The organism is Paenibacillus ilasis (assembly GCF_043195395.1).
GTDB lineage: Bacteria > Bacillota > Bacilli > Paenibacillales > Paenibacillaceae > Paenibacillus_AQ > Paenibacillus_AQ lautus.
On the sequence record NZ_JBHDJG010000004.1, the window covers coordinates 288,358 to 403,700 of the forward strand.

Annotated in this window: 106 protein-coding genes, 1 pseudogene and 1 riboswitch (1 of these 108 running past the window's edge); of the genes and pseudogenes, 72 read left to right on the plus strand and 35 right to left on the minus strand. The window is 52.3% G+C overall.

The features are described from left to right. The first annotated feature begins 294 nt into the window (after positions 1–294). Together ACETK5_RS28745 and ACETK5_RS28750 are read left to right on the plus strand one after the other, a co-directional pair. Positions 295–774, plus strand: coding sequence for a MarR family winged helix-turn-helix transcriptional regulator (locus ACETK5_RS28745; RefSeq protein WP_394059326.1), 480 nt, complete (start codon positions 295–297; stop codon positions 772–774). A gap of 159 nt (positions 775–933) precedes the next feature. Beyond that, positions 934–1,464 carry a cysteine hydrolase family protein gene (locus ACETK5_RS28750; RefSeq protein WP_100541136.1) on the plus strand — a complete coding sequence of 177 codons (531 nt, stop codon included), beginning with the start codon at positions 934–936 and terminating at the stop codon, positions 1,462–1,464. 99 nt (positions 1,465–1,563) lie between these two features. On the opposite strand, the gene ACETK5_RS28755 is transcribed toward ACETK5_RS28750, so the two are convergent. From ACETK5_RS28755 to ACETK5_RS28770, 4 genes are all read right to left on the minus strand, one after another. Continuing rightward, entirely contained in the window at positions 1,564–1,941 is a 378-nt protein-coding gene (locus ACETK5_RS28755) for an alkaline phosphatase family protein (protein ID WP_394059329.1), read from the minus strand. Positions 1,942–1,956: 15 nt separating this feature from the next. Beyond that, on the minus strand, positions 1,957–2,367 hold the full coding sequence (locus tag ACETK5_RS28760; protein ID WP_394059331.1) for an alkaline phosphatase family protein: 411 nt from the start codon (positions 2,365–2,367) through the stop codon (positions 1,957–1,959). Positions 2,368–2,471: 104 nt separating this feature from the next. Continuing rightward, positions 2,472–3,323: an SMR family transporter gene (locus tag ACETK5_RS28765; RefSeq protein ID WP_394059333.1), complete on the minus strand. Its 852-nt coding sequence runs from the start codon at positions 3,321–3,323 to the stop codon at positions 2,472–2,474. Continuing rightward, positions 3,323–4,096, minus strand: coding sequence for a DeoR/GlpR family DNA-binding transcription regulator (locus ACETK5_RS28770; protein WP_100541133.1), 774 nt, complete (start codon positions 4,094–4,096; stop codon positions 3,323–3,325). The genes ACETK5_RS28765 and ACETK5_RS28770 overlap by 1 nt, the downstream gene beginning before the upstream one ends. Before the next feature lie 191 nt (positions 4,097–4,287). On the opposite strand from ACETK5_RS28770, the gene ACETK5_RS28775 reads away from it, so the two are divergent. Next, a complete protein-coding gene (locus ACETK5_RS28775; protein WP_394059539.1) occupies positions 4,288–5,247 on the plus strand; it encodes a metallophosphoesterase family protein in 960 nt (319 codons plus the stop codon). 293 nt (positions 5,248–5,540) lie between these two features. On the opposite strand, the gene ACETK5_RS28780 is transcribed toward ACETK5_RS28775, so the two are convergent. Continuing rightward, positions 5,541–6,146, minus strand: a complete 606-nt coding sequence (locus ACETK5_RS28780) for a TetR/AcrR family transcriptional regulator (protein ID WP_100541132.1) — start codon at positions 6,144–6,146, stop codon at positions 5,541–5,543. Positions 6,147–6,203: 57 nt separating this feature from the next. Next, entirely contained in the window at positions 6,204–7,685 is a 1,482-nt protein-coding gene (locus ACETK5_RS28785; RefSeq protein ID WP_394059336.1) for an NAD(P)/FAD-dependent oxidoreductase, read from the minus strand. A gap of 311 nt (positions 7,686–7,996) precedes the next feature. Between ACETK5_RS28785 and rlmN the strand changes: the two genes are divergently transcribed. Beyond that, entirely contained in the window at positions 7,997–9,058 is a 1,062-nt protein-coding gene (gene rlmN / locus ACETK5_RS28790) for a dual-specificity RNA methyltransferase RlmN (protein ID WP_100541130.1), read from the plus strand. 149 nt (positions 9,059–9,207) lie between these two features. Continuing rightward, positions 9,208–9,678, plus strand: coding sequence for a DUF3052 domain-containing protein (locus tag ACETK5_RS28795; RefSeq protein ID WP_394059338.1), 471 nt, complete (start codon positions 9,208–9,210; stop codon positions 9,676–9,678). 94 nt (positions 9,679–9,772) lie between these two features. Here the strand turns inward: ACETK5_RS28795 and ACETK5_RS28800 are convergent, their stop codons facing one another. After that, complete coding sequence (locus ACETK5_RS28800; RefSeq protein WP_394059340.1) at positions 9,773–10,405, minus strand: hypothetical protein; 633 nt, start codon at positions 10,403–10,405, stop codon at positions 9,773–9,775. Between the two features lie 199 nt (positions 10,406–10,604). On the opposite strand from ACETK5_RS28800, the gene ACETK5_RS28805 reads away from it, so the two are divergent. The 4 genes from ACETK5_RS28805 to ACETK5_RS28820 all read left to right on the plus strand — a co-directional run bounded on the left by ACETK5_RS28805 (position 10,605) and on the right by ACETK5_RS28820 (position 14,472). Next, positions 10,605–10,895, plus strand: a complete 291-nt coding sequence (locus ACETK5_RS28805; protein WP_100541128.1) for a DUF6509 family protein — start codon at positions 10,605–10,607, stop codon at positions 10,893–10,895. A gap of 510 nt (positions 10,896–11,405) precedes the next feature. After that, the gene (gene mphI, locus ACETK5_RS28810) at positions 11,406–12,332 is read left to right on the plus strand and encodes a macrolide 2'-phosphotransferase MphI (protein ID WP_100541127.1); all 927 of its coding nucleotides are present in this window, start codon (positions 11,406–11,408) and stop codon (positions 12,330–12,332) included. Between the two features lie 329 nt (positions 12,333–12,661). Further along, entirely contained in the window at positions 12,662–13,198 is a 537-nt protein-coding gene (locus tag ACETK5_RS28815) for a GNAT family N-acetyltransferase (protein WP_015737925.1), read from the plus strand. A 455-nt stretch (positions 13,199–13,653) separates the two neighbouring features. After that, positions 13,654–14,472, plus strand: a complete 819-nt coding sequence (locus ACETK5_RS28820) for a GNAT family N-acetyltransferase (protein ID WP_394059343.1) — start codon at positions 13,654–13,656, stop codon at positions 14,470–14,472. 69 nt (positions 14,473–14,541) lie between these two features. On the opposite strand, the gene ACETK5_RS28825 is transcribed toward ACETK5_RS28820, so the two are convergent. After that, positions 14,542–15,432: a LysR family transcriptional regulator gene (locus ACETK5_RS28825; protein WP_127592603.1), complete on the minus strand. Its 891-nt coding sequence runs from the start codon at positions 15,430–15,432 to the stop codon at positions 14,542–14,544. 123 nt (positions 15,433–15,555) lie between these two features. Here ACETK5_RS28825 and ACETK5_RS28830 point away from each other — a divergent pair, with 123 nt between their 5' ends. The 7 genes from ACETK5_RS28830 to ACETK5_RS28860 all read left to right on the plus strand — a co-directional run bounded on the left by ACETK5_RS28830 (position 15,556) and on the right by ACETK5_RS28860 (position 22,587). Then, a complete protein-coding gene (locus tag ACETK5_RS28830) occupies positions 15,556–16,632 on the plus strand; it encodes a branched-chain amino acid aminotransferase (protein ID WP_394059345.1) in 1,077 nt (358 codons plus the stop codon). A gap of 240 nt (positions 16,633–16,872) precedes the next feature. Then, positions 16,873–17,769, plus strand: coding sequence for an AraC family transcriptional regulator (locus tag ACETK5_RS28835; protein ID WP_100541123.1), 897 nt, complete (start codon positions 16,873–16,875; stop codon positions 17,767–17,769). 109 nt (positions 17,770–17,878) lie between these two features. Continuing rightward, complete coding sequence (locus ACETK5_RS28840) at positions 17,879–18,862, plus strand: N-acetylglucosamine kinase (protein WP_394059348.1); 984 nt, start codon at positions 17,879–17,881, stop codon at positions 18,860–18,862. A gap of 65 nt (positions 18,863–18,927) precedes the next feature. Then, positions 18,928–20,244: a 6-phospho-beta-glucosidase gene (locus ACETK5_RS28845; protein ID WP_100541121.1), complete on the plus strand. Its 1,317-nt coding sequence runs from the start codon at positions 18,928–18,930 to the stop codon at positions 20,242–20,244. A 192-nt stretch (positions 20,245–20,436) separates the two neighbouring features. Then, positions 20,437–21,738, plus strand: a complete 1,302-nt coding sequence (locus ACETK5_RS28850) for a phytoene desaturase family protein (RefSeq protein ID WP_394059350.1) — start codon at positions 20,437–20,439, stop codon at positions 21,736–21,738. Next, entirely contained in the window at positions 21,716–22,303 is a 588-nt protein-coding gene (locus ACETK5_RS28855; RefSeq protein ID WP_394059352.1) for a sigma-70 family RNA polymerase sigma factor, read from the plus strand. Before ACETK5_RS28850 ends, ACETK5_RS28855 begins: the two co-directional genes overlap by 23 nt. Next, entirely contained in the window at positions 22,255–22,587 is a 333-nt protein-coding gene (locus ACETK5_RS28860; protein WP_394059354.1) for a sigma-70 family RNA polymerase sigma factor family protein, read from the plus strand. Before ACETK5_RS28855 ends, ACETK5_RS28860 begins: the two co-directional genes overlap by 49 nt. Before the next feature lie 178 nt (positions 22,588–22,765). On the opposite strand, the gene ACETK5_RS28865 is transcribed toward ACETK5_RS28860, so the two are convergent. The 3 genes from ACETK5_RS28865 to ACETK5_RS28875 all read right to left on the minus strand — a co-directional run bounded on the left by ACETK5_RS28865 (position 22,766) and on the right by ACETK5_RS28875 (position 25,592). Next, complete coding sequence (locus tag ACETK5_RS28865; RefSeq protein WP_394059356.1) at positions 22,766–23,701, minus strand: SDR family oxidoreductase; 936 nt, start codon at positions 23,699–23,701, stop codon at positions 22,766–22,768. Further along, positions 23,698–24,795: a mannonate dehydratase gene (uxuA, locus tag ACETK5_RS28870; RefSeq protein ID WP_100541117.1), complete on the minus strand. Its 1,098-nt coding sequence runs from the start codon at positions 24,793–24,795 to the stop codon at positions 23,698–23,700. Before uxuA ends, ACETK5_RS28865 begins: the two co-directional genes overlap by 4 nt. Positions 24,796–24,914: 119 nt before the next feature. Next, positions 24,915–25,592, minus strand: coding sequence for a GntR family transcriptional regulator (locus tag ACETK5_RS28875; RefSeq protein WP_100541116.1), 678 nt, complete (start codon positions 25,590–25,592; stop codon positions 24,915–24,917). A gap of 87 nt (positions 25,593–25,679) precedes the next feature. Here ACETK5_RS28875 and uxaC point away from each other — a divergent pair, with 87 nt between their 5' ends. The 9 genes from uxaC to ACETK5_RS28920 all read left to right on the plus strand — a co-directional run bounded on the left by uxaC (position 25,680) and on the right by ACETK5_RS28920 (position 38,572). Beyond that, positions 25,680–27,083, plus strand: a complete 1,404-nt coding sequence (uxaC, locus tag ACETK5_RS28880) for a glucuronate isomerase (protein WP_394059358.1) — start codon at positions 25,680–25,682, stop codon at positions 27,081–27,083. Between the two features lie 112 nt (positions 27,084–27,195). Beyond that, a complete protein-coding gene (locus ACETK5_RS28885) occupies positions 27,196–28,803 on the plus strand; it encodes a response regulator (RefSeq protein ID WP_394059360.1) in 1,608 nt (535 codons plus the stop codon). Beyond that, positions 28,800–30,542, plus strand: coding sequence for a sensor histidine kinase (locus tag ACETK5_RS28890; RefSeq protein ID WP_394059362.1), 1,743 nt, complete (start codon positions 28,800–28,802; stop codon positions 30,540–30,542). The genes ACETK5_RS28885 and ACETK5_RS28890 overlap by 4 nt, the downstream gene beginning before the upstream one ends. Positions 30,543–30,782: 240 nt before the next feature. Next, positions 30,783–32,471 carry an ABC transporter substrate-binding protein gene (locus ACETK5_RS28895; RefSeq protein WP_394059364.1) on the plus strand — a complete coding sequence of 563 codons (1,689 nt, stop codon included), beginning with the start codon at positions 30,783–30,785 and terminating at the stop codon, positions 32,469–32,471. Between the two features lie 92 nt (positions 32,472–32,563). Further along, complete coding sequence (locus ACETK5_RS28900; protein ID WP_394059366.1) at positions 32,564–33,604, plus strand: ABC transporter permease; 1,041 nt, start codon at positions 32,564–32,566, stop codon at positions 33,602–33,604. 52 nt (positions 33,605–33,656) lie between these two features. Then, positions 33,657–34,592 (plus strand): carbohydrate ABC transporter permease, encoded by a 936-nt coding sequence (locus ACETK5_RS28905; RefSeq protein WP_326111091.1) that lies wholly within the window; start codon positions 33,657–33,659, stop codon positions 34,590–34,592. An 88-nt stretch (positions 34,593–34,680) separates the two neighbouring features. After that, on the plus strand, positions 34,681–35,697 hold the full coding sequence (locus ACETK5_RS28910) for an endo-1,4-beta-xylanase (protein ID WP_326111089.1): 1,017 nt from the start codon (positions 34,681–34,683) through the stop codon (positions 35,695–35,697). A 43-nt stretch (positions 35,698–35,740) separates the two neighbouring features. Beyond that, positions 35,741–37,825 (plus strand): alpha-glucuronidase family glycosyl hydrolase, encoded by a 2,085-nt coding sequence (locus tag ACETK5_RS28915; RefSeq protein ID WP_394059368.1) that lies wholly within the window; start codon positions 35,741–35,743, stop codon positions 37,823–37,825. Between the two features lie 210 nt (positions 37,826–38,035). Continuing rightward, a complete protein-coding gene (locus ACETK5_RS28920) occupies positions 38,036–38,572 on the plus strand; it encodes a hypothetical protein (RefSeq protein WP_394059370.1) in 537 nt (178 codons plus the stop codon). A gap of 238 nt (positions 38,573–38,810) precedes the next feature. On the opposite strand, the gene ACETK5_RS28925 is transcribed toward ACETK5_RS28920, so the two are convergent. Both ACETK5_RS28925 and ACETK5_RS28930 read right to left on the minus strand, forming a co-directional pair. Then, positions 38,811–39,914: a HAMP domain-containing sensor histidine kinase gene (locus tag ACETK5_RS28925; RefSeq protein WP_394059372.1), complete on the minus strand. Its 1,104-nt coding sequence runs from the start codon at positions 39,912–39,914 to the stop codon at positions 38,811–38,813. Continuing rightward, positions 39,907–40,605 carry a response regulator transcription factor gene (locus ACETK5_RS28930; RefSeq protein WP_100541105.1) on the minus strand — a complete coding sequence of 233 codons (699 nt, stop codon included), beginning with the start codon at positions 40,603–40,605 and terminating at the stop codon, positions 39,907–39,909. Before ACETK5_RS28930 ends, ACETK5_RS28925 begins: the two co-directional genes overlap by 8 nt. A gap of 210 nt (positions 40,606–40,815) precedes the next feature. Here ACETK5_RS28930 and ACETK5_RS28935 point away from each other — a divergent pair, with 210 nt between their 5' ends. From ACETK5_RS28935 to ACETK5_RS28965, 7 genes are all read left to right on the plus strand, one after another. Next, positions 40,816–41,139, plus strand: a complete 324-nt coding sequence (locus tag ACETK5_RS28935) for a metal-sensitive transcriptional regulator (RefSeq protein WP_100541104.1) — start codon at positions 40,816–40,818, stop codon at positions 41,137–41,139. A gap of 288 nt (positions 41,140–41,427) precedes the next feature. Then, positions 41,428–41,628, plus strand: coding sequence for a cation transporter (locus tag ACETK5_RS28940; RefSeq protein WP_100541103.1), 201 nt, complete (start codon positions 41,428–41,430; stop codon positions 41,626–41,628). A gap of 35 nt (positions 41,629–41,663) precedes the next feature. After that, complete coding sequence (locus tag ACETK5_RS28945) at positions 41,664–44,096, plus strand: heavy metal translocating P-type ATPase (RefSeq protein WP_326118650.1); 2,433 nt, start codon at positions 41,664–41,666, stop codon at positions 44,094–44,096. 86 nt (positions 44,097–44,182) lie between these two features. Then, entirely contained in the window at positions 44,183–44,824 is a 642-nt protein-coding gene (locus ACETK5_RS28950) for a nitrite reductase (RefSeq protein WP_326118651.1), read from the plus strand. A gap of 555 nt (positions 44,825–45,379) precedes the next feature. Next, entirely contained in the window at positions 45,380–45,844 is a 465-nt protein-coding gene (locus tag ACETK5_RS28955; protein ID WP_394059375.1) for a MarR family winged helix-turn-helix transcriptional regulator, read from the plus strand. A 19-nt stretch (positions 45,845–45,863) separates the two neighbouring features. Next, positions 45,864–46,616 carry an SDR family NAD(P)-dependent oxidoreductase gene (locus tag ACETK5_RS28960; protein WP_326111078.1) on the plus strand — a complete coding sequence of 251 codons (753 nt, stop codon included), beginning with the start codon at positions 45,864–45,866 and terminating at the stop codon, positions 46,614–46,616. A gap of 105 nt (positions 46,617–46,721) precedes the next feature. Then, positions 46,722–47,480, plus strand: a complete 759-nt coding sequence (locus ACETK5_RS28965) for an SDR family NAD(P)-dependent oxidoreductase (protein ID WP_326111076.1) — start codon at positions 46,722–46,724, stop codon at positions 47,478–47,480. Positions 47,481–47,549: 69 nt separating this feature from the next. Here the strand turns inward: ACETK5_RS28965 and ACETK5_RS28970 are convergent, their stop codons facing one another. From ACETK5_RS28970 to ACETK5_RS28980, 3 genes are all read right to left on the minus strand, one after another. Next, on the minus strand, positions 47,550–48,587 hold the full coding sequence (locus tag ACETK5_RS28970; protein ID WP_100541097.1) for an LLM class flavin-dependent oxidoreductase: 1,038 nt from the start codon (positions 48,585–48,587) through the stop codon (positions 47,550–47,552). A 444-nt stretch (positions 48,588–49,031) separates the two neighbouring features. Beyond that, positions 49,032–50,333, minus strand: coding sequence for a serine--tRNA ligase (gene serS / locus ACETK5_RS28975; RefSeq protein WP_100541096.1), 1,302 nt, complete (start codon positions 50,331–50,333; stop codon positions 49,032–49,034). Positions 50,334–50,819: 486 nt separating this feature from the next. Further along, on the minus strand, positions 50,820–51,344 hold the full coding sequence (locus ACETK5_RS28980; protein WP_326111074.1) for a PadR family transcriptional regulator: 525 nt from the start codon (positions 51,342–51,344) through the stop codon (positions 50,820–50,822). A gap of 220 nt (positions 51,345–51,564) precedes the next feature. Here ACETK5_RS28980 and ACETK5_RS28985 point away from each other — a divergent pair, with 220 nt between their 5' ends. The 9 genes and pseudogenes from ACETK5_RS28985 to ACETK5_RS29025 all read left to right on the plus strand — a co-directional run. Next, positions 51,565–52,548, plus strand: coding sequence for an aldo/keto reductase (locus tag ACETK5_RS28985; RefSeq protein WP_326111073.1), 984 nt, complete (start codon positions 51,565–51,567; stop codon positions 52,546–52,548). A gap of 199 nt (positions 52,549–52,747) precedes the next feature. Further along, positions 52,748–53,503, plus strand: coding sequence for a threonine/serine exporter family protein (locus tag ACETK5_RS28990; RefSeq protein WP_100541092.1), 756 nt, complete (start codon positions 52,748–52,750; stop codon positions 53,501–53,503). Positions 53,504–53,526: 23 nt separating this feature from the next. After that, complete coding sequence (locus tag ACETK5_RS28995) at positions 53,527–54,006, plus strand: threonine/serine exporter family protein (RefSeq protein WP_076323830.1); 480 nt, start codon at positions 53,527–53,529, stop codon at positions 54,004–54,006. 318 nt (positions 54,007–54,324) lie between these two features. Further along, positions 54,325–56,091 (plus strand): LytS/YhcK type 5TM receptor domain-containing protein, encoded by a 1,767-nt coding sequence (locus ACETK5_RS29000; protein ID WP_326111071.1) that lies wholly within the window; start codon positions 54,325–54,327, stop codon positions 56,089–56,091. Then, the gene (locus ACETK5_RS29005; protein ID WP_100541090.1) at positions 56,078–56,875 is read left to right on the plus strand and encodes a LytR/AlgR family response regulator transcription factor; all 798 of its coding nucleotides are present in this window, start codon (positions 56,078–56,080) and stop codon (positions 56,873–56,875) included. The genes ACETK5_RS29000 and ACETK5_RS29005 overlap by 14 nt, the downstream gene beginning before the upstream one ends. Positions 56,876–57,064: 189 nt before the next feature. Next, positions 57,065–57,364, plus strand: a complete 300-nt coding sequence (locus tag ACETK5_RS29010; protein WP_009593006.1) for a DUF485 domain-containing protein — start codon at positions 57,065–57,067, stop codon at positions 57,362–57,364. 6 nt (positions 57,365–57,370) lie between these two features. After that, entirely contained in the window at positions 57,371–58,882 is a 1,512-nt protein-coding gene (locus tag ACETK5_RS29015) for a solute symporter family protein (RefSeq protein ID WP_326111068.1), read from the plus strand. A gap of 139 nt (positions 58,883–59,021) precedes the next feature. Continuing rightward, positions 59,022–60,560: a solute symporter family protein gene (locus ACETK5_RS29020; RefSeq protein WP_394059380.1), complete on the plus strand. Its 1,539-nt coding sequence runs from the start codon at positions 59,022–59,024 to the stop codon at positions 60,558–60,560. A gap of 19 nt (positions 60,561–60,579) precedes the next feature. After that, a pseudogene (locus tag ACETK5_RS29025) lies at positions 60,580–60,778 on the plus strand (glycerate kinase); the annotation flags it as partial. 306 nt (positions 60,779–61,084) lie between these two features. Here ACETK5_RS29025 and ACETK5_RS29030 read toward each other — a convergent pair. Beyond that, a complete protein-coding gene (locus ACETK5_RS29030) occupies positions 61,085–61,969 on the minus strand; it encodes a class I SAM-dependent methyltransferase (protein WP_100541359.1) in 885 nt (294 codons plus the stop codon). 201 nt (positions 61,970–62,170) lie between these two features. Between ACETK5_RS29030 and ACETK5_RS29035 the strand changes: the two genes are divergently transcribed. The 4 genes from ACETK5_RS29035 (at position 62,171) to ACETK5_RS29050 (ending at position 64,423) form a co-directional block, all read left to right on the plus strand. Next, positions 62,171–62,911, plus strand: coding sequence for an HAD family hydrolase (locus ACETK5_RS29035; protein WP_326111065.1), 741 nt, complete (start codon positions 62,171–62,173; stop codon positions 62,909–62,911). Between the two features lie 154 nt (positions 62,912–63,065). Further along, on the plus strand, positions 63,066–63,410 hold the full coding sequence (locus ACETK5_RS29040) for an ArsR/SmtB family transcription factor (protein WP_100541086.1): 345 nt from the start codon (positions 63,066–63,068) through the stop codon (positions 63,408–63,410). A gap of 85 nt (positions 63,411–63,495) precedes the next feature. Next, positions 63,496–63,993, plus strand: coding sequence for an SRPBCC family protein (locus tag ACETK5_RS29045; RefSeq protein ID WP_100541085.1), 498 nt, complete (start codon positions 63,496–63,498; stop codon positions 63,991–63,993). Positions 63,994–64,021: 28 nt separating this feature from the next. Next, the gene (locus ACETK5_RS29050; RefSeq protein ID WP_326111064.1) at positions 64,022–64,423 is read left to right on the plus strand and encodes a VOC family protein; all 402 of its coding nucleotides are present in this window, start codon (positions 64,022–64,024) and stop codon (positions 64,421–64,423) included. A 170-nt stretch (positions 64,424–64,593) separates the two neighbouring features. Here ACETK5_RS29050 and ACETK5_RS29055 read toward each other — a convergent pair whose 3' ends face one another. Next, positions 64,594–65,418 carry a helix-turn-helix transcriptional regulator gene (locus tag ACETK5_RS29055; RefSeq protein ID WP_100541083.1) on the minus strand — a complete coding sequence of 275 codons (825 nt, stop codon included), beginning with the start codon at positions 65,416–65,418 and terminating at the stop codon, positions 64,594–64,596. A gap of 138 nt (positions 65,419–65,556) precedes the next feature. On the opposite strand from ACETK5_RS29055, the gene ACETK5_RS29060 reads away from it, so the two are divergent. Beyond that, a complete protein-coding gene (locus ACETK5_RS29060) occupies positions 65,557–67,530 on the plus strand; it encodes a glycoside hydrolase family 127 protein (protein WP_326111063.1) in 1,974 nt (657 codons plus the stop codon). Between the two features lie 176 nt (positions 67,531–67,706). On the opposite strand, the gene ACETK5_RS29065 is transcribed toward ACETK5_RS29060, so the two are convergent. Next, positions 67,707–68,183, minus strand: a complete 477-nt coding sequence (locus ACETK5_RS29065; protein ID WP_009592987.1) for a glutathione peroxidase — start codon at positions 68,181–68,183, stop codon at positions 67,707–67,709. A gap of 266 nt (positions 68,184–68,449) precedes the next feature. Here ACETK5_RS29065 and ACETK5_RS29070 point away from each other — a divergent pair, with 266 nt between their 5' ends. Both ACETK5_RS29070 and ACETK5_RS29075 read left to right on the plus strand, forming a co-directional pair. Continuing rightward, the gene (locus ACETK5_RS29070) at positions 68,450–69,358 is read left to right on the plus strand and encodes an ABC transporter permease subunit (protein ID WP_100541081.1); all 909 of its coding nucleotides are present in this window, start codon (positions 68,450–68,452) and stop codon (positions 69,356–69,358) included. 19 nt (positions 69,359–69,377) lie between these two features. Beyond that, the gene (locus ACETK5_RS29075; protein WP_100541080.1) at positions 69,378–70,277 is read left to right on the plus strand and encodes an ABC transporter permease subunit; all 900 of its coding nucleotides are present in this window, start codon (positions 69,378–69,380) and stop codon (positions 70,275–70,277) included. Positions 70,278–70,405: 128 nt separating this feature from the next. Here the strand turns inward: ACETK5_RS29075 and ACETK5_RS29080 are convergent, their stop codons facing one another. After that, positions 70,406–71,875 carry an alpha-amylase gene (locus tag ACETK5_RS29080; RefSeq protein ID WP_326111061.1) on the minus strand — a complete coding sequence of 490 codons (1,470 nt, stop codon included), beginning with the start codon at positions 71,873–71,875 and terminating at the stop codon, positions 70,406–70,408. A gap of 307 nt (positions 71,876–72,182) precedes the next feature. After that, positions 72,183–73,226: a YeiH family protein gene (locus ACETK5_RS29085; protein ID WP_326111060.1), complete on the minus strand. Its 1,044-nt coding sequence runs from the start codon at positions 73,224–73,226 to the stop codon at positions 72,183–72,185. A 159-nt stretch (positions 73,227–73,385) separates the two neighbouring features. On the opposite strand from ACETK5_RS29085, the gene ACETK5_RS29090 reads away from it, so the two are divergent. Together ACETK5_RS29090 and ACETK5_RS29095 are read left to right on the plus strand one after the other, a co-directional pair. Next, positions 73,386–74,282 (plus strand): LysR family transcriptional regulator, encoded by an 897-nt coding sequence (locus ACETK5_RS29090; protein ID WP_100541077.1) that lies wholly within the window; start codon positions 73,386–73,388, stop codon positions 74,280–74,282. 164 nt (positions 74,283–74,446) lie between these two features. After that, on the plus strand, positions 74,447–74,665 hold the full coding sequence (locus ACETK5_RS29095) for a DUF378 domain-containing protein (RefSeq protein ID WP_100541076.1): 219 nt from the start codon (positions 74,447–74,449) through the stop codon (positions 74,663–74,665). A 433-nt stretch (positions 74,666–75,098) separates the two neighbouring features. Here ACETK5_RS29095 and ACETK5_RS29100 read toward each other — a convergent pair whose 3' ends face one another. Beyond that, positions 75,099–76,163 carry a glycoside hydrolase family 18 protein gene (locus tag ACETK5_RS29100; RefSeq protein ID WP_100541075.1) on the minus strand — a complete coding sequence of 355 codons (1,065 nt, stop codon included), beginning with the start codon at positions 76,161–76,163 and terminating at the stop codon, positions 75,099–75,101. Positions 76,164–76,584: 421 nt separating this feature from the next. Between ACETK5_RS29100 and ACETK5_RS29105 the strand changes: the two genes are divergently transcribed. From ACETK5_RS29105 to ACETK5_RS29140, 8 genes are all read left to right on the plus strand, one after another. Continuing rightward, on the plus strand, positions 76,585–77,556 hold the full coding sequence (locus ACETK5_RS29105) for an ABC transporter permease (RefSeq protein WP_100541074.1): 972 nt from the start codon (positions 76,585–76,587) through the stop codon (positions 77,554–77,556). A gap of 15 nt (positions 77,557–77,571) precedes the next feature. Continuing rightward, a complete protein-coding gene (locus ACETK5_RS29110; RefSeq protein WP_071218756.1) occupies positions 77,572–78,480 on the plus strand; it encodes a carbohydrate ABC transporter permease in 909 nt (302 codons plus the stop codon). 43 nt (positions 78,481–78,523) lie between these two features. After that, entirely contained in the window at positions 78,524–80,134 is a 1,611-nt protein-coding gene (locus ACETK5_RS29115) for an extracellular solute-binding protein (protein WP_071218757.1), read from the plus strand. A 148-nt stretch (positions 80,135–80,282) separates the two neighbouring features. Further along, complete coding sequence (locus tag ACETK5_RS29120) at positions 80,283–81,668, plus strand: alpha-L-fucosidase (RefSeq protein ID WP_100541073.1); 1,386 nt, start codon at positions 80,283–80,285, stop codon at positions 81,666–81,668. Between the two features lie 64 nt (positions 81,669–81,732). After that, positions 81,733–83,019: an alpha-L-fucosidase gene (locus ACETK5_RS29125; RefSeq protein WP_100541072.1), complete on the plus strand. Its 1,287-nt coding sequence runs from the start codon at positions 81,733–81,735 to the stop codon at positions 83,017–83,019. Between the two features lie 63 nt (positions 83,020–83,082). Next, on the plus strand, positions 83,083–84,105 hold the full coding sequence (locus ACETK5_RS29130; protein WP_100541071.1) for a carbohydrate-binding family 9-like protein: 1,023 nt from the start codon (positions 83,083–83,085) through the stop codon (positions 84,103–84,105). Positions 84,106–84,112: 7 nt separating this feature from the next. Further along, on the plus strand, positions 84,113–86,731 hold the full coding sequence (locus ACETK5_RS29135) for a transglutaminase domain-containing protein (protein WP_394059389.1): 2,619 nt from the start codon (positions 84,113–84,115) through the stop codon (positions 86,729–86,731). Between the two features lie 21 nt (positions 86,732–86,752). Then, the gene (locus ACETK5_RS29140) at positions 86,753–87,799 is read left to right on the plus strand and encodes a glycoside hydrolase family 18 protein (RefSeq protein WP_100541069.1); all 1,047 of its coding nucleotides are present in this window, start codon (positions 86,753–86,755) and stop codon (positions 87,797–87,799) included. 91 nt (positions 87,800–87,890) lie between these two features. On the opposite strand, the gene ACETK5_RS29145 is transcribed toward ACETK5_RS29140, so the two are convergent. The 7 genes from ACETK5_RS29145 to ACETK5_RS29175 all read right to left on the minus strand — a co-directional run bounded on the left by ACETK5_RS29145 (position 87,891) and on the right by ACETK5_RS29175 (position 97,159). After that, a complete protein-coding gene (locus tag ACETK5_RS29145) occupies positions 87,891–88,100 on the minus strand; it encodes a hypothetical protein (protein ID WP_133120362.1) in 210 nt (69 codons plus the stop codon). A 25-nt stretch (positions 88,101–88,125) separates the two neighbouring features. Beyond that, positions 88,126–90,423, minus strand: a complete 2,298-nt coding sequence (locus ACETK5_RS29150; protein ID WP_100541068.1) for a helix-turn-helix domain-containing protein — start codon at positions 90,421–90,423, stop codon at positions 88,126–88,128. Between the two features lie 435 nt (positions 90,424–90,858). Continuing rightward, positions 90,859–92,436: an amidase gene (locus ACETK5_RS29155; protein WP_394059392.1), complete on the minus strand. Its 1,578-nt coding sequence runs from the start codon at positions 92,434–92,436 to the stop codon at positions 90,859–90,861. Between the two features lie 362 nt (positions 92,437–92,798). Further along, on the minus strand, positions 92,799–93,572 hold the full coding sequence (gene tatC, locus ACETK5_RS29160) for a twin-arginine translocase subunit TatC (RefSeq protein ID WP_100541066.1): 774 nt from the start codon (positions 93,570–93,572) through the stop codon (positions 92,799–92,801). Then, a complete protein-coding gene (gene tatA / locus ACETK5_RS29165) occupies positions 93,529–93,750 on the minus strand; it encodes a twin-arginine translocase TatA/TatE family subunit (RefSeq protein WP_096775768.1) in 222 nt (73 codons plus the stop codon). Before tatA ends, tatC begins: the two co-directional genes overlap by 44 nt. 24 nt (positions 93,751–93,774) lie before the next feature. Next, positions 93,775–95,400 (minus strand): PhoX family protein, encoded by a 1,626-nt coding sequence (locus ACETK5_RS29170; protein WP_394059541.1) that lies wholly within the window; start codon positions 95,398–95,400, stop codon positions 93,775–93,777. 907 nt (positions 95,401–96,307) lie between these two features. Continuing rightward, positions 96,308–97,159 carry a lipoate--protein ligase family protein gene (locus tag ACETK5_RS29175; RefSeq protein ID WP_394059395.1) on the minus strand — a complete coding sequence of 284 codons (852 nt, stop codon included), beginning with the start codon at positions 97,157–97,159 and terminating at the stop codon, positions 96,308–96,310. A 444-nt stretch (positions 97,160–97,603) separates the two neighbouring features. Here ACETK5_RS29175 and cysK point away from each other — a divergent pair, with 444 nt between their 5' ends. Beyond that, positions 97,604–98,518: a cysteine synthase A gene (cysK, locus tag ACETK5_RS29180; protein WP_394059397.1), complete on the plus strand. Its 915-nt coding sequence runs from the start codon at positions 97,604–97,606 to the stop codon at positions 98,516–98,518. 17 nt (positions 98,519–98,535) lie between these two features. On the opposite strand, the gene ACETK5_RS29185 is transcribed toward cysK, so the two are convergent. Together ACETK5_RS29185 and ACETK5_RS29190 are read right to left on the minus strand one after the other, a co-directional pair. Further along, positions 98,536–99,090 carry a P-loop NTPase family protein gene (locus ACETK5_RS29185; RefSeq protein ID WP_394059399.1) on the minus strand — a complete coding sequence of 185 codons (555 nt, stop codon included), beginning with the start codon at positions 99,088–99,090 and terminating at the stop codon, positions 98,536–98,538. An 83-nt stretch (positions 99,091–99,173) separates the two neighbouring features. Further along, on the minus strand, positions 99,174–99,470 hold the full coding sequence (locus tag ACETK5_RS29190; RefSeq protein ID WP_394059401.1) for a hypothetical protein: 297 nt from the start codon (positions 99,468–99,470) through the stop codon (positions 99,174–99,176). Between the two features lie 47 nt (positions 99,471–99,517). On the opposite strand from ACETK5_RS29190, the gene ACETK5_RS29195 reads away from it, so the two are divergent. The 4 genes from ACETK5_RS29195 (at position 99,518) to ACETK5_RS29210 (ending at position 102,114) form a co-directional block, all read left to right on the plus strand. Beyond that, positions 99,518–99,949, plus strand: a complete 432-nt coding sequence (locus ACETK5_RS29195; protein ID WP_394059403.1) for a YciI family protein — start codon at positions 99,518–99,520, stop codon at positions 99,947–99,949. Further along, positions 99,949–101,211, plus strand: coding sequence for an RNA polymerase sigma factor (locus tag ACETK5_RS29200; protein ID WP_394059405.1), 1,263 nt, complete (start codon positions 99,949–99,951; stop codon positions 101,209–101,211). Before ACETK5_RS29195 ends, ACETK5_RS29200 begins: the two co-directional genes overlap by 1 nt. Before the next feature lie 121 nt (positions 101,212–101,332). Continuing rightward, positions 101,333–101,731 carry a VOC family protein gene (locus ACETK5_RS29205; RefSeq protein WP_100541060.1) on the plus strand — a complete coding sequence of 133 codons (399 nt, stop codon included), beginning with the start codon at positions 101,333–101,335 and terminating at the stop codon, positions 101,729–101,731. Between the two features lie 41 nt (positions 101,732–101,772). Then, complete coding sequence (locus ACETK5_RS29210) at positions 101,773–102,114, plus strand: DUF1801 domain-containing protein (RefSeq protein ID WP_394059407.1); 342 nt, start codon at positions 101,773–101,775, stop codon at positions 102,112–102,114. A gap of 92 nt (positions 102,115–102,206) precedes the next feature. Here ACETK5_RS29210 and ACETK5_RS29215 read toward each other — a convergent pair whose 3' ends face one another. Further along, positions 102,207–102,338, minus strand: coding sequence for a DUF4023 domain-containing protein (locus tag ACETK5_RS29215; protein ID WP_009590359.1), 132 nt, complete (start codon positions 102,336–102,338; stop codon positions 102,207–102,209). Between the two features lie 134 nt (positions 102,339–102,472). On the opposite strand from ACETK5_RS29215, the gene ACETK5_RS29220 reads away from it, so the two are divergent. Beyond that, positions 102,473–102,943: a hypothetical protein gene (locus ACETK5_RS29220; RefSeq protein ID WP_394059409.1), complete on the plus strand. Its 471-nt coding sequence runs from the start codon at positions 102,473–102,475 to the stop codon at positions 102,941–102,943. Between the two features lie 192 nt (positions 102,944–103,135). Here the strand turns inward: ACETK5_RS29220 and ACETK5_RS29225 are convergent, their stop codons facing one another. Then, positions 103,136–103,441 (minus strand): antibiotic biosynthesis monooxygenase, encoded by a 306-nt coding sequence (locus ACETK5_RS29225; protein ID WP_100541057.1) that lies wholly within the window; start codon positions 103,439–103,441, stop codon positions 103,136–103,138. Positions 103,442–103,579: 138 nt separating this feature from the next. Next, positions 103,580–104,809, minus strand: coding sequence for a DUF418 domain-containing protein (locus ACETK5_RS29230; RefSeq protein WP_326111046.1), 1,230 nt, complete (start codon positions 104,807–104,809; stop codon positions 103,580–103,582). A gap of 141 nt (positions 104,810–104,950) precedes the next feature. Here ACETK5_RS29230 and ACETK5_RS29235 point away from each other — a divergent pair, with 141 nt between their 5' ends. The 5 genes from ACETK5_RS29235 (at position 104,951) to ACETK5_RS29255 (ending at position 110,211) form a co-directional block, all read left to right on the plus strand. Further along, positions 104,951–105,670, plus strand: coding sequence for a response regulator transcription factor (locus tag ACETK5_RS29235; protein ID WP_326118692.1), 720 nt, complete (start codon positions 104,951–104,953; stop codon positions 105,668–105,670). Next, the gene (locus tag ACETK5_RS29240; protein WP_100541054.1) at positions 105,667–107,439 is read left to right on the plus strand and encodes a sensor histidine kinase; all 1,773 of its coding nucleotides are present in this window, start codon (positions 105,667–105,669) and stop codon (positions 107,437–107,439) included. Before ACETK5_RS29235 ends, ACETK5_RS29240 begins: the two co-directional genes overlap by 4 nt. Before the next feature lie 128 nt (positions 107,440–107,567). Continuing rightward, positions 107,568–108,815, plus strand: a complete 1,248-nt coding sequence (locus ACETK5_RS29245) for an MFS transporter (protein ID WP_100541053.1) — start codon at positions 107,568–107,570, stop codon at positions 108,813–108,815. A 166-nt stretch (positions 108,816–108,981) separates the two neighbouring features. Beyond that, complete coding sequence (locus ACETK5_RS29250) at positions 108,982–109,572, plus strand: TetR/AcrR family transcriptional regulator (protein WP_394059413.1); 591 nt, start codon at positions 108,982–108,984, stop codon at positions 109,570–109,572. Between the two features lie 60 nt (positions 109,573–109,632). Then, positions 109,633–110,211: an NAD(P)H-dependent oxidoreductase gene (locus ACETK5_RS29255; RefSeq protein ID WP_100541052.1), complete on the plus strand. Its 579-nt coding sequence runs from the start codon at positions 109,633–109,635 to the stop codon at positions 110,209–110,211. Between the two features lie 107 nt (positions 110,212–110,318). Further along, positions 110,319–110,420, plus strand: a riboswitch (purine riboswitch). Here the strand turns inward: ACETK5_RS29255 and ACETK5_RS29260 are convergent. Then, a complete protein-coding gene (locus tag ACETK5_RS29260) occupies positions 110,398–110,529 on the minus strand; it encodes a hypothetical protein (protein WP_326111040.1) in 132 nt (43 codons plus the stop codon). It overlaps the preceding riboswitch by 23 nt. A gap of 372 nt (positions 110,530–110,901) precedes the next feature. On the opposite strand from ACETK5_RS29260, the gene ade reads away from it, so the two are divergent. The 3 genes from ade to cydB form a co-directional block, all read left to right on the plus strand. Then, on the plus strand, positions 110,902–112,704 hold the full coding sequence (gene ade, locus ACETK5_RS29265) for an adenine deaminase (protein ID WP_326111039.1): 1,803 nt from the start codon (positions 110,902–110,904) through the stop codon (positions 112,702–112,704). A 287-nt stretch (positions 112,705–112,991) separates the two neighbouring features. Then, on the plus strand, positions 112,992–114,395 hold the full coding sequence (locus ACETK5_RS29270; protein ID WP_127594411.1) for a cytochrome ubiquinol oxidase subunit I: 1,404 nt from the start codon (positions 112,992–112,994) through the stop codon (positions 114,393–114,395). Then, positions 114,382–115,343 carry the 5' portion of a cytochrome d ubiquinol oxidase subunit II gene (cydB, locus tag ACETK5_RS29275; RefSeq protein WP_100541049.1) on the plus strand. Its footprint extends 55 nt past the window's final position, so only the first 962 of its 1,017 coding nucleotides appear in the window; the start codon lies at positions 114,382–114,384; its stop codon lies off the right edge, out of view. The genes ACETK5_RS29270 and cydB overlap by 14 nt, the downstream gene beginning before the upstream one ends.

The following is a 115,343-nucleotide window of genomic DNA, read 5'->3' on the forward strand; positions in this document are numbered from 1 at the left end:
AATGCTACTTTTGATAAAAAGTTACAGTTGTTATGTTTGAATATACAAAAGGAATACACTGCTCGTGGTGTATCTAGTTCAAAGATTCTATGCTCATAGTATCGTTTCCACGGTTATATTTCAAGATTAGACACTCCTGGCACCAATAGATTGAAGTGATTGAAAATGATATATATAATAAAAGGATATAGCTATCTATTGGTATAACAAATATTCCTACGGATGTTGATTTGACAGTTCATCACTTGAGTGATAAATTGACTGTGATTATGGTAGGGGAGGTGAAGGGAGTCAATGAAACAATTGGGGTTTCATCAGGAGAACCGATTAGCCATGCTGTCCTGGGTTCGGATCACCCGTTTTCAACAGATCGGTAATCACCTCTCGAATGAGTTCTTACAGCCGTTCTGCATCACGGTTGCCCAATTCGACGTCTTGATCCAGGTCTTCGCGCACCAACCTTTGTCACAGCAGGAGCTGGCCGAATATCTTTCCATTAGCGGCGGCGGTGTCTCCCATATGGTGAAACGACTGGAGAAGCTGGGCCTGATTGTCCGCAAGCAGGATTGGAAGGTAAAGTATATCTCGCTAACCGATAAGGGACAGGCCTTGCTGGAAGAAATTATCCCGCTGCTGTCGGATTTCCAAACCTCTATGTTCGACATTTTGGATGAACAGGAGTTGCAGCAGCTTTACAAGACGATGAGGAAGCTTCATCAGTATAATGTAAAGAAAAAGTCGGCAACCCCGGAGGTTATCGTCGAGGAAGAGTAGCTGAAGGAGACGAAGAGGAGTCCTAAGAGAGGGATTCCTTTTTTGGCGTGGAGCGGGTCCATTTTTTGGTGAGAGATCTAAATTTTCATATACATAACAGGAACGTTCGTTCTATAATAAAGTTGATGAGTAAATTGATCGTACAGGAGGGTGTTGTAGTTGAAGAAGAGTGCGCTATTGGTCATTGATGTGCAGAATGAGATGTTTCAAGAGAATGATCCGGTGTTTGAAGGGGATCGATTGCTCCACAATCTCAAGCAGCTGATCGCAAAAGCCAGAAGCGGTGGCATTCCAGTCTTTTACATACAACATAATGACGAAGGCTTGAAGGCAGGGTCGGAGGCGTGGAAGATTAACCGTGAGATTGCGCCTGCGATGTCGGATACCATCATTCAGAAGACCAGACCGGATTCATTCTTTAATACAACGCTTGAGGAAGAACTGAAACGAAAGGGCATCGAACATGTCATTCTGGCGGGTATGCAGAGTGAGTTATGTGTAGATACCACGTGCAGGAGAGCATCCAGTTTGGGCTATGATGTCACGCTGGTGACGGATGCCCACAGCACCTGGAACAATTCAGTGCTAACCGCGCAGCAGATCATAGATCATGTGAACGCTACCCTGAGATGGTTTGCGGATCTAAAGACAACGGAAGAGATCGTCTTAACGACAGAAGCCGGCGTGTAATCGCCGGCTTTTTTTAAGCTCTCAGAAAGTATATTGGATAGGTAAGTGAAAGTGATTCATCAATTGGAACGGGCTTTTGCCATCACTCGGATTTCCGGATTAGAATATTCCTTCAGGTATCTTTCCTTCCCAGCAATCCGGTGCGCCCAGCCCCAGCACATGACCGATGACGGCCGCCGTGTCCATGATGCTGATCGGTGCATCGAGAAGGCCGGGTTTTACGCCCGGCCCCGTAATCCCCCAGGTGATGGTCATGTCCATCGGGTGGTCGCTGCCGTGGTCATTAGGATGAGCGCCTCCGCCGCCATGGTCCGTGACCGTGATGATCCAGGTGTCTTCCAGCAGCTGCTGATCATCCAGTGCCTTGACAATCATACCTGCGTACTTATCCGTAACGGCAATCTGCTCCAGCTGTTTATCGGTACCGAATCCGTACTTGTGGCCCGCACCGTCGGGGTGATCCAACTGAATGAACATCAGTTTGAAGTCGGGCTACCGATGAATATAATCGACAATGGCTTCCGTCAGCTCGGGGTCCGGTTTAGATTCCATATGAACGTTGATCGTATTCTCAATGATTCCTGTGTTGATCGGTTCCCAGCAGCTGAATGCAGACAGGGGAGCGTCCGGCCATTGCTGGCGGGCCAGCTTGAATAGCGACGCATAGGGGAAGCTCTCCGGAATATGCTGGTGAATCGCCCGGTCATTATCAAGACCGTGTTGGCCCGGGTTTACGCCATATAACAACGAGCCCCAACATTCAGCGCTGATGCTGGGAAACACCGTCTGAGCATCGTACGAGTATGCTCCTGCTTGCAGCAGGGCGTGAAGATGCGGTGCGTCCGCTTCTTGAACAAACCTGCCTGCTCCATCAATTCCAAGAATAACGACACGTTTAGCCATCGATACATCCTCCTCGGTAAGAACCATTTGATCTTTATGTATTGAAGCTGAATAAGACGATTATGCAAAATGTGTACAGGATTGCTTACATGGGATGGCGATTTCTACCCCCATAAGGCTATGGTCATGATACCTAGCGTGATGAGCGCGGACATAATGATACGCCGCCAGCCTTGCTGCTCACGCAGAACGATGATGCCGAGTATGGTGCCGAATACCGTGCTGATTTCACGGACCGGCGCGATGTGGGCAAGCGGGGTGAGCCGCATGGCGAACAGGAATAGCAAGTAAGAACCCGGTGCCAGGATGGAGCCCAGCAGAATCGTGCGCCAGTTCACCGACCATTCCTGTTTCAGCTGTCTGGACAGCATCACGGGAACGATCAGAGCGAAGAAATAACTGATATTGGATAATTGGATTAGCGCGATAGGGGAGACCCCCGCATCCAGAACGGCCTTGTCGGTCAGCGTATATCCGGAAATGCAAAGCCCGACCAGGCAGGCATAGATTAAGGCTTTGGGGTTCAGGCTGGAAGGGCCTCTGAATCTCAAACCCGATAAAGCAAACAACGAAAAGATAATGATGCTCAGGCCCATATAACCCGCTGCACTTAGATGCTCATGGAACAACACGAGGCTGCACAGCGAAGTCAGCATGGCGCCAAGCCCTCGCATAAACGGGTATACCTGGGACATATCGCCATGAGTATAGGCTTTGGAGAGCAGCGTGATATAGAAGCCCTGGATGGTCATGGACAGAAGCATAAGTCCGTAAATATGCGGTTCCAGCTTCAGCCCTGACATCTCCATGAGAAAATTAGGCATCAAGAGGATTAAGGTGACAGAATGGATGCACCACAGAAACACCGATTTATGAATGCTTCGCTTCGTGAATAGATTCCACAGGGCATGGGTCAGACCGGAAGACAGCACCAGCAGCAGTGATAGCAGCTCCATCAGAAATGTCCGATAAGTACTTCAATGCTGCGGGCGGACAGATTATCCACCCATTCCTGTGAACAGCCCGGATCTGTGATAACCATGGAGATGTCCTCCAGTTTGGCGAGCTTCGAGAACGTAGTTACCCCGAGCTTGGTATGATCGGCAAGAACGATGCCTTCCTCCGAACGCTCCAGCATTTTTCGCGATATGTAGGCCTCATCCAGATCATAGTCGGTAATGCCATCGGTTAATGAAATACCGCCGACCGAGATAAACGCTTTATTAACCTTGAACTGTTCCAGCAGCAATTCGGTCAGAGGACCTGTTGCGGCTTGTTTGGTCCGGTCCATATCCCCGCCGATATAAATAATCTTCCCCTGAAAAATCTCCATTGCCAGATTCAGGATAGGCAGCGAATGGGTGATGACCGTGACATCAGACCGGTCCTTCAGATAACGCATAACTTCAATCGTGGTGGTTCCGTTATCCAGCAGAATGGTCTCCCCTTCCTTGACTAGGGAAGCGGCGAGTTTACCGATCGCGGCCTTTTCTTCTGCGCAGGTCTGGGAACGGCTGGTAAAGGACGGCTCGATATGCCCGGAACGCGATTTAACGGCGCCGCCGTAAACTTTGCGCAGCCTGCCTTCTTTCTCTAACCGATCCAAATCCCTCCGGATCGTTTCCGCGGATACCTCCAGCTGCTCCGCAAGGGCGTGGACTTTCACCTTGCCTTCAAGCTCCAATTGATTTAAGATCTTCCCCCTGCGTTCCTCATAGGTTACAGACATAAATTCATTCACCTCAATATTGTATATGACTGATGTTGACCGAAGATGTGGATTCGATCTTATATTAGGCTGACAATACGATATTGTCAACGAAAAATCATTGACTTTTCGGCGTTTCCTCCTCTAATATACACATAAAACCACAACAATTCATAAAAAAACCACATGTCCATGTAAAGGAGACGGTTATGTTGAAGCCAACTCTTCGATTCGGAGACGATCATACCTTCAAGATTGTGCAGTTCACAGATATTCATTGGAAGAATGGGGAACCGGAGGACCAGATGAGCCGGCGCTGTATGGAAACGGTACTGGACCTGGAGCAGCCTGATCTGGTGGTATTTACGGGCGATCTTATTTATTCCGGGGAAGCGGATCCCGGCTGGAAAAGGTGCCAGGATCAAGTGCAGGCTTTCAAGGATGTTGTTAAGACGGTGGAATCACGCGGAATACGCTGGGCCTTCGTATTCGGGAATCATGATACAGAAGGGGATGTCACGCGGGAAGAACTTATGAATGCAGCCCTGCAGCACACATATAACTGTGCAGAGCACGGCTCGCCGGAAATTCACGGGGTTGGTAATTATACGATTCCTTTATACGACAGTCATGGGAAAGACACGGCGGCTGTTCTGTATTTCTTCGATTCAGGGAGAGAGTCCGAACATCCTGCTGTTCAGGGGTATGATTGGATTCGGCGCGATCAGATCCGCTGGTATGAAATGGCGTCCTTGGCTTACAGCACCAAGTCTGAAGGGAATCCGCTGCCCGCATTGGCTTTTTTTCATATCCCTCTGCCGGAGTATCATGAAGTCTGGGAACGGAAAACGTGCTACGGGAGCAAGTTCGAGAGGGTGTGCTGTCCCGAAGTGAACACCGGACTATTCGCGGCCATGCTGGAGCGGGGCGATGTGATGGGTACGTTCGCTGGTCATGATCATATCAATGATTACTGGGGTGAATTGCACGGCATTCGTCTCTGTTACGGGAGAGCTACCGGTTATGGCACATATGGCCGGGAAGGCATGCTCCGTGGTGCGAGGGTGATTCGCCTGCATGAAGGACAGCGGCAGTTCGACACTTGGATTACGCTGAGCGACGGTTCGCAGATACGAGAGCAGGAGAAGCATGAACCCGGGGCGCCCCTCTGATATACGACAATAGAGGTTGTTCAAAAAGTCCACTTTTGATAAGAAAACCTCTATCGAGGCCACTTCAAGGATGAGCGGCCGCGATGCATAGGTAGGTTTTCTTGCGATATAGAATTTCATCAGTTCCACTGATAACTCATAAATTCTATATCTAACACGAAGCGAATCAGGAAGCAGCTCGGCATCGAATCTTGAATTCAGCCGGGCCTTCCGGTGCAAAAGTAAAAACACACCTCTTATGAAATGTACGGAAATGATCCGGTTGGTTTCATGGGAGGTGTGTTTGGTTTGCGTTATTGCCCTTGTCCGTTCGTAAGCAGGCGCAGCAGCAGCTCCGCCTTAGGCGGCGTATAGCTCGGATCCCCTTGGGATTTCAGTGTCATTAATCCCGATAACACGGATAAATAACAGGCCACCAGCTCTCTCAGATCGCCAGCCGCGATCTCTCCGGCGTCCTGCCCTGCTTGAAACAGCGGCATCAACTGGTCAACGAAGGCATGGATGGAATAGTTCTCGATAATCCGCTTTGCCTCTTCGGGCACGCCATCGGAGGTACGTGCTTGCTGAATCAGCATAAAGTGCGAATTATCATCCTCTTGGAGAATCATGGAGGTTAGCAATGTAATTTTCTCAAGTGGGGTACCGGGCACGTTATAGATTTCGGAGAGCGCCAGCCGTGCCTCCTCCATCGACCATTGAACGAGCGTGATGAACAACTCGTCTTTGGATTTAAAGTAATGATAGAGAAGGCCATGGCTGACTCCGGCTTCGCTGGCGATCATGCTCATTTTGGTTCCGAAAATACCTCTTCTAGAAAATACTTTGATGGCAGCTTGCATGATTTGTTCTTTTCGTTCGTCGCGTATTTGATGCAATTGTTCTTCGTTTAGCGGGGCCATTGCGTCCATCCCTCATCATGGTATTCTCTTGCTGATATCAACAATAACGCATTTGATTTATTCGGGCAATCCCATCGATAAGGGCAGAAATTCGTTGTTAAAGACCGGGATGATCCGCCCCAATAATTCCTCCAGCGGCAAATTTGCCTCCTGTAATACTTGATGGAGCCAAGCTTTACCTTTTCCCGATGGGTCCGCATTCACAAGCGAGGTGATATAGTCTGCATTAAACAAAGCCTGCGGCGAGGCAAAAAGACCCGTTACCATCATGTACTGTTCGAATACGGCCATATCGTGATGACCAAAAGCCAGCTCTTGGCATATATCGAATAGGCTCTGGGCAAAAGAGAACCCTTGGGCGGACAGGTGGCCTTCGTATGTCACCCCCGGCCATCTGAGATCCGCAGCTGCGCTAAGCCACCATGCAGGCTCCATGGCGGATTGAATCTTTAGAAGGGCGAAGCGTTCGAATCCCTCCTCAAGCAGGACTCCATTCTGCATCGATTGCAAGCATTGATCCAGCGTATCTGCTTGGATGGCCGCCACCGTCATGCCCTGGCCGAATATCGGATCGAAGCTGCAGAAGGCATCGCCAAGCACCAGCAGACCTGAAGGCCAATCCTCCATCTGCTCAAAATGCTGTCTCACGCATTCCTCGATCCGGTAGCCCCGCGGGCTTGAGACCGGTTCAAGCTGCTGAAGCAAATCTCCCATGGCGGTACCGAATAGATTTTGCGCTTCCTGGTCGTACAGCTGATGGTCGGTTGTCGGATAGGAAGCTCCTCCCGCGCGGTATAGAACCACCTCCGCGATCTGGTTCTCGATCGGATTGAATACGGCCGTACCGATGCCAAGGGAGGGATCTCCTTCATTCAGGATGGTACTCCACACAGTCTGAATTTCCTCCGGAACTCTATAGTGGCGCGTGCTGTAGCCGAGAGATATGTGCAGCCTTTCTGCCTTCGGTATCGCATAACCGAGGTTCTGCAGCCAATCAGCGAGCTTGGATCCACGCCCGCTTGCATCCACGACGATATCCGCATTCATATGAAGGAGCGCCGGCTCCTTGACGCTTCTGTCCCGGAACACAACGCCGGTAACGGCATTCTTGTCGGGGTCAAACAGCAATTGTTGCGCCGTCCGTTTCGGTAAGAGAGTAACGTTTGGCAGTTTGGCCACTCTGCTGCGCAGTGTCCACTCCAGCAGGGATCGGCTGCATCCCGCATTGGGCTCATCGGGCAGTTCCAAAGTGCCGAAGCGGTTGGTCATTTTAACGGATTTCAGTCCTCGGGAATGAGCCCCTTGCTGAAGTAATTCCTCGGTTATGCCAGGGAACCAACGTTCAACGATCATCTTGCCGCGCTCAAGGAAACGGTGCGGATGATAGGCCTGCGGCGTACCTGCCCGAGTTTCCGGTCCTGCCGGAAACTCATCACGATCCGTAATGATCACCTCTTTATAATGTTTGGATAACACGGTTGCAGCGAATAGTCCGGCTATGCCTCCACCTAGAATGAGCGCTTTGCCTTTTGTTTTCATTCGAAGACCTCCGATATAGATTGATTTAGTCAGTCAATAATAAACGTAAAAACTCCTTCTGAAATTCAAACTTGGAATACAGGGGCAGGACTAAAAGCGGTGAACTTCGTTGAAGATCGAGCCGATGTCTCCCTTCTGTTATTTATATTTATGATTGATTAAGTCAGTCAATGATAAGATAAAGGTATTTATTGGATATGTCAATCCTGTTTTACGTACTAGAAGCGTGAATTGCCTATAACTCCCCTTGTGTTCGCTTCGGAATTTTGGGACAATAAGGAGTGGACTATGAATAGAAAGAGGAACAATCAATGAATAAACCATCCATTTATGGATTAACATTAGATCAGTTGACGGCTTGGCTTGGCGAGCGTGGACATAAAAAGTTTCGGGCAACACAGGTATGGGAATGGCTGTATCGGAAGCGGGTCACCGCTTTTTCCGATATGACGGATGTGCATCCGGAATGCTTGCAGCTGCTCGCGGAGCATTATACGATTCTGACCTTGGAGGAGCACACCAAGCAGGAGTCTCTGGACGGAACCGTTAAGTTCCTGTTCAAGCTGGTGGACGGCAACCTGATTGAGACCGTATTGATGCGGCATAAATTCGGTTTGTCGGTCTGCGTGACCACCCAGGTCGGCTGCAACATCGGCTGCAGCTTCTGCGCCAGCGGTTTGCTGAAGAAAAGCCGGGATTTGTCCGCAGCAGAAATTGTGGAGCAGGTCATGCAGGTTCAGCTTCACTTGGATCAAAAAGGCAAAAGCGAGCGGGTCAGCCATCTCGTGGTGATGGGGATCGGGGAGCCGTTTGATAACTATGAGAACATGTCGGATTTCATTCGTGTCATCAAGGATCATAAGGGGCTTGCCATCGGTCCCCGTCATATTACGGTATCGACCAGCGGGCTGGCTAACAAAATCGTCGAGTTCGCGGACAGCGATCTGGGCGTGAATCTCGCCATCTCCCTGCATGCGCCGAATGATGAGATTCGGACCCGCATTATGAAGATTAACAAAGCGATTCCGATCGAGAAGCTGATGGCAGCGATTGATTATTATCTGGAAAAAACGAATCGCCGCATCACGCTGGAGTATATTCTGCTGAAGGATGTGAACGATCAGCGGGAGCATGCGCTCGAGCTGGCAGAGCTTGTTGGCGAGCGACGCAATCTGGCGAATGTGAACCTCATTCCGTACAACCCGGTGGATGAGCACAGCCAGTATCAGCGCAGCACAAAAGAATCGATTACCTCTTTTTACGATACCTTGAAAAAACAGGGCATCAGCTGCAGCGTTCGTCTGGAGCATGGAACCGATATCGATGCCGCCTGCGGGCAGCTGCGAAGCAAGCAGATTAAGAAAGCGCAGTAACAAGAATAACGCGCAATCCCAAGAGGATTTATCCGCCGTGTGGATTGACCAGCTGCAAGGGCGTACCCATTCATATGGGTATGCTCTTCTTCATAAGAAGTCTGAAATGGACTATATAAAAATCGAATCGAGAGGAATGAAACTTAAACATGCTGGAGACACATCCAACCGTCAAAAAGCTGCAATTCAAAGACCTCGGCCAGCCGGTTCTGATACTAAACGCACCACAGGCCTATCATGAGGTCATCAACTCCCTGCAAGGGGAAGTCCATACGGAGCCTCAGCAAGTACCTTACGATTTCGTGCAAGCCTTCGGGACAAGCAATGAGGAATTGCAGCGGTTAGCCAAGATCGCTGCCAGCTCCGTGACTGACAACGGCTTGCTGTGGCTGTGTTATCCCAAGAAATCATCCAAGACCTACAAGAACTCCGATTGCAGCCGGGAGAGCATTACGGGCATTCTTGCTGACGAAGGCTATGAGCCCGTTCGGCAAATCGCTGTCGATGAGGATTGGTCGGCCATGCGCTACCGTAAAGTGGAGTTGATCAAGTCCATGACCAGATCGTTCGCAGCAACCGCGAAGGGGAAAGAACGGACGGGTCAAGAGGACGATCAATGATGACAAACAGCGATAGGCATACGGCAGATCGATTTTAGTTTAATTACAGCCCGGCTCAAAAGAAAAATGACCCTTCGAGGGTCATTTTGTCTTTTTAATACGTTTTGCTCTTTTTTCGGTGGTCATGCTTGGATTTCCACTCGTGATGCTTGGACTTCCAGTCGCGGTGCTTGGACTTCCGATCCTTATGCTGGATGTCTTTGTTAATCGCTTTGCTGCCGCTGCCGCCGCCGACGGCGTGCTGCTGTCTGGTGCCGCGGCTCTCAATGGCGGAGTTGGTGCCGCCTGTGCTGTATTTCCCGGCACCGCTGGCAATTTGTGTCGCCGACGCATTTTTGCTTCCCTTCGGAAGCTTCACGACTTGCTTGTTAATGACGAATACCACTTCTTTTTGGTGTTTTCTATGCTTGCCATGTTTCGAATGATGTTTCGAATGATGTTTGGAGAAATGGTCCTGATCCTGGGGATCTTTTAATCCCAAATTTTTGGCGATTCCACCAGCTCCAACGCTCTGTTGCTGATACGTGTGCGGGGATTTGATGGCTGCGTTGTTGCCCGCGGCGCTGCTTTTTCCGGCACCACTGGCGATTTGCGTGGTGTTGGGGGCATTGGTGAACTGATCGTTCACCACAAAGACGAACCGCCCAACCCCTCCAAGAGGCGATGTCACGGAGAAGCGTTGCTGGCCCTTCTCTACCGTGATGGTCAGATGTTCCTTTTGGGACACGCGCTTCATCTCCTTTTTATATGGGAATCATAACTATATCGTAAGCGAATGACGCAGCACTCGTAAGAGGTATATGCTGATAGAGTTGAAAATGGGGAAGGGCCCCGCCCTTTATCTACGGCTTTTTTCATAAATAGAAGAATGCAAGAATGAATGCTCAGTTGTGTATAATGAGTAGAGTGATAGAAAGGATGGGAATATGCTGACAATCAAAGAATACAGCGTTGAATTGGTAAAGGATCCGTTTGGAATCCTGACAGGTAAACGCTTTGAGTTTGTATGTGATCTGGATGTGCCGGAGGATGATGAGCTTTATTCGGAGCATGGCGTCTATTTGAGAGTGATTTACCTGGATGATGAAGAGCGTTCGCGCATTGTAAAGTACGACTTCTATGAGCGGACAACCGATCAGTACCTGGACTTCGACATGGAGCCGGAGGAAGAGGAAGAACTCATGACTTTTTGCAAAGAGCATTTGCAGGAAGCGTAAATAGAGCGACCGGAAGACGAGAAGCAGGCACTTTCGGGGTGACTTGGTCATTTTGTGCCGAATCATTAAGGATCGCAGCTTCTTTCTGGAAGGTGGAAAAATTTTACGAATCAGGTCTTGCAAACTATGAATGGTTTTGGTAAAGTTAAACACAACTTATGACGAACGGAGGGTTACGTATGTTGGATTATTCCCGATTGAGATCTTTTCGCGGCTAATGAAATAGCGCTAAAGAGACCTGCACAGATGCAGGGTAATCGGGATGGGTCCGTCTTTTTTACGTAACCCATTTTTATGAGATGTCTATAGAATACATGTTTTTTCATTTACGGGATAACGGTGTTTTCACCTTCCTGTTGTATTTGAATGTGTATTTCGATTAGACATTCCAGGAACGGTGGACAGCTAAGACCCGTTCCGGTTACCCAGCACAGGCAGCTCGATGCCTGTGCTTTTTTTGTTGTTATGACTGCCATGATGCAATGAAATATGGAAGGGGATTGATTCCTTATGACAATAGCAAAACAAAATGATGATTATACACAAGTTATCCAAGAGATGCTGGAGATTGCCGGAAAACACGGGGTGACATTGAATCCGGAGGGAATTGAAATGAATGAATCCGGCATGGATTTCCTTGTTGGATTCGCTGAGGAAGCCGGGACTGGAGCACGGTGGATTCTGCGTAAACCGAGACGATCGGATGTGCTGGAAAGGGCGGACAACGAAGCTCGGGTCTTGAAGCTGATCCAGTCCCATCTTCCGGTTGATGTGCCGGATTGGCGCATTTACACGCCGGAGCTCATCGCCTATCCGCTGCTTGGCGGGCAGCCTGCCGCTTCCGTCAGCATGGAAGGTTATGCATGGAATATGGATCATGAGAATCCGGGTGACGAATTTGTCCGCTCCTTGGCTGAGACGCTGGTTGCCTTGCATGGCGTCGATCATGATGCGGCACGGGCGGCAGGCCTGCGGGTGAAGAGTCCCCAAGAGGTTCGCGTGGAGACAGCGCAAAATATGGAAGACATCAAAAACCGTCTGGGCGTCTCCGATGCGCTGTGGGAGAGATGGCAGAAATGGCTGGAGGAGGATTCCTACTGGCCGACGCATTCTGCCCTCATCCATGGGGATCTTCATCCCCCGCATATCTTGATTGATGAGCGCGTGCAGGTTACCGGACTCTTGGATTGGACGGAATCCGAGGTAGCAAGTCCGGCCAAAGACTTCGTGTTATACTACGCCATTTATGGCGAGCATAATCTCCGTGTCCTGTTGGACCGGTATGCACAAGCCGGAGGGAGGGTGTGGCCGCGTATGTTCGATCATATTGTCGAGCAGCATGCCGCGTATCCCGTGCTGATCGCCCAGTTCGCTCTTCTGACAGGTCAGGATGAATATATGACGATGGCGCGGAATGCCCTGGGTTTGACGGAGTAAGCTTCCTCGCAGGAGCATTGCGGCAAGGGGGGGTTATCCCCGTTTGATAAGACTGCAAACGCACTGAATACAGCGCTAAGAAAACGAAGAGCCAACCGATGCATACAATCGGTTGGCTCTTTGCATGATATAAATTAACAGAATTCAACATTATTTTGGATGAGCTGTAGGACATATACTGAAATCATGGTGAAATAAGGAGTAGGGTTAACGGATTTTTACAACATTCGTAACGCAATTTACATACCTGTAAACCTCTTGGAAGAGTAAATATGTTATCCTAGACATACTAAACTTACATACATCATTCATTAGGGAGGGGATTGACCGTGAATATTGAGGTACGTTTATGCCCGAAGGAACAGTCATTTATTCTGCATAACATATATCCGCTGTACTTGCATGACATTGCTGAGATATGGGGGGTCCGTCCTAACCGGTTCGGTGTATTTGAAAAAGAGGATGTGCCGACCCTAAGCGAACAGAGCAAGCAGCTCGATGTGTGGTGGGAGCAGCCATCGGTTCTTTTTCCTTATCTAATCTCCGTAGATGGCATTGCGGCAGGGTTGGCCCTGGTGGCCACCACCCCGTACATTCCATCGCCGAATATCCAGTATTACTTGAATGATTTTTTTGTGCTTCGGACTTTTCGAAGACAAGGTGTAGCCCAACGAGCGGCTGAGCTTGTGTTCGATCAGTTCCAAGGTGCATGGGAGCTGCAAACGAATCCGACCGAGCGCAATATGAGTACCCAGATTTTTTGGCGCAAAACGTTGAACACGTACACGGGCGGAAGATATACAGAGCATGATGGCGTCCATCCGGAGAAAGGGGATATGCTGGTCTTCCGTTTTAATAACAAATAAGATGGAGTCTAAAGCATTTCTTCATATGGGGAATCGGGCTTGACAGCGAGATGCCGCCGGAGTAAACTGAGTTAAATTTTTCGGAAATGCTAGGATGAGGACGCCAGGGTCGCCAAGGAAGCTGAATCAGAGAACTGCTGGGTGGTGCGAAGCAGTCAGCAGCGATGCATGGCCATCACCTCGGAGCAGATCCGCCGAACGTTTATAACTTGAGGCGCATCCGGGTATTCCCTGCCGTTATCATGGGGCATCATTGATGGATGATGACGAGAGTGCGTACCGGCTTTCCGGTGCGAATCAGGGTGGTAACGCGGAGACAAGGCTCCGTCCCTACAAGGGACGGGGCTTTTTTGTGTTCCTGGGACCCTAGGTGACATTTTTGCTGGCATGCCCGTTCGATTGGTTCAGAGCTTGGACGGACAGAGATTGATGATGGAAAAGAGAGGAGTGTAAGAATGCTTGCGAAATTGATGCCTCAGGACGAGGTGCTGTACCAGGAAGATTTTATTCAGGATGAGGTGTCATACAATCTGATTCATCTCCTTGCCGGGTCGCCGCAGAACATCGGGCTGAAATCGCCGGATGGACGCATGATCTTTGCGCAGTCTCCCCGGGGGAACGCATGGTTATGGATTTCCCGGCAGGTTTCCGGGGATAAGCGGCAGCACCTGCTCCAAGAGCTGGTAAGCGAGCTTAAGGGAGTGACCCTCCCTGGGGTGACCGGGGAGCCGGATGTGGCCGAGCAGTTTGCACGCTGTTATGCAGAGGAACCTCATGAGACCTACCGTCTTCATATGACGATGGAGTCTTATCATGCCCCCGCCGTGAAGCCCCCTCAATTCGTCGAGGGCACCATCAGGCAGGCCGCTGCTGAAGATACGCAGCAGGTGGCGCGGTTTCTGGTCGGATTCTCGGAGGATGCTTATGGGGTCCGCGCGAATGCGGCAAGCCAGGTCGAGACAGCGCAGCGACTCATCCAGCAGGGCGGGTTATATTTATGGATAGCCGGCAGCAAAGCGGTCTCGATGGCCAATGCTGCACACCGGTCGCCAAGGCACGGTCGCATCAACGCTGTTTATACGCCGAGGGCTGAACGGAAAAAAGGCTATGCCAGCGCCCTGGTAGCAGACCTTGGACTTCGCTTGCTGCAGGACGGTTTGGTGCCCATGCTGTATGCCGATCAGGCCAATCCGGACTCCAATCGATTGTACCAAGATATCGGGTTTAGCCGGTGCGGGACGATTCGTGACTTTAAGTTTGTTAACAATGAATAACGAATAATGGAATCCATAAAGCGGCACGGCTTGGACAAAGCAAGGGAAGACGAGGGGCATCAACAAATGTTATTCTATAAAGGTAGCTAAAAAATGCCGGGCCCGGTTGGATAGGACATGATCCCTGAGCCAGACAATGCCCACGTCCGACTGGAAATCAGCGCTCGTAATGGACAGTGTCCGGATGTTGGGGATCGCGAATGAGGACATGACCGACTCGGGTAAAATGGTGGCACCGATGCCTTCAGCTACCAAAGCAACGATAATGGCAACGCTGGAGCATTCGCAAATGACACGCGGTTCAAGTTCGCCGCGCTTAAATTCTTGGATGACCCGCTCATGCATTCCGATCGTCTGATCGGTTTTTAAGGACAAGAACGGATATTCCGCCAGCTCGCGCATCGAGATTTCGGATTGGGAGGATACGCTTTCCCAGCTGCCTGGAAGGACCGCGACGAACGGGTCGGAGGGCAGAGGCTGAACGGCATAACGCTCAGGTCCGAAGCTGGATTCGAAAGGGAGTCGGGTCACCGCCAGCTCGATATTCCGTTTGTCGAGCTGATCCGCCAGCAAGGAGTGATCGCCTTCCCGAATCTTGAAGGTGACCTCGGGATATTGCTGCCGGAAAATATGGATGCGCTGCGGCAGAAGTGAAATACAGGAGACGACGGCGCCGATGGAGAGCATGCCGCGGATTCCCGCGTGGATCTCCTTTACCTCGGTTAGCGTTTCATTGAACTGGTTCAGCAGGGACGCGGCTCTATTCTGCAGCAGCTCGCCTGCGTGGGTGAGCTGAAGCTGTTTGCCACTGCGTTCAAACAGCAGAACCCCGAGCTCTTCCTCCATCAATTTCAGCTGACGGCTTAATGGAGGCTGCTCCATATTGAGCTGTTTCGCTGCACGCGTGATCTGTCCTTCCTGTGCAATCGTCAGGAAATATCGCAGCTGCCGAATATCCATGTTCATACCCCCCTCTCCATACCTATAAGGTATGGTATCCCTATAAATCAGATATTTTTAATATAGGGCATCGATTGATATGATTCAACTAATAACGTTTACAAAATAAGGAGATGTGTGCACATGACTTACGCGATACCCGTGGAATTAACGACCACCCCGAAGACAAAGCCGAGCCATCATAAACAGGCTTTCGGCACGGTATTTACGGACCACATGTTTATTCTCGATTATGAGGCCAGTAAAGGCTGGCACGATCCGCGCGTCGTTCCGTATCAGCCGATCGAACTGGACCCTGCCGCCAAGGTATTTCACTATGGACAGACCGTATTTGAAGGCTTGAAGGCTTACTTGACGGAAGATCAGCGGATTCTCATGTTCCGCCCGAACAAAAATATTCAGCGGCTGAACCTGTCCAACCAGCGCCTGAGCATTCCGGCATTGGACGAGGAGCTCGTTATGGAAGCGCTCAAGCAGCTGGTGCTCGTGGATCGCGACTGGATTCCTTCCGAGCCGGGCACATCGCTCTACATCCGTCCGTTTGTAATCGCAACCGAGCCCGTGCTTGGCGTAGCGCCATCGCTGCAATACAAGTTCATGATTATCCTGTCGGTGGTCGGTTCGTATTATGCGGAAGGCATCAATCCGGTCAGCATTTACGTGGAGCCGAAATACGTGCGTGCCGTAGCCGGAGGCGTGGGCAATGCCAAGACGGCTGGCAACTATGCGGCGGGTTTGAAGGCACAGGATGAAGCAACGCTGAAGGGATACTCGCAGGTGCTGTGGCTCGATGGCGTACATCGCAAATATATCGAGGAAGTCGGCAGCATGAACGTGTTCTTCAAGCTGGGCGATACGGTCGTAACCCCGGCACTGAATGGCAGCATCCTGGATGGAGTTACCCGGAACTCCGTCATTCAATTGCTTCAGCATTGGAACATCCCGGTAGAAGAACGGGCCATCTCCATTGATGAAATCGTGGAGGCTCACCGCAGCGGATTGTTGACCGAAGCTTTTGGCACCGGCACGGCAGCGGTCATTTCACCGATTGGTTCCCTGGAATGGCAGGATGAGCAATTGAAGATTGGTGAGGGAGCAACGGGCGAACTCTCCAAACGCGTATATGATGCCATCACAGGCATCCAGCTCGGAACCGTTGAGGATCCGTTCGGCTGGACGGTTGAGCTTACATTATCTTAATGCACCTTTAAGGACCTTGCCTCAGACATACTGAGGCAGGGTCCTTTTTTTAAAAGAGATAGAAAGTATAGACTCCAGGTGTAACCTACCCTCTTTATCTCGCAAGGGAAACTTTGACTACATGCGGTCTATCTTCTGATAAAAACATCGATAAACGTTTTTCTTCTGATAAGCGCACATGTTACGATGAGGGTAAATTGTTGACACGTTGATGTACGAAGGCATGGAGGTGCTTTTTTAGTGAATCGTCCGCAGAGCGTCGTTCCTGATGCTATAGATTTTACGAACGCTGCCTTTCCTTTTACCGCGTCGACCACGCACGGCATATTTGCCGGAGCCCAGCGCCTGCATTGGCATCATGCTTTGGAGCTCAATTATATTCAGAGCGGGACCGGATTTATTCTGATCAACGGGATGAAGCTCCAGTTTCAGCAGGGGGATATTATTTTCATCAACAGCAATGATCTTCACCGGGCGTATGAGACCGAGAACCTGGTGATGGATGTCATTATGTTCGAGCCTTCGCTGTTATCCATCGACCTCAAGTTCGATCCGGATCTGATGGCTCCCTTCCGTTCGCTCGGAAACATGGACAGGCAGTCCCCCGTACACGATGAATTGGCCAGCCTGCTGGGGCGCATGATGGAAGAGTATCAAGCCCGAGGTACCGCTTATATGAGCCTGATCCGTTCGGATCTCATTCGTTTCCTGAGTTTAGCGAACCGTCATCTGTCGACTCCGACACAAGCGAACAGGCCGATCAAGGGCAGGGGGATGCATGCGTTAAAAGAAGTTCTGCGCACGATGGAGCTTCATCTGGACTACAGCTGGACGCTGCAGGAGCTGTCCGATTTAACGCATCTGAGCCCTTCCCGGTTCAGCGCTCTGTTCCAGCAGGCGGTCGGCACTTCACCGCACCATTATCTGATTCAGCTGCGCTTGACGCATGCCGTGCACTTGCTAGAGACGACGGACCAGAAGATTATCGAGATTGCGGAATCCTGCGGGTTTCGGAATCTTTCCAATTTCAATCGTCTGTTCAAGCAGCATGTCGGCGCATCGCCAAGCGAAATTCGGGAGCGTGCTTATGCAGGCACTCCCGTAATCCCCTCCACTACAAAAACCAAGAAACAGTAAGATAGTATCACTCCTTGATCGTATAACAGTAGATGGATGTCAGTGGAAGCGGTATCTTAAATATATACCACCACATGACGCCGCTGTAAGGCGGGTAGGAGTGAAGTGCATGAGTTTGTATCTGGGTGTAGATGCCGGCGGTAGTAAGACACACGCCGTGATCTGCGATGAGCAAGGGAACATTCTTGGCAAGGGAGCGTCTGGGAACGGCAATCACCAGATTCACCGTGAACATGCGGCCCGTAACATTGAGGAAGCCTGTAATGCGGCTCTTCAAGAGGCTGGAGTTGCCAAAGAAAATATCAGTTATGCATATTTTGGCTTGGCCGGAGCAGATCGGGAAGCCGATTACGAGATCCTGCGTCCGATGATCGGGGCCCTCGGTTATCCTAAGCATGATATCGCATGCGACACCATTATCGGGATGCGGGCTGGAACGAGCCGACCGTATGGCGCCGCATTGATCTGCGGTACGGGCTTTAACAGCGCGGCCCGCAACCGTGCGGGAGAAGAGCTGCAGTATGGCGGATTCGGCTTCTTGTATGGAGATGGATACGCCGGCGGTTCCGGATTTGCCACGCTGGCTTTCCGGGCAGTCATTCGGGCCTGGGATGAGCGGGGACCGGCAACCTTATTGACATCGCTCGTACTGGAGCAGATGGGATACGCGTCCGTAGAACCGATGTATGAGGATGTTCTTTACGGTAAGACGAAGGTTCCGCCAAGCCTGGTGAAGACGCTGTTCCAGGCAGCTGAAGCAGGTGACGAGGTGGCAACCGGAATTCTTGAGAATGAGGGCGAAGAGCTGGCCAATGCGGTATGTACGCTGATCCGGCGGCTGGACATGACGGATGAAACCTTTGACATTGTCTATATCGGCAGTGTGCTGAACAGGCCGAACAGCTCGATCCTGACGGATGCGATCGAACGGATTGTTTCGGTCCGGGCACCACATGCAGCCTGTGTAAGACTGACATCCGATCCGGTGTCCGGTGCGCTTCTCTGCGCGATGGATGCCGACGGCCATGCCATTGATGCAGCGACGGAGGCCAAACTGAAGGCATTTACGTTTGAGCAGGTAACTACAGCCTGATCCGTTTATCGTTGGAATAGAACCTGATAAATACGGATTGATATCATACCTTGGAGGCGATTAACGTGGCAGCAGGATTGAAGATAGCGGTCATCGGGGGAGGTTCGTCCTATACCCCGGAAATTGTTGAAGGTTTCATTCGCAATTATGAGCAAATGCCGATTCGCGAACTATGGTTCGTTGATATTGAAGAGGGCAAGCATAAGCTGGAGATTGTAGGCAATCTGGCCAAACGGATGGTCAAAGAGTCCGGCCTGCCGATCGAGGTTCACCTGACGCTGGATCGCAGACAAGCGATTGCGGGTGCCGATTTTGTGACGACCCAGATGCGTGTCGGTTTGCTCGCGGCACGTAAACAGGATGAGCATATTCCGATTATGCACGGCGTTATCGGGCAGGAGACGACGGGCCCGGGCGGCATGCTGAAGGCGCTGCGCACGGTTCCGGTGATTCTGGACATTTGCCGAGATATCGAGGAGCTGGCACCGAATGCGTGGATGCTGAACTTCACGAATCCGGCGGGTATCGTCACGGAGGCGGTTGCGAAGCACAGTAAGGTGAAATCTGTTGGTTTGTGCAACTCGCCGATTAACTTTCAGAAGTTCCTGGCGGCCGAGTATGGCGTGTCGGAGAAGGACGTTCTGGCTGAGTTTGTCGGGATCAATCATCTTCACTGGGTGACGTCGGCGATCGTCAACGGGGAAGAGAAGCTGCCGGAGCTGCTGGATGGCGGGAAATCGTATACGGCGAAGAACGTGCCGACCTTCGGCTGGGATGCGGACTTTATCCGCTCGCTGGGGGCAATCCCGACGTATTATCTTAAATATTTCTACATGACCGATACGATGTTTGCGGATATGAAGGCATCGCTGGAGAAGGACGGAACCCGAGCGGATGTTGTCAGCCGGGTAGAGCAGGAGCTGTTTGAGCTCTACAAGGATGAGAATTTGGCCGTGAAACCAAAGCAGCTGGAGCAGCGGGGCGGTGCTTATTACTCCGAAGCAGCAGTCAACCTGATGACATCCATTTACAATGACCGTCATGACATCCAGACATTGAATGTCGCAAACGGCAATATCTATGACTTCCTGCCTGCGGATGCCAGCATCGAGATCAACTGCGTGGTAACAGGCCAAGGGCCGATTCCGCTTACACCGCAGAACGTTCCTTCCCATGTGAAAGGGCTGATGCATGCGGTGAAGGTATATGAACAATTGACGATTGAAGCGGCCATTACCGGCGATCGCGGAATTGCGCTGCAAGCGCTGGTTCACCATCCGCTGGTGCCTTCTGTTAGTGTAGCGAAGCAGCTGCTGGGTGAAATGCTGGAGGCGAACAAAAAGTACTTGCCTGCTTTCTTTAAGCCGGAGACCGTGCAGTAAACCGGAATGAAGTTCAAACGTGCAGTTATGAAATAAAAGCTATGCAAAACCCCTCTTCGTATTGAAGAGGGGTTTTATGTAGGAATTCCGAAATCATGATGATATGAATTTTCGGATTTGAGCTTCATTCCTGTCACATCCCGATGCCCTCCCCCGTCATACCCGTATAAAACGAAAAAGGGATGATGACGGATGCTAAAATATGACGTAGCCATTGTAGGTGGAGGCGTAGCTGGATTAACAGCTGCAATCTATGCGGCAAGAGCCGGGAAGCAAACGATACTCGTTGAAAAACAGGAGCGTTTAGGTGGTCGGGCCATGACCCATAAGAAGAAGGGAGCCTACTTCAATCTGGGCGGGCATGCCTTATATCATGGAGATGCCCTTTCAACCTTTCGCGAATTAGGGCTCCAATTGCCGGGGGGTCAACCTTCGATTGACGGGTACGGGATCTGGAAAGGAAAACTTAGTCCGTTACCCATGGGCGTGAAATCCCTATTCACCACCCCTCTATTAACCTGGAAGGGCAAGATGGAGCTCGGTGCCTGGCTTGCGAAACTAGGTAAACTGGATACACAGCTGTACGGTAACATAAGTGTGCGCGAATGGATTGAAGGTAACGTGCAGGATCCCATGGTTCGAAATTTATTCTATTCGTTATTGCGTACAGCGAGTTATGTGGTAGCCCCTGACCTGCAGGCTGCCGGTCCTGTACTGCAGCAGCTTAAGCATGCGCTGAAGGGCGTGTTGTATCTGGATCGGGGCTGGGGGGCCATGGTCGATGAATTAAAACAAAAGGCTCTGGAGCAGGGGGTTCAAATCGTCACGAAGAATAAAGTCATTTCGGTTGAGCATCACGAGGGAAAGGTACGGCACGTCCTTTGCGGTGATGGCATGAAAATAGAAGCCAATCATATTATTCTTACCACACCGCCAGCTGTCGCTCACGAACTGGTGCCCCATGCGGAAGAAACCGCCCTTCATACTTGGAAAGAGCAGGCGGTCGAAGTGACAGCGGCTTGCTTGGATGTAGCCCTGCGTCGTCTTCCGGAACCGAAGCAGCAGTTTGTGTACGGCCTCGATCAAACCGTCTTTCTCTCGAATCAGTCCCGTGCGGCTTACCTGAGTGATGATGGCGCACAAGTCATAACCTTGCTTAAGTATCAAGGCAAGGAGAAGGATGCAAGAAGGGATTTGCAGGAATTAGAAGAAACCTTAGACTTGGTGCAGCCGGGTTGGCGCAGCGAGCTCGTTGAGAAGCAATACCTTCCTAACATTACGGTCTGCCACGATTTTATGCATGTGAACCGCCAAGAGAACCCGGGTCCAGCCGTCCCGGAAATCATTGGGCTATATGTAGCGGGAGAATGGGCAGCGCATGGCGAACTCTTGGTTGATGCTGCAACCGCAAGCGCCAAGCGGGCTGTACAGCATATACTCTCGCTTGAAAGTGAGGAAAGGATCCCGAATGATGAGCACAGAGTCATTGTATAAAACCTATAGATCCGCTCTCTTCTCGTTAGCTTACCGAATGCTGGGAAGTGTGATGGATGCGGAAGATATCGTACAGGAGGCCTTCATCAGCTATAATCAATTGCCCCATCCCGAAGAAATCCGTAATGAGAGAGCGTTTCTGTACAAAATTGTAACGAATCGTTGCTTGGATCTGCTGCGCTCTTCTGCCAAAAAGCGCGAGCTGTATGTTGGCCCCTGGCTGCCGGAACCCCTGATCGAGAATATGGCGTCAGAGACGGACCCATCTCATATCGTAGAGCAGCAAGAGTCGATTTCTACAGCGTACCTGTTACTCCTTCAGCAGCTCAACGCGGTGGAAAGAGCCGTTTTTCTTCTGCGTGAGATTTTCCACTATTCTTATGACGAAATTGCTGAAATTCTGGGAAAAACAGTGCTAATTGCCGTCAAATCTTCCGCCGTGCGAAGGGCAGCATTCATTTTGATCCTGATCAGAGTCCATCGATTTCGATGGCGGAGGCGCAAATCAAAGAATTTGTGGACTCCCTCTTACAGGGGAACACGAATAAGCTGCTGGAGCTGCTAAGCGAAAAAGTCGTGTTCTACTCGGACGGCGGCGGTAAAGTCAGAGCGGCGCAAATTCCTGTGGTTGGAGTCCATAAAGTGATCCAATTGCATCTGAGCCTGCTTAAAATGTATGAAGGACAATATGTGTACTCTTATCTTACCGTCAATGGTCTGCCGGGAATGCGGATCCGGTTGGATCACGGTGTCCAATTTATTTATTCTTTTGCCTTTAAGAACCATCGGATCGAAACGATTTATAGTGTTGCGAATCCGGATAAGCTCAGACATATTCAGTTACCGTAGACAAAAAAAGGCAGGGCCGGTTTAAGATCATGGATCTTAAACCGGCCCTGCTGCTGTATTAAGCTGGGAAATCACAGGAGATATTCCTCGCGAGGTCACTCCAGCATTTCATCTGCTTACTCATCATGGTCCAGCCAGTCAAGCTTTTGACGCCAACTGGCTGTTGCATAGTAATCCGTCATACGCCGGAATAAGCCATGAAGCCGCCGTCTACGGGAATCACCGTTCCGGTGACGAATCCGGAGGTCTGATCATCCACGAGCCAGAGCAGGGTGCCGAGCAGATCCTCCGGCACACCGAACCGTCTCATGGGGGTATGGGAGATGATTTTATGAGAGCGCTCGGTTAATGAACCGTCGCTATGGGTCAGCAGATTGCGGTTCTGCTCGGTCAGGAAGAAGCCTGGCGCGATCGCGTTCACGCGAATGCCGGATTCCGCGAGATGCACGGACAGCCACTGCGTAAAGTTGTTGATGGCTGCTTTGGCTGCACTGTAAGCCGGAACCTTGGTCATCGGGCTAGGTGCGCTCATGGACGAGATATTCAGCACGACGGCCCCGGGACGCCCCAGCATCCCTTCCGCAAAGATTTGCGTCGGTATGAGCGTGCCGATGAAGTTCAAATCGAATACGCTGCGGAAGCCCGGCACGCTTAACCCGAAGAAGGTGGTCAGATCCGGCTGCCCCACATCCTCCGGACGGAAAATTTCGTTGGTTGTATTCGCGTCTTTCCGGTTGCCGCCGGCTCCGTTAATCAGGATATCGCAGGGTCCGAAAGACTCGCGCACAGCTTTCTCGGCTTGTCGGACGCTTTCCGTATCCGTTACATCGCAGGAAACGGCAATCGCCGTTCCGCCGGCAGCCGTAATTTCATCCGCCACCTGCTGCCCTTTCTCGGCCGTACGATTCAAGACGGCGACCCGGGCACCTTGCCGGCCCAGCTCCAAAGCCATTGCCCGGCACAGCACCCCGGAGCCGCCCGTGATGACAACCGTCTTCCCGTTTAATGACGGATGAATGGGAAGAGATAGGGCCCCTTGCGGCGTGGATTCATGAGAAGCTCCACTCGATCCGGGTTCAGATGAACCCGCTGCATGTTGATTTACCTCACTCATTGAACAGCCTCCTTCAACTGAGCTGCGCTTCCTGCACGCTCCCGGCTGTAAGCGTCCCACAGCCCCCAGAGATACATGATGCCTAAGGCGCGGTCATACAGACCGTAACCCGGACGGCACTGCTCACCCCAAATATGCCGCCCGTGGTCGGGTCTTACATATCCGGTGAAACCGTTGTCATGATAGGCCTGCACGATGCCGGAAATATCGACGGTACCGTCCTCGGTACGATGGGACGTTTCGATGAAATCGCCGTTCTCGTAGACGCGTACATTCCGGATATGCGCAAATGGAATCCGGTCATGGAACTCATGGATCATGGAGACGATGTCATTGTCCGGATTGGCGCCAAGCGAACCGCTGCACAGGGTCAAGCTGTTAGCCGGGCTATCATATAGCTTGAGGAATCTCCGCAGATTCTCCTGGCTGGTAATGACCCGTGGCAGACCGAAGATCGGCCATGGCGGATCATCCGGGTGAATGGCCATTCGGATGCCGTTCTTCTCGGCAGCCGGGATGACGGCGCTTAAGAAATATTCGAGGTTGCGCCACAGATCGTCCTCGGTAACACCGCGGTATGCTTCGAACAGGGAGGTCAGATGTGCCAAACGTTCCGGCTCCCAGCCTGGCATCGTAAGCGTGCTGTTTCGGTTGATCGTCTGTACCAGCTCCATCGGATCAATGCCGTGGATCTTGGCCTTCTCGAAGAAGAGCGCCGTCGAACCATCAGGCGTCTGTTTATGAAGATCGGTTCTAGCCCAGTCAAACACCGGCATGAAATTGTAGCAGATGACTTTGACGCCGACCTGGCCTAATTTCTCAATCGTCCGGATGTAGTTGGCTATGTACTGATCCCGTGAGGGAAGTCCAAGCTTGATATCCTCATGCACATTCACGCTTTCCACGACGTCAATATGAAGCCCGAACGCTTTGGCTTGGTCCGCAATTTCCTCAATTCGATCCATCGGCCATTCCTCGCCGACGGGAATATCGTGAAGTGCCCATACGATGCCCTCCACGCCGGGGATTTGTCTAATCTGATCCAGCGAGACCGTATCGTTGCCCTCGCCAAACCATCTGAATACCATGCGCATTTCTTCACCGCCTTTACAAGTTTAAGGAGTTAACGCAAAGCTGATGGAAATTTTGCAGTTACGAGTGCACCGCCAAGCTGGAAGCCTGCGAACGGATAAAGCCATCCGTCGGCATAGGCTTATTTAAAATAATCGGGATGCTTCTCTTTCAGCACGGCCAGATTGGAGATGATCAGGCTGAGATGTGCCTGCATTTCCCGTTCGGCATGATCGGCGTCATGACGTGAAATCGCGTCCGCGATCTCCCGATGCTGCTCATACAGGTTGGTCCAATTCGGATCCGCGGACAGCCATAACATCCGGCTCCGGTTCAGATGAGCGTTCATCTGCTGCAGCACGTTCCAAGTGCCGACCTTGCGGCAGCCTTCGAACAAAATACGGTGGAAGGCCTCATCCAGCTCAAACATATGCTTGCCGTCATGCTTCTCGATGCTCTCGCGCTGCTCGGACAGATTTCGCTCCAGCTCGGCGAGTTTGTCCTCGGGGAAGCTTTCGCAGGCAAGCCGGACTACGGCTTTCTCCAACTGTTCACGCATGAAGCGCGCTTCCTCGACGAGCTCCGAATCGATGAGCGAAACGCGCGTGCCCCGCTGGGGAAGCACAACCACAAGGTCTTCCTGGGCCAGGCGGACGAAGCTTTCCCGCACCGGCGTCCGGCTGACCTCGAAGGATAGGGAAACCTCCTTCTCGGACAGAGCCGTTCCCGGCGGGAGCTCCAGACTGACAATCTGCTGCTTAAGCCGGGAGTACACGATATTTCCGGCCGAACCCGGCTGTAATCGCAAAGATTCTACCACTGCATCACCTCCTAATGTATTCCATACTACCATACTTGTATGGTAGTATGGAACTGAAAATCTAAATAAGAATCGGAGGGCAATCACATGAGCCGTTTGGACACGGAAAATCTGCTGCTAAACAGCAACAGCGCGAAGAAACTCTTTTATGATTATGCGGAAGGGATGCCGATATTCGATTATCACAACCATCTAAACCCGAAGGATATTGCCACCAACCGACAGTTCGATAACCTGACGGAACTATGGCTGGAGGGAGATCACTACAAGTGGAGGGCAATGCGCTGGCTTGGCGTCGACGAAGAGCTGATTACCGGCAGCGGAAGCGCCGAAGCGAAGTTTATGGCTTGGGCGGAATGCGTTCCGCGATTGGTTGGCAATCCGCTCTATCACTGGACCCATCTGGAGCTGACCCGTTACTTCGGGATTCAGGAGCGGTTGACCGCGGAGAATGCCAAGGAGATCTGGGACGCTTGCAATGAGAAGCTGAAGGCTCCTGCCTTGCGGGCAGGCGGAATTCTGGAAAAATTCAAAGTCAAAGTGGCCTGCACGACAGATGATCCCGTTGATTCGCTGGAGTTTCATCGTGCCATTCGCGATCATGGGGAGCTGTCCACCGTCGTTGCCCCTGCATTCCGTCCGGATCGGGTGCTGGATATCACGAACCCGGACTTCACCTCCTATGTGGAGACTTTAGGAACGACGGCCAGTTTAGCCGTGGATACCTATCAAGGGCTGTTGGATGCACTGCAAGAACGGATTCAGTATTTTCACGATCATGGCTGCCGCCTGTCGGATCACGGCTTTGGCGCGTTTCCTTGCGAACAAGCCGATGAAAAAGAGGTTGCGGACATTTACGGCAAAGCGATCAGCGGGGGCAGCTTAACACCCCTTGAGGAACGGAAATATCGCACCTACACCTTGCTTAAGCTCGGAGAAATGTACCACGCCAAGGGCTGGACCATGCAGCTGCACATTGGAGCGATCCGGAACAATAATGCGCGCATGTTCGCGAAGCTCGGCAAGGACAGCGGGTATGACTCGATTCTCGATTTTCATCTGGCGGAAAGCTTGAACGGATTTCTGAGCAGGCTCGACAGAAACGATCAGCTGCCGAAGACCATTGTGTACAGCCTGTATTCTTCTCATTACGAAATGATCGCTACCACGATCGGGAATTTCCAGTCCGCTGGTGTCGAGGGCAAGCTTCAGCTCGGTTCCGCTTGGTGGTTCCACGATCAGAAGGAAGGGATGCTAAAGCAGCTCACCTCGTTGTCTTCCATGGGGCTGATCAGCACCTTTGTGGGCATGCTGACCGATTCCAGGAGCTTTATGTCGTTCCCGAGGCATGAGTATTTCCGCAGAGTGCTGTGCCGCCTGTTCGGGGACTGGATCAAGGAAGGGGAACTGCCCGCGGATTATGAATATATCGGTGCCATTATCCAGGATATTTGCTACCACAATGCCGAGCGCTATTTTCAAATCCATTGACAATTCCGTGCGGAGCATGAACAATAGACTTACTATATGAAAGCGTTTGCTGTTGGATGGATAGAAGATCTGTGACAGGCAGATGTGCACGAATAGGCGAGGGGGACATACCGTGCAATGGAACCGGGCGATATTGGTGGATGACGAGGTGTTTACGCGCAAAGGGCTCCTGAAGCTGATTGATTGGGAAGCCTGCGGCTTTCAAATTGTGGATGAAGCGGATAACGGAGAAGATGCGCTGGAACTGATTGAACGGCTTCAGCCGGATGTGGTCATCACCGATATCCGTATGCCGGTGCTGGATGGACTCGAGCTGATCAGGCGTGTCGTTACGGACGATATGGTGAAGCCGTATTTCATTATTGTAAGCGGATACGATGATTTTAACTATGCCCAGCAGGCTGTTCGTTACGGCGTGCATGATTTCATTCTGAAACCGATTGACGAGACGGAATTCAGCCATGCGCTGGTACGGCTCAGCGAACGGCTGGAGTCAGACCGCGAGGCTCGCGTGCGAGAAGAGAGGCTGTTGTCCGGAGCCTTGATGGAATCGCTCATTATAGGGGAAGCCGATGAGACGCTGCTATACGAATGGGAGCAACGCCTTGAGCTCCTGGCGGGAGACCGTCTGTTCTATGTCTTTGTCGAACGGAATGACCATCCGCTGGCTTCGGCTAACGACAATGACGGGGGCAGAGGCGAATTCAAGGACAGGGTGGAAGCGGCCCTTCTTGCGATCTCGAATGGGGAACAGCCCTTCTATCTGCATGAGCACCGTAATCGAATCGGCATCATCGTTCCGGGGAGCATCCTGCAATCGTTCCAGGGGTGTCAGCGGGGATTTGCTAGGCGCATTCAGCAATCACTCGCCGATTCGGAGCAAGAACGAATCTTCGTCTATTTCGGCCGGCCGGTTTCGACACTGTCCCTCATTCAGGACGCCTACGAAACGGCCAAGGAAGCGCTCCTATACAAGTACATCTATGATGAGAGCGGCATGGTGATCCATGAGGAAGCCACGGTGCATGATCTGCAATATATCGGGCTGGAGGAGCGTCTTTACCAGCAGCTGCTGGAGCAGATCGAGGAGCTGCATTTCGAGAAGCTGGAGAGGACGATTCGCTCGCTGTTCGAATCCTTTCAGGAGCAGCTGTATGCTCCCGAAGCGGTGAAGACGGCGATCAACCAATGCGTGCTGGGCGTGGTCCGGGTGCTCAGCAGCATGGATGGGGATCAAAGCCGGCTGTCCAGTCTGGAGCCGATGACCGAGTGGCATGACCGGAACTTGTCGCTTCATGGGCTGAAGCGGTTGTTTACGGATTTTGCGATTGAAAGCGCGAACTATATCGCGCAGCTTCGCAAGGAGCAGCACAAGGGCGGAATCCAGAAGATCCGGGCTTACATTGAGGCCCATTATCATGAGAACATCAGTCTGAAGGGCATTGCAGGGAAATTCTATATGAACCCGGTTTACCTGGGACAACTGTTCAAAAAGGCGTACGGTATGTACTTTAATGATTTCCTGCTGCAGCTGCGCGTGAACGAAGCGAAGAGACTGCTGCGCCAGACGGATCTGCGCATCTATGAGGTGGCGGAGCGGGTCGGCTTCGGCAATCCGGACTATTTCGTTACGCAATTCGAGAAGATGGAACGGATGACGCCAAGCGAGTACCGGAGCCGCTTGATGAGGGAGGCCGCGTCCGAAGGGACGAATGCATGAAGCCGAGCCTAAATAATGTCCGTCTGCGGGACAAGATGCTGCTATTGTATTTCCTGGCTGTATTTTTACCGATTCTGATTACCAACCTCATCTTCTACAACGTGACATCCGGCAGCGTGAGGGAGCAGCGGATCCAGGATATAACCGTAGCGCTGGAGCAGATGAAGAACGAGTTCCGCCGAGAAGTCGAGGACGCCCTGGAGATCTCCTCGGTCTTCTACACGGACGTTCAATTGAACGAGATCGTGGAGACGGTGTACGATCATCCGGCCGATTATATCGAGGCTTACGATACCTATCTCCGCCGCATTTTGAACTCGGGCAGCGCCGTATACAATTCGGTCAGCGAGATCACGGTGTATGTGGACAATCCGACCCTGCTGTATTCCGGCGGCATTAATTATATCGATGGCCAGGTGAAGGAAGAGGCTTGGTACAAGGCGATCGCGGGCAAGAACGTTACCCAGCCGATCGTGATGCGCACGGGCAACAACGGCCAATTGGACAGCTTCAGCATCATCCGGAGCATGAATTATTTCAGCTCGCAGGATGACCATACCAAGTATCTCAAGATTGATATGCGGATGTCCTCAATCCGTCAGATCATGAGCAATCTGAATGTGCAGGGCAAAGTATACCTGCTGAGCGGCGCCGGGAATATTGAATACACCACGGATCCCAAGGTCGATATCATGCAGGGCTCCGTACCGTACAGCAGCATCGCACATGGTGAGAAGTTTCTGGAGTTTCATACCGATACGTTCACGACCAACAATCTGAACACCTGGACGATCATGGCGGTGACGCCGGAGGATGTAGTGCTGCGTGACGTGCATCAGTCCTTGCGGTTCGTCATTGTGCTGACCTGCCTCAATTTCCTGCTTCCGAGCCTGGTGATTGTCTGGATCAGCCGGTCCCTGAACGTACGTCTGGTACGGATACTCAAACATATGAAGAGGGTCAAGAACCAAAATTACGACACGATCCAAGAGGCTGAAGCACGTGACGAGATCGGTCAGCTGACGGGTGAATTCAACCGGATGACCCTGCAGCTTGAGAGCCTGATCAATGACGTGTACGTAGCGGATATCCAGAAGAAGAACTTGGAGCTGCAGCGGAGGCACGCGCAATTAAATGCCCTGCAGAGCCAGATTAATCCGCACTTCCTCTTTAACGCGTTGGAGACGATCCGCATGCGCAGCCTGATGAAGGATGAGGATGAGACGGCAAAAATCATTCATAATATGGCGAAGATCTTCCGCAATTCGCTCGTTTGGAAAAAAGACATGGTGACGCTCAAGGAAGAAGTGGAGTTTATCCATTGTTTCCTTGAGATCCAGAAATACCGGTTTGGCGACAAAATCGATTATTCGGTCCATGCGCCAGCCGAAGAGGGACACCTGCAAATACCGAAGATGGCCATCGTCACGTTTGTGGAGAATGCCAGCATTCACGGCATCGAGCCGATCAAACACGGGGGGCGCATTGAAGTTCAGATTGTGCGCGAGGGCCAATCCCTAATCTGTACCATCCAAGATAACGGGGCAGGCATGTCCGCAAAGAAGGTAGAACGCATCTGCCGTTATCTGGATACCGAGGACGAGATGGGCGAGCGGATCGGCATTCAGAATGTCATATACCGGTTGAAGCTGTACTACGGCAGCCGGTTCCGGTTTGACATCGACAGCTCGCCCGGACAAGGCACCCGGGTCAGGCTGTCCATCCCCATCGAAACATAACGACGGCAAATCCTGCTTGGCATTCCGATTCGGAGTGACTACAGCAGGATTTGTTCGTTAGTCGGCAGGAGTGCAGCAGGAAGGCTGCGGAGCTGGAAGCTGCCATTTTTCACAACAAGAGAAACGGTTCTATAGTTTTCTAAGTATCACCTAAAGATTGACGGGTGAAAATCGCTCATGAGCTCTCTTATAATGAAAGTGCTTACAAATTAACGAGACCGAAAGGGGTAGGTCAAGAGCATGAACAAGAAATTTTGGCTGAGCTGTCTGACCGTGGTCATGATGGTATCGCTTCTAGCAGCTTGCGGCGGCGGTAAAGATAATGCAGCGGAAACCACACCGGCTGCTGGCGGCGAAGGCGAGAAGAAAGAAGAGAAGGTCACCTTCACGTATTTCAACGCAGCAGCAGGTAAAGACAAAAATACGAACGAAACCACCATCGGTAAAATTTTCGAAGACCAAACCGGCGTGAACTTTAAAATGGAGCATTTGGTAGGGGACGAGAACACGAAGGTAGGAACCTTCATTGCCAGTAACGATTACCCCGACGTCATCGTGCCGGGGAACTCGATCGACAAGCTGGTAGGCGCTGGAGCCTTCATCCCGCTGAATGACCTGATCGATAAGTACGGTCCCAATATCAAGCGTGTGTACGAGCCGTATTATAACCTCATGAAGGCCGAGGACGGCAACATCTACTTCCTGCCGCTGAGCGCGGTGGTAGGGGAATACACATCGGCTCCCAACATTGAACAGGGCGCATTCTGGATCCAACGCCGCGTCCTGAAGGAAGCGGGTTATCCGAAAATCAAGACCTTCGACGAGTACCTGGCCCTGATCCGCGACTACGTGAAGAAACATCCGGAGGAAGGCTTGACCGGATATCTGGCGCTGACGACGCAGGATAAATTTTTTGCTCTGACCAATGCCCCGATGCATTTGGCCGGCTATCCGAACGATGGCGGGATCATCATCGACATGGAGACTCACGTAGCGAATGATTACGCAGACGACGACATTACGAAGCGGTACCTGCAAGAGCTGAACAAGCTGAATGCGGAAGGCCTGTTCGATAAATCCTCTTTCGTGGACAACTATGATCAATACCTTGCCAAACTGACTTCCGGTAAGGTGCTGGGCTTCTTCGATTACAGATGGCAGGTAGGCCAAGCGATGAACAACCTGCGCGAAACAGCCAATAAATCGGGTAACGACGATCTCGAATATATGGCGCTGCCGATCGTATACGATGAGAATACCAAGGATCAGTATCTGGATCCGCCATCCTTTGTAAACAACCGCGGCGTAGGAATCTCCGTCAGCGCGAAGGATCCGGAACGCATTGTGAAGTATTTCAATAACCTGCTGACGGACGAGAACCAGATTCTGTCGAACTGGGGCATCAAGGACGAGACGTATTCCGTAGATGAGAACGGCCGCTTCTACCGTACGGAAGAGCAGATTGCACAGACCAATACGGAAGCCTTCCGCGAGTCGTTCGGTTTCAAGTACTTTGAATACAACTGGCCTCGTTACGGCAACGGTTCTACGCTTCCTGACGGTAATTCCGTGGGTGCGGGACGCCAGCCTGAGGTTGCCAAAATGTCCTACTCCGAACCGGACAAGACATTGCTTGAAGCATACGACATCGATTCCTTCTCGCAATTGTTTGCGGCACCGGACGATCGTCCTTGGTACCCGGCTTGGAGCATTCCGATCGATCAGGGCTCGCCGGCCCAAATCTTCACGCAGAAGAAAAGCGATTTGCAGCGCAAATACTTCCCGAAACTGGTTCTTGCCAGCCCTGCAGAGTTTGACGGTATCTGGAACGAATACGTGGGCGAGTTCGGCAAGCTGGACGTGAAGGGATACGAGGATCTGATCACCGAGGAAGTAGCCAAGAAAATCGCAAATGCCCAAGGACAATAATAGATGAAGGAGAGGCGAACAAGGGCGGACCGCCGAAATGGCCGAGATCCGTCCCTCCTCTTCTAGGGCCTGGATAGGAAGGAGAAGAAACCGTGGATAAAGCGAACCCGATTGGACCTGCAGAGACTACGGCGTTACGCGAAACGCCGGCGGTATCGAAAGGTTTCTTCAATAAACAACGGAAAAACGATACTGGATTAAACAATAGACCGCCAACAGGCGAAAAAAGCTTCTTCCAGAAGCTGCTGCGACAGAAGGCGCTGGTCTTCATGTCGATTCCTTTTTTGATATGGTTGTTTGTCTTTAAGTACATGCCTTTATGGGGCTGGACGATCGCTTTTCAGGATTTTAAACCGGCCAAGAAGATTTTCGATCAGGAATGGGTGGGCTTGCAGCATTTTGCTTTCCTGTTTCAGGACGAACACTTCCTTCGGGTCATGCGCAACACGCTCGCCATGAGTTTCATTAATCTCGTCTTGGGGTTTGTTACGGCGATTGTGTTAGCGATCCTGCTCAATGAGCTCCGTAATTTGATGTTTAAGCGGGTCGTGCAGACGATCAGTTATTTGCCCCATTTCATCTCTTGGGTTGTGGCTGCGAGCATTATTTCGACAGCCCTGTCGGCAGACGGCGGGATAATCAATGAACTCCTCATGTGGTTCGGGATCATTAAGGAACCGATCCTATGGCTTGGGGAAGGGGAATATTTCTGGGGAATACTCGGTGTTTCGGAGGTATGGAAGAATGTTGGCTGGAACACCATTATATATTTGGCAGCCATGACGATGATCGATCCCTCGCAGTACGAGGCGGCGGAAATCGATGGCGCCGGACGCTTTCAACGGATCTGGAACATTACCTTGCCGGGTCTGAAACCGGTATTCATCATCCTGTTGATCATGAATATCGGAAACCTGCTCGAATCCGGTTTTGAACCGCAATATTTGCTTGGTAACGGCATGAACGTGGATTATTCCGAGAACCTGGATATTTTCGTGCTCAAATATGGTATTCAGATGGGCAACTTCTCGCTCTCGATCGCAGCCGGCATGTTCAAGACGGTCGTCAGCTTCATACTCTTGTTCACGGCTAACCATATCGCGAAGAGACTTGGCGAAGATCGATTGTTCTAAGCGAAAGCTTGCGAGGGTCGTTCTCTATCAGAAAACGTACAGGAGGATTCATATGGCGAAGACATCAGATTCACCACGAGCTCATGCCCGGTTCAAGTCTCCTGCGGACCGGATATTCGATACCTTTAACATTATGTTCATGATCTGTCTCATGATTATCACGTTGTACCCGTTCATTAATACGCTCGCAGTATCCTTCAACAATGCGACGGATTCGGTGAAAGGCGGCATTTATCTATGGCCGCGAGATTTCACGTGGGAGAATTACAAATATGTGTTTAACGAAGCGACGATCTTTCAGGCGACCTTCATCTCGGTTCTGCGTACGGTGATCGGAACGATCACCTCGGTATTCTGCTGTGCCATGGTCGCCTATACGATCAGCCGACCGGAATATGTGCTGCGCAAATTCGTATCGATTGCTTTCATCCTGACGATGTATTTCAGCGGCGGTTTAATTCCGAACTTCCTGTTGATTCGCGAATTGGGCATGCTGGGCACCTTCTCGGTGTACATCATTCCGGGCTTGATCGGCGTGTTTAACGTGATAGTCATTCGTTCCTTCATTGAAGGACTGCCGGAGGGAATTCTGGAATCGGCCCGGATCGACGGCGCCGGCGAGTTCACGACTTTCATGAAAATCGTGCTCCCGCTGTGCGTGCCCGTGCTTGCTACGGTATCGCTGTTTACGGCGGTATCCCAGTGGAACTCCTGGTTTGACGTATTCTTATACAATTCCTCATACAGCGAATTAAGCACTCTTCAGTATGAGCTGATGAAAATACTTCAGAATTCGAACTCCTCGATGAACTCGGGCAACGACTATGCAAGCCAGTTTGCTAGCTCCGAGAGCGGCGCGAATCAGGTTACGCCGACCTCTATTCGGGCAACGATGACCATTGTGGCCAGCGTGCCGATCATTCTCGTGTATCCGTTCCTGCAAAAATACTTCGTGCAAGGGATGACCCTTGGCGGCGTGAAAGGTTAATCTGCAGGAACTGCTACCGCTGCTGGTGTCATCACGATCATAAACCATCAATACATGCTGTTATCTCTAATTCAAGGAGGGACTGGAAGTGTCCAACACGCATCGAAATGAACCGAGGCTTAAGGAAATGTTCGCGGATGACTTTCTCATCGGAGCGGCTGTGAACCCGCGGACAATCGAAACGCAGGAGGAACTGCTATCGTACCATTTCAACAGCATTACAGCGGAAAATGAAATGAAGTTTGTCAGCGTGCATCCGGCGGAGGATACGTATACGTTCGAGGACGCGGACCGGCTTGCCGCCTTCGCCCGCAAGCATGGGATGAAGATGCGCGGCCATACGCTGGTATGGCATAACCAAACGACCGACTGGCTGTTCGAGGACAAGAACGGGAGCCTGGTGGATAAAGCTACGCTGTACGCACGGTTAAAGTCGCATACCGACACGGTCGTGAAGCGATACAAGGACGATATTTACGCCTGGGACGTCGTCAACGAGGTAATCTCCGATGAAGGTGCCGAACTTCTTCGTCCGTCCAAATGGCTGGACATTGCGGGTCCCGATTTTATCTCCAAGGCATTTGAGTATGCTCATGAAGCCGATCCGTCGGCCCTCTTGTTCTATAACGATTACAATGAGTCTCATCCGAACAAGCGGGACAAAATCCATACGCTGGTCAAGTCGCTGCTGGATCAAGGAACGCCGATCCATGGCGTAGGCTTGCAGGCGCACTGGAATCTGTACGACCCGGGTCTTGACGATATCCGGGCGGCGATCGAGAAGTACGCGTCGCTTGGCCTGCAGCTCCAGCTTACGGAGCTCGATGTGTCGATGTTCCGGTTTGACGACAAGCGGAAGGATTTGACCGAAGCGCCGGAAGAGCTTCTGGAGGCTCAGGCTAAGCGGTATGAGGCGATGTTCGGCATTCTGAAGGAGTACCGGGATCATATTACGTCCGTTACCTTCTGGGGCGCAGCCGACGATTACACTTGGCTGGACGATTTCCCGGTACGGGGGCGAAAGAATTGGCCCTTCCTGTTTGATGAGCGGCATCAGCCGAAACCGGCGTTTAACCGATTGGTCGAGAGTACAGCCAAGGTGTAATCCGTCTTGGCTCGGATCACGGTCGAAGAAGGAGGAACTGACATTGAACAGTACTTTATATAAAGCTTGGCTGCAGTATGTGCCCGTGAAGGACCGCGAGCTTGCTGCCGGATACGGCAGGCTGCTCGGCACAATTGTTGCGGACCTTCAGCAGTCGCGGGTTGCAAACGCGGCCATGGAGGAACTGAAGAGGGCGTGCCAATCCATGCTCGGTATCGTACCGATCATCACGTCCGAGGCACCGGCTTCGTCCTATCTTGAGGTTCGCATTCATGCGGCATCAGCCGAAGAGGGCATGGGGGATGGAGTCGGATCAGGCGGGGATAAGGGTCAGGTGGCAGCCAGGCTAGGCGCAGAAGGCTTTCAGCTGGAGCATTCAATTCAAGGGCAGCAGGAGAAGCTGGTACTGACCGGTGGATCCGGTAAAGGCGTATTATATGGGGTGTTTCATTTATTGAGATTGCTTGCCTCCCACCAACCGTTAACCGGACTGAAGGTGACCGAGCAGCCAGTGAACGGACTGCGGATGATCAATCAATGGGACAATGCCGACGGCTCGGTGGAACGCGGGTACTCGGGCCACTCGATTTTTTACGAAAACGGACGGTTCACCGAAAATCTGGATCGGGTAAGAGACTACGCCCGCCTGTTGGCTTCCGTGGGGATGAATGCCATCTCCATTAATAACGTCAATGTGCACGAGATCGAGACGAAATTCATTACTGCGGAATATTTGCCGACGATTGCGAAGGTCGCGGATATCTTCCGGGAATATGGCATGACATTGTACTTGAGCATTAACTTTGCGGCTCCGCTGCATATCGGCGGCGTGTCCACCTCCGACCCGCTGAACGAAGAGGTTCGGCAGTGGTGGAAGGACACGGCGGATGAGATTTACGATCATATCCCGGACTTCGGCGGCTTCTTGGTGAAGGCGGATTCGGAGCACCGCCCCGGCCCGTTTGCCTATGGGCGGGACCATGCCGATGGCGCCAATATGCTGGCCGAGGCACTGGAGCCGCACGGCGGGCTCGTCATCTGGCGCTGCTTCGTCTACAACTGCATGCAGGATTGGCGCGACCGCAGCACGGACCGAGCGCGGGCGGCCTATGATCATTTTACCCCGCTGGACGGCAGGTTTAAGGACAATGTGCTGCTGCAGATCAAGAACGGGCCGATGGACTTTCAAGTTCGGGAACCGGTGTCCCCGTTGTTCGGCAGCATGAGAGAGACCAATCAAGTGCTGGAGTTTCAGGTTGCCCAGGAGTATACAGGCCAGCAGCGTCACGTATGCTATTTGGTGCCGCAGTGGAAAGAGGTGCTGGATTTCGATACCTGCGCGAATGGGTCCGGGTCCGAGGTGAAGAAGATTGTCAACGGTTCCCTGCACGGCATGAAATACAGCGGGATTGCCGCCGTTTCCAACATCGGAAATGATGAGAACTGGACGGGTCACACCTTGGCGCAGGCGAATCTGTATGGCTTCGGACGCCTGATCTGGGATCCGGACTTGTCCTCGGAGGGGATCGCGGAAGAATGGACGAGGTTAACCTTCGGCAATGACGCACCGGTGGTCGACACGGTATGCAACATGCTGATGCAATCGTGGCCGATCTATGAAAGCTACACCTCCCCGCTCGGGGTGGGCTGGATGATTACGCCGCATACGCATTATGGCCCGGATGTGGACGGCTATGAATATTCAAGGTGGGGTACGTACCATTTTGCCGATCGGGACGGGATGGGCGTCGATCGCACGGTGGCGACAGGCACGGGTTATACCGCACAGTATTTCGAGCCGAATAAGGCTCGATATGATTCGCTGGCGGATTGTCCTGACGAGCTGCTGCTGTTCTTCCATCATGTGCCGTATTCCCATGTGTTGAAATCCGGTAAAACGGTGATTCAGCATATTTATGACTCACATTTTGCCGGGGCGCAGGCTGCGGCTGGACTGCTCGACGCATGGACCTCGCTAGAGGATAAAGTCGATCCGGTGCGTTTCATTCAAGTAACCGAGCGTCTGGCCGATCAGGCTGAGCATGCGAAGCATTGGCGGGATGTGATCAACACGTACTTCTTCCGTAAATCCGGCGTGCCGGATGAGCAGGGGCGGACGATTTACTAAGTTCATATTATAACTGGACGTGGTAATTAGGGGATGCCCCATCAGATGTTGGATCTGATGGGGCATCCTTTTTTCATGGATGGATACTTTTCGAATGCCGAATCTTTGTGTGAGCATGTACTTTTGATGCAAGCCCAGGTAGAAATAGTGCCCTTTATAAAGCATTATATGGTAAAATATTGGAAAAAAACTCTAGAGGAGGAGGATTACATGGTTAGATACTTCTGCTTGTTGATAGTATTGATCCTGGTCTTAGGAGGCTGTAACGGCGGCGGTGAGCCAACGGAGAAGTTTACCAAAGAAGACATGGGGATCGTGCGCATAGATAATGGCCAAAAGGTACACTACGGCATGAATCGTACGGATGCTGAAAAAGTGCTTGGCACGGGACAAGAGCATGCCAGGGGTGTATTTGACTACGATTTCGGGATCGCGGTGTTCTACAGAGATGATGCCGTTGTTGCGATCAGGATGGAGGAAGAATCGAAAGGTCATTATCAAACAACGCGCGGCGCTGAAATAGGAATGCAAATTGGCGAGATCAAGAAACGATATGGAGAATACGATCCATCACCATCCGATGACATCCTGGAGTATTTCTATGACAATAAGAAGGGGAAGTTCCTCGAGAAGAGTCCGCCTAAAACAGAATCGTCGGATATTTTTATCTTTTCATCCATGTTCCATAAAGGGCAAGCGGACACCTTTCTGTTTCTTGATAGTTATTACGCGTCCTCCGGCAAATGATTCAGGACTTGGCGATGCTAGGATTCTGGAGATACGGTACGCACCGATCTGGAGGTTCGGGTTTGTACAATAGGATAAAATGGTTTGAGTAAAAAGAACGAATTCGTTATGTTAAATAACCTGCTTCCTATTTTTGCTTTCCCAGTTCTATGTTCTTAAGGTTAGGGGAAACTAATTAAAAAAGAAGCAGGCTATTTCTAAAATTTTTAATAATTGAATCGTCGTTGCTGTACGAAGCCTATTGGCGGTCACTTCGGGACAAACGCACCTCGAAGAGTGTGCGGATCATGCTGCTCTGTGCGGAAATGGTTCCACCATGCTGCTCCACAATGTTTTTGGTAATGAAGAGCCCGAGCCCCGTGCTTCCCGTTTGATGGCTTCGTGCCCGGTCGCCGGTGTAAAACATATCGAAAATATGCGGAAGCTCCTCAGGTTCAATACAATCCCCATAGTTGATGATTTGAACGACAACCTCATCGCCATCCACATATGCGTGAATGTCGATGAATTGGCCATCATTCCCATACCGGATCGCATTGGTGAGGAGATTCTCAAATACGCGCGCCAGTAAATCTCCATCTCCGCCTATAATCAGCTGCTCTGCAATGTTCATTCTGGAGGTAAGGCCGTTTTTTTCAAATATAGGATATAGTTCCTCGTTCAGTTGGTTGAGCAGCTCGCCGAGATCGATCATGTTCTTCTCAAGCTGGACCTTGCCGTAGTTCATTCGGGTGATTTCAAACAGCTCATCGATAAGTTTCTCCAAGCGTTGAGACTTGGTGTAAGCGATATGGGCATAATGCCTGGATTGCTCCGGAGTCAGCTGATTGTCTTTAAGAATGAAATCCAGATACCCGATAACGGAGGTCAGCGGTGTGCGCAAGTCATGGGCCAGGTTTAGAACCAGCTGATCCTTGCTGCTCTCAGCAGAGTCGCCCCGTTCTACCGCTTCCCGCAGGTTATCCATGGCTAAGTTAATATCTCGCCCAATCGTACCGAACTCATCTTTGGACGTAATATGGACCCGATCAATGAAATTGCCGGTTGCGAGCTGATGGATCCCCTTGGAGATCTCTTTGAAGTACTTTGCGTAAGGCTTGGTGAACAAGAAGAAAAACATGATGGCTAGCGGTACAAAAATAATTAAAAACGAGTTCACATCCCCAATTTCGTACCTCATGAAATATCGAATTCGAGTTAACGGATTCTCAAACAAAACTTCGGATCGATAGTACAGCTGGAGAGCTTTATAGATCCCAAAGGTAATAGCGCCGGATGCAAGCATACTGGCCATGAGCAGCAGAATCATTTTAGTCCGAAAGCTAAATATCATGTTAGACATGGATGGTATAACCTACTCCCCATACCGTCTTGATCAGTTTATGCTTGTTGGTATCTTCCCCGAGCTTTTTCCGCAGCGTACGAATATGCACCATCACCGTGTTTCTGCCTTCATAGTAGTCTTCGCCCCATACCTGCTGAAATATATGTTCGGCACTATGGACTTTTTTGGGATGCCTGGCGAGCAGATACAAGATATCAAATTCTTTTGGCGTCAATTCAATGGGCTTACCGTAGAGCTCGACCACTCGCTGATCCGGATAAATGACGGCGCCCCCGATCTCCACGATAGGTTTATTCACTTCCACTGCCGACTGACTCAACTGCTTGGTACGCCTGAGATGGGCGTTCACGCGAGCTACTAATTCCATGGGGTTGAACGGCTTGGTCATATAATCATCCGCCCCTCGCACCAATCCCTCGATTTTATCGAGGTCCGAAATTTTGGCACTGAGAAAAATAATAGGCAGTAAAAACTTTTCGCGAATTTGCCTTGTTACCTCATAGCCGTCGAGCTTGGGCATCATAATATCCAAAATAGCCAGATCAATCGGATACGTTTGAACCGCATGAATGGCATCCTGGCCATTGCGTGCCTTAATGCACTGGTAACCCTCTTTTTTTAAATGCAGCTCGATCAGGTCGGCAATCTCGGACTCATCATCCGCGATTAATATGGTGATACGGCTCATTATGTTCACTCCCGTAAAATGATGATTACCTTTTGACCATGTTATATGAATCGTTCTAAAATCTCAATAATTGAATCGATCCCGCTGTACATCCGGCTATGGCTTCAATCTTTATTCCATAAGCTGGGCTTTATAGGGTGGGGGGCTATATGATATAATGGAAATAGGGTTAGAATAAGATGAAGTAACGTGATCAAGGGGGGAATGGGTATGACAATCGAGAACCATGTACATGATGCGTGCGCAGTAACCGGTGAACGGAAGAGCCATCATTCCGACAAAACGAAAAGCAATCTCGTCAGCCGGTTGAACCGGATTGAAGGACAGATTCGCGGTGTAAAGGGCTTAATTGAGAAGGATACGTACTGTGATGATGTATTAAACCAGATCTCCTCGATCCAGTCGGCCTTGAACGGCGTCAGCAAATTGCTGCTTGAGCATCATATGAAGAGCTGTGTGGTGGAACGCCTGCAGGAAGGTGACGACGATGTTATTACCGAGCTGTTAACAACCATGAACAAGTTAATGAAATAATGGAATTCCTGGCTGGAGACGGTCTGGTTATGATGAGTGTCCATGGAGCTGCCACCTTCTAAAGGTGGCAGTTGGTGTTTATTCAAGGTGAAGAATACCGCACGGTTAAGCGGTTAAAGCATAGCGGGGAACATTTTTTCAAAAAAAGTGAGAAAACCCATTGACTAAATATAGGGTAGGGGGGTATACTAACATCAAGAAACGAGCACAACCCGTTCAAAACTTATTCCGGGCATGCTTTTAGAAGGGCTGCTCACAATAAAACATAATCCAAAGGAGAGATTGAACATGGAACAGGTAACCATAAAAGTAGAAGGTATGTCCTGCATGCATTGCGTGAATTCCATTGAAGGAGCTTTAAAGAACGAGAACATCGAGGGTCATGTGGATTTGAAGGCAGGCACGGTCTCCGTTAAATACGACGCAGGCCAAGTCAATTTGGATAAAATCAAAGAAATTATCGAGGAACAAGGATACAACGTAGTTTAACTAAACGGCACGAGGATGAAGAGGGGTGAGGGAAGATGGGAGCAGAAGCAACAATGGAGCAGAAGAAAACGTCGCTGCAGTTAACGGGTATGACATGTGCCGCCTGTGCGAATCGGATTGAGAAGGGTCTAAGCAAAATGGAGGGCGTCCAGGAAGCGAATGTGAATTTTGCGCTGGAAAAAGCGTCGGTTACCTTTGATCCGAATGTGGTTTCCGTCCAGCAGATGGAAGAGAAAATTGAAAAGCTGGGTTACGGAACGGCAAAGGAAACCGTGGACCTGCAGCTGATTGGCATGTACTGTGCTGCCTGTGCTTCGAAAATCGAGAAAGTGGTAAGCAAGATGCCAGGTGTTAATCAGGCCAACGTCAATTTTGCACTGGAGACGGCCCGGGTGGAATTCAATCCCGCAGAGGTAAGCCTCAGCGATATTCAACAGCGTGTGGAGAAGCTCGGGTATCAGGCGGTTTCCAAACAGGAGACGCTTGATCAGGAAGGTCACCGCAAGGAGGCCATCACCAAGCAAAAGCGGAAGCTGCTCCTGTCGGCGATTCTGTCTCTGCCGCTGCTCTGGGCCATGGTGAGCCATTTCTCCTTCACCTCTTGGATCTGGATGCCGGATCTGTTTATGAACCCTTGGTTCCAGCTGATCTTGGCAACGCCGGTGCAGTTTTTTATCGGGAAACAGTTCTATGTGGGTGCCTATAAGGCTCTTCGCAACAAAAGCGCCAATATGGACGTTCTGGTCGCACTCGGTACGTCGGCAGCCTATTTCTACAGTCTGTATTTAACAATTGATTGGGCCGTTGCAGGAGCCAATGTACACCATGGGCCCGAAATGTACTATGAAACCAGTGCGGTGCTGATCACGCTGGTCATTATGGGGAAACTGTTCGAATCCCTGGCTAAAGGCCGTACCTCGGAGGCTATCAAAACCCTGATGGGCCTTCAAGCCAAAACGGCGCTGGTCGTTCGTGACGGTCAGGAGATGACCATTCCGGTGGAGCAGGTCCTGGTGGGTGATCTCGTATTGGTAAAGCCGGGTGAGAAAATCCCGGTGGACGGTAAAGTCGTGGAGGGCACGTCGGCGGTAGATGAGTCGATGCTGACAGGTGAAAGCATTCCGGTTGAGAAAAAAGCGGGCGATGCTGTTATCGGCGCCACCATAAACAAGAACGGACGCTTGACGCTGGAAGCGACGAAAGTGGGTAAGGAGACCGCTCTAGCCCAAATTATCAAGGTGGTTGAGGAAGCGCAAGGCTCCAAAGCTCCGATTCAGCGGGTAGCTGATGTCATCTCCGGCATTTTCGTTCCGATCGTGGTCGGCATTGCAATTGCTGCCTTCCTCGTGTGGTACTTCTGGGTAACGCCTGGTAATTTCGCTCAATCGTTAGAAATCGCTATTGCGATTCTGGTTATTGCTTGTCCGTGTGCGTTGGGTCTGGCTACACCGACCTCGATCATGGCGGGTTCGGGCCGCGCTGCAGAACTGGGTGTTCTGTTCAAGGGCGGAGAGCATCTGGAGTCCACCCATAAAATCGATACCATTATTCTGGATAAAACAGGGACGGTCACCAAAGGCAAACCCGAGTTGACCGATGTGGAAGTTCATAACTTTGATCAAGAGCGGTTCCTTCGTCTGGTCGGATCTGCTGAGAGGAGCTCCGAGCATCCGCTTGCTGAAGCGATTGTGGCCGGAATTGAGGCCAAAGGAACGCAGCTTCCGGCAGCTGAGCATTTTGAAGCCATTCCAGGCTATGGCATCCGTGCTAGCGTGGAAGGACACGAGGTGCTGGTCGGTACACGTAAGCTGATGGCACAGCATAACGTGCCGATAGATGCGATCCTCGGCAGAATGTCAGAGCTTGAAACCGAGGGTAAGACTGCCATGTTAACGGCTGTAGACGGCCAGTATGCAGGTCTTGTGGCTGTGGCGGATACAATCAAGGAGACGTCCCGTGCTGCCGTAGCGAGATTGAAAGAAATGGGCATCGAAGTCATTATGATTACCGGTGACAATGAACGCACGGCACAGGCCATCGCGAAGCAGGTTGGCATCGACCATGTGCGGGCCGAGGTACTGCCGGAAGGCAAAGCGGATGAAGTGAAGAAGCTCCAGCAGCAGGGCAAGAAGGTCGCCATGGTTGGCGACGGCATTAACGATGCGCCGGCACTTGCGGTTGCCGACATCGGCATGGCTATCGGTACAGGTACGGATGTGGCAATGGAAGCCGCTGACGTGACACTGATGAAGGGGGATCTGAACAGCATTCCGGATGCCATCTACATGAGCCGCAAGACGATGAGCAACATCCGTCAGAACCTCTTCTGGGCGCTGGGTTATAACTCGCTGGGCATTCCGATTGCCGCCATCGGTCTTCTGGCACCTTGGGTGGCCGGGGCCGCCATGGCACTGAGCTCCGTATCGGTTGTGCTGAATGCCCTTCGCCTGCAGCGGATGAAGGTATAACGGAAGCAAAGAGACCGTTCATATATAACGTGGATCAAACCTAGCAAGGAAACGATAATAAGGGCGACTTGATGGGAGTGTAGACATTGGCATCGCAAAAATTTGCAGTGACACCCGGCTTTGAGGTGGGCGGAACGCTGTTCCGCCCGGATCAGCTGGCGGTCTTGGGGTCTATCGTAGGCGAGGATGCCCGTATTGAGATGACAACCTTTAAGCAATTGTACGTGGAGATGGATGCAGATCGGGTGGTGGAAGCCACGGCAAAGCTGGAAGCCGCCGGACTTCAGGTTCATCCCGCGGGCTTTGTCTCCAAGAGCCTGATCACCTGCAACTTCTGCCGGGGGGCGGAGGATTCGGGACTGGACGTTGCAAAGATGCTGGATGCAGTAATCGCCGATCATCCTGTACCCAATCCGCTAAAGATCGGTTACGCGGGCTGTGCGCTCGGCACCAGTGAACCGCTGCTGAAGGATATTGCCGTTATTAAGATGCGGAATACCTACGATATCTATGTAGGTGGAGAGCCGAGAGGGTTGAAGGCTGCTCTGGCCAAGCAACTGCATACGGATTTGACGCCGCAGCAGCTGGCTCCAATCATCCTGAAGCTGATCACTATCTATCAGGAGCATGGCAAGAAAAAAGAGAAGTTCTCGCGCTTCGTAGATCGCATGACGCTCGATCAACTGCGTCAACTCACACTGGATGCGCGGATGGATACGGCAGGATAATGACTTGGAAGGCATCACCTTAGGGTGGTGCCTTTTTTTATCACCAACGCGCGTATTAGGGATCTCCCATTTCGTGTGATTCCCTGTTTGGTGACGTAGTCGGCAGCCGATGATTCGGATCGCATCTGCCCCAGCCGCCATCGTCTCATCCGATCGGAATGGGATTTATCCTAGCGCTGATCGCGCCCTACACTACCGGGAATAGCAGGGAAAGCTGGGCTCGCGCCGACTACGATACTTTAGAATATACCGGCTATTCCTCTTAACGGGATAAGCCGAAACGAGGATGGATATACTTTCAAGAGCACCTGAGGGTGCTCTTTTTTTCTATAGATAAAACGTGCTATCCATTGGAATCTTTGCTTGGTTCGATCAAGCGAGATCCACTCTGGGCGCATTTCGTCTTTACTGCTTGCGACGGTGGGAATAACAACCAGATCGGGCATTTTATCGTGGTTGACGAGCGATGTGCAAGGGTATACAATTTAGATTGTTAAAAGCTTTTAACTATTTAAATTTGTAATAAATGTGTAGACTTCGTTGGGCATCGAGGTGATGAAACTGGATAAGAGGGAACAATTATCTAACATGGTAGCCCGTCAGATGATGACGCTTGTGGCGAACTATGCCAAGATTCTGGACAATGATTTGACCGGCCCTCAGTACTACGTGCTGCAGACCTTGGCGTATGAGGGGCAGCAGACCAGCTCGTATTTTGCCAACGCCTTGAATGTTACGCTGTCGGCCGTGACCAACTTGAGCAACAAGCTGGTCAGTAAGGGTTATATTGAACGGGTGGCGTCCAGCGAGGACAGGCGTCAGGTCTATCTTAAGATTACGGAGCAGGGCCGTGAAGTTGAAGCCCAGATGATTGCGAAGTACCGTGAATTGAATGAAGGCTTATGGTCGGATTTCTCCGATCAGGAGATGGATGTGTTGATCGCTTCATACGAGAAGATGATTGAACATCTGCAGCTTAAGATCGGGCGGTCCAATGAAGCTAGCCAAACCAACGACTAATATTTCAGGAGGTATTCTCATGGGGAGATTGGACAATAAAGTAGCCATCATTACAGGTGCAGCAGGTGGTATGGGTAAAGCCGACGCTCTTTTGTTTGCGCAGGAGGGAGCCAAGGTTGCGATTACGGACCTTCAGGAAGACAAGATCAAAGACGTCGTAGCCGAGATTGAAGCGCTTGGCGGCGAAGCGATCGGATTCAAGCACAACGTAGCTTCCGAGGAAGATTGGGTTCGTGTCGTAGATGAGACGGTTCAAAAACTCGGCAAAATCGACATCCTGGTCAACAATGCCGGTGTCTCCAATGCAACGCCGTTCATGGATTTGACGGTCGAAGGCTGGGAGAAGACCATGTCGATTAACGTTACGAGCATATTCCTCGGCCAAAAATATGTTATTCCACATATGATCGAAGCCGGCGGTGGTTCCATCGTCAACATCTCCTCCATTGCCGGCCTGACAGGCGGCAGCGGCGCCGGTCCTTACACGGCAAGCAAAGGCGCGGTACGCATGCTGACCAAAGCCACGGCCGTTGACTTTGCGAAGCATAACATCCGCTGCAATTCGGTTCACCCTGGCTACATCGAAACGCCAATGACCGTGGATCTTTTCAAGGATGAGCAGATGATGCAGTGGTTCCAATCCCAGACTCCGCTTCCACGCCTGGGCAAAGCGGAAGATATCGCACGCGGCGTATTGTTCCTTGCTTCGGATGAGTCTTCTTACATTACAGGCGTTGAGCTGCCGATCGATGGCGGATATTTCGCGAAGTAATTCATCCTTCCAATGGCTTGTCTATAAGCGATAGACGGCAGAAATGATCGTGATACAACTCGGTCGGGCCTAATATTATTTTTCCATCAAGGGGAGTGTTGTTTCATGTCCGATAACAAACAGATCGCTGTCATTACCGGGGCAGCCAGCGGGATCGGCAGAGCCAGCAGCTTGAAATTGGCTGAGAATAGTGCAGCGGTAGTGCTCGTTGATTTCAACAAGGAAGCCGGCGAGGAAACGCTGCGTTTAATCAAGGAGCAGGGCGGTGAGGGCATCTTCGTGCAAGCGGATGTGACCAAAACCGAAGATGTCCAGAACTACGTGAATCAGGCGGTTAAGGCCTATGGCAGAATCGATTTTTTCTTCAACAATGCGGGTATCGTGCAGAAGTTCTCGATGCTGGACGACATCGACGAGAACGAATTTGACCGTCAAATGAACGTGAACGTCAAGGGCGCTTTTCTCGGCATGAAGTATGTATTGAAAGTCATGAAGGAGCAGGGCAGCGGACATATCGTTAATACCGCTTCTACGGCAGGTATCCGCAGCGAGCACAGTGCGGCCGCTTATTCGGCAAGCAAGCATGCGGTGGTGGGCTTGACGAAGGGAGCAGCGCTGGAATACGTGAAGCAGGGCATTCGCGTGAACGCCATCTGCCCGGGCGGCGTTCAGACGCCGCTTACGGCAGCGGTGGCCAAGTCCTTCATGGAAGGCGGCTACGTGCCTGAGGAAGTGGGCAACATGCGGATGGGCCGTCCGGCTGAGGCGTATGAAATCGCGAACGTGGTTGCCTTCCTGGCTTCTCCGGGCTCCAGCTACATGACAGGCTCGCTGGTTACAATTGATGGCGGATTGACGCTGTAATATATATTTGAAAAAAAGACCAGTCAAGCACCGGAATACCGGGTTTGTCTGGTCTTTTTGGTATAACATTTATTTGATGCCGACAACATCCGCCAGCAGCTCATAAGAACGCAAGCGCGCCTCATGATCGTAGATGGCGGCCGCGACAATGATTTCGTCCGCGTTCGTCGACTGCTGGAACTGCTCCAGCTGCGCGCGGACGGTTGCAGGGCTGCCGATGGCGGAGAAGCTGAGCTGGCGCTTCACGATGGCCTGCTCCTGCAGGTTCCACAGATCATCCATGCTGTCCACCGGTGGACTCAGCTGGCCGGTACGGCCCCGGATGATATTCAGGAACTGCTGGTACGGCGAGGTAGCCAGGCGCTGCGCTTCCTCATCCGTGTCGGCACAGATCACGTTCACGCCGATCATGGCATAAGGCTTACTCAGCTCCGATGAAGGACGGAAGCTGGTTCGATACAGGTCAAGCGCGGCCATCAGATAATCCGGAGCAAAGTGGCTCGCAAAAGAGAACGGAAGCCCCAGCTGTCCTGCCAGCTGCGCACTGAAACCGCTGGAGCCGAGCAGCCAGATCGGTACATGCAGGCCTTCACCGGGAATCGCCCGGATGCGCATGGACGACCCGGAGGTAGGCTGGAAGTAATTCCGCAGCTCGCCGAGACGATCCGGGAAATCCTGGCCGTCGCTGCCGGGACCGCGGCGGAGCGCCCGGGATGTGAGCTGATCCGATCCCGGCGCACGGCCAAGACCGAGATCAATTCGGCCGGGATACAACGATTCAAGGGTCCCGAACTGCTCGGCGATGACCAGCGGAGCGTGGTTCGGCAGCATGATGCCGCCGGATCCGACGCGGATTTTGCTCGTGCCTCCGGCGACATGGCCAATGACGACTGAAGTGGCCGAGCTGGCGATCCCCGGCATATTGTGGTGTTCGGCAAGCCAGTAGCGGTTATACCCCCACTTCTCGGCATGCTGGGCCAGATCAAGTGTATTCCGCAGCGACTGTGCAGCGGTGCTGCCCGCTGTAATCGGGGCGAGATCCAGGATGGAAATAGGGATATCGCGAAGCGTTTTGGGCGCTGTATGATCAAGATTAGGTTCTGTCATAGGGTATGACCTCCTTATTCGTGCGCGGCACGGTAAAGTTTTTATATAGGGAGAAGACATCCGTTTAAGTGGATGCCGAAAAAAATGAAATCTATTTATCGATAGTTGGTATCCCTATATAACGAACATTATATACCTACTTAATCCATAAGAAAAATATACATCGATGCACCTTCGCAGAAGCCAGACCGCATTTAGAGGAAATTTTTCTTGCGATTATCGAAGGGTTCAGCTTCGCTGAAAACTTACAGCTTCGATAATCTAAAGAAAAATGTACTTCATAGTATATGCTTTTTATGCTGGTCTAAGTATCGGTTAAACCCGATTCATGCATTTATAGTGACGGAGCGGAGGCAAGTACTTCACTTACAAAATGAAATCCCAAAACAACGCAGCCATTCAATGGCTGCGTTGTTGAACGTCAGATATAGGTTGATGATGTCTTCATTCCGTTGTGTGTGGAGGCTCAATCCGCTCCATCCCGTTCATGTAAGGTCTGAGCGCCCTCGGAATGAGGATCGAGCCGTCGGGCTGCTGGTGGTTCTCCAGCAGCGGGATAAGAATTCGCGGCGAAGCCACGGCCGTATTGTTCAGGGTGTGGCAGTAGCGCAGCTTGCCTTCTGCGTCCCGGTACCGGATGTTCGAGCGACGCGCCTGAAAGTCGAGCAGATTCGACGACGAGTGGGTCTCCCCATAAGCCTTCCGGCTTGGCATCCATGTCTCGATGTCGTATTGCTTGTACGTTTTCTGCGACATATCTCCGGTACAGACGGCAACGACCCGGTAAGCCAATTCGAGCTTCTGCAGCAGCTCCTCGGCATTGGCGGTGATCTCTTGCAGAAGCAGCTCCGAGGCTTCCGCGCTGGCTTCGCAGATAACGACCTGTTCCACCTTCGCGAACTGATGCACCCGGTACAAGCCATGGACGTCCCGGCCGCCCGAGCCGACCTCGCTCCGGAAGCACAGCGATGCTGCAGCCAGGCGAATCGGCTGCGCCACATCGACGACTTCACCGCTATAGAACGATACCAACGGCACTTCCGACGTACCGACGAGCCACTTATCTTGCTCCGTTATTTGAAAAGCCTGATCCTGACCAAGCGGGAAGAATGCTGTATTCTGCATGGCCTCCGTCCTTACGGTTAACGGCACGTCGATAAGGGTGAAACCCTTGGCAACCAGCATATCCACCGCCAGCTGCTGAACGGCTCGATGCAGCATTGCGCCGATGCCGGTCAGGTAGTAGCTGCGCGTGCCGGCGGTTTTGACGCCGCGGGGAATGTCGATCATCCGGTGCAGCTCGCCGAGCGTAACATGATCCCTGTATTCATAATCAAACACGGGGGGCTCGCCAACGCGTCTGATCTCTACATTGTCCTCATCCGAAGCTCCGACCGGCGTATCCGGCGAAACGATATTCGGTACAAGGATGAGCAGCTTGTTATAGTCGTCGTCAACCTCCCGGTATAACTCTTCCTGCTTGCCCAACTGATCGTTGCTGTCCTTGACCTGCTGTTTCATCCGTTCGGCTTCTTCCTGTTTGCCTTGCCGCACGAGCGTGCTGATCTCCTGCGAGATGGCATTGCGCTGCTGCCGCAAGCCCTCCACGGCGAGCAGCAGCGTCCGACGCTGGTCATCCAGCCGGACAAGTTCGGCAACCGACAGGGCGATCCCTTTCTGGTCAGCCACTCGCTGCAGTTCTTCCTGATTCTCTGTGCTCTCTCGGATCCATTTCATATCTAGCATAATCACCGCGCTCCTTCTTCTGAAAAAAATAAAAAGCGTCCTAGTCCATATGGGACGAGGGACGCTTATGCGCTCGCGGTGCCACCCAAATTGATTGAACCGTAACCTAATCACAAAACAGTCGGGTCCGTGTTCAATCCACTTTGATTCCGCGGTAACGGGCGGGTCCGGTTAACTTAGGAGGATCGTTGATCGGTTGTAGGATCGGATCCCCTTGACGAGAACGCCTCGGAGTTGGAAGCTCTTCATCGGCCTGATGTTGATATTGTTGTTCAGTATACCGCATGAGATGTCTTTTATACAAGGGGCTTATCGGATTTTGTACGACGTTATATCGATGCAGCTTTCTTCGTTGCTCCTTGCTTCCATACGGCAGGCTGCTCCGCATCCGGGCGGAAGGTACATGCGGCTGCGTCAATCTAACCTATATTATATATCCAATGTTGAGTATTTACCGCAAAGGAAAGCCGCAGCTGATGCTGAGGCTTATTCTTGAACGAGTGTTATGATTTTGTTGAGAAAGGCGATGTCCTGTTCCAGGATCGAGATTGCATTATCGAAGGTAGCTAGGGCGACCTTGGATAAGCCGTACTGTCCCTTGATTTCTTTCCCTGAACGCCATTGTGCCAGCGATTCTTCCACCTGTTTGAGGTTTTGCTGCAGCAATTCCACCGCTTCCTGCTTCGGAATGTTCTCGATCCAGACCAAACCAAGAGAGAAGTCGGATTTGACGGTGTGGGGAGGAAGCGTCAAGGTTTCGCGGATCATCTTCTGGAATAACTTCTCGCCTTCATCCGTAATACTGTAAATTTTGCGAAGTCTTGCACCGGTCCGCTCTTCAGCGGTGGCTGCAATCCAACCGTCGCTTTCCATCTTGTTAAGTGCATAATAGATGGAGCCGGACAGAATATTTGTCCATAGGTCCATGCGGCTGGCCTGAATAAGCTGCTGAATTTCATAGCCGTGCATCGGACGCTGGCGCAGGAATGAGAGCAGGATGAGGTTGGTCATGTTGGGTCACTTCCTTAGGATGTGTATGTGAAGGTGAATTTCACAACTGGATATCCAACGTTGGATATCTGATGATTGTATTATAGGAGCGATGGAATGAATTGTCAACAACCCGCGGAAAAATAGGTAAATGTCATATATGGATTGAATGAAAGCGATTTAACGTTTAGTCTAGTAGTGTGAACTAGTATGGCAGTTGGATGAGGAGGCTATATCGTCGATGAACTACAGACAATTGGGAAATACGGAGCTTCACATTAGCGAGGTCAGCTTCGGCACTTGGGCGATCGGAGGTTCATGGGGGCAGACCAACGATGAGGAAGCCTTGAAGGGCTTGGATCGCGCCATTGGCGAAGGCGTGAACTTCTTCGATACGGCCGACGTATATGGAGATGGGCATGCGGAGGATTTGCTTGCACGCGCAACCAAAGGCAGGGAGGATTCGGTGCATATCGCCACCAAGTTTTGCCGTGCCGGAGATATTCATGATCTTCAGACCTATTCGGAGGCGTCGATTCGCCGTTATTGCGAGAACAGCCTGAAGCGGCTTCAGCGGGATCGGATTGATCTTTATCAGGTTCACTGCCCTCCCTTTGAGGTGTTGAAGGACGGGCGAGTGTTTGAAGCGCTGGACAAGCTGCAGGCCGAGGGGAAAATCAGGCATTATGGCGTCAGCGTGGAAACGGTGGAGGAAGGACTGTTTTGCCTGGGGGTACCGGGGGTGAGGTCCCTGCAGGTTATCTTTAATCTGTTCCGCCAAAAACCGCTGGTCCAGCTGCTCCCGAAGGCCAAAGCGTCGGGTGTGGGCATTTTGGTGCGCTTGCCGCTTGCCAGCGGTCTCTTAACCGGGAAATTTACGGAGAGCACTACCTTCAGCGAAGGGGATCATCGGAATTTCAATGCCAACGGCGAGCAGTTTAACGTGGGCGAGACTTTTGCCGGACTCCCGTTCGAAAAGGGTGTCGAGCTCGCCAGAGAGCTCGCTTGGATTGCCGAGGGCCGAGGCGACATGGCCCGTGCATCCATGCGCTGGATTCTGGATTGCCCGGAGGTCACTGCGGTGATTCCCGGCTTCCGCAGCGTCCGCCAGATCGAAGACAACCTAGGCACGCTGGACGTGCCTTCGTTCAGCATGGAGGAGAAAGAACGCCTTGCGCTTTTCTATCAGGAGCAGGTAGCCATGCACATCCGCGGTGCCTATTAAGCCGATTCGAAGGATAAATCGTAAAGGAGCCTCCCGATCGTTCGGGGGGCTTTTTGTGGTCGATGATGGGCATGGAACAGAACGATTGCAGCTGCTGCAGTGCTGCTTTAAAGCATATCCTATGCTTTATCATGGCAATGATACTATAATATAGGCAAAGATTCTGAATCGGAATGTGTTCAGCAGGAGGATTGTCGTTTTGAATGACTTGTTGAAGCGGGAGCATGACATCATCAAGGTCTGCTTGTTAGCAGGCAAAATCATGCTGCAAAGCGGTGCGGAGACCTATCGGGTCGAGGATACGATGATGCGGATCGCCGCGGCTTTCGGCGTGGAGAACAGCCACAGCTATATGACTCCGACCGGGATTATCTTCTCGGTGGAGGAGCCTCAGCATATTACGCGGCTCATTCGTATTTCAGATCGGACAACCAATCTCGATAAGATCGATCAGGTCAATAGCGTGTCTCGGAGCGTAAGCCTCGGTGAGCTGACGATTGAAGAGGCTCATAGGGCGCTTGAGAAAATCGAGCATGAGCAGGCGATCTATCCGACATGGCTGCTGATTTTCCTGTCAGCGATTGCCAGCGGCTGCTTCCTCATTATGTTTCGCGGCATCTGGCCGGATTTCGTACCGGCTGCCATTGCAGGCGGTCTTGGCTTCTCCTGCTTTGTATTCATGCATCGGGTCATACCGGTGCGATTCTTCGCCGAATTCTCGGGAGCGCTGGTCATCGGCATCACCTCCGTATGGATGGTCAGATACGGATTCGGCCATCAGCTGGATACGATCATTATCAGCTCCGTGATGCCGCTCGTCCCGGGCTTGCTGATCACCAATGCCATCCGCGATTTAATGGCGGGGCATCTGATATCCGGCTTGTCCAAAGGCGCGGAGGCTTTTGTTACGTCCTTTGCCATCGGCGCGGGCATTGCGTTTACGTTGTCATTCTAAGAGATGTGTGAGTGGAGGTGAAGATGGTGGCAACCTTTTATATACAGCAGCTCATCACGAGTTTTGTTGCTTCGGCGGCCTTCGGGATCATATTTAACGTACCCAAAAAAGCACTGCTGCAGTGCGGGTTTGCCGGCATGGTGGGCTGGCTGCTCTACATCATGCTGCAGAACATGATGGTTGAGCCGGTGACGGCCACTGTGTTTGCGGCTTTTTGCGTAACGATCATCAGCCATTTTTTCGCCAAAAAATACAAGACGCCTATTATCGTGTTCAGCGTGTCGGGGATTATTCCGCTGGTGCCGGGCGGAGTCGCCTATAATGCCCTTCGGCATGTCGCCCAGAATCAATTTGATCAGGCTGTTCAGCTAGGGGCGCAAGCCTTCATGATTTCAGGTGCCATCGCGCTGGGTTTGCTGCTATCGGAGGTGACGAATCAGATCATTCGGAAGTGGTCGATATCCCGGAGAAGAGCTGGAAAACCCAATTCGACCGGCTCGTAAGGCCTTGTGATTCCAAAGTGACCTTACACATCAGAATGAGGGGATATGTTCGGCTGTTTTGGCTTGCAGCTGTTTACTGGCCGTATCGTTCGCTTAACCGCGGGGATACGGTTTTTTGGAGTGCCCGTTAGGATAGGATCTCCGCTTGAATGTTTTTACATAAGTTTCATGTTATTCCTTTTTATTGTCCAAATCATCGCTGTACTATATAATCTTTACTGCATGAAATGAAACCGCATTCACACTTATCCTATTTATCCATACCGTCCACTGACCGTCAGATGAAGATTCCTACTCCATCAAAGAAGAGGGATGTCCATGCAGGAGTTGACGCTGCATCTGTTCGAACGGATGGGCATGCTGCTCATCCTGACTTTTATACTGACGAGAATTCCGTTGTTCCGCCAATTGCTGGACCGCAAAGAGATGTCCGGCACGCGAATGTTTATCTATTCCTGCCTGTTTGGACTCTTCGGCATCCTCGGGGCGTATGCAGGCGTTGTCGTGGAGAATGGCGAGTCGAGCTCCTCCTTCTGGTTGGTGCGGCTGACCGAGGAACAGGCGCTGGCCCACTCTGCCCTGGTCGGCGTTGTGATCGGCGGGCTAATCGGCGGGCCCCGCGTCGGCATCGGGGGCGGGCTTCTGGCGGGAGCTCATCTCCTGTATATCGGCGGCTACACGGGGCTGGCAGGAGCTATCGCCGTACCGCTTACGGGTGCCCTGGCCGGGGGCGTAGCCCGATTCTTCTCGCAGGAGCGGGTGATCTCGCCGGCAAAAGCGTTATTCGTCGGCATGTTCGCTCCGATCCTGCACATGGGCGTTATTTTGATCTGTGCCGATGAGCCGGACCGCGCGGTGGAGCTGGTCAACCTGATCGGTCTGCCGATGGTGCTGACCAACAGCATATCCATTGCGATCTTCACGACGATGCTGCGGGTTGCGCTTACCGAGGAAGAGCGGGCAGCGGCTTACGAGACGGAGAAGGCATTCCATATCGCAGAAGCGGCGCTGCCGCATCTGAAGCAGGGCTTGACGTACCGAACGGCTCAGGCCGTGGCGACCTTGCTGCTGCGCGAGCTGAAAACAACGGCAGTCGCCATTACGGATACGGAGCGATTTCTGGCCCATGCCGGCGCCGCGAGCCGTACCATTGATCCCGGAGAAGAGATCAGATCCGACTTGACCAAGAATGTCATCGCGACCGGCGAGCTTCGGATCATAGAGAATGCGGAAGATATTCAACCCCGTCATCCGGCACTCGGTGCGGCCATTCTGGTCCCGATGATCGAAGGTAGCCAGATCGTAGGCGTCATTCAGTTCTACTTCAAGCGGCCGCAGGATATTCGGCGCGTAGAGCTGGTCATGGCCCAAGGGCTTGGACAGCTGATTTCCTATCAGCTCGGGGCCACGGCCCACGAGAAGATGAGCCATTTAATGAAAGAGGCGGAGCTTAAGCTTCTGCAGGCGCAGATCAACCCGCATTTTCTGTTCAATACGCTCAATGCGATCCATTCGTTGATCCGGAGCGATCCGCTGCGGGCAAGACATGCCACGATGCAGCTGGGGGCGTTCATGCGCTTGAACGTCAAGGTCATGGCCTCCCGCAGAACAACCATTCGTGAGGAAATGGAGCTATTGAATGCCTATTTGGACATTATTCAAATCCGGTTCGAGGATCAGTTCACGTTTGAGTGCCAGCTGGATCCGGTGCTTGGCGAACTTATGATTCCGCCCGCGACGCTGCAAATGCTGGTGGAGAACAGCATCAAGCACGGCTTGCGGGATAAAGCGAGCGGGGGCCTCATCCAATTGACCCTAAAGCGGGCGGGCGATATGGCGGTTGTACAACTGCGGGACAACGGGGCTGGCATCTCGCCTGAGGTGCTGGACAGCCTCGGTGAACAGCCGATCATCGGCAGCGAGGGCACGGGAAACGGCATTTACAATATCAATCAGCGTTTAATCAGCATGTTTGGCAAAGAAGCCAGACTCATCGTAGAGAATCTTGCAGAGGGCGGATGCAGCATATCCTTCAGCATCCCCTGCAGTCTATCGGAAGGGAGCCGGTACCGTGAAGCGAATTAAAACGATGATAGCGGAAGACGAACGATTGGCAAGGGAGGAGCTGGCTTACCTGCTGGAACAGGAGCCTGATATCGAGCTGCTTCCTCATGCCGCGAACGGCCGGGAACTGCTCGAGCTTGTTCCCTTACGGCAGCCGGATGTCGTCTTTCTCGACGTTCATATGCCGGAGCTGGAAGGATTGCAGGCTGCGCGAATGCTGAAGGCCTCCCCGGTCTCGCCTTTCATTGTCTTTACGACAGCCTATGACGAGTATGCTGTCGAGGCGTTTGGTCTGAATGCGATTGATTATCTGCTAAAGCCTTACAGCCATATGCGATTAAAGGAAACGCTGCAGCGAATTCGCAGCAGGGTTCAAGAAGGGCAAGCCACCCCAAAGCAGGAAGCCTATGATGTCGCCCTCCAGGCAGCTTCGTATCCTTCCACTGAGGCTGCTCCTCGCAGCATGCGCGGCAAACTGCTATTCGATGATGGGGACAAACATGTGCTCGTCGATCCTGAGGCGATCCTGTACGCGGTGCGCGAGGAACGGGTTATTCGCATATGGACGGCCGAAGGCCAGCGGATTACGAGCAAGAGCACGCTGCAGGAGCTGGAGGAGAAGCTTGCGGGTTACTCGTTCTTTCGGCCTCATCGCAGTTACCTGGTTAACGTGAACCGGATTGCGGAGCTGTCCCCTTGGCAAAACGGTGCTTACAATATCGTGTTGAAGGATGAGCAGCGGACGATGATTCCCTTGTCTCGCGAGGCCGCCCGGGATTTGTTCCGGTTGCTTCGAGAGGCCTAGGGAGAAGCACGCGTGGGGAACGGTGGAGCGTCTCCCCGTTCAGGCGGCATATCCGCTCTTTCGCGCACCCTATCGGACGTTTCGCGCAGGAGCTGTGGTCGCAGACAGTCCTCCTGTATATAATTATTCTAAAGCGCTTTCATTCATGGGAGACGCAATAGATCCTGATCGTTAATGGAGGGAAAGGCAATGGAAGAAAAAAGCTATACCGAAGTATGGCATTCCGAAAAATTCAAAACGCTGCTCTCCCGCAAGAAACGGTTCATTATTCCGATGACCGTCTTTTTTCTTCTGTTTTACTTTGCGCTGCCGATTCTCACTTCGTACACCGACGTGTTGAACCACCCTGCGATCGGCCCGATCACGTGGGCATGGGTATTTGCATTCGCGCAGTTTGTCATGACATGGGTCTTGTGCATCCTGTACTCCCGCAAGGCGGCTCAGTTTGACCGTATGGTAGACGATATTAAAAAGGATATGGGGGCGTAATCGACTATGGCTATCGCGTTGTTTTGCGGAATTGTAATGCTCACGCTGATTATAACGTATTACGCTGCCAAGAAAACAACCAACACCAGCGATTTCTATACGGCAGGTGGAGGGCTCAAAGGCTGGCAGAATGGGACAGCCATTGCGGGCGACTATATGTCTGCTGCCTCCTTTCTTGGTATCGCAGGCTCGATCGCGTTAGTCGGCTTTGACGGCTTCTTCTATAGCATCGGTTTCCTCGTAGCTTACCTGGTGGTGCTGTACCTTGTCGCCGAGCCGCTGCGGAATCTCGGGAAGTATACGGTGGCGGACATGATTGCCGCTCGTTTCTCCGACAAGAAAGTACGCGGCGTTGCAGCGTTGAACACGATTTCCATCTCCATCTTCTACATGATCGCACAGCTGGTTGGAGCAGGTGCGCTGATTAAGCTTTTGCTGGGACTGGATTATGTCACGTCCGTTCTGATTGTCGGCGTGCTCATGACCATCTATGTTGTCTTTGGCGGCATGCATGCCACGAGCTGGGTTCAAATCTCGAAGGCCGTGCTGCTCATGGCCGGCACGTTCATCATTTCGCTGATCGTCTTCGCCAAATTCGATTTCAGCCTGACCCAGATGTTCCATCATATGAAGACGGCCACGCCGCTGCAGGAGGCATTCCTCAACCCTGGGAATAAATACAAAATCCCGCTGGAGACGCTGTCGCTCAACCTTGCCCTCGTACTCGGCACGGCAGGTCTGCCGCATATTTTGACCCGTTTCTTTACCGTTAAGGATGCCAAGACGGCACGCAGCTCCGTGGTCTACGCTACCTGGATTATCGGCATCTTCTATGTCATGACGATCTTTCTCGGTTTCGGGGCTGCCGCCTTCGTAGGCACGGCGGATATTACCGAGGTCGATAAAGCGGGCAACATGGCTGCGCCGCTCCTGGCCAAAGCGATTGGCGGCGACTTCCTGTTCGCGCTCATCTCGGCGGTTGCGTTCGCGACGATCCTTGCGGTGGTGACGGGCCTTGTGCTGTCCGCCGCATCGGCCTTCGCCCATGATTTCTACGGTCAGATCGTACGCCGCGGCGAATCGTCGGAGAAGGAGCAGCTGAAGATGGCACGGTACGCATCGATTGGCGTATCCATTGTCTCCATTCTGCTCGCGTTGTTTGCCCAGAAGATGAACGTGGCATTCCTTGTTTCGCTCGCCTTCGCCGTTGCGGCCAGCGCGAATTTACCGGTTATCCTGTTCACGGTATTCTGGAAGAGGTTTAATACGACAGGCGCGGTTACCGGGATGCTGACAGGGTTAATCAGCACGGTGATTCTTGTGGCGCTTAGTCCGAATATATGGGATCCGGCCGGCAAAGCGATTTTGATTGGCGATCCGATCTTCCCGATGAGCAACCCGGGCATCATCTCCATTCCGCTTGGCTTCCTGGCAGCTTATATCGGCACGCTGTTATCCTCTTCCAAGGATGAAGCGAAGTATGCCGAAGTGCTGGTCAAGGCCAATACGGGCGCGTAATCGGGATCTAATTCTTTGACCAAAAAGGGTGTATCCAGCTGCTTAGCGGCGCAGGGGACCGCCCTTTTTTTGTCATTTTATCGTAAAATAAAGGAATAACAGGCTTTCAGGCTGAGGCGGAAGGAGGCATTCACGCCACATGAACATATCCGGCATCGTTTTTTTTCTGGCGATTGTGGTCGGCACGTTAATGATTACGTATTATGCCGCCAAGCGAACAACAAGCACGAATGATTTCTATGCAGCGGGCAATCGCCTGAGCGGGCTGCAAAACGGCTTGGCCATTTCCGGTGACTATATGAGCGCGGCGTCCTTCCTTGGCATCGCGGGATCCATTGCGGTGTACGGCTTCGACGGCTTTTTCTATTCGATCGGCTTCCTTGCCTCCTATGTGATCGTGCAGTACATCATCGCCGAGCCGCTTCATAACCTGGGCAGGTATACGATGGCGGATGCGGTGGCGGTCCGGTTCAGCGAGAAACGGCTGCGCGGATGCATCGCCGTCAACAACATGATGATCACTGTCTTCTACATGATTGCCCAACTCGTCGGTGCGGGGTGGCTCGTCCATTTGCTGTTCGGGCTGGAAACGTCGCTCGCCATCGTGCTGGTCGGAGGTTTAATGACCGTCTACGTCACGTTCGGCGGCATGCTCGCGACTTCCTGGGTGCAGATCGTCAAGTCCATATTGTTGGTCAGCAGCACTTTTATCGTGAGTCTCATCGTGCTGGCAAGGTTCGATTGGAATCTGCTTGGCTTATTCGAATCCATGAAGCGGGCGACCCCATTGCAGGAGCGGTTTCTGATGGCGGGAAATATGTTCGACCACCCGCTGGACATGCTGTCGTTTAATATGGCGCTGGTGTTGGGGACAGCGGGCCTTCCGCATATTATTGCGCGCTTCTACACGGTAAGAGACCCGCGTACGGTTCGTTCTTCGGTAAAAACGGCAACGTTTACGATCGGCATCTTTTATGCCATGACCATTTTTCTTGGATTTGGTGCGGCTGCCTTCGTCGATTGGTCCGTTTTGTCGGAGCGTGTTGAGCTGGCGGCGCCGCTGCTCGCAAGCGCTTTGGGTGGCGAATTCTTAATGGCCTTTGTATCGGCTGTTGCCTTCGCAACCATATTGGCCGTGATCTCCGGGCTTGTGCTGACGGCATCCTCCGCATTTGCTCATGACGTCTATAGCAGCATTTTCCGCAGGGGACGGGCGACCGAGGCACAGCAGATGAGAGTGGCCAAGCTTTCGGCCATCGTGGTTGGCACCGCTTCGATTGTGCTCGCACTCGGCGCGCAGAAGCTGAACGTGGCGTTCCTCGTTTCGTTTGCGTTCGCGGTTGCTGCCTCGGCTAACCTGCCGGTGCTGCTGTTCACGCTATTTTGGCGGAGATTTAATACGTATGGGGCCATGTCGAGCATTGCGGCCGGATTGATATCTTCCTTACTGCTCATGGCCGTGGGGCCTAACGTAATGGATCCCGGGGCCGGCTGGATCCGGGCGGAAGCGATCTTCCCGCTCAAGCATCCGGGCATCGTATCCATTCCAATTGGTTTCGCGGGCGGCATCCTCGGTACTCTGCTATCCGGCAAAGTCGGCTCCAGAGGCCAGTTTGAGACGATGCAGGCCATTGCCCATATGGCCCCGGATGAGATTCATACCCGCGAGCCGGGATAACGTTTCCTACAGAAGAATGATGAAGGAGAGGCAGGGGATAACGCTGAAGCAGGATTGTGTAATTGTACTCACGCCCGAATCATTTAAGGAGAGCATGACCGCCAAAGAAGTCTGTGAGGCGATGGAACGCGGCATGTAAGAAGGGAAATCCGAAGGCGACCTGTATCCATGTGCCCATGGCGGACGGCGGTGAGGGTACGATGCAGTCCCTGGTTGATCAAGGGATAGACGCTATTTTTGGCATCGTGCCAGGCGCTGTTACGCTAGCGGAGGCGCTGGACAACGGACAGCTAAACGTGGAGAGAACGTCGGAGCATATCGTCCGTCTCATGATTTCCTTGTGCAAGTAATCATTCTTAATAGGGAGTAGATGCGGGAAGGGCTGAGCTATTCGCTAACGAAAAAGGCGCGCTGAGTTGGTTCGGTGAACCTCAAACCTCTCAGCCACGCCGGTTATACTTCATATCCCTTCCCCCGCAGGATGCGCGAGGACTTCGGGATTATCCCTTTCGATGCTTCTTGCTTTATTTAATGCCAAGCCGCATGCGGTAGCTGAGCATCACGGGAAGAGTCCGCCCTTGGAAGTGCTCCTCGACCAGGGCATGGAACTGTGCGATTTTATCGTTCAATTCGGTTTGTTTCAGCTTGAACACGGTCTGGATACCGCCTTGACTGACGGCAAGGCCGGTATAACGTTCGGCGGTGAACGGCTCCATATGATGGAATACGATCTCTTTGGAGAACCGGAATACCCCGCTCTCCCGGATATGCTTCAGATGCTCGTTCTTATTCCCTTTATAAGCCTTCTCCTGTGTCTCCACATGGCGGTCGATGATAGCCTCTGCCCGTTCAATCAGCTCTTGGTATGCTTGCTCGACCTTCCAGGTCAGGCTCGGCGGCCAATCGCAATCATATACCGCGAATATCCCTTCCTCACGCAGAACGCGGGAAACCTCCTTCAACGTGCTGGCCGGGTCCATCCAGTGAAAGGACTGGGAACAGGTGATGATGTCCGCTGACTGATCCGGGAGCGCTAACTGGTTCGAGTAGCCGGAGACGAACTTGATGTCGGCAAGCTGCACACCGTGAGTGGCGTCGCCCTCTTGCTGCAGCGATTGCAGTTTGGCCATAGCCTTGCCCCGCATATCGTCATTCGGCTCAACGCCGATGACTTGGTCCGCTGCGTCTTTCCATGCAAACGAGGACAGTCCCGTGCCGCATCCCAAGTCGACAACGAGAGAAGGCTTGCGCTCTAAATAGCCTGTCAGCAGGGCGACAACCTCCTGGGGAGCTTCGGGGCGATGCTGATCATAGGTATCCTCAAAGCCGGTGAAACGATCCACGTTGCTGGCACGGTTACCCTCGGGAACGAAATCCTTACTCCACACTTCGGTCATATCCTTGGTCATCATTATTCATCTCCTTATCCGGGTACATAATCGGGCATTACAATTGGAGGTCTTGGCTGCCGTAGGTAAGTAGCATGCTCCAGTTGATGTATCCTGCCTCTTTAATGCCATCATATCATAGGAAAGGAACTTATTAACAGATAGGCTTGACCCGGGTAGTGCCGATGCGGGTACAATAGAGAGATCGAATGAGGAAGAGGGATGCGTATGAAGACACCAATATCACCGAAGGGGATATTCTTCGATGTGGATGATACATTGTATGACCATCTGGCGCCTTTTCGCGATGCCGTTCAGAAGGTTGCCCGCCCTGATGGCGCGTTTCCTTATGAAGCCGCCTATCACCGGATGCGCTATTACAGCGACAAGCTGTCCGTAGAGCTCGGAGGGGCTGGCACGGCTGCTTACGGGGAAGCGGTTGAAGATATGCGCAGGCGTCGTTTCCAATTCGCGTTGGCCGAATTCGGCATACAGCTGACCCTCGAGGAGGCTGAGGCGGTACAGCAGACCTATCTGGACCGGCAGTATAACATCACGATGTTTGAAGGCGCCCGGGAGCTTCTTAAAAAATTGGCGGATACCGGGCATGTCGTTGGCTTGATTACCAATGGTCCGGCAGAACACCAGATGAACAAAATCGCAGCGATGCAGCTGGGTGATCTCATACCGGAGGAGCGTCTATTCGTATCCGGAGCGGTGGGCTGGGACAAGCCCGATCCGCGGATCTTCCACCATGTGAATCGGTTGACCGGAACGGTGCCGGAGGACTCTTATTACATCGGGGATTCATGGCGCAATGATGTGGTTGGCGCCCTGGCTGCGGGCTGGCATGTGATTTGGTTCAATCACCGGAGCGTAGGGCCGGAATCGGAGCATCAACCACAGCATACCGTGACGAGTTATGGCGAGCTGGAGCGGCTGCTTGATGAGGTTATCGAATAAAAAATGCTGCGGCGAGTGTAAAGTGTTACCGGAGCAGGACTAAGTTAAAGAATTATCGTGGCCAGGCCCTTTAAATGGAGGGCTTGGCTTTTTTGCTGCTTAATATTCAACCGATTGGTTGACTTTCTGAGTTCCGTTCATTATAGTTAACCATATGGTTGAACAAAATAACGAAGAACAACTGGATCACATCTTCCACGCGCTGGCTGATCCGACCCGAAGAGAGATGGTGCGCATGATCGCTGCGCGGGAGATGACCGTATCCGAGCTGGCCGAGCCGTTTGACATGTCGCTTGCGGCAGCCTCCAAGCATATCAAGGTGCTGGAGCGCTCCGGCCTGCTGGATCGATCCATTCAGGGGCGGACACATACCTGTCGCCTCAATCCGGGCGTCATGTCCAGGGCGCTGGAATGGCTGCAATTCTACGAACGATTCTGGACCCGGCAATTTGATGTATTGGAACGCGAGCTGAACAAAGCGAAGAAGGAGGAGCATTAGGAATACGGCTGGACATACTGGACAACGATGATAACGTAGGGAAACAGACGGAATACCACTTTGAATATGAGAAGGATGATTAACATTGGAGAATGCCTCTACAACCACGCTGGTCATGAAACGCTTGTTTGAGGTAGCGCCGGAACGAGTATTTGATGCCTGGTTAAACCCCGACATGATGCGCAAATGGTTGTTTACGCTGGAAACGACGAACAAGATCGCCCGTAATGATCCTCGGGTAGGCGGAACCTGGGAGATTGTTGACGTTCGGGAAGGCAAGGAGTACCGGGCCATTGGGGAATATCTTGTAATCGATCGGCCCCACAAGCTGGTGCTTACCTTCAGGATGCCCCAGTTCAGCGAAACCGTGGACCAAATAACGGTCGAGTTCAAAGCCGTGGACGCAGGATGCGAAATGACATTCACGCAAGAGATCGTTGTCCCTCACGAGGAAGATTGGACCGCGGAGGATATCGAGAAGGCGCTGACGGAGTATCATACCCAGACCGAACATGGATGGGGTTATATGTTTGAGGGACTGAAGCAGCTGCTTGAGACAGGAAAGATAAACTACCCATCCTAATCTGATGAACAAGGGAGAGTGTTTTGCCATGAAGAGCGTTACCCCGTTTTTAATGTTTCAAGGTAATGCCGAAGAAGCCATGAACCATTACATTTCCATTATCGAGGATTCCGAAATTACAAGCATTGTCCGTTATGGCCCCAATCAGCCTGGAGCCGAGGGAAGCGTTATGCATGCCGCCTTTTCGTTGAAGGGGCAAACGTTTATGTGCATCGACAGCAATGTGAAGCATGATTTCACGTTCACGCCTTCCTTCTCCATCTATCTGACTTGCGAATCGGAAGCGGAGATCGAGAAGGTGTACGGGGCATTAATGGATGGCGGAGGTGCGATGATGCCGCTGGACAACTATGGCTTTAGCCAAAAATTCGGCTGGATCGCGGACAAGTTCGGCGTATCCTGGCAGCTTAATCTGCCGAATGAAGCGTAATAACGTTACGTCATCGATCCATGAGAGACGGGCCCGCGAGGGATCCGTCTCTTTTTGCGCTGATAACGCATCGCTAGCCCACTGCTCCGCGTTCAAGGCACCGCGGATCCTAAAGTCAACCGAACGGCAGAATATTGCAAATGGCGCAGACCGAGGTCCCATACGGCTTCTTATTCCGTGTACTGCTTTCGGAATTGCAGCGGCGATAGGCCGAAACGCGCGGAGAAGCGGCGCGAGAAATAGGGCGGATATTGAAATCCCACATGCTCCGCAATACGCGCCATGGACCACTGGGTGGTCAGCAGCAGCCGCTTCGCCTGGTCCAGGCGGTATTGCAGCAGGTATTCCGTTGGCGTCAAGCCGTGCGATTCTTTCATGCAGCGTGTCAGGTAATTGTAGTGGAAATGGAGGTCGGACGATAAACGTGCGTTGCTGATGGGCTCACGGTAATGCATTTTGATATAGGACTCCACCTGCTCCGCGATTTTACGTACCCGCGATTGTTCCTGATCCGATCTCGACGGGTCCAGCAGCTCCAGCAGCTCGATAAACAGCGTTTGTTCCCGCCAAAATGCCGTGGATCTCGGTTCCGTTGCCAGCAGGTGCAGGGAATCGAACAGATGATAGGCTTGCTCCGGATAAGGGACAGGGCCTTGTCTTGGCAGCTTGATATTGTGTGAGATCGACTCATGATCGGCAGTGCTCGAAACCGCGGACTGAAAATGCAGCCAATAAAAGGAGGTTTCCTCCTGGCACCCTTGTACAGCGTAGTGGTGCGCGTCCGGCATCAATACGGCCATATCCCCGGCACGCAGTGCCCACTGCATGTCCTCCTCACCCAGAAACAAGCAGCCGCGTTGAACGAGGATAAGGTCGAAGACGCCAAGGTTTCTCCGGTTGGGATGCGACTCGCCTGGCATATAATGCGTTTTTCCGCATTCAAGGAAGTAGGGGAGCGGCGGCGAAGGAAAGGTAAGAACACTCCGTTCCGTCATAGTGACACCTCCAGGGAAGTGTGAAATCGTATAAGAAATTAGGTCAATTCTGTTATCGTTTTCATCCTATCATAGAACGTAGAATGGGAAGTGTCGAGGCTTTATCCTATCGAATTCCAAAAGGAGTGTGTATCCAAGATGATAACTCTTACTTCGCGTTCAGCTGCCGTCCCCCTTAAGCAAGTGAAACTGACGGATCCTTTCTGGTCCCGTTACATAGAGCTGGTAAGGGAAGTGGTAATCCCATACCAATATGAAGCCCTCCATGATCGAATTCCGGGCGTGGAGTCGAGTTATGGCGTGTCCAATTTTCGAATTGCTGCCGGCAGGGACGAGGGGGAGTTTGGCGGTATGGTGTTTCAGGACAGCGATGTCGCGAAATGGCTTGAGGCTGCGGCGTATTCGCTTGCCATTCATCCGGATCCGAAGCTGGAGGAGCAGGTGGATGAGCTGATCGATCTTGTGGCCGCTGCCCAGCAGCCGGATGGCTATCTGAATACGTATTTTACGGTAAAGGAGCCGGAGAAGCGCTGGACCAATCTGACGGATTGCCATGAGCTGTACTGCGCCGGCCACATGATAGAAGCCGGAGTTGCGCATTACCGGGCGACGGGCAAGCGGAAGCTGCTGGATGTGGTGTGCCGCTTGGCGGATTACATCGATACCGTCTTTGGACCCGAGGATGGGAAAATCCATGGGTTTGACGGCCATCAGGAGATTGAGCTGGCACTTGTCAAATTGTATGAGGTAACCCAAGAGCCGAGATATTTGAGTCTGAGTCAGTATTTCATAGATGAGCGTGGGACAGAACCCCACTTCTTCCTTCAGGAGTGGGAACAGCGAGGGAAGAAATCCTTCTATCGCTCGGTACTGAACGCACCGCATTTGGCTTATCATCAGAGCCACCTGCCGGTCAGGGAACAGAAGGAGGCGGTCGGGCATTCGGTCCGGGCCGTATATATGTACACGGCGATGGCGGATCTGGCCGCCAGAACGAAGGACCCGGCTCTGCTTGAGGCTTGCAATAACTTGTGGCGCAACATGGTCCATAAACAGATGTATATTACCGGTGGGATCGGCTCCACTCATCATGGCGAGGCGTTTACGACGGATTACGATCTGCCGAACGATACCGTATATTCCGAGACCTGCGCATCCATCGGGTTGATCTTTTTTGCCCAGCGTATGCTGCAGTTGTCACCCAAATCGGAGTATGCGGACGTGATGGAGCGTGCGCTGTTCAACACGGTCATTGGCAGCATGGCTCAGGACGGACGGCATTTCTTCTATGTGAATCCGCTTGAGGTATGGCCTACAGCCTGCCGTCATAATCCGGGCAAGTTCCATGTGAAGCCGGTTCGGCCGGGATGGTTCGCCTGCGCTTGCTGCCCGCCGAACGTGGCGAGACTGCTGTCGTCGCTGGGTGAATACGTGTATACGATGAATGACGATACGCTGTATACCCATTTGTATATCGGCGGTGAATCGGAGATCCGGTTCGGGGACGTGCCGGTGAAGGTAACCCAGACCAGCGCGCTGCCATGGGACGGGAATGTTACGCTTACGATTGAGCCTGAGCAGGCAGCCGAGTGGACCGTCGCTCTCCGTATTCCGGACTGGTCGCGCGGCAAAGCCATTATGCGGGTGAACGGGCAAGAGGTGATCGTGGAGGATATTACCCAAGACGGTTATGCCTACGTGAAGAGAGTGTGGGCACCGGGAGACACCGTGGAACTGGTTTTCTCCATGGAGATCCATCAAGTAAGAGCCAATCCCCACATTCGGGGGAATGCCGGCAAGGCCGCGATTCAGCGCGGGCCGCTCGTATACTGCCTGGAGAGCGTCGATCATGGAGCGCCGGTATCCTCGCTGTCACTCGCAGGCGATCCAAAGCTTCATTCGCGATTCGATCCGAATCTTCTCGGCGGGGCCGTTGTCATTGAAGGGGATGGATGGCTTGAAGAGTCTGATGATTGGGGTGATGAGCTGTATCGTTCCTCTCCGAAAAAGGTGCTTCCCGCGGCATTAAAGGCCATTCCGTACTATTTATGGGGCAACCGCGGTGAGAATGAAATGGCCGTCTGGGTGCGCGAGCTGCCGCACACGGTATGAAGATCGTACAGTCTGCTCCCCGAATAGGGAGTTGGCAGAGCAGCCAGCATACAAAGGATGCAATGGCAAAGCTTGACTGCCGAACCGCATAACATGAAGGGCTTGCCCAAGGTCGATGGACCTCGGGCAAGCCCTTTTTTAGCCGAAAAGGATATGGGATGTGTGTTAAGCTGCTTTTATAACAGCTTCTTGATATCCTCTTCCATCTTCTCTGGAGTATCCGTCGGCGCAAAGCGTTTGATCACCTTGCCGCTGCGGTCCACCAGAAACTTGGTGAAGTTCCATTTGATCGCCTTGATGCCCAGTGCGCCGGGGGCTTCGCTGGTCAGATATTTGTAAAGCGGATGAGCGTTCGTGCCGTTCACATCAATCTTGGAAAACAGCGGAAATGTTACGCCGTGATTGAGCTTGCAGGCCTCTTCGATCGCGGCATCCTCCTCCAGCTCTTGATTCATGAATTGGCTGCTGGGGAAGCCGAGAACGGCCAATCCCTGGTCGCGGTAGGTTTGGTGCAGCTTCTCCAGACCGTCGAATTGAGGGGCAAAGCCGCATTTGGTCGCCGTATTGACGATCAGCATGACATCGCCTTTATAAGATTCCAACGTTTGGGATTCGCCGCGTATCGTTTTTACTTCATATTCATAGATCGACATCGCCGTAGAAACCTCCTCCAATGAGATGTATTACGTTCAGAGTATATCCTTTTACGGCGGATTGCAATTTGATAGGGCGACATCCAGGGTTTATGAGTGCAGGTACATGGCCATATATGAATTTCAATACCTGATGCGGAAATATCAAAAGTAAAATTTTGTATTTTCATCTGGACTTATTCAGGAGATGTATGATAGTAGTAGAATAAGTTCTTAATCGAATGAACCAAGAGGGGTACTGCTGAAATCATGTGTGGGAGGACGGTATGAGATTAAAAACGCAAATGCTCAAAACGACGGTGACCAGCCTGCTGGCTTTTATGTTCATCGTCCTCATCGTCCTGGTGCCGAGGGATTTGAATCTGTCGGTGGACGGCTATTTAGTGGTGGCAAACTATTCCTTTGATCTGGGTGAGTATGTTACGTATATTCGCGATTATTTTGCAAATGCCATTCAGAACGGGACGCTGGGAGAAACGCGGTATATCGGCCAGTCCTCGGAAGCGGCCGCTTTCGGAGCCGTCGGCAAAAGCCTGCTCGTTATTGTATCCGCTTTACTCATAGGATTCGTGTTTGGCATTCTGAAGGGAGTCCTGGACTACAAATTGTCCAAGACCAAATTCAGCGTGCTGGGGCACTGGACGACATGGCTGTTCCAGTCCATTCCGGATTTTTTTCTGATGCTGATCGCGCAGTGGGTGCTCGTTAGGCATGTTCCGGCTATCCGTTATTTTGCGGTTGACGGCTGGGAGGCCTTCGTGCTGCCTTCGCTGCTTGTCTCGATTTACCCGATTTTCTTCATTGCCCGAATCACGTCGGCCTCGCTGCTTGCACAGGAAGGCAAGATGTACATACTGCTGGCTAAAGCCAAAGGGCTGAGCGACCGAAAGGTTGTCTACAAACATATGCTGCGCAACGGCATCGCGACCATCCTGACCCATCTTCCGGGCCTGCTTGTCTTCATCTTGTCCAACCTGCTCGTGGTGGAATATTACCGCAACTATCCAGGGGCGGCGTGGAGATTGTTTCTGGCACTGGATTTTAATACGTTCAGCGGCACTGGCGGCAATTATGAACCGGGTGTCATTATTTATATCGCATTTTCCTTCATGGTGCTGTTCATGATCGTCCAATGGATCAGTCATTCGGCACGCAAGTACTTTGATCCACGATAAAGATACGAGGTGAGTCGTCTTGAAGAACTTTCCATTATGGATAGGCGGTATTTTGCTTGCTTTCTTCGTTTTCGTTATGCTGGCGGGGCCTTACATGCCCTTCATCGATAAGGATTTGAAGAATGAACCCTCCAGATGGGTGATGAAGGACGGGAAGCAGAAGCTGACCCTTCCGCCCTATAAGCCTTCCTCAAAGAACTGGCTTGGATCGGATAAGAGGGGGGTCGATAACCTGAGCAAGCTGGTTGTGACCGCCAAGGATACGATCCTGCTGGTGCTCGCGATTACGGCTGTCCGATATGCGATCGGGGTGCCCCTGGGATTGATTGCCCGCAAGAAAAAGGGGTTCACCCACCGGCTCATCACCTTTTGGAACCAGTTGTGCTCCTATTTGCCGCCGGTCTTTGCCTCGGCCCTGCTGCTTGCGCTTCCGTTCTTTCTCTTCTCTCAGCAGCGGATGGGCTGGGCCATTCTGATTCTGGCCAGCGTCGAGGCCGGGCGAGTGGCCATCACGATTCAGCAGCAGGCCCACAAGATGGCAAGCGAGCCTTATATGGAGGCCGGAACCGCGTTAGGTCTTCGCACGAGGACGTTGACGAAGAATTACTATATCCCGGTCATGTTCCCCGAAGTGATCGTCAACTTCTGTTTGGATATGGGAAAGGTCATGCTCCTGCTTGGCCAGCTTGCGATCGTGAACATCTTCCTTGGTCATGAGTGGAAGGAAGTTAACTATTATGTCATGGAATTCGTGGAGACCGGGTATAACTGGGCCACGATTCTGTCCAAGCATCGGGCGGAGATCTGGCTAGGGAAGTTCCAATTCGTGGTCTATCCGGCATTTGCCATGATGCTGCTGATCATCACGTTTAACCTGTTAGGCGAGGGTCTGCGCCGCCGTTATCAGGTTAAAGGCTGATCGATGCGTGTCCATTAACGCGAAAAACCGGAAGGATGAGGGCTTTCGCAGGTGTTTTCCTACACATTAGGAGTGCCTGGCGAAACCGATCCTTCCGGCCTTTTTTTGTTCATGTAAAATGCCGCTGTTTACGCTTCTACGGGAATATCCGGGTGTGCCCAGACGGACACGCTGCCGCCGTTCACCGGAAAAAGAGCGAAACCATCCTTGCCGATCGTAATGCGATCCTTCCGGGTACGGGTCAGATCCACCCATACCTCTCCGGCTCGATGCTCGCCGACAAACATCCGCTTATCGCCGGCTTCGCCATTGGTAATGACCACCGCGCAGCCGGAACATTCGATTTCCGGGATGCCGCGGCGAACCCAGCCTATCGTATTCGGATGGTCAAAATAATCATCCTGCTCGCCATACGCCCGATTCGCTCTGGCATACAGCAGCGGGTCGATCGCCTCCCTTTTGCCGGGAATGGGTTTCTCGCCGCCGATTCCGTAATAATCGCCATAGAAGACGGAAGGATAACCGTCCTTTCGCAGCAGGATCAACGCATAAGCGCTCTGCTTGAACCAATCCTCCACCCAGGATTCCAGCGATTCCTGCGGCTGCGAGTCGTGATTGTCCACAAACGTGACGGCATTCATCGGGTGTGATTGCACGAGCGTATCGTCGAAGATCGTCCGCAGATCAAAGGAACGGCCGGCTTTGGAAGCGGCTTGCAGTTTATAGTGAAGAGACACGTCAAACAGATCGATCTTGTAATCTACCGTATCCAGAAAGTTTCGACAGTCTTGAAGCTCGGGATTCCAAAACTCGCCCACGATGTAAAAATCATCTCCGCGCTTTTTCTTCATGGCGGTGGCAAATTCTTTAATGAAGTCATGGTTAATATGCTTGATCGCATCCAGCCGGAATCCGCTGCATTGCAGCGTATCCACCAGCCACTTGCCCCAAGCAACCATTTCCTTGCGTACATCCGGATGACTGTAATCAATGTTGGCAAACATCAGGTAGTCGTAATTGCCGAATTCATTGTCAACGTTATCACTCCATGATTTATTCTCGCCGACGATCCGGTAAATGCCGGAACGTTTGCTGAAATCGTCGTAATCGGTACCGTTAAAATGAGTGAAATTCCATAGGAACGAGGAGTATTGATCCCCTCGGCCAGGGAAGGTGAACTTGGTCCAGCCTTCAATCTCGAATGGCTTGGATATATCCTTGGTCCGATCCATCTCGTCGACCTGCACAACCCGAAACCGCTCGGTTTCATCAGCACCCGCCTTATGGTTCATGACCAGATCCACATAGACGGCAATTCCGTTCTTGTGGCAGGTCGCGATGGCATCGATCAATTCCTGCTTGGTACCATACTTCGTGCGAACCGTTCCCTTCTGATCGAACTCTCCCAGATCATACAGGTCGTATACGCTATAACCATTATCCTCGGCGGACGATGCTTTTGTCACCGGAGGAATCCATACCGCATCGATCCCAGCCTTGCTCAGCTCGGGGGCTGCGTTCTTGAGTCGGTTCCAGTGCGAGCCATCGGCTGCAACATGCCATTCGAAGAATTGCATAATCGTATGATTTCGTTGCATACTTCCATCTCCTCTATCATGATAGCTCTGCATATTTACTGCATACTAAGCTCAAATACCCAAGAAAGCAGGGGAGCTAAACCTTCCACCTGGAATGGGTGGACCGCATACATTTAGTTTTACCCTAAAATGGAAAGAAAAAGACAGGGATTGTCGTATTGGCAGCCATCCTAAAATAGCTTGGGTCCAGCGTTAGAGGATAGGAATGGGGCATCGGTTTTCATCACAAACAACCATCCCCAGCCGGGGAATCCGACGCAGGGGATGGTTTTCTGTTGATACAATACCGACCGCGCATCCCGCTTGTTTATGCCATGGCATAAGTAAGCAGGATCAGCAGCACGGTGGTGATGGACATGGCCAGCAGCGGACGCCAGGCACCGCGTACATCCTTCAAGTGGACATTCAGGCCAAGTCCGACCATGGCCATGGCAAGAATGAAGGAGGCCGCCTGAGAAATCCAATCCTTGATCGGCAGGGGAATGATCGGTTGTCCGGTAAATTCCCAGCTTCCCAGTACACTCGCTGCCATGAAGCCCAGCAGAAACCAGGGAAACTCCATCCGTGTTTGACTCTGTAAGCGCCCGGTACGCTTCATCCAGACCATGAGCGCAATACTGAGCGGTACGAGCAGAAATACGCGTCCCAGCTTGGCAAGCAGGCTAATCGCAAGGGCGTCCTCCCCTGCCGGAGCGGCTGCGAGTGCCACATGGGCGATTTCATGAAGACTTACGCCCGACCACACGCCGTATTGGGTGTCTGTTAAGGGAAGCAGCGGCTGAACGACGGTATAACCGATAGCAACAATGGTTCCAAGAAAGGCAATCAGCCCTGCCCCAAGCGCAGTGTCCTTCTCCTTTGCCTTGAGGATCGGGGACACGGCAGCAATGGCCGCCGCACCGCATACACCGGTTCCAATGCCGAGCAGGAGGGATAGGGACATATCGGCCTTCAGCCATTTGGCAATCAGCAGGGTAAGAGCGATGGCAAATACGACGCTGATTACATCCCTCATCATTAAACCGAGGCCTTGCAGGAACACGATGCCGATATTCAGCTTTAAGCCATATAGAATGATCGCTAGGCGAAGCAGCCGTTTGGCCGTGAATTGGATTCCAATGCGCAGTCTCTCCGGGTAACCGCGCAGCTGCCGGTATAACGCGGCAATGAGAATCGCCCAGGCGAGCTGGCCAAGGTAGCCAAGGCCCGGCACGCTTGCTAATACGTAACCGATAAGGGCGATGACAAAGGTAAAGGCAATGCCGCCTGCGGCGGCGGGCAGCGTATGCTGTGTCCATCGGATCAGGCGATGGACGTGTTCTTGTGAATTGGAATAGGCTGGCTCTGTCATAAGATGTAACCTCCGATTCGTTCGGTTGGTATGATCCCATCGTAGCTCATTCCATTGGATAAGAAAAATAAATCATTATGATGATCATCATAAGTAAAAAGTTATGATAATATAACTCTTAACCATTCGTGAATATTGCGAACGAAGGAGGCCAAAAGCGTGGATCAACCATTGGAGGTATTCGTTACGGTGGTAGAGAAGGGGAATTTTACCCGTGCAGCCGAGGAGCTGCTGATGACACAGCCCGCGGTAAGTCAATATATCCAAGCGCTCGAGCGGTCCGTCGGCACCAAGCTGCTGGAGAGAACCAATAAATATGTCCGGCTGACGAAAGCCGGTGAGATTGTGTATCATCATGCGAAGGACATTCTGGGTCTGTACACCCGCATGAACACGCTTGTGGACGATTTGATGCATCGGGCAAGCGGCAATCTGTCTATTGGCTCCAGCTACACCTTCGGGGAATATATGCTGCCGCATATGATCGCTTATATGAGGGAGCATTATCCCTTGATCCGCCCATCGATCACGATCGGGAACACCACGGAGGTGGCGGAGATGATATTGCGCCATGAGGCGGATATCGGGATCGTGGAGGGGGATTATCAGGATGAGAAGCTGCATATCGAAGCTTTTGCAGAGGATGACATGGTGGTGATGGTTCCCCGAGACGGGCGGTATGACCATCTCCAGGAGCTGCCGCTGTCCGAGCTTGCGAATGAGACCTGGATTGTCAGGGAAGCCGGATCAGGCACCCGCGAGGCAACGGAGCGGATGTTCTCACGGTATCATATTCACCCTCAGCATATCGTGGAGTTCGGAAGCACCCAGCTGATCAAGGAATCCGTGGAGGCAGGCCTTGGCGTAACGCTGCTGTCTCGATGGGCGGTGCGCAAGGAGGTTCAGCTTGGGACGCTGCATATGCTGGTACCGAACGGCAAGCCGGTGGCCCGGCAGTTCTCCTGGATTACACAGAGGACACCTTATCATACCAAGGCCGTTGAGGTATTTCTCGAGCTTTTGCACCATAAACGCGGTTTCCCCAAAGAAGTCTAAAGAGAGAGAATGATCTCGGTGCAAGAGCATCCCCATTAAGGGGATGTTTTTTTATTCGGACATGATTACAAACGCAATAATTGGTTAAAAATAGATACTAAAATCCTAGAAAAACAAACCATGTAACGAATGATGTGAAAATCGGACGTAAGGGGGGTTAAACGATGAGAACATTTAATACAATTGCTTTGCTGTTATTGATTATCGGGGGCATTAACTGGCTTTTGGTCGGCCTGTTTCAGTACGACCTGGTAGCTGCATTATTTGGAGGACAGAGCTCCGTAGGTTCCCGCATTATCTATACGATTGTCGGTCTGTGTGCATTGTACTCGATCCGCTTCTTTGGTGATGTTACGAATGACGATCGAAATACAGCCAGATAAGTTACATTTAATGACATATAAATGACATAAGTAAAGAGAAAAATCCATACTCTCATAGATGAAAAAAAGCCGTTCCGTATTCGGGAACGGCTTTTTTTCTGTCAAATTCCAAGATTGTCGGTGAGTTGGAACTCTCATGTAAGGTGCAAGATCAACATATACAGTATGAAATTTCCAGTGTTTATAAGGCTTTGCATGCTCTATAGTTAAAGATAAAAACGACATATTTACGGAGTTCGGAAGGAACTCATAAAATAAAGCCAAGCCATTGCAGCGCAAGCATCAGAAGTTAATGATATGACAGATAACATAACACGTCACCTGTCGTCAGCCTCTTTTTTGCGTGAGCAGTGAAAAAGGACTCCTTCACCATTAGGAAAGAGTCCGGAACGATTAGCTAGATAAAGAGAGATGATGGAGGGGAGTGAGGCTGTTACGACTCAGGCAGGTTCCCGCTCTGTTTAGGAGCGCGGAATGCTTTGTACATGGCATCCACCAGGCTGTGCGTCGCATCACAGCTGTATTCCCAGAACATGATGCCGGCCAGTCCCTGCTCCTGTATGTATTTGCATTTATGAGTCAGGGACTCGGCATCATCGTAAGTGATGAAGCTGCTGCCGTCGAATAAATAAGGCGCTTTGGCTTCGTCGTCCCAGTACCGCTTATATGAAGGTTTATTGAGATATTCGGCAGCGAGCTGAGTATAGGTAGGGCCATAACCACCGGAGGATGGAGCGAGCTGGAGGTAGCCGTTGTTCACATCCGGCACATCCTTCCATTTCCTGGAGTAGAATGCGGCGCCGATCACGATTTTTTCGGGCGGCACACCGGCTAGGGTAAACAAACGGACGGAAGCATCAACGCTGATTCGGAACAGATCGCCGGTGGAGGTGTACAGGTTGGTGTGGTGGCCCGTCAGCGTCTGGAAATTGCCGCGCATGTCGTACGTCATCAGCTGAATGAAGTCGAGATAGGGGTGGATGTCGCCTATTTCGGTGCCATCGATATAATATTGATCGGCTCCGGCCGCGATGGTCAACAGATAGTGCTTCTTGCCCCGTCCGTATTGATCCAGCGTTTCCCGGAGCTCCTTCAGCAGCAGCGTGAAGTTCTCCTTGTCGCTTGGCGATGCCGCCGTTCCGGCGATCGAGTAGCATGGATACTCCCAATCCAGGTCAATGCCGTCGAATGGAAACTCTTGCAGCAGCTTGATCGCCGATTCACATACGCTTTCTCTTCCTTCCGGAGTAGCTGCAGCTTTCGAGAATCCGTCGGAGCCCCAGCCGCCAACAGACAATAGTATGGTTAATTCGGGATTGATGGATTTCAGGCGTTGGATCTCGTGAATGGTGTTCGTATCGGTATACGTAATCTTGTCTTCTTGGATATGGGCGAAAGCGATGTTCAAGTGAGTGAGCCGCTTGGCATCTTCGGCCGTGATCTCGGATAAGATCTTGCGTCCAGCGTAGCCGGCTAAAAACCAGGATGATGGCTGCATGCGTAATACCTCATTTCTTTTAGAATATGTCAGTTTTGCTTTTACGGCTTATTTTTCCAACTTACGGTCAGATTTGACATCTGTCAAGGATCATCCCAATAGTCTAGATGACAATTTACCGTAGGAAACGGGGTCAAAAACCACATGTTTTCTTACCCGAAAACGACAATGACAAGAGTGGGAAGGGCGTGAAAAGCCCGTCATATCAATGCATAGAGCCATTTCGAGTAGACCATTGAAAATGACATATTTACGGATGGTGCCGCGGTCCATACACTTGGGATGTAAGCGTTAACATTTATAAAGCGGGCGAAAGCCGCACGCTGAGGAGTGGTCAGGAAGGCTCTTTCTTATACATTAAACAGGGGTGCTTTTCCGAACAAAATGGCCGGATTTTCATTAGAAAAGGAGGGGGCAACCTATGCAGCAAGATGGTCAATCCGCCCTGTCGCAAAGCTTATCGGTTAACACGATGCCGAATCGTAAGAAAAATACATTATGGAGGAGGATGATTCGAAACTGGGAGCTGTATTTGTTTATAGCTCCGGCATTTCTGTATTTTGTCATTTTCCATTATGGTCCGATGTACGGGATCCAAATCGCCTTCAAAAACTTCATCCCGACGTTGGGAATAACGGGAAGTCCGTGGGTCGGATTCGACCACTTCGAACGCTTCTTTAACTCTTATTACTTCTGGGACTTGCTCTGGAATACGCTCAGCATCAGCTTGTATGAGCTGGCCATCGGATTTCCGCTGCCCATCATTCTGGCATTGGCCTTCAACGAAGTGAAGGATTCATTCTTCAAGCGTACGGTACAGACCGTCACGTATGCGCCGCATTTTATTTCCGTCGTGGTTATGTCCGGTATGATCATTACCTTCTTGTCGCCTTCGTCCGGCATGATCGTAAATTTTGTGGAAATGCTGGGCTTTCAGCCGCCGCAATTCCTGACAGATCCCGCTTGGTTTAAGACTGTGTACGTGCTGTCTGGCGTCTGGCAGAGCGCGGGCTGGGGTACCATTATCTATCTGGCTGCATTGTCGGGTGTCGATCCGCAGCTGCATGAAGCTGCCGTCGTGGACGGTGCGAGCCGATTCAAACGCATTCTGCATATTAACATTCCGGCGATTGTACCTACGATCACCATCCTGTTGATTCTGAACATGGGCAGCATTTTGGGCGTCGGATTCGAGAAAATCCTGCTGCTGCAGAACCCGCTGAATATGAGCTCTTCCGATGTCATCTCGACTTTTGTTTATCGCTCCGGTCTGGTTGACGCACAGTACAGCTTCTCTACCGCCGTCGGATTGTTCAATTCGGTCATTAATGCGATTCTGCTGATTGCGGTGAACCAAATCGCTCGTCGCACCAGCGAAAACAGCCTGTGGTAGAAGGGGGAATAACATATGTCATCCACGGTAAGGGAAAGCAAAGGGGATAAATTATTCCTGCTATGCAACTACATCTATCTGACGATTGCACTGATTATCGTACTGTACCCGCTGCTGTACATTGTCAGCGCCTCCATCAGTGATCCGAAGTACGTAAGCTCAGGTGAAATGTGGTTGATTCCGAAAGGGATCACGTTTGATGGATATGCCCGGGTGTTTGAGAATGCCAACATTTGGATTGGCTACAAGAACACGATTATTTATACAGTGATAGGTACGATCGTGAATCTGATTGTCACGCTGCCTGCAGCCTATGCGCTAAGCCGCTCCGATTTTGTAGGCAGAGGATTTTTTATGGCGGTGTTCCTGGTTACGATGTTTTTCGGCGGGGGACTGATTCCGAGTTACCTGCTCGTTAAAGATCTTGGCATGGTCAACAGCATGTGGGCGCTTATTCTGCCGGGAGCTGCGTCCATATGGAATATCATTGTGTCCCGGACGTTCTTCCAATCGACCATTCCGAAGGAGCTTCAGGAAGCGGCCCATATCGACGGCTGTACGAACTTCCGGTTATTCATCAAAATCGTACTGCCGCTCTCGATGCCGATTATTGCCGTCATGGCACTTTTCTACGGCGTCGGACATTGGAACAGTTATTTCAGTGCCATGATTTATCTGAACGATGCCGCGAAGTACCCGCTGCAGCTCTTCCTGCGTCAAATCCTGGTTCTTCAGGAGATGGCGGCACAGGGCGGCGGGGCGATTGACGCCTCATCCGCAGCAGCGATGAATTCCAAAGCGGAAATTGCCGCACTGGTCAAATATGCGGTCATTATCGTTGCGACACTTCCGGTTATTGCGGTTTATCCGTTCCTTCAGCGTTACTTTGTGCAGGGTGTTATGATTGGTTCCGTTAAGGGCTGATCTTAAACCATACAATCCACACCAAAAAAGGGGAGTTGTTGTCATGAAAAAGCTTCGCAAGGCATCATCTATTTTACTCTGCCTCACCCTCTCAGCAACCATGCTTGCAGCCTGTGGTTCACCGAAAGGAGACGGCGCTGCTACAGCACCGTCCGGGACGGCCAGTACGGAAGGGGTAAAAAAGGAAGGTTTCCCGATTGTGGATGAGCCGATCACGCTGACGGTCATGTCACAGGATGCCGGTGTAGCCGATTGGAATACGATGCCCGTACTACAAGAGATGGAGAAATTGTCAGGCATCAAGCTGGAATATCAGCTTTCTCCGATTGACAGCTTTGAAACGAAGAAAAATCTGGTGTTTGCGAGCGGCGATTTGCCCGATATGTTCTATGCGGCGGATCTGAAGCCGGCTGAGCAGGTAACTTACGGCAGCCAAGGCATCCTCATTCCGCTGGAGAAGTACATTGACGAAGGCTATGCACCGAACATCAAAAAGATTTTGGATGAAAATCCGGATGTCCGCAAGTCCTTTACGACCCCGGACGGGCATATGTATGCCCTGCCGTTTGTCGATAAGGCTGCCGTATGGTACAGAGGCCCGATGTGGTACAACGGCAAGTTCCTAAAAGCGTTAAACGTGTCCGAACCTAAGACTACCGAGGAATTATATACATTCTTGAAACGCGTCAAGGAAGAAGATCCTAACGGAAATGGAAAGAAAGACGAAATTCCGCTGACTTCGGTCAAGCTGGATGACCTGCGTATGTACTTCTTCGGCTTCTGGGGAATGTACAACGAAGGCATCTATTCCGACAAGGACGGAAAAGTGCACTATCCTTACCAGGAAGAAGGCTACAAAGGCTATCTGACGTTCATGAACCGTCTGTGGAAGGAAGAACTGCTGGATCATGAAACCTTCTCGCAAACAGGCGATCAGAAAAAAGCCAAGGGAGAAAACAATCAGCTGGCCCTGTTTAACGACTACCATGCGTACTTCACGCTCGGTGGCGAGCCGAGCAGCGAGCATCCGCTCATGACGCCGGTGAAGAGTGAAATCGCCGACTCTCCTGTATACGGTATGCACCCTGGTATGTCGGCAAGAGGCACCTTCGCCATTTCGAGCAGCAACCCGGCTCCGGAAGCGACCATGCGCTGGATCGATTACCTGTACAGCTATGAAGGCGCCACGCTGTTTAACCAAGGGCCTGAAGGCACATTGTGGAAATTCAAGGATGAGGCAAACCGCGTGAAAGAATGGCTCCCAGTGCCAGGCGGCGGAGATCGTGAAGAATATCGCGGCAAAATCACGCCGAACTACGGTATTTTGACGCCTGGCGTCAATGATCCGGATGTTGCGAAAGGTCTTCGCACCGAATTTGATGAGTGGATCGATCAGCAGAATCAAGAGAAGCTGGTGCCGATCGGTAAATCGCCGTTCCCTAACGTTTATTTGACGAATGAAGAGCAAAGCGAGGCAACCGCGCTGTTGTCCGATTTGGAAACGTACGTGAAACAGATGGAAGCCAAATTCGTGACAGGCCAAGAGCCGCTTGAAAATTGGGATAAATACGTAGCACAAGTCAAGAAAATGGGCAGCGACCGTCTCGTCGAGCTTTATCAAGGCGCATATGATCGCTGGAATGCCGAGCAATAATCAGATGCATAGATGAAAAACAAAGAGCCAACGTATCCCGGTCGATTCATGACCGGGGGTTGGCTATTGTTTTTAGGGGGCAGGCGAAGGCCCGTTCCAACGGTCTTCAAAGATATCGTTATCAACAAATGACTATTGGAGGTACACCATGTCGGAGAACAAGCTGGTAGAGGAAGAACAAGCGGTAGTGGAGCAGGGCGTGCACAATTTCAGCAGTGAGGACAAATGGGTCAAGCCGGAGGATCCGCTGCTCCTGGAACGCCTGGAATGGTTCAAGGACCAGAAGCTGGGCCTGATGATGCATTGGGGACCGTATTCCCAGCTGGGCCTTGTTGAATCATGGGCACTGAGTGATAAAGACGCGGATTGGTCGCGTGACGGCATTGACTGGGATATCGAAGCGGAGGAGCTTAAGCGGCAGTATTTCGACCTGAACAAGACGTTCAACCCGCTTCGCTTTCAGCCTGATCTGTGGGCTGACCTGGCAGCCGATAACGGCTTCAAATATTTGAACTTTACCACCAAGCATCATGACGGATTCTGCATGTGGGATACGCATACAACCGATTACCGTGTCACCGGAACGGAATGTCCGTTCCATAGGCATAAATACGCCGATATCACGAAGGAGCTGTTCGAGGCATTTCGTGCCAAGGGACTCGGCATCTCCGCTTATTTCTCGAAGGCCGACTGGCATACGCCATACTACTGGGCCCCGGGAATGGAGGCCGGAAGCTTTACGTCACGCGGTCCAAGCTACGACCCGAAGAAATACCCGTGGCTGTGGGAACAGTTTGTCCAGTTTACCCATGAGCAGATCATGGAGCTGATGACCCGTTACGGCCGCATCGATGTGCTGTGGCTGGATGCAGGCTGGGTGAACGATTACCGGGACCAGAATATCCGGCTGGGCGAAGTGGTAGAGAAGGCGCGTGAGATTCAGCCTTGGCTCCTCTCGGCGGACCGTACGGTCGGCGGGCCTTACGAGAATCTGATTACGCCGGAGCAGACCCTCCCTGAGCGAGCCCTTCATGTGCCTTGGGAGAGCTGCATCACGATGGGAACTTCCTTCTCTTTCCGCTACGAAGATCGTTATAAAACGGTGCGTCAGCTCATTCATCTGTTGGTCGAGATCGTGGCCAAAGGCGGAAACCTCGCGCTCAATGTGGGTCCGCAGCCGGACGGAAGGCTGCCCGAGACAGCCATTTCACGAATGAAGGGCATGGGAGAGTGGCTGAAAGTTTATGGAGAAGCCATTTATGGCACGCGCATCTGCGAGCCGTATTCCTCCGGCGCGGTCCAGTTTACCCAAAAAGGCGATACGACCTACGCCATCTATCTGTATCGAAATGAGCAAGAAGCCGTCCCTGAGGAGCTGCACATTCCAATTCAAACGGCGTTCAGCCGCATTGATCTGGTCGGGGGTCAGGAGGCGCTGGATTATCGTCGCACGGACGGTGGCGTTGCGGTTCGTCTTCCGGATCAGGAACGTCAGGGGCCGGCGCCGATTGCGCACGTACTGCGGTTTCGTTAAGAAGCGGTTTATATAAACGTATTTTTCACTTACCAAGGACTTTAAGAAGAGGTGTGGACAAAAAATGCAGAAATGGTTCGAAGAAGCCAAGCTGGGCATCTTCATTCACTATGGCATTTATGCTGTGGAGGGGGTCTCGGAATCCTGGTCCTTCTATAATGGGAGGATCACTTACGACGAGTACATGAAGCAGCTGGACGGTTTTACGGCATCGAAATTCAATGCGGAGAAATGGGCGGATTTGATCGAGAAATCCGGTGCCCGGTATGCCGTGCTGACAACGAAGCACCATGATGGCGTTGCGCTGTGGGATACGCAGTACAGCGATCTCAACGTGGTCAAGCGGACGCCGGCAAATCGGGACATCGTGCGGGAGTATGCGGAAGCGATCAGGGAGAAGGGGATTCACCTGGGCATGTACTTCTCTCTGATTGATTGGTCGCATCCGGATTATCCGAGCGTGTTCGAAGGAGGCAGGGTACCGGAGGATCTCAGCGGGGTCAACCCGCACACCAGTCCCGTGGACGGTGTTCAGGATCAGGAGAAGTGGCAGAAATTCCTGGAGTTTAATAACAACCAGCTGCGGGAGATCCTGACGAATTACGGGAAGGTGGATCTGCTGTGGTTCGACGGCGATTGGGAACGGAGTGCCGAGCAGTGGAATCTGCCGGAGTTCAAGCATTACCTGCAATCCTTCAATCCGGACATCATTATCAACTCGCGCCTGCAGGGCCACGGTGATTATAAAACGCCGGAGCAGGGCATTCCGATCACGAGACCGGAGGGACCTTGGGAATTCTGCACGACAATCAACAGTTCGTGGGGTTATGTGCCGACCGATCATAAATACAAATCATTGAACCAGATCATTCGGATGTTCTGCGACTGCATCTCGATGGGCGGCAATATGCTGCTGGATATCGGTCCGCGCGAGGACGGCACCATCGATCCAAGGCAGGAGGACATTCTGCTTGGGCTGGGAGCATGGATCCGGACCCATGAGGAGGCCGTATTCGGAACGGGCGAGGGCATTATGACCCGCTATTATCTGGGGGGAAGCACGATTTCCGAGGACAGAAAGACATTGTACCTGTTTGTTTATGACGATCCGAAAGAGAATGTGTGCATCAAGGGGCTGTGCAACCCGATCAAGAAAATTACCGTGCTGCATTCCGGCAAAGAGCTTACCCACGAGATCCATGGGGGTGTGCCTTGGTTCAATATCCCGGGGACGACGTGGATCAAGATGACTCCTGAAGACGCGCATGAGCAGGTGACGGTTCTTAAGCTGGAGTTTGACGAAGAGCTGGAGATGTACGGCGGCTCGGGAGCCGTAGTCACGCATAACTAACCATCACGGGGAGGGAGCGCTTGATAAGTGCGCATTCCTCCCTCATGAAGCGGAGAGAATGACATGAACAGAAGTGGAGTGCCGGAGCCGAGGATTGAGTATGCTCCCAAGCATTATATATGCAAGCGTGCGGGGCAGCCGCTCGTGCTGGACGGCCGCGTGGATAAGGCGTTCTGGGATGCGGCGGAGTGGACCGACGATTTCGTTGATATCGAAGGGGATCTTCGTCCGAAGCCGGGAAAACGGACCCGGGTCAAAATGCTGTGGGACGACGACTATTTTTATTTTGCCGCCGAGCTGATCGAGGATCAGATATGGGCGACGTTGACGGAACGCGATTCGGTTATTTTCTATGATAATGACTTTGAAATATTCATTGATCCGGACGGAGACAGCCATCAATATTATGAATTCGAGATCAATGCCTTGAACACCGTGTGGGACTTGCTGCTCGTGAAACCGTACCGGGATGGCGGACCTCCGGTCAACGGCTGGGACATCAGCGGTCTTAAGACGGCGGTGTTTATCGACGGGGAGTTGAACCGACCGGGCGCCGATAACCGGAAATGGAGCGTGGAGGTGGCGATTCCTTGGGCTAGTCTCAAGGAATGTGCCGAAGGCGGCCGCCGTCCTGCGCCGGGTGAGTTCTGGCGCGTCAACTTCTCGCGCGTGGAATGGCAGACCGAGGTACAGGACGGCGAATATCGCAAGGTGCTGAATCCGGAGACAGGCAAGCCTTATCCGGAGGATAATTGGGTATGGTCGCCGATGGGCATCATCAATATGCATTACCCGGAGCTGTGGGGTTACGTCGTATTCGCCGATGGCGAGGGGCACCAGCCGTTTAAGCTTCCGGAGGACGAACGGATCAAATGGGAGCTGCGCAGGCTCTATTACCGGCAGCGTAATTACTATGAAGCCCATGGTGAATTTACGCAGGAAACGAAGCAGCTCATGGGCGAGGATTCATGGAGCATCCAGCCCGTGATTGAAACGACCCGGAGCCTGTTCCAGATTAGCGCGCCTTCATCGGACGGAACGGCTATAATCTGCATTCGGGAAGACGGAAAGTTATGGAGGGAGTGAACGGAGGATGACCAGCCAAACCATGGTGTTCTCGCTGGATTCGCAGACGCTGGAGCGGATCGAGCACAAGTTTCAGGAGAAGATCATTTTTGCGGAAGCCCGCAAGGATAAGCTGTTTCATGTTTTTGAGCAGGAACTGACCGATGAAGAGATTTGGGCCCTGAAATATTTGTTTGCTTACATGCCGGTGAACGACATGGCCGACTATGATGGAGAATTGTTCTTGAATCATGTGCGCCAAGCCCTGGACATCCGTAAGCGCGTGCCTTGGGGCGAGCGCGTGCCGGATCATCTGTTCCTGCATTTTGTGCTTCCTTACCGGGTTAATACGGAGAATATTGAGGATTACCGTGGTATTCTCTACAACGAATTGGCCGAACGGACGGCGAAGTTATCGATGGCGGATGCCATTCTGGAAACCAATTATTGGTGCCATGAGAAGGCAACCTACATCGGCAGCGATCTGCGAACCATTTCGCCGCTGACGATGATCCGGAACGCACGCGGACGCTGTGGCGAGGAGTCCACCCTGGCGGTGGCCGCGCTTCGTAGCATCGGCATCCCCGCGCGTCAGGTCTATACGCCGCGCTGGGCTCATTGCGACAGCAACCATGCCTGGGTGGAAGCATGGGCAGACGGCCAGTGGTATTACATCGGGGCATGCGAACCGGAAGCCCGCTTGAATCAAGGCTGGTTCAGTCCGCCGGCACGCAGGGCGATGCTGATCAATACGCGAATTTTTGCCGATTACCCCGGTCCGGAGGATATTACCCTATGCGAAAAGGGGTTTACGGAGATTAATTTGCTGGAGAACTATGCACCGGCTCGAACCCTTTACGTGAGCGTGAAGGATAAGCAGGGAGAGCCTGTATCCGGCGCAAGCATTCGATTTGAGCTGTATAATATGGCTGAGTTTTATCCGATTGCCGAAATCAAGACCGATGAGCAAGGGAAGGCTTCCTTTAAGACCGGTTATGGCGACCTCTTGGTTCGTGCGGTCAGCGGCGGCAAGTGGAGTGAAGTCCTGTTCAAGGCCCAGGACGGCGGACATATCGAACTTGTCCTTGATTCATCCGAACAGCCGTCAGGGATCGTGGATTTCGATATGGTTCCTCCACCGGAAGGAGAAGGGGACGCCGCGACGGCGTTATCCGAGGAGAAGAGCCAGGCTCATAACCACCGTCTGGAGGAAGGGACGAAGGTCCGGACTGAATATGAGGGTACATTCCTGAGCGAAGAAGAGGCGTTCACACTAGCCCAGTCATCAGGACTGCCTCCCGAGCGGGTGTGGGACGTCCTTCGAAAAGCCAGAGGCAACAGCAAGGAAATCGCCGCGTTCCTGGAGGAGCGTTCCGGCGAATATGGCGAGTGGCCGCTGCGGCTGCTGGAGTCGCTGAACGAAAAGGATTTGATTGATACCTTCCGGCCTACGCTGGATGATCATCTGATGGGTGCCCTCTCACAGCGTGGACAGTGGGATGAGGATACCTTCGTGAAGTACATCCTGTGTCCGCGGGTTTCTTATGAAATGCTGGTTCCGTATCGCCGTGTATTCGTTGATGCCTTTACGGAGGCGGAGACTGCGGCATTCAGGAAGGATCCTTCTACGGTTGCCGGGCATTTGGAGCAGGGCTATGCCTATGCTGAGGACCTTCCCAACCTGAAGGGTAAGGGAAATCCGGCAGGCACGTACAGTCTCATGAAGGGAGACGAGCAGTCGCTGGACATTCTGTTTGTGGCTGTATGCCGTAGTCTGGGGATTCCCGCCCGACTGCATCCGAGCGAGCAGAAGCCGCAGTACTTACGTGATGGAAGCTGGGAAGATGCAGCCTTCCGTCTGGACTCCCCTCGGAATCAGGAGAGCTCAAGCTGGGGGATGCTGCAGCTTCTCAGGGATCCGGAGGTTTCGCAGGATACGCCGGCCGCATCCTATGCCGAGAACTTTACCTTCGCCAGCCTGGAAGACGGCGTGTACAAAACGCTGGTGTATCCTTATGGCAGCACCGACGTTTACGACGAGCCGTATGAGGTTGAGCCGGGTTCGTACCGTCTAACGTCGGGCATCCGGCTGAAGGACGGAACGGTAAGAGTGCGCTTCACGTACTTTACCGTTCGTGCCGGAGACACCACGCGCGTGGCGCTGACCTATCGTGAGACGGCGGTCGACATTCCGGTGCTGGGCAAACTGGCGCCGGGCAGTACGCTTACCCGATTAGACGGAACGGGAGCGGATCTTAAGGATCTTCTGGGGTCCGAGGGCGCTATCGCTGCCTGGATCGAACCGGAGCGGGAGCCGACCAAGCATCTGTTCCGCGAGCTCAGCGAGCTGGCCGAGCCGCTGGATAAGCTGGGATTGCCGATTGTGCTGGTAATCGGGGATGCGGAATGGACGGCTTCCTTTGATCCGGCAAGCTATCCGAAGCTGCCGGCACGCACCATGTTTGTACGGGATTCCAGTTACGCTTCCTTGTCGGGTTTCATCCCGAATCCTGCAGCCCATGAAGCCGGTTATCCTCATCTGTTCGTCCTGGACCGTCAGGAGCAAATCCGTTATACGGCTTCCGGATACAAGATCGGCACCGGGAAGGAAGCCCTGCAGATTGCATCCGCGATATTACAACCCTAGAAGGGATCGGAGTGAAGAGTAATGACGAAGTATATTACGGCGGGATACGCCGTCGATTCGGTTCTTCCCGACATGACGCATGAGGATCTATCGAAGTTGACGCATTTGAACGTGGCTTTCGGCCATGTCAAGAACGATGAAATCACGACCGAGCATCTGAGGAATGGCGAGGTTGTCCGGAACATCAAACGGGAGCACCCGGATCTTACAGTGCTGCTGTCCGTTGGCGGCTGGAGTGCGGGCGGTTTCTCGGAAGCTGCCTCAACCGAAACGGGAAGGGGCAGCATGGCCGCTTCCGCCATACGGGTGCTGGAGGAATACCCTTTTGACGGGATCGACCTGGACTGGGAGTATCCTTGTTACGGCGAGGCCGGCATAGCGTCCAGCCCGGACGATAAACGGAATTTCACCCTGCTGCTCCAGACGATCCGGGAGGCGCTGGATGCCAAGGGCTCCCAGGATGGCCGGCATTATCTGCTTACGATTGCGGCGGGGGCTGACCAGTACTATGTAGATGGCACAGAGATGGCCGAGGTGCAGCGGTACCTGGATTTTGTACAGCTGATGACCTATGATATGCGAGGCGGATTTCAGGTCCTGACCGGACATCATACGAATCTGTACACGCCAACCGGTGATCTGTTCCGAATCAGTACGGATGCTTCCGTGAACCTGTTCGTCCGTGCCGGTGTCCCTAAGGAGAAGATTGTCATCGGTGCCGCATTCTACTCCCGCGTATGGAATGAAGTGCCGGACCGGAACAACGGCCTTCACCAAATGGCCGGCAGCACGGGCGGCTATGGTCCGGCCTTTGCCGAGCTGACTGCGGATTACATCAACAAGAACGGCTACGTTCGTTATTGGGATGAGGAAGCCTGTGCACCGTACCTCTTTAATGGCTCCAGCCTGATTTCTTATGACGATGAGGAATCGATTCGGTGCAAATGCGATTATGTGAAGGAACAAGGCTTGGCCGGGATTATGTTCTGGGAATACGGATGCGACCCGACCCATCGCCTGTTGGGCGCTATGCATCAAGGACTTCAGAGCAACCCTGTTGGGAAATAGGAAAAGCTGGCGGTGCGTGATCATCGGATCGCTCGATATGAGTTTAAAACATACGAAAACCTCCCCTGATTGCTCAGGGGAGGTTTCTGTTTTATCCGGCAAAACCGGCACTCTTATTCGCCAACGTCCGAAGTCGTAATCCAACGCACTCCACGACGCCAACGTCCGAAGTCGTAATCCAACGCACTCCACGACGCCGACGTCCGAAGTCGTAATCCAACGCACTCCACGACGCCGACGTCCGAAGCCGTAATCCAACGCACTCCACGACGCCGACGTCCGAAGTCGTTATCCGACGCATTCCTCGACGCCAACGTCGGAAACCGTTATCCGATGTACTCCTCGTCGTCATCATCCGCGGAGTCGGCAGCGTTGGGGCTGTGCATTTTGCGATATTGGCCAGGCGTGTAACCTGTTTCTTTCTTGAATTTACGAATGAAGTTCGGCGTATCCAGGTAACCGACCCGGGTGATGATATCCTTCAATGGATCGGTTGTGTGCAGCAGCAGCCGGATGACCTCATCGATTCGTTTCTGCCAGATATATTGGGTGAAATTCATGCCGATCTTCTCCTTGAAGGAGCGACTGAAATACGATGAAGAGATAGAGAATTTGGACGAGATCGTGCCCAGGCTGAGGTCGTAATCGGTGAAATTAGCGTCGATATAAGCGACGATTTCATCCATCAGGGAGCTCTCTTCCGTCTCGCTTTTCGCCTCGACATGGGCGCAGATTTCCGCGGCAAGGCCTGCCAGCTTCTTCTCCAAATCCTCCAGCGAGTCATAGGAAGTGACCCGTGGCAGTTGATTGACTACATGATGGATGCCAAGCTCGGACGCGGTCTTCAGCATCGTATTCAGAATATCGAAGCAAATGCAGCGCAGCAGCGGTACGGACGGCATTTCCGTCTTCAGGTTATTCAATGCGGTGGATACCATCTGAACCGCCACATCGTAACTGCCCTGCTTCAAGCTCTGAACCAGCTTCAGCAGCACATCCTTAGGGACCCAGAAGGACGAATCCTGCGCACCGGAACCCGAAAGAGCGTTGAAGAAGGTGCTGCTGCCCTGTCCATGCAGCATGGATGCTTCCAGCGCGGTCGTTGCCTCAATGAAGGATTGATTCAACTGCTCCGGGTAGCTGTAGCGGTTGCCTACCCCGATCGCGGGAGAGACGCCGGTGTGCTCGGCAGCGATCGATTGCAGGGCCAGGGCGATCGGCTCCATCCGGGCGTTAAGGCTCGCCTCATGCCCGGTTTCCGCATCAAATCCGACGATGAGGGCCAGCTGATCAGGCTGCGGCAGCTCCACTCCATAGGCGTATGCGGAAAATGCCGTCAGCTCCACATCGTTCATCAGCTGCATGACAGGCCGCCGTTCCGGATTGTCACCAATGGGAAGGGCGTGCGCCTCCCAGCCCATGGTTACAACAAAATAATGGGAGCGGCTGAAGCGAATGCCCAGCTTCTCCGTATACTCGGCCGGGAACTCCCCGGTATGGCCGTGCTTCAGCAGCATGAGCAGAATATGATTTCGGGCATAGGGCTCTTGGAGATCGACGCGCTGGCTGTAATCATGCAGCGTCTTCTTGATCCATTCCAGCTCGTTACTGGGTGTGGACGGTTCGGGATCATTCTTCAAGCGAATGAATTCCATCAAATCCGAAATCGGATGGTATTGCCTGCGGGCCAGCATAATCGCCAGAATGGTGCCCATCATCACCACGAAGGAGAATACCAGAACGATAAAAGTGCGAATATGAACGATGCGGCCGAAAAATTGGTTGCTTGGCATCGCGGTGACATAAGTCCAGCCCGTGTCGGATTTGACGGACACAACCGAATGGGGCTCTTGGTTCAACGAAAGGCTGTGCGTTCCCGGCTCAAGCGAGAACAGCGCGTTGACTTCCTGCTCGGTAATGGTCTCTCCTTTGTAATTGGCAGCCAGGACTTGTCCGTAATTATCGAAAATATAAGTCATCCCATGATAATCGCTGAGGATGGAGTCGATCAATCCCGTCAGATTGGATTCGTGGATAAAGTACATGACGGTGCCGTGAGCCGGCGTATTGTTGGGTGCGATCGGCACAAGGTATGCCAGCATGGAATTCTGGGTTTTGGTCCCTTGCACGACTTGTTCCGCCGGACGCATGGTCGGGATCTGGACGGAGTTTAAATCCCGGACCATCTCCGTTTCGTTCCAGCTCTTGAATTTGTAGCGGTCGGTAAAGACGTTCAGATTCTCAAAGCCCTGGGACGAGTAAATGCTGTTATCTCCGCGGAAGAACAGGAATAGCTCATCGATGATGGAACTGGTGGCTTTGTATTTGACCAAGGCTCCGATGGATTCCCGGCTGTAGTAAGGATGGTGAGTCCAATAGCGGGTCAGCTGCTCGTCATAGGCGATTCGAAAGGCGATGTCCTGTAGTTCTTTCATACGCTCGTCGATGACGGTTTTAGCCTGGGTCAGTTGATTGACGTTGGTCTGCTCAATCTCGGAACGGAGCGTATCCACGGCATTGTGGTAAATGATGATGGTTAATATAACAAGAGGTATCAGGAAAATGGATATGTAGGACAGTGTGTATTTAAGCAGAAGCTTGGACTTGAAGTGATTCCATTTCATATCTGCAACCTCCCGGTATTTTAAGATTATGGAATGATAAGTTTACAGCGAAGCTGAACCATTCGATAATCGCAAGAAAAACTCCTCTGGGCATAAGTCTATCATCTGTGAAGGTACGTCGATAGACGTTTGACCTTTTGTACCTTCTGATAGCGCTATCATAAATAAAGGCAAGGCTGTAGCTTTCATAAATAGCCGCCGGATGTTCCTAATGAAAATACTAGGAGAACTTGACTAATAAATCAATGGATCATTGCTAAAATTAATTGGAAACATGCCAAAAATTCAAAATCGGAATGTAAATAACAAAGGTAATGCATGCCGTTGCCGGGTTGCCTCAATGGACGGGCTTGTCTTATCATTGCATACGTTGCTTGAAAAAACCGGAGCCGCTGCGGCTCCGGTTGATTTGGGTTAGGCTTAGAAGGCAGGCATTTAAGGCTTGGCGACAAGCGTTGGGGCGACGCGATGCTTCGTCGCCTGCTCGTAATCGTAGGCCATGCCGAGCAAGTCGGCTTCGCTCCACATTTTGCCGACAAAGGCGATGGAGAACGGAGAACCGCTCTTATAATATCCAGCTGGCACCGTGACGAGAGGAACGCCCGCGATGTTGATCTCGGGAACGGTAGTGTCAGCGATTTTGTCCTCGCTGTGAAGCAGCGGCGTTTCCTTATACATTTGAGGGAATACAAGTGCGTCCAGATTGTGTTGATCCATCACATCGTTAAAAATATGGAGATATTTCGTTCGGATTTCCGTGAATTTTGAGAGATCAGGGACGGCACCAGGATTTTTCAAGGCTTCCGGATACCTGGCGAGCGCCGATGGGGTCTCGCCCGTCTTCTCGATCAGCTCATCCACCGACTGAATGGCGGCATTCGGACCCAGGTGCTTCAGATACTGCTCCATATCGTACACGATCGATTCAATGCCGATGGAGCCTGACGACTTGGCAAATTCGGCGAATTCCGTATCGGCGAACGGATCGGTGACCACGATGGCTCCCTGACTCTCCAGTTCCTTCACGGCTCGGTCATATAGTTTTTGGGTCTCCGCCGTCAGTTCTTCGCCAAGCCACCCCGGGCCATAGAGTCCGATGCGTTTGTTCTTGAGGCCCAACGGATTCAGCTTGGAGGTGTAGCCTTTCTTGGGAATGTTGCCGATCGATGCAACGGTCTTGGCATCCTCGGCCGTATAGCCTGAGATGACGTCCAGCATGACGGCGGCGTCGTGAACCGTCCGGGCATGCGGGCCGACAACGTCTCTGGTGCTTCCCGCGAGAGGGACGACCCCGGCATTTGGCACTAATCCGAAGGTTGGCTTGATGCCGACCAGCGCTTGCGCTGCCGCCGGATTCTGGATCGATCCGCCGGTTTCTTCGGCAATGCCGAGCACGGCAAAGTTGCCTGATATGGACATCGCCGTGCCGGAGCTGCTGGCGCCCGGGACCAGCTTCCGATCAATGGCGTTATAGGTGTCGCCAGCCCAGCTGGAGCTGGCGCGCGTACCGTCGGAGCTGAATGCCGGGATATTGGTCTTGCCCAGTATAATGGCGCCGGCCGCCTTCAAGCGGGCAACGACGGGGGCGTCCTTCTCCGGGATCAGCTCGATTCCGCCGAGCTCCTTGCTGAGCGGAGCCCAGCCGAAGGTGGACGGGAAGCCGGCGACGTCGACGGCTTCTTTGATGACAATCGGCACACCTGCAAGGGGGCCGAGCTTCTCGCCCGCCGCCCGGCGCCGGTCAACCTCGCGGGCTTCCTGAAGCGCGCCGGCATTCATCATGGTGAACGCATTGTAATTGGATTCGTAGATGCCGATCCGGTCGAGGTATGCCTTCACAACCTCTTCGGTCTTGAACGTTCCCTCCGTGTAACCCTCCTCAAGCTCTTTTAATGTAATTTCCTCATAGGCAAACCGTTCAGCTGCCGCAGCGGTTATGCTGTTCATGGCCAATCCAAGCAGGAGCGCCATGGACAACACGCGTTTGAACATCTTGGTTTGTTTTTTCATCATTCATCATTTCCCCCATTCGTCGTTTTCTCGCATCTCCCATGCGTTTTTAGAGGCTATCAAGGAACTGAACCGCGTGAATGTAATTGTTGATAACATAAATATGACAAATTACAAGTGGTTTAGAACATTTCACCTCCTGATTCATAACATATTAATGACAAGATGGTGTTGAATTCTTTGTTAATTAGTAAAGTTAATGGTTTTTTTTGAAGGTGTCAATCGTTTTATGAGATTTTTATAAAATATTATGTTAGATAATCTTACACAAAATAGAACCCGTGTTCATGACAGCCTGCTTGCTTAGGCTGTCTAGTCACGGGTTCTTGAAGGTTCCGTCCAGCTTCGGGGGAAACGGACGTGGATTAGGTTGCGCTGCCCTCCGCTTGAGAGAGCTGCAGCTGCTTGCGATAGATGAATCTGGAGATCGAAACGCTGATTTCGTACAGCAGGAACAGCGGGACGATCACGATCAGATCGGACATGATATCCGGCGGCGTGATGGTGACAGCCACGATGCAAAGCAGGAAGTAGGCTGATTTGCGCATCTTGGCCAGCCGATGCGGATTCACGATGCCGAGCTTCGTCAGAAAAACGACGATGGCGGGCATTTCGAACAGGAATCCGAACGGTACGGTCATATGGATCATGAACGTGAAGTATTTTTGCGCGGTATACATCGTTTGGAATGTCCCTTCGGCCATACGCTGCATGAACTGCAGCACCATCGGGAACAGCACGAAGTATCCAAAACAGATGCCAGCAATGAATAATACGCTGATTACGGGAATGAGCAGCACAGCCGAGCGGTGAGTCCCATCCGGCAGCGCCGGCTGCACAAACCGCCATATTTGATAAGCGGCAATGGGAAGTGTAACGGTGACGGCCACAACGCCCGCAATGATCATATACACCCACATTACTTCGGAGGGGCCGAGCAGAACGAGCTGCTTGTCCATGCCTCGTACCAGCCAGTGGTAGATCTTCTCGACGTAGATGAAGGCGGCCACCATCGCGACGAGAAACGCAAGCAGGGTGCGGATCAGGCGCTTCCGCATTTCTTCGAGATGCTCGATCGCGCTCTGGTCGTTCGGATTAGCTGTGCTGCTTATTGACCGCTGCAGCAGTTTGCGGAGCATCGTCTTTTTTCCCATTCTCGTCGTCTCCGTTCATCAAGCCGCGGGTTGCGCCCTTAAATTCGCTTAAGGTCCGCCCGAAAGCGCGACCGAGCTCGGGAAGCTTGGAGGGACCGAATATGATGAGTGCGATAATCAAAATAAGAATTAAACCACCGATTCCGATATTGCCAAACGGCATGATCCTCGCTCCTTTCGATTGGTATTATTCCAGTTTGAAGCCGCTAATCGCCACGACGGCGCAGCGCGCCATGTTTTCGCCGGAGCGGTGAGGCCATGTGCTGGTTGGTTTACTGAGGTCCTCCGTATTCTCGCCCGGGTGTTGAACGGACAGGAAGAGCGTCTGCTCGTCGGGTGTGAAGAAAGGACCTGTAAGCTCGGATTCCACCGGGCCGGAGGCGAATTGCAGTGCGACCCCTTGATCCGGTCCGCTGGTTGGAATCACAAACAGTCCGTTGTTCATAAAGGATTTGTGAACGCCTTTGTTCTGGCTGCTGCTGGAGATGTCCGTTACGACCCACAGATCGCCGTTCGAGTCGAACGCCAGGTTGTCCGGCGAGCTGAATCCGGATTGGCGTCCGCCGGCAGCAAAAATCTCGAAATCGAACTCCATGGCGGCCAGATCGTTGCCGGCTTCAAAGATACGCGTAATATGACCATGGATGTTGCCGTGATTGTCGTTGTTCGTATGGCAGACAAACACGGTGTTATCAAACGGCGAGATTTCGATGTCTTCCGGACGGTCCGTTGGTGTTCCGCCGACAAGACGTGCAGCTTCCTGACAGTAAGTGACCACATCGCCTTGGGATTTGAATTTAGCTTGAGCCTCTTTATCCTCTGCGGCGGCCTTGGCTACGGCTTCCAAGGTGACCGGCATCCATTTGCCCGACTTCAGGTTGGCGACATACAGGGTTCCGTCTTCCAGAAGCGCAGAGTTGGCGCGCCCTTTGCTCTTATCGTATTTGTGCTTGCTGATGAATTTATAGACGCAGGCATCCTTCTTGTCGTCGCCCATATAGACAACGACCCGGCCGTCTGCGGCAAGGCCCATGGCGGTGTTTTCATGATTGAATCTGCCGAGGGCGGTATGCTTTTTCAAGAAGGATTTATCGAACGGATCGACCTCAACCACCCAGCCGTAATGGGTATCCGGAAGGTTCGAGACTGCCGCGGTGTCCTCGAAGTTCTCCTCGCAAGATAAAACCGTGTTCCACAGCGTTACGCCGCCGGAGCAGTTGGCAAACGTGCCGGTAGCCGTCGTTGCGCCTTTCAGAGCAGGGATGCCTTTGGCCGGGCCGGTGATATCGAATTTGCTGAAGCCGTTGATGCGGCGGGCATGGGTGGAGGTGGTGTCCATTTTCCATACGCCCTTCTCGTCACGGTATACCTCGATGACCGACATGCCTTGGTAATAGAGGTTTTTATGGATTTGATCCGCCGTCATCTTCCCGTCCTTCACAGGTCCGATCGAGAAGATGGTGGAGTACTCATGATTGTTGACCAGGAGGCCGCGGACGTTGGAGCCTTTAAGCGGGAAAAATGCGTTGTAATCACAGCCGGAGCCGAACTTTTCGCCAGCCGGGTTGATCACGTCATCGAAAGCGGCAATGACATCATATTTAAAGTTTTTAGGCAGGACGAGCTGGTCTGCTTTGGTTGGTTCGATTGGGTCGAAGTAGCCGCTGACCCGATTCGTTTTGAATCCGAACAGATGATTTGCGGTTCCGGACATGGCCGAAGCCTTCCCTTCCAATACGCCTAAGCCTGCGGAAGCGGCTGCCAATGCGGTTGCGCCCGTACCCAGATAAGACAGAAACGTTTTGCGGTCCATCGTTTTATTCAAGCTTATCCACCCCTAATGTATAAATTGCCATCAGGACAAGTTTATAGGGGAAATGTTATGGCAATATCATCGGTGAATGGTGGAAATGTAAAAATAAAGTCATCTTGGTATGGTACACGATTCTCGTTTTCATACTTGGCCTAGCTGCCAGGTGATGGTGCCAAAATGAACAGATTCAGTTATTTGGGCTTTAGGGTGAATTGATTGGATTGCATTGATGGATTGTGTGGATCGATCGACGGATGGATGGATGGATGGATTGTGTGAACCGTCCGACCGTCCGACCGTCCGACGGTCCGATTTGTAACGATTAACCTACTGTGTCGTACGGATAGAATGAATCGAAGGACGCGAATGGATTGATGGACGTATTGTATCGATAGGGCGAGGTTTGTTTGTCCGCGGAATACCAGGCGCTGCTTGAGCGTGTTGACTGTTGTAATGATTTAAGGACAGAGGTTCCGCTATTACGTCTCGATTGGTTGGTTTGGGGTTTAATGAGGACATCAGATCCGTTATTACATAGAATATGGCTGTTAATCGTGGTATTTATAGTAGATAGCGGATTCTGAGTCCGGAAGTCCGGGGAAAGTTGCTGTTTTTTCGAAATAACGGATCTATTGTCCATTAGTTTGTTTATTCGTCTCTTGGATATCAGTAAGAACTGCAAGAACTGCAGGAACTGCAAGAATTGCAAGAACTGTTGCATGCTCCCGGCAGAACTGCAATACAAGCGGAGTTTATAGGTACAGGCTTGTGTTGGACTGGTGCAACGTTTTGAGGACGGAGGATCCACACTAAGTGCGGGTCCAATATATAACAATAAGGGGACTCCCCTTTCAGTATAAAGAACCATATAGACTGATGAATCAGCCTATATGGTTCTTTATTATGTTTAATTAAGGTTATACCGCTGACGCATCTGGTCAGCCATAAAGCGGATATCCTCGTCCCCAGGCATCGTAAACCTGGAAGCTGCTTCGGCCAAATCCTTGCCTGCTTGCCATCCTCGAATGACTTTTTTGACGGCTGCCGTAAATTGACGTACCGCTTCGAAGCCGCTGCCGATGTTGGTCAGCTCCTCGAGGCTGGCCGTGCTGTCGGCCTCTACCAGAGGGTACTGCTTGGGATCGGCTCCCTCAGCTGCGATATCATAGAAGGAACGAACCAGCCGGGCGCGCTCGCTGCCCGAACCCTCGGCAATGATGAAAGCCTGGATGATGAAGGCTTTCCGCTGCCGCCGCTGGGCAATGCCGCAAAATTTGAGGCCGCCGATGCTTAGATCAAACGTTCCGGGGCAGAAGGCGCCGGCAATCTCGCCGGTATCCACCCTTTGCCCGGTGTCCCGGAGGGCTTCCCGGATGAGCTCCACCATGATCTCGAAGTCTTGATGAAAATCTGGCGCCGGTCCGGCGGAGGAAAAGGGGAGGATGAGGGACAGGTTCACCACGCCGGCGTCCAAGGGTACCGCGGCACCGCCCGAATGGCGCACGGCGGTATCATAGCCGAGGTAGCGAAGGTTGGCTTCCCCTTGCGGCGCCTTGGGCAGACGGCTGTCCCGCACGCCCAAGACAAAGGCGCACGGATGCCGCCACAGATGGCAGACGGCTGTCCCGCCTTCTCCGGTCAGCCTGCATAATAGCTCGTCCAGCGCAAAATGATACAGCACGTCCTGATGCGATAAATTATCGGTCCGGTCGAGCAGCAGGACGGGTTGGTCTTCAGGTAGTATCAGCGGAATGTTCACGCTTGTTGCGCCTCCTTGAAATAGGGGTAGGGTAAAGTAAAGCCCGATCGAATCTTTTTCCATGAACAGCATACCACAAATTCATAATGAAACGGCGAACCTTACCAGTCAGTGCGAGGGCTTCGCTCCTTGAGCTAGCATCCGGCAATCGGCGGCGTCAGCCTGACAGCTTAATAGCGCTTAACGAGGGTTCACTCTTAGTGAGCGGGGAACCCCCGTTCGATATCGGAGTTATAAACTTCGAAGCATGTACTTCCTGATATCGCAAGAAAGACATCAACTAAACGCGGCGGTCTTTCGGGAATGTACGTCGATCTCTGTCATCTGCGAATGTACGTCGATCAACGTTTTTGTTATAATCCGAGTAAGCTTATTGTCTTTGTGAGTCATATGGTTTAGCGGAGAATGACTTCACTTCATATATAAAAGGAGAAGATCAACATCATGGAGATTTATAATAGTGTAGTTGATATGATCGGTCGGACGCCAATGGTGAAACTTCGGCGGCTAGTGCCGGAAGGATCAGCTGACGTTTATGTAAAGCTTGAGAGGTTCAATCCTTCCGGCAGCGTGAAGGACCGCGCGGCCTACAATCTGATTCATACCGCGGAGGAGCAGGGTCTGCTCCAACCTGGGGGCACCATTATCGAGCCGACGAGCGGGAATACCGGCATTGGTCTGGCGATGATTGCGGCCGCCAAGGGCTATCGGGCCATCCTGATTATGCCGGATAACATGTCCAAGGAACGGATTAACATCCTGAAGGCCTACGGTGCGGAGGTCGTGCTGACACCGAGCAGCGAACGCATGCCGGGCTCCATTGCCAAAGCGCTTGAGCTCAGGGAGCAGATTCCCGGAAGCTTCATTCCGCAGCAGTTCGAGAATGCGGCCAACCCGGACATACACAGGGTGACGACAGCGCCGGAAATATTGGAGCAGATGGAAGGGCGGCTGGACGCCTTTGTGGCAACGGCGGGAACGGGCGGCACCGTAACCGGAACCGGGGAAGAGCTGAGGAAGTCTCTGCCGGACCTGCATATCGCGGTGGTCGAGCCGAAGGGCTCGCCCGTGCTCTCCGGCGGACAGCCGGGACCTCACAAGCTGGTGGGCACGAGCCCTGGTTTTGTACCGAAGATTCTGAATACGGGCGTTTATGACGAGATTATCCAGATCGCCGACGAGGATGCACTACAGACCGCCCGGGATTTGGCCCGCAAGGAAGGAATACTGGTAGGACCGTCCTCCGGCGCATCGGTATTCGCGGCCCTTCGCGTGGCGAAGCGGCTGGGGGAAGGGAAACGGGTTGTCTGCATTGCCCCGGATACGGGAGAGCGGTATTTGAGCATGGATATTTTCTAAGAGAAGAGGACCTCCGGTTAACCGGAGGTCCTTTCTTGCTGTTCTATGGAGGGCATCCACTGTTCAAGCCGTTGTTTAAGCTGCTTGAGATCTTTTACAATGACCACTTTGCCGGGATAATCCGCAAGCGTGTCCTGAATCTGATACCTACCCTCCCGCTGATAGGCGGCACTCCATTCGAACATTTTTTTGAACATGTCCCAACTGGGGGTATAGTGCGCTTCTTCAAGTCGCAGTCGCTGCTTGATGAACCTTGTGATGATCCGGTAGGTTATTGTGGAGTAGGGCGGGTTCAGAAAAACGATAAGATCCGCATGGTGGAAGCTGGGGCTGACCCATTTCAGATGAGCGCCCTCGATGATCCAGCCATTCGTGTTCACGATACTTAACAATAGCGCATCGCGATCCGCCTCACACCTTCTAATATCGTCTGGCTCGGCCCGCTCCCATACGACATTGTCGAGCTCGTAATAAGGGAGATTAAACTGGGCGGACAGCATCCGGGCAAGCGTTGTTTTGCCGCTGCCGACGGAGCCGATAATATGGATCCGGTTCGGGATCTTAGTGTCCATAAGAGATCACCGCATTCATGAGAAATGGTAGCTAATCATTTCGGTACCGGAGCGGAGATGTCCTTGTTTCGTTAGTCGTAAAATTATAGTGCTTCCCGCGGCGTATCACAAAGCTGCTTGAAGAATGCCGCGATTTGCTCGGCAATGGGGCGAGCCAAGTCCATGGGATGAACTGCCTGCCATAGGAACGGGCTTGGATTAGGATCATCGCCCCTCCATCGACCAATCAAGTGTTTGCCTTGGTTGGTCTTTTTTTTATGGAGCCGAATCATTCCAACAGGAATAAACGATTCCGTAACGAAATGATTGTAACCTATTATTTTTTTGTAAATGTTGACGTCTTTGTCGATTAGGGGATTCTCTATTCGTTGATTAAGCATAGAACGAAAATTTTAAGTTTAGTCTCGATAACCAGGAGGGAATAAGAATGAGATTTATGATGATTGTAAGGGCAACCGAGGATTCCGAGGCAGGCGTACTGCCAAGCGCAGAGCAGCTGGATGCCATGATGAGGTACAACATGGAGCTGGCCAGAGCCGGCGTGCTGATTGCTGCCGATGGGCTCCATCCAAGCTCGGGCGCCATCCGGATATCTTATCCGGAGCCGGGGGGCAAGCCGAAAATTACCGATGGCCCCTTTACGGAAGCGAAGGAACTGATCGCGGGGTATACCTTGATCGAAGTGAAGACGAGGGAAGAGGCGATCGAGTGGGCTAAACGCATGCCGGATCCACACGGCTTCGGTGCAGGCCAGATTGAGCTTCGCCAGGTGTTTGAACCGACTGACTTAACGCAGGACCCTGAAGCGCAGGCCAAACAATACGAAATGCGAGAACACATTCAAAGGCAGAATCCGTAATGTCAGCGGCAGATACCCATCGTACGATCGAGGCCATCTGGAGAATCGAATCCTCTAAAATCATAGCCTACCTGACTCGAATGGTCCGTGACGTCGGGATCGCCGAGGATCTTGCTCAGGATACGCTTATCACTGCGCTGGAACGCTGGCCGATAGACGGAATACCGGACAATCCCGGTGGATGGCTCATGACCGCTGCGAAGCGCAAAGCACTGGATTTGCTGCGCCGGAATAAAGTCCGCGATCAGAAGTATGAGCTGTTGGGACGCGAAATGGATTCCCGGATGGAATCGGATATTCAGGTACCGGAGCCGGGGGAAGTGAGTGATGATCTCCTGCGGTTGATCTTCATGACCTGTCATCCGGTTCTTTCCCCTGAAGCCCGCGTGGCCCTGACGCTGCGTCTGCTCGGCGGTTTAACGACAGCGGAGATTGCCCACGCTTATCTTGTGCCTGAACCGACGATCGCGCAGCGAATCGTTCGTGCCAAACGGACGCTGTCCGCGACCCGGGTGGCATTCGAGATTCCTCAGGGAGCCGAGCTTAAACCGCGATTGTCATCGGTCCTTGAGGTCATCTACCTCATGTTTAATGAGGGGTATGCAGCGTCATCGGGCAGCCAGTGGATTCGTCCGCTGCTGTGTCAGGAAGCGCTTCGGATCGGACGGGTGCTGGCAGAGATCGCGCCGACGGAAGCCGAGGTGCATGGACTGGTTGCGTTAATGGAATTTCAATCCTCCCGATTCAAGTCCCGGGTCAACGCCGAGGGGGAGCCTGTCCTGCTCATGGATCAAAATCGGGCCTTGTGGGATTATTTATTGATTCGACGCGGTTTTGCCGCTCTGGATCGGATCGAGCGGTTGGGCGGTATGACGGGTCCTTATGCCATACAGGCTGCCATCTCCGCGTGTCATGCCGGAGCGCCCAGTGCCGCAGAGACCGACTGGATTCGAATTTCCGCGCTGTATGAGGCATTGGCCCAGGTTTCTCCTTCGCCCATCGTGGAGTTGAACCGGGCCGTGGCCCTCTCCATGGCTTTCGGTCCGGAGATCGGGCTTGAGATCGTGGATGTTTTACATGGCGAGCCCGCCTTGAAGGGATACCATCTCCTCCCGAGCGTAAGGGGAGACCTGCTCTTTAAGGTGGGGCGCCTGGACGAAGCCTGCGCGGAGTTCAAGCTGGCCGCATCGCTGACGGATAACCTGAGGGAACGTTCTCTGCTGCTTGACCGTGCGGCAGAATGCCTGTCAACGGAGTGTTAAGACAAGCTGGAGAAAATTTTTTAAAAATTTTTTCGGAAAAATATGAAGATGTGTCGATTACATAAAATCTCGTTCGTCATTTAGATATAAAACAAAAAAATAAACCGAGAGGAAGATGAACATGCAAGCACAAATGGTACCTTTTATTATTTCGGAGGATGCAAGAGGTCAGGCGGATTTTTACATGCAAGCGCTGGGTGGAGAGATCGGTTTGTTGACTACCTTCAAGGACATGCCGGGCATACCGGAAGCCCATCAGGATAAGGTTATGCATATGTCATTAACGCTGGCTGACGGCAATAAGCTAATCCTCACCGACGCTTTTCAGGAAACCGGCAAGCGCACGAGCATGGGTCTGGCCATCACGTTTGATAACGAGGAAGAAGCCCGCGCCGCCTATCGCCATCTTAGCGATGGGGGGACCGAGAAATATCCGTTTGCCCTGCAGCCTTGGGGAGCCTACTACGGTGAAGTGGTGGACCGGTACGGCATGACCTGGCAGATGGTTCATCAGGGCTGAGCTGAAAAATACCATACTATGATACAGAAGGAGTCCATAAGATGAATCAAGAAGTAACGGATTACATTGCAAACATCAGTGATACCTGGAAGGTGGAGGTCAGCGAGCAGCTTCGGGAGCTCGTGCACGGCACGATCCCGGATGTTTCGGAACGGCTTCAATATAAAAAGCCCCATTTTCTGAAGAATGGAAAATATGCGGCGGTGATCAGCGTCGCGAAGAGCGCCGTGAGCTTTACGATTTTCAATGCGGATGGCCTGGATTGGCCTGAAGCGTTGTTTGAAGGACCGCCTGAACGAAAGACCATCAAAATATCATTCGGGCAGCAGGTCGATTATGATGCGCTTGGATCTCTGCTGAAGCAGGCATCCGAAGGGCTGTAAATCATATGGAATAGGGAAGCGCGGATAACCGGTGTTCGAAGCGTTCCTGATAGAATAGCCGCGATCCTATGAGGATCGCGGTATGTTTCATTTTACTTCTTGGTGCCGTGCTGCTTGGTCGGCAGCTTGTCGCTTGGCGTTCCTTTGCCGTGATTTTCTTTGTTGCGACGGGCCTTCTCCGCATTCTCGTTCATTTTTTCCACAAAATCGTGCGTGCTTTCCATAGGACGTAAGCTCCTTTTGCTCAGAATGTATGGCTTTGCCTGATCGTGCTTAATATAACCATTTCGGCGTGATCATATTTGGTGACTTTGGAACGGATACGGATGGTGAGATTTTCGTTTGGGGGGATGAAAGGATGTCCAGTAAGCTCGCGTTCATCATGATGGTAGCAATTATCGTTGTTCTGGGTATGGCCGGCTGCAGCCGATTCGACGAGGATGCGGAGTCTGCAGACCAAAGCCTGTACTCCGTCATGACACTGATGAAGCTGGATGCAGCGAAGGTGAGGGCCATTCATGTGGTTTACGGGGATGGCACACGAATGGTGCTGGATCAGGAACAGGACATAGAACCGGTTATGAAGCGAGTGGACAGTCTTCAAGCCAAGCGGATCACAGGGAACGAGAAACCGGGGTTTCTGTTCTTTATGGACGTCGTGCAAGGTGAGCAGGAGGTTCGCGTGGCAAACGAGTTTGAGGTGGATGGACAATCGTATGTACTGACGGGTCCCGAGTTAAACGATCTGAACAGCTACATGGTCGAGCTGGGTCGCTCCCACAACCCTGAACTGCTGCCGGGTTACACGATAAACGATCAGGAGCCTTGAGGTAGGTCTCTTTGGTATCACAGGGATCGTGAACGAACGGAGAAGGCGTTTGACATATCACGGCAAAAAAATACCCTGCCACAGGCAAACGCCCGGGCAGGGTATTTATGATGGGGACCCCGTATAATGGTATGACGATCTCGGAACTAGGTTCTTTTTCATACCGGGTACGTCGATAGACGTTTTTATATATTACTTCTTATGACTGATTAACAACTCATATTTGTTCAAGGATGCGCCCAAAATATTCTCGTTGCGGCCCTGACCGTGGGATTGCCGGAACGATTCGCTGGAAGTCCAGCGTTTAAACGCCTCCTCGTCTTCCCATACCGTAGAGACCTTCAGTTCCTCAGCCTCTGCGCCTTCTTTGGCTTCGTGCCATACTTCCATCCGCACGAATCCCTCAATCTCCTGTACGCCCTTCGCTTCAGCGAATCGCTGCGCAATTTCTTGTCCGAAGCCCGGTTTAATCTTAATCGAGTTGGTAACAACCAGCATGCTTGATTCCTCCTTCGGTGATGACCGGATAAATTCCGGAAATGTTCAGCCCCTTGCAGATATGTCCATTATACATGAACGAGCGTCCTGATTTCATCTTGGGAGGAACCGTGCTTCATGCCGAAAGCTATGGAATTCTCAGGTCGCCGGAGGACCTTCCGCCGGAAACTCTGCCGCTGGTACGGCGGCAGCCGGCACTACCGCTTTGGGTTTCGCTCTGCCGCTCCATGACCAATAGGTGCCCATGCGCAGCAGCCGTTCAATCGGGCCGCTGCGGAATCGTTTCAACCAGAGCAGGCTGCCCGTTGCCAGTACAGCATAGATCAGGATGGCCAGGAGCGCTCCTTGCAGCACGCCGAGCTTGCCGAACATGCCCAGCCCGAATCCGTAGAATATCAGTACGCACACAACGCTTTGCGTCAGATAGTTGGTTAGCGACATCCGCCCAACCGCTTCAAACGCCCGGATGATGACCGATTGTTTAGATGAGAAGGCATATAGGGAAGCGAACAGATGTATATAACCCAGCGCGAGCAGAGGTCCGCCAAGCATCGTAAAGATGCCGCTCCAGCCGTGGGTGGATCCGAGCATAACCCCTGCGGTCTTTAGTCCAAGCCCGACCGGTATGAGCAGTGACCATCTTAGATACAGCTTGATCTCCATGGAGGGATGGAGGAAGCGCCCGCGTTTGGCGGCGACCATACCAAACAGGAACATCGGCGCGCTCATCAGCGGAGCAATCAGAATGACCAGCAGCATCAACCAGTCCGGAAGGTCGATGGGCATTTCCTCAGTTGAACGAAAGCTCAGAATCTCACTGTACGTGCCATTGCCGTACACCTCAATAGACTGCTTCACATAATTCTCCATACGATCGGCTTCACTTGCCGTAGGCTCCATGGAGCCATATCCGAGGAGGGACATCAGCGCGAGTAAGAGGATCCCCCAGATCAGAATCGTTTTGGGCTTCCGTTTCACAAACAGCACCAAGAAGAGTCCAATCGCTCCGTAAAACAGCAATATATCGCCTTCCCAGATAAATGTCGAATGGAGCAAACCGAGAACGATCAGCAGCATGGACCTGCGGAAAAAGCTGCGTCCGTATTTGAGCCCTTTGCCGATCAGGCTTTCCCGCATCTTGATCATGCTGTAACCGAACAGGAACGTAAAGATCGGCATGAAGCTGCCCTCTACGAATACTTTCAGCATGTCATGGCTAATCAGATCCAGCGTGGATGGCTGGAAGAAATGCAGCTCGTCTTTGCCGAACATGCCGTATTGAAAAATAAGCATATTGGCCATCAGGATGCCAAGCAAGCTCAAACCGCGAATCGCATCCACGGCCGTGGAACGTTTATTTGAATTCATGTCAATCACCTCTGACACCAAGTATAAAGCTCGAAATGAAATAACTCGGAAACGGCAACCTAACTTTTTCTTAACTCTTCCCGCATTTGTTTAACTCCTGTTAAGGTTGTTGTGCTAGCATAAATGTCGGGTGAGGATAAAATGGATCAAACACGAATTTTAATTGTAGACGACGAACCTTCCATTGTGAAAATGCTGCAGATGGTGCTGCGCAAGGAAGGCTTTAACCGCATATATACGGCTTCCAGCTGTAAGGAGGCGCTCAGCGAAATCGCTGCACACGGAGCGGATATCGTGCTGCTCGATGTCATGCTGCCGGACGGCACGGGATTTGATCTCTGTCCGCAGATCCGTTCCTATGGCAGTCCGCATATTCTGTTTCTGACGGCCAAAGCGTCGGATCTGGATGTTCTGACCGGTTTTGCGATGGGCGGGGACGATTATGTCACCAAGCCCTTTAATCCGCTGGAGATTGCCGCAAGAATCAAGGCGCGTCTGCGTCGTGGCGGCATCGGGGCGACCGTGTCGGCGGAGCAGCCGGTGATCCAGCGTGCATGGGATTTCGGCCGGTTTAAGGTCGATGAATCCGCCGGGGAGCTTACGGTGCTGGGAGAGCCTGTGCCTTGTCCGGCTCAGGTCTTTCAACTGCTGCTTTATTTTTGCAAGCATCCGGGGGTCGTATTCTCCAAGTCGCAGCTGTACGAAGCCGTGTGGGGCATCGACGGCATGGGCGAGGACAACACCGTCATGGTACATATCCGTCGCATCCGTGAACGCATCGAGGAGGATCCTAGCAACCCGCAATATTTGCTGACGGTTCGGGGGCTCGGCTACAAGCTGGTTAAGGAGAAAGGCCGATGAGACTGCGCAGAAGGCTGGCCTTTCATTTTACGTACCAATTAATTGCGTTCTCGGCGTTTATGTTTTGCTTCCTGATCGTGCTCTTATTCTTCCTGATCAAACATATCAGCGACGATGAAATCAAACGGAACTTTCCGACAGGTGTCCTGAACAGCATCGTGACCGAGACGGTGACGGAGAATGGGGAGGTCCTGCTGCAAGAACAGTGGAAGCTCCTGCTTCAAGAGAAGGATATGTGGCTGCAAGTGGTGGATATGGACGGAAACGTGATTCTTTCCACCAATACGGCTCTGGATGTTCCGTCGGAGTACTCGGTAAGCACCTTGCTTCAGATCAAGGAGGAGCGCCGTCTCGGCGAGTATACGATGGATTGGCAGATGGATTTGACCTATGAAGAACCGCTGCTGTATCTGATCGGACGTATTGATGAGGGTTCGGACCATCTTCGGGAATGGTATGCCCATTATCAGAACGGCGGCAGGGTGAGGCCGGAGGATGAAGCGGAGCTCGAACGCGAATTAGCCGGTCTAGGCGGTTATTTGCATGTCATTGACCGGGAGGGCCGCGTTGTCCAAGCGATTGGAACCGATTCAGACAATAAGGTAAGCTACCACCCGCTGGAGATCATCACGATGCAGGAGCAGCCGGGCACGTATTCCACGCATATCGCGGTCTATCGCGATGCGGCCAGCGGCAACACCTGGGTCTATCATACGCCGCAGGACGAGGCGCTGGAGAAAAGGCCGATGATGAACGAGCTGATCCGCGTGGCGTTATGGACGATGGTCTGCGTGCTTGTGTTATCACTTGGGGTCGCCATATGGCATGGATATCGATACAGCCGGCCGCTGCTGCTGTTTACCGGGTGGTTTGAGCGGATGGGCAGCGGAGCTTACGAGGAAGTGCTGACGCCGAAGGACCGGAAGCGGGTATTCCGTAAGAACGGAAAGCTGCGCACGCGCTTCAAGTTGTACAAGGAAGTGATTCATTCTTTTTACAAGATGGCGGAGCAGCTTGCCGAAACCGAACGGGAACGGGAGCGGCTGGATCGTAACCGGGAAGAATGGATGTCCGGGATATCGCATGATTTGCGTACTCCGTTGTCCTCCATCCAGGGTTACGGCTATATGCTTGAGAATGCACCGCAGGATTGGAGTCAGGAGGAACTGCGGGAGATGGGAACGGTGATTCGGGAAAAAGGGGACTACATGCTGGAGCTGATCAATGACTTCTCGCTCGTCTTCCGTCTGAGAAGCGAGATCCGCCCCCAGGAGCTTACCCGGCTTGACCTGAATGAGCTGGTGCGCCGCTGCGTGCTCAAATACGTCAACGATGCCACGCTGGATGCGAATTTTAACTATATTGGCGGCGAAGGGGCGCTGCTCGTCGACGGCAATGCCAAGTGGCTGCAGCGGTTGATGGATAACCTGATCACGAATGCCGTGAAGCATAATCCGGATGGGGTAAACGTTGAGGTCCGGGTGGAGAGACGCCCTGCCGGTGCGGCAATCGTGGTTGCGGATCAAGGCGTGGGGATGGACGAAGAGACCCGCTGCAATCTGTTCGAGCGTTACTATCGGGGAACGAATACCGAAGAGAGCATGGACGGCTCGGGACTCGGGATGAGCATCGCCAAGGCGATTGTCGAAGCGCACCGTGGCCGGGTAAATGTGTGGTCTGAAGTGGGTCGAGGGACGACCATCACCGTTCTATTGCCTGAGGCTGCCGCACAAGAAGGTGAAGGGGCTGCTCAACGCGATAAAGGTTGACGTTCTTCCTGGATTTGGATTGTCATGAGCGGAATGATCTCAAAAAATCCTTCAAGATTCCTATCCTGCTGCCGGCCCGGTTGCGCTATAATGGCTAAACAACGATAACATTAGGTCCGGAGGATATTATGGGTTCAACTTCGTTTCGGCAATTGACTGGCAACGCGCGGGGCTGTCTCGTCTATGAGCCGCTGTTTCTTATCCCTTACAGCATGTTCACGACGTACACCTCCATCTACATGTACCAACTTGGGGTAACCGAGACGGGTATCGGCTGGATTACCTCCATCGGTTTGCTTGTACAGGTGCTTTCTTCGTTTCTCAGCGGGTATTTAACAGACCGTTTAGGCAGAAAAAAGGCGCTGCTCTACTTCGACGTACTAAGCTGGACCGTAGCAACGCTGCTCTGGGCGGTCTCGCAGAACTTCTGGTTTTTTGTGATCGCGGCCGTCATCAACGGCTTTCAGAAGGTGCCGCATACCGCCTTTTACTGTTTGTTGGTGGAGGACACCGCACCGAAGGAGCGAACCTATGTCTTTACGCTGCTGCAGCTGATTAGCGTCGTAGGCGGCTTGTTTGCACCGATCGGCGGGCTGCTGGTGTATCATTTCACGCTGGTGCCCGGAGTGCGCATCATGTTCGTGCTGGCTTGTATCCTGATGACGATCCAGTTCATTGGGCGTCACTATGCGACAAGGGAGACGGATATCGGATACCGCAAGATGAAAGAAACGAAGGCGATGAGCCTGCGGGAAGGGATGACCGACTATGCTTTGGTGATGAAGAGCATGCTCGGAAATCCGCTGCTGCTGATGATCTTCGGCGTTTATATTTTGTTTAATTTTCAGATGACGGTGAAGACAACCTACGTCTCCATCTTCATGGTGGAATATCTGCATTTGGGCAGCGGCCTGATCTCGGTCTTTCCGGCATTCTCCTCCGTCATTATGCTGATATTCATGCGGTGGATCATGCCCCGGATCGGGGAGCAGCATGTACACCGGACGATGGTATGGGGATTTGTTATATCGGTATTGTCCAATGTCATACTGGTGTTTGCGCCGCAAGGAGATCTGCTGGTGCTGAGTCTGAGCACCGTCATTGCCGCAATCGGCACGATGATGACGTATCCGTATCTGGAAACGGCGGTGGCCAATGCCATCGACGATGAGAACCGCGCCAAAATATTCGCCCTGCTCCAGGTGCTCATTCTTATTGTCATTTCGCCTTCCGGCATCATTGGAGGCTGGGCATATGGCATCGACCCGAGAATTCCGTTCTTGCTTGTTGCCGGCGCATTTGTGATCAGCATCCCGCTTATGCTGCTGTATGGCAAAAAGGTAAAGGCAGCAGCTCCGATCGAAGCCGGAGTTTAGCTTGTGCATGGAGATTAAACCCATGGCTAAGGCTAACAAAGGTGGATCGCGCCTTAAGCTGCGGGAGGCGTAAGAATAGGAATGGAAGAGGCACTCCAAGTAAGGGGGAGCCTCTTTTTTTGCGTTGGTTATTGCAATTTGGTTAGCGTTCACTTATGATATGAGCATGAAAAAGAAACCCCATTACGATAGCAAGAAGAAGGATATTTTGCAGGCTGCCATGAAGCTCTTCGCCGAGAAGGGCGTGGACGGCGTATCGGTGAAGGAGATCGGCGCCGCGGCGGGTGTAACGGATGCGGCGATCTATAAGCATTTTACGAATAAGGATGCCGTGGCTGCGGAAGCGTTCGAGGAATACTGCAGCAGTTATACGCGTCTGGTGGATGATTATGCGTCCCGGCCCGGCTTATTTGCAGAGAGGCTGTCGGCACTCGTCGTCCGGGTACTGGAGTCGTATGACGAGGATAAATACGGCTTGCTGCTCTTGTCCCAGCATCACGAGCTGTTTACGGAGGTGCTCAAGAGCAGGGGACGCCAGCCGCTTGACGCTTTGCATGATCTGCTTGAGCAGGCGGTGTTGCAGCGGGATATTCCGCCGCAGAATACGCGTTTAACCGCCGTGTTGATTATCGGTGCCTTCAGCCAGCTGGCGATCTCAACGATGCAAGGGGAGCTGGAGGAACCTTTGTCGCTGCTGGCACCTGAAGTGACGGCGCCTCTATTGGCATTAACAGGTTTGGGAAAAGGTCCGGCGTGACCTTTTCTTTTTGCCATCAGGTTAGTGATCGTTAACCAAATTACGAGGGGGAAGAAATATATGAAAAAGGTTTTAATTATTCAAGGCAATCCGATTGAGAACAGCTATGGCAGTCAACTGGCAGAGGTCTATGCGAGGGGGGCGGCCGAATCCGGGGCGGAGGTGCGTGAGCTCGTGCTTGCGGAGATGGAGTTCGACCTGAATCTGTCCGGCGGCTATAAGGGTAAACAACCGCTCGAACCCGATCTGCAAAAAGCGCAAGAACTGATCGCTTGGGCGGATCACCTGGTGTTTGTGTATCCGAATTGGTGGGGCGGCATGCCGGCGCTGCTCAAAGGGTTCATCGACCGGGTTTTTCTGCCGGGCTTTGCGTTTAAGTACCGCCGGAACTCGCCTTTGCCGGAGCAGCTGCTCAAAGGGAAAACGGCCCGTCTGATCGTCACGATGGATTCGCCTTACGTTTACTACCGTTTCTACCTCGGCCAGCCGGGGCATCAGATGATGAAGCATTCCATTCTGAAGTTCTGCGGCGTAGGCACGGTCCGTTCCACGAACATTACCCAGCTTCGCAAAATGCCCGAGGCCGCAAGAAAGCAATGGCTCGAGCGTGTGCAAGGAATGGGACGGAAACTGGCGTGATTGGACAGTGCCGGCGATGTACAGTTCCTTCCAATGACTTGACTTCTCGGGCAGGAGGATTATAATTCATACAACAAATGAAACGACCAAAGAATCGAAGGGTAATGTTGTTCAAAATCAAATCTTGATGTATATGCCGGGGAATAGGGCCCAGGCGTTTCTACCAGGTTACCGTAAATGACTTGACTACATGAAGGTTGAGAATCCCACCACCCCGCCCAGCTTCGCATAATGATGGAAGCCGGGCTGGAAGATCACCTTGATTGGAATCCGGCAGGTTTTAACGGCTGAGGTGATGTGCAGACTGATAGCATACATTGCTGATGCACAGGGCTTCTCTTCCTCTATGGATATAGTACAGGCACCCCGGGCAGATACGCTGCCCGGGGTGTTTGGCGTGTTATAGAGCGGATCGATTTTGTATTTTTACCGGTTCATTATAAGAAAAACGTCTATCGACGCACTTTCACAGATGACAGACCGCGATTAGATGAAGTTTTTATTGCGATATCAGGAAGTTACAAGCTTCGAAGTTTATACGTTCTGATATCTAAAAGAAAAACGTCTATCGACGCACTTTCACAGATGACAGACCGCGATTAGATGAAGTTTTTATTGCGATATCAGGAAGTTACGAGCTTCGAAGTTTATACGTTCTGATATCTAAAAAAAGGGGAGCGTGCATTCATCATGAGTTCAATTAAAAGACAGAAACGATACGAGGTCAGCCGGCAGCTGGGGAAGGTTGCGTTAGGACAAGAGCCAGCCGATCTGGTTATCAAAAACGGCACGCTGGTCAATGTGTTTACGGGTGAGCTTCAGGAACGGGTAGACGTGGCGATGGCGTACGGGCGCATCGCTTATATCGGCAACGCCGATCATACGATCGGGAAAGGGACGCAGGTGATCGAAGCGAATGGCCGGTTTATCTCGCCTGGTCTGCTCGACGGTCATATGCATGTGGAGAGCACGATGCTCACCGTGACCGAGTTTGCCAAGGCGGCTATCGTTAACGGAACGACCGGGATTTATATGGATCCCCATGAGATTGCCAACGTATTCGGCATGGAAGGCGTGCGCTGGATGCACGAGGAAGGGCAGCAGCTGCCGATGAAGGTGTTCACCACCATTCCTTCCTGCGTACCGGCGACGTTTGATCTGGAGGATGCCGGTGCGCAGCTGGGCGTAGCCGACATCGAGGAAGGGCTGACCTGGCCTGGCGTCGCCGGGCTTGGCGAAGTGATGAACTTCCCGGGCGTCGTGTACGGCGATCCGACCATGAGCGGGGAGATTGAAGCTACGCTGCGTGCAGGCAAGACCGTAACAGGGCATTTTCCGGCCGAGGATGACCGGATGCTGCAGGCATATATGGCAACCGGCGTAAGCTCCGACCATGAGACGGTAACGAGAGAACAGGCCCTGGAGAAGGTCCGTCTCGGCATGCACCTGATGATCCGCGAGGGTTCGGCTTGGCAGGATGTAAAGGAAGTTGTTAAGGTCATAACGGAAGATAAGGTGCGAACAGACAATATTTCTCTGGTTACGGATGATGTGTATCCGCAGACGCTGCTGAGGCTCGGTCACATGAACCATGTGGTCCGCCGCGCTATAGAAGAAGGCGTGGACCCGGTTACGGCGATCCAGCTGGGAACGATCAACGTGGCTCGTTATTTCGGCATGGACATGGAGCTGGGCAGCATTTCACCTGGCAAAACGGCGGATATTTTGCTGATTGATGATCTGTTGAGCATGGTACCTTCAGTCGTGATCACGGATGGCGAAGTGGTTGCAGAGAACGGCCGGCTCGTGAAGGCGTTCCCGGTATATCAATACCCGGAAAAAGCCTTTCAATCGGTTCGGCTGCAGCGTTCGCTTACCGCTGATGACTTTCTGCAGCGCAGCAAGTTCGATGCGACGCGTACGGAAGTGAATGTGGTGCGCGTCATCGAGAACAGTGCCCGTACCGCCAAAATGACCGCGGTGCTCTCTGTGGAGCAAGGCGTCATCCAGCCGGACCTGAATCAAGATGTGGTTCAGCTGGCATGCATCGAGCGCCACAGCGCAACCGGGCAAATCTCGCTCGGTTTTGCGAACGGCTTCGGACTCAAGACCGGCGCGGTTGCTTCCACGGTTGCGCACGACAGCCACAATCTGCTCGTGATGGGCACGAATGCCGAGGATATGGCACTCGCGGCGAATGAGCTGGCGGCGTGCGGAGGCGGCATGATCGTGGTACGGGACGGCAAGGTGCTGGCGAAGGTGGCGATGCCGATTGCCGGTTTGCTGGCGGACCGTCCGGTTGAGATCGTAGCGGAGGAAGTCGCTGCCTTGGAGGAAGCTTGGAAGGAGCTTGGATGCTACATCCATGCACCGTTCATGACCTTCTCGCTCATTGCGCTGCCGGTGATTCCGGAAATCCGCATTACCAACCGTGGGATCGCGGACGTAACGGAATTCAAGCTCATCGAGACCGAGATTGGCCCGGTTCAATAAGGTTGCAGACATACCGAAGCAGGTTGGCCTGATGGCGAACCTGCTTTTTTGTATCGTAAATACAACGTTTTGACCGCCGGCAGAGGCAGCGAGCCGTTTCCATTTTTTCGATGCTCAGTTATACCGTTGTTCACTTAGTGATTTTCGTCACAAATTTATAACTTTTTGCCCCGGTTTCAGTCCTGATATTGTGATGTTTATCACAATCCTTTGCATCGCGGTCTGCGACAATACAAAAAGAATCAAATTTGAAGTGATCACGTGAGCTAAAGGAAGGGGTATCTGATATGGATCCGGTTATGCTGGCGCGAATTCAATTCGCATCGACAACCATTTTTCACTTTATTTTCGTACCGTTGTCCATCGGATTGGCGTTTCTGATTGCCATCATGGAGACGATGTATGTTGTCAAAGGCCAGGAAGTCTACAAGAAAATGGCCAAGTTCTGGGGAAAGCTGTTCCTGATTAACTTTGCGGTCGGGGTTGTGACGGGGATTCTGCAGGAATTCCAGTTCGGCATGAACTGGTCGGATTACTCGCGCTTTGTCGGGGATGTGTTTGGCGCACCGCTTGCGATCGAAGCTCTGCTGGCATTTTTCCTTGAGTCGACGTTTATTGGGCTGTGGATATTCGGGTGGGACCGGTTATCGAAGAAGGTCCATCTGCTCAGCATCTGGCTGGTGTCCTTCGGCACCCTGATGTCCGCCTTCTGGATTCTGGCAGCGAATTCGTTCATGCAGCGTCCCGTCGGGTTCGAGATGAACAATGGGCGGGCGGAGATGAACGATTTCTTCGCACTGATTACGAACGGTCAGCTGCTGGTGGAGTTCCCGCACACGATCTTCGGAGCTTTGGCAACAGGGGCGTTCCTCGTAGCAGGTGTGAGTGCCTACAAGCTGATGAAGAAGCAGGATTTGGATTTCTTTAAAAAATCATTTCACATCGCCATCGTGATTGGCCTCATCACCTCCATTCTGGTTGCGGTATTCGGTCACCAGCAGGCGCAGTATCTGGTGGATACGCAGCCGATGAAGATGGCCGCTGCGGAGAGCCTGTGGGAAACGAGTGACGATCCTGCGCCTTGGACGGTCATTGCAGCCATCGATCCGGATAAGCAGGAGAACACGATGGAGTTCAAAATCCCGTATTTGCTCAGCTTTTTGTCCTACAGCAAATTTTCCGGCGAAGTCATCGGAATGAAAGAGCTGCAAGCGCAATATGAGCAGGAATATGGCCCTGGAGACTATATCCCGCCGGTCCGTACCACGTTCTGGAGCTTCCGGATTATGGTGGCCGCAGGCAGCATCATGATTCTGCTGGGATTGTACGGAGCATGGCTGATGCTGCGCAAAAAGGTCGAGAAGGCTGGCAAATGGTTCCTCAGACTGATGCTGTTCGGTATTTCGCTGCCGTTCATCGCCAACACGTCGGGGTGGATTATGACGGAGATCGGACGACAGCCGTGGACGGTATTCGGGCTGATCACTACGGAGAACAGTGTTTCACCGAACGTGAGCGCAGGCTCGATTCTGTTCTCGCTCATCATGTTTACCGCCATTTATGCGGTGCTGGCAGCCGTCATGGCGTATCTGTTCATCAAAGTCATTAAGAAAGGACCGTATGCGGCGGAGGAAGACGACCACCACGCAAGCGATCCGTTTAATAAGGAGGGCTACAATGCTGTCTCTTAACGAACTGTGGTTTGTGCTTGTTGCCGTATTGTTTATCGGGTTCTTCTTCTTGGAGGGCTTCGACTTTGGGGTCGGGATGTCCACGCAGCTGCTGGCCAAAAATGATACCCAGCGCCGGGTGCTGATCAACTCGATCGGCCCGTTCTGGGATGCCAACGAGGTCTGGCTGTTGACGGCGGGCGGCGCCATGTTCGCCGCCTTCCCGAACTGGTATGCCACGCTGTTCAGCGGGTTCTACATTCCGCTTGTCTTTCTTCTGCTGGCCTTGATCGGCCGCGGGGTGGCCTTTGAATTCCGCGGCAAGGTGGGCGATGTCCGCTGGAAACGGGTGTGGGACGGTGCGATCTTCACCGGCAGCGTGCTTCCGCCATTCCTGCTCGGCGTTGTTTTTGCCTGCCTGATTCAGGGGCTCCCCATTAACGAAGAGATGCAGCTGCATGCCGGATTGTTCGATGTTGTGAATGGCTATACTGTTGTTGGCGGACTGACGATGGTGATGCTCTGCCTGCTGCATGGCTTGATGTTCACAACACTGCGCACGATGGGGGATCTTCAAGAACGCGCGCGCCGTATGGCCCGGAGACTCCTGCTTCCCGTAGCGGCCCTGTTCGTGGCTTTTGGTGTGATGACGTATTTCATGACCGATATCTTCGAGAAGCGTGGCGTGGTGTTAACCGTGCTGCTGGTGCTGGCTCTGCTCGCATTCCTGCTGGGCGGATATTTCATGAATATCAAGCGGGACGGCTGGGCTTTCGGGATGACCGGGGCGGTTATCGCCCTGCTGGTAACGTCCGTGTTCGTGGGTTTGTTCCCGCGCGTGATGGTCAGCTCCATCCATGCTGCATTTGATCTGACTATTTATAATGCGGCCTCCGGACCGTATTCCCTCAAGATTATGACGATTGTGGCGGTAACGCTGCTGCCATTCGTATTAGGCTATCAAATTTG

Bases quoted from the DNA above. Each gene is read 5' to 3' on its own strand.
- ACETK5_RS28745 (WP_394059326.1), top strand. From the start codon at position 295: ATGAAACAATTGGGGTTTCATCAGGAGAACCGATTAGCCATGCTGTCC.
- ACETK5_RS28755 (WP_394059329.1), bottom strand. From the start codon at position 1,941: ATGTTCATTCAGTTGGATCACCCCGACGGTGCGGGCCACAAGTACGGA.
- ACETK5_RS28760 (WP_394059331.1), bottom strand. From the start codon at position 2,367: ATGGCTAAACGTGTCGTTATTCTTGGAATTGATGGAGCAGGCAGGTTT.
- ACETK5_RS28765 (WP_394059333.1), bottom strand. From the start codon at position 3,323: ATGGAGCTGCTATCACTGCTGCTGGTGCTGTCTTCCGGTCTGACCCAT.
- ACETK5_RS28770 (WP_100541133.1), bottom strand. From the start codon at position 4,096: ATGTCTGTAACCTATGAGGAACGCAGGGGGAAGATCTTAAATCAATTG.
- ACETK5_RS28780 (WP_100541132.1), bottom strand. From the start codon at position 6,146: ATGGCCCCGCTAAACGAAGAACAATTGCATCAAATACGCGACGAACGA.
- ACETK5_RS28785 (WP_394059336.1), bottom strand. From the start codon at position 7,685: ATGAAAACAAAAGGCAAAGCGCTCATTCTAGGTGGAGGCATAGCCGGA.
- rlmN (WP_100541130.1), top strand. From the start codon at position 7,997: ATGAATAAACCATCCATTTATGGATTAACATTAGATCAGTTGACGGCT.
- ACETK5_RS28795 (WP_394059338.1), top strand. From the start codon at position 9,208: ATGCTGGAGACACATCCAACCGTCAAAAAGCTGCAATTCAAAGACCTC.
- ACETK5_RS28805 (WP_100541128.1), top strand. From the start codon at position 10,605: ATGCTGACAATCAAAGAATACAGCGTTGAATTGGTAAAGGATCCGTTT.
- mphI (WP_100541127.1), top strand. From the start codon at position 11,406: ATGACAATAGCAAAACAAAATGATGATTATACACAAGTTATCCAAGAG.
- ACETK5_RS28820 (WP_394059343.1), top strand. From the start codon at position 13,654: ATGCTTGCGAAATTGATGCCTCAGGACGAGGTGCTGTACCAGGAAGAT.
- ACETK5_RS28825 (WP_127592603.1), bottom strand. From the start codon at position 15,432: ATGGATATTCGGCAGCTGCGATATTTCCTGACGATTGCACAGGAAGGA.
- ACETK5_RS28830 (WP_394059345.1), top strand. From the start codon at position 15,556: ATGACTTACGCGATACCCGTGGAATTAACGACCACCCCGAAGACAAAG.
- ACETK5_RS28840 (WP_394059348.1), top strand. From the start codon at position 17,879: ATGAGTTTGTATCTGGGTGTAGATGCCGGCGGTAGTAAGACACACGCC.
- ACETK5_RS28850 (WP_394059350.1), top strand. From the start codon at position 20,437: ATGCTAAAATATGACGTAGCCATTGTAGGTGGAGGCGTAGCTGGATTA.
- ACETK5_RS28855 (WP_394059352.1), top strand. From the start codon at position 21,716: ATGAGCACAGAGTCATTGTATAAAACCTATAGATCCGCTCTCTTCTCG.
- ACETK5_RS28865 (WP_394059356.1), bottom strand. From the start codon at position 23,701: ATGAGTGAGGTAAATCAACATGCAGCGGGTTCATCTGAACCCGGATCG.
- uxuA (WP_100541117.1), bottom strand. From the start codon at position 24,795: ATGCGCATGGTATTCAGATGGTTTGGCGAGGGCAACGATACGGTCTCG.
- uxaC (WP_394059358.1), top strand. From the start codon at position 25,680: ATGAGCCGTTTGGACACGGAAAATCTGCTGCTAAACAGCAACAGCGCG.
- ACETK5_RS28890 (WP_394059362.1), top strand. From the start codon at position 28,800: ATGAAGCCGAGCCTAAATAATGTCCGTCTGCGGGACAAGATGCTGCTA.
- ACETK5_RS28895 (WP_394059364.1), top strand. From the start codon at position 30,783: ATGAACAAGAAATTTTGGCTGAGCTGTCTGACCGTGGTCATGATGGTA.
- ACETK5_RS28905 (WP_326111091.1), top strand. From the start codon at position 33,657: ATGGCGAAGACATCAGATTCACCACGAGCTCATGCCCGGTTCAAGTCT.
- ACETK5_RS28920 (WP_394059370.1), top strand. From the start codon at position 38,036: ATGGTTAGATACTTCTGCTTGTTGATAGTATTGATCCTGGTCTTAGGA.
- ACETK5_RS28925 (WP_394059372.1), bottom strand. From the start codon at position 39,914: ATGTCTAACATGATATTTAGCTTTCGGACTAAAATGATTCTGCTGCTC.
- ACETK5_RS28930 (WP_100541105.1), bottom strand. From the start codon at position 40,605: ATGAGCCGTATCACCATATTAATCGCGGATGATGAGTCCGAGATTGCC.
- ACETK5_RS28935 (WP_100541104.1), top strand. From the start codon at position 40,816: ATGACAATCGAGAACCATGTACATGATGCGTGCGCAGTAACCGGTGAA.
- ACETK5_RS28940 (WP_100541103.1), top strand. From the start codon at position 41,428: ATGGAACAGGTAACCATAAAAGTAGAAGGTATGTCCTGCATGCATTGC.
- ACETK5_RS28945 (WP_326118650.1), top strand. From the start codon at position 41,664: ATGGGAGCAGAAGCAACAATGGAGCAGAAGAAAACGTCGCTGCAGTTA.
- ACETK5_RS28955 (WP_394059375.1), top strand. From the start codon at position 45,380: ATGAAACTGGATAAGAGGGAACAATTATCTAACATGGTAGCCCGTCAG.
- ACETK5_RS28960 (WP_326111078.1), top strand. From the start codon at position 45,864: ATGGGGAGATTGGACAATAAAGTAGCCATCATTACAGGTGCAGCAGGT.
- ACETK5_RS28965 (WP_326111076.1), top strand. From the start codon at position 46,722: ATGTCCGATAACAAACAGATCGCTGTCATTACCGGGGCAGCCAGCGGG.
- ACETK5_RS28970 (WP_100541097.1), bottom strand. From the start codon at position 48,587: ATGACAGAACCTAATCTTGATCATACAGCGCCCAAAACGCTTCGCGAT.
- serS (WP_100541096.1), bottom strand. From the start codon at position 50,333: ATGCTAGATATGAAATGGATCCGAGAGAGCACAGAGAATCAGGAAGAA.
- ACETK5_RS28980 (WP_326111074.1), bottom strand. From the start codon at position 51,344: ATGACCAACCTCATCCTGCTCTCATTCCTGCGCCAGCGTCCGATGCAC.
- ACETK5_RS28985 (WP_326111073.1), top strand. From the start codon at position 51,565: ATGAACTACAGACAATTGGGAAATACGGAGCTTCACATTAGCGAGGTC.
- ACETK5_RS28995 (WP_076323830.1), top strand. From the start codon at position 53,527: ATGGTGGCAACCTTTTATATACAGCAGCTCATCACGAGTTTTGTTGCT.
- ACETK5_RS29000 (WP_326111071.1), top strand. From the start codon at position 54,325: ATGCAGGAGTTGACGCTGCATCTGTTCGAACGGATGGGCATGCTGCTC.
- ACETK5_RS29010 (WP_009593006.1), top strand. From the start codon at position 57,065: ATGGAAGAAAAAAGCTATACCGAAGTATGGCATTCCGAAAAATTCAAA.
- ACETK5_RS29015 (WP_326111068.1), top strand. From the start codon at position 57,371: ATGGCTATCGCGTTGTTTTGCGGAATTGTAATGCTCACGCTGATTATA.
- ACETK5_RS29020 (WP_394059380.1), top strand. From the start codon at position 59,022: ATGAACATATCCGGCATCGTTTTTTTTCTGGCGATTGTGGTCGGCACG.
- ACETK5_RS29030 (WP_100541359.1), bottom strand. From the start codon at position 61,969: ATGACCAAGGATATGACCGAAGTGTGGAGTAAGGATTTCGTTCCCGAG.
- ACETK5_RS29035 (WP_326111065.1), top strand. From the start codon at position 62,171: ATGCGTATGAAGACACCAATATCACCGAAGGGGATATTCTTCGATGTG.
- ACETK5_RS29040 (WP_100541086.1), top strand. From the start codon at position 63,066: ATGGTTGAACAAAATAACGAAGAACAACTGGATCACATCTTCCACGCG.
- ACETK5_RS29050 (WP_326111064.1), top strand. From the start codon at position 64,022: ATGAAGAGCGTTACCCCGTTTTTAATGTTTCAAGGTAATGCCGAAGAA.
- ACETK5_RS29055 (WP_100541083.1), bottom strand. From the start codon at position 65,418: ATGACGGAACGGAGTGTTCTTACCTTTCCTTCGCCGCCGCTCCCCTAC.
- ACETK5_RS29060 (WP_326111063.1), top strand. From the start codon at position 65,557: ATGATAACTCTTACTTCGCGTTCAGCTGCCGTCCCCCTTAAGCAAGTG.
- ACETK5_RS29065 (WP_009592987.1), bottom strand. From the start codon at position 68,183: ATGTCGATCTATGAATATGAAGTAAAAACGATACGCGGCGAATCCCAA.
- ACETK5_RS29070 (WP_100541081.1), top strand. From the start codon at position 68,450: ATGAGATTAAAAACGCAAATGCTCAAAACGACGGTGACCAGCCTGCTG.
- ACETK5_RS29080 (WP_326111061.1), bottom strand. From the start codon at position 71,875: ATGCAACGAAATCATACGATTATGCAATTCTTCGAATGGCATGTTGCA.
- ACETK5_RS29085 (WP_326111060.1), bottom strand. From the start codon at position 73,226: ATGACAGAGCCAGCCTATTCCAATTCACAAGAACACGTCCATCGCCTG.
- ACETK5_RS29095 (WP_100541076.1), top strand. From the start codon at position 74,447: ATGAGAACATTTAATACAATTGCTTTGCTGTTATTGATTATCGGGGGC.
- ACETK5_RS29100 (WP_100541075.1), bottom strand. From the start codon at position 76,163: ATGCAGCCATCATCCTGGTTTTTAGCCGGCTACGCTGGACGCAAGATC.
- ACETK5_RS29105 (WP_100541074.1), top strand. From the start codon at position 76,585: ATGCAGCAAGATGGTCAATCCGCCCTGTCGCAAAGCTTATCGGTTAAC.
- ACETK5_RS29110 (WP_071218756.1), top strand. From the start codon at position 77,572: ATGTCATCCACGGTAAGGGAAAGCAAAGGGGATAAATTATTCCTGCTA.
- ACETK5_RS29115 (WP_071218757.1), top strand. From the start codon at position 78,524: ATGAAAAAGCTTCGCAAGGCATCATCTATTTTACTCTGCCTCACCCTC.
- ACETK5_RS29120 (WP_100541073.1), top strand. From the start codon at position 80,283: ATGTCGGAGAACAAGCTGGTAGAGGAAGAACAAGCGGTAGTGGAGCAG.
- ACETK5_RS29125 (WP_100541072.1), top strand. From the start codon at position 81,733: ATGCAGAAATGGTTCGAAGAAGCCAAGCTGGGCATCTTCATTCACTAT.
- ACETK5_RS29130 (WP_100541071.1), top strand. From the start codon at position 83,083: ATGAACAGAAGTGGAGTGCCGGAGCCGAGGATTGAGTATGCTCCCAAG.
- ACETK5_RS29135 (WP_394059389.1), top strand. From the start codon at position 84,113: ATGACCAGCCAAACCATGGTGTTCTCGCTGGATTCGCAGACGCTGGAG.
- ACETK5_RS29140 (WP_100541069.1), top strand. From the start codon at position 86,753: ATGACGAAGTATATTACGGCGGGATACGCCGTCGATTCGGTTCTTCCC.
- ACETK5_RS29145 (WP_133120362.1), bottom strand. From the start codon at position 88,100: ATGCGTCGGATAACGACTTCGGACGTCGGCGTCGTGGAGTGCGTTGGA.
- ACETK5_RS29150 (WP_100541068.1), bottom strand. From the start codon at position 90,423: ATGAAATGGAATCACTTCAAGTCCAAGCTTCTGCTTAAATACACACTG.
- ACETK5_RS29155 (WP_394059392.1), bottom strand. From the start codon at position 92,436: ATGATGAAAAAACAAACCAAGATGTTCAAACGCGTGTTGTCCATGGCG.
- tatC (WP_100541066.1), bottom strand. From the start codon at position 93,572: ATGCTCCGCAAACTGCTGCAGCGGTCAATAAGCAGCACAGCTAATCCG.
- tatA (WP_096775768.1), bottom strand. From the start codon at position 93,750: ATGCCGTTTGGCAATATCGGAATCGGTGGTTTAATTCTTATTTTGATT.
- ACETK5_RS29170 (WP_394059541.1), bottom strand. From the start codon at position 95,400: ATGGACCGCAAAACGTTTCTGTCTTATCTGGGTACGGGCGCAACCGCA.
- cysK (WP_394059397.1), top strand. From the start codon at position 97,604: ATGGAGATTTATAATAGTGTAGTTGATATGATCGGTCGGACGCCAATG.
- ACETK5_RS29185 (WP_394059399.1), bottom strand. From the start codon at position 99,090: ATGGACACTAAGATCCCGAACCGGATCCATATTATCGGCTCCGTCGGC.
- ACETK5_RS29190 (WP_394059401.1), bottom strand. From the start codon at position 99,470: ATGCTTAATCAACGAATAGAGAATCCCCTAATCGACAAAGACGTCAAC.
- ACETK5_RS29195 (WP_394059403.1), top strand. From the start codon at position 99,518: ATGAGATTTATGATGATTGTAAGGGCAACCGAGGATTCCGAGGCAGGC.
- ACETK5_RS29200 (WP_394059405.1), top strand. From the start codon at position 99,949: ATGTCAGCGGCAGATACCCATCGTACGATCGAGGCCATCTGGAGAATC.
- ACETK5_RS29205 (WP_100541060.1), top strand. From the start codon at position 101,333: ATGCAAGCACAAATGGTACCTTTTATTATTTCGGAGGATGCAAGAGGT.
- ACETK5_RS29210 (WP_394059407.1), top strand. From the start codon at position 101,773: ATGAATCAAGAAGTAACGGATTACATTGCAAACATCAGTGATACCTGG.
- ACETK5_RS29215 (WP_009590359.1), bottom strand. From the start codon at position 102,338: ATGGAAAGCACGCACGATTTTGTGGAAAAAATGAACGAGAATGCGGAG.
- ACETK5_RS29220 (WP_394059409.1), top strand. From the start codon at position 102,473: ATGTCCAGTAAGCTCGCGTTCATCATGATGGTAGCAATTATCGTTGTT.
- ACETK5_RS29225 (WP_100541057.1), bottom strand. From the start codon at position 103,441: ATGCTGGTTGTTACCAACTCGATTAAGATTAAACCGGGCTTCGGACAA.
- ACETK5_RS29230 (WP_326111046.1), bottom strand. From the start codon at position 104,809: ATGAATTCAAATAAACGTTCCACGGCCGTGGATGCGATTCGCGGTTTG.
- ACETK5_RS29235 (WP_326118692.1), top strand. From the start codon at position 104,951: ATGGATCAAACACGAATTTTAATTGTAGACGACGAACCTTCCATTGTG.
- ACETK5_RS29240 (WP_100541054.1), top strand. From the start codon at position 105,667: ATGAGACTGCGCAGAAGGCTGGCCTTTCATTTTACGTACCAATTAATT.
- ACETK5_RS29245 (WP_100541053.1), top strand. From the start codon at position 107,568: ATGGGTTCAACTTCGTTTCGGCAATTGACTGGCAACGCGCGGGGCTGT.
- ACETK5_RS29250 (WP_394059413.1), top strand. From the start codon at position 108,982: ATGAAAAAGAAACCCCATTACGATAGCAAGAAGAAGGATATTTTGCAG.
- ACETK5_RS29255 (WP_100541052.1), top strand. From the start codon at position 109,633: ATGAAAAAGGTTTTAATTATTCAAGGCAATCCGATTGAGAACAGCTAT.
- ACETK5_RS29260 (WP_326111040.1), bottom strand. From the start codon at position 110,529: ATGTATGCTATCAGTCTGCACATCACCTCAGCCGTTAAAACCTGCCGG.
- ade (WP_326111039.1), top strand. From the start codon at position 110,902: ATGAGTTCAATTAAAAGACAGAAACGATACGAGGTCAGCCGGCAGCTG.
- ACETK5_RS29270 (WP_127594411.1), top strand. From the start codon at position 112,992: ATGGATCCGGTTATGCTGGCGCGAATTCAATTCGCATCGACAACCATT.